The 113,577-nt window shown below is 59.1% G+C and carries 110 protein-coding genes and 1 pseudogene (1 of these 111 only partly in view); 65 read left to right on the top strand and 46 right to left on the bottom strand.

Features of this window, described 5'->3' with window-relative positions:
- The 3 genes in view from otnK to ltnD are tightly spaced (at most 21 nt apart) and all read right to left on the bottom strand, a layout consistent with a single transcriptional unit that may run on beyond the window.
- Positions 1-804 carry the 5' portion of a 3-oxo-tetronate kinase gene (gene otnK / locus NAC44_RS17310; protein WP_250942806.1) on the bottom strand. The gene continues 459 nt to the left of window position 1, outside the view, so 804 of the gene's 1,263 nt are visible here — the first part of the coding sequence; the start codon lies at positions 802-804; the stop codon falls past the left edge of the window.
- A gap of 21 nt (positions 805-825) precedes the next feature.
- Positions 826-1,602, bottom strand: coding sequence for a 2-oxo-tetronate isomerase (otnI, locus tag NAC44_RS17305; protein ID WP_250942805.1), 777 nt, complete (start codon positions 1,600-1,602; stop codon positions 826-828).
- 2 nt (positions 1,603-1,604) lie between these two features.
- Entirely contained in the window at positions 1,605-2,531 is a 927-nt protein-coding gene (ltnD, locus tag NAC44_RS17300) for an L-threonate dehydrogenase (protein WP_250942804.1), read from the bottom strand.
- 292 nt (positions 2,532-2,823) lie between these two features.
- Between ltnD and NAC44_RS17295 the strand changes: the two genes are divergently transcribed.
- From NAC44_RS17295 to NAC44_RS17270, 6 genes are all read left to right on the top strand, one after another.
- Entirely contained in the window at positions 2,824-3,834 is a 1,011-nt protein-coding gene (locus NAC44_RS17295) for a LacI family DNA-binding transcriptional regulator (protein WP_250942803.1), read from the top strand.
- A 432-nt stretch (positions 3,835-4,266) separates the two neighbouring features.
- Positions 4,267-5,556: an ABC transporter substrate-binding protein gene (locus NAC44_RS17290; protein WP_250942802.1), complete on the top strand. Its 1,290-nt coding sequence runs from the start codon at positions 4,267-4,269 to the stop codon at positions 5,554-5,556.
- Between the two features lie 137 nt (positions 5,557-5,693).
- A complete protein-coding gene (locus NAC44_RS17285) occupies positions 5,694-6,524 on the top strand; it encodes a carbohydrate ABC transporter permease (protein ID WP_250942883.1) in 831 nt (276 codons plus the stop codon).
- Positions 6,521-7,339, top strand: coding sequence for a carbohydrate ABC transporter permease (locus NAC44_RS17280; RefSeq protein ID WP_250942801.1), 819 nt, complete (start codon positions 6,521-6,523; stop codon positions 7,337-7,339). Before NAC44_RS17285 ends, NAC44_RS17280 begins: the two co-directional genes overlap by 4 nt.
- Before the next feature lie 9 nt (positions 7,340-7,348).
- Complete coding sequence (locus NAC44_RS17275; protein WP_250942800.1) at positions 7,349-9,598, top strand: glycoside hydrolase family 2 protein; 2,250 nt, start codon at positions 7,349-7,351, stop codon at positions 9,596-9,598.
- Positions 9,595-10,668, top strand: a complete 1,074-nt coding sequence (locus NAC44_RS17270) for an ABC transporter ATP-binding protein (protein WP_250942799.1) — start codon at positions 9,595-9,597, stop codon at positions 10,666-10,668. Before NAC44_RS17275 ends, NAC44_RS17270 begins: the two co-directional genes overlap by 4 nt.
- 13 nt (positions 10,669-10,681) lie before the next feature.
- On the opposite strand, the gene NAC44_RS17265 is transcribed toward NAC44_RS17270, so the two are convergent.
- Positions 10,682-11,026 (bottom strand): hypothetical protein, encoded by a 345-nt coding sequence (locus NAC44_RS17265; protein WP_250942798.1) that lies wholly within the window; start codon positions 11,024-11,026, stop codon positions 10,682-10,684.
- A 336-nt stretch (positions 11,027-11,362) separates the two neighbouring features.
- Between NAC44_RS17265 and NAC44_RS17260 the strand changes: the two genes are divergently transcribed.
- Together NAC44_RS17260 and NAC44_RS17255 are read left to right on the top strand one after the other, a co-directional pair.
- Positions 11,363-12,601, top strand: coding sequence for a cation:proton antiporter (locus NAC44_RS17260; protein ID WP_250942797.1), 1,239 nt, complete (start codon positions 11,363-11,365; stop codon positions 12,599-12,601).
- Between the two features lie 478 nt (positions 12,602-13,079).
- Positions 13,080-13,880: a DUF4396 domain-containing protein gene (locus NAC44_RS17255; protein ID WP_250942882.1), complete on the top strand. Its 801-nt coding sequence runs from the start codon at positions 13,080-13,082 to the stop codon at positions 13,878-13,880.
- Between the two features lie 217 nt (positions 13,881-14,097).
- Here NAC44_RS17255 and NAC44_RS17250 read toward each other — a convergent pair whose 3' ends face one another.
- On the bottom strand, positions 14,098-14,421 hold the full coding sequence (locus tag NAC44_RS17250; protein WP_250942796.1) for a hypothetical protein: 324 nt from the start codon (positions 14,419-14,421) through the stop codon (positions 14,098-14,100).
- An 87-nt stretch (positions 14,422-14,508) separates the two neighbouring features.
- Between NAC44_RS17250 and NAC44_RS17245 the strand changes: the two genes are divergently transcribed.
- Positions 14,509-15,072 carry a sigma-70 family RNA polymerase sigma factor gene (locus NAC44_RS17245; protein ID WP_250942795.1) on the top strand — a complete coding sequence of 188 codons (564 nt, stop codon included), beginning with the start codon at positions 14,509-14,511 and terminating at the stop codon, positions 15,070-15,072.
- A 142-nt stretch (positions 15,073-15,214) separates the two neighbouring features.
- Entirely contained in the window at positions 15,215-16,129 is a 915-nt protein-coding gene (locus NAC44_RS17240; RefSeq protein ID WP_250942794.1) for a putative bifunctional lysylphosphatidylglycerol flippase/synthetase, read from the top strand.
- Positions 16,130-16,246: 117 nt separating this feature from the next.
- On the opposite strand, the gene NAC44_RS17235 is transcribed toward NAC44_RS17240, so the two are convergent.
- Positions 16,247-16,564 carry a BON domain-containing protein gene (locus NAC44_RS17235; protein WP_250942793.1) on the bottom strand — a complete coding sequence of 106 codons (318 nt, stop codon included), beginning with the start codon at positions 16,562-16,564 and terminating at the stop codon, positions 16,247-16,249.
- A gap of 51 nt (positions 16,565-16,615) precedes the next feature.
- Positions 16,616-16,819 (bottom strand): DUF3008 family protein, encoded by a 204-nt coding sequence (locus NAC44_RS17230; RefSeq protein ID WP_250942792.1) that lies wholly within the window; start codon positions 16,817-16,819, stop codon positions 16,616-16,618.
- 261 nt (positions 16,820-17,080) lie between these two features.
- On the opposite strand from NAC44_RS17230, the gene NAC44_RS17225 reads away from it, so the two are divergent.
- The 3 genes from NAC44_RS17225 (at position 17,081) to NAC44_RS17220 (ending at position 18,342) form a co-directional block, all read left to right on the top strand.
- A complete protein-coding gene (locus NAC44_RS17225) occupies positions 17,081-17,350 on the top strand; it encodes a hypothetical protein (protein ID WP_250942791.1) in 270 nt (89 codons plus the stop codon).
- Between the two features lie 552 nt (positions 17,351-17,902).
- A complete protein-coding gene (locus tag NAC44_RS21265) occupies positions 17,903-18,025 on the top strand; it encodes a hypothetical protein (protein WP_274706939.1) in 123 nt (40 codons plus the stop codon).
- Positions 18,026-18,126: 101 nt separating this feature from the next.
- Positions 18,127-18,342, top strand: a complete 216-nt coding sequence (locus tag NAC44_RS17220; protein WP_250942790.1) for a hypothetical protein — start codon at positions 18,127-18,129, stop codon at positions 18,340-18,342.
- A 135-nt stretch (positions 18,343-18,477) separates the two neighbouring features.
- Here the strand turns inward: NAC44_RS17220 and NAC44_RS17215 are convergent, their stop codons facing one another.
- A complete protein-coding gene (locus tag NAC44_RS17215) occupies positions 18,478-18,729 on the bottom strand; it encodes a hypothetical protein (RefSeq protein ID WP_250942789.1) in 252 nt (83 codons plus the stop codon).
- Between the two features lie 38 nt (positions 18,730-18,767).
- On the opposite strand from NAC44_RS17215, the gene NAC44_RS17210 reads away from it, so the two are divergent.
- From NAC44_RS17210 to NAC44_RS17195, 4 genes are all read left to right on the top strand, one after another.
- Positions 18,768-19,064 carry a hypothetical protein gene (locus tag NAC44_RS17210; RefSeq protein ID WP_250942788.1) on the top strand — a complete coding sequence of 99 codons (297 nt, stop codon included), beginning with the start codon at positions 18,768-18,770 and terminating at the stop codon, positions 19,062-19,064.
- On the top strand, positions 19,061-19,750 hold the full coding sequence (locus NAC44_RS17205; RefSeq protein WP_250942787.1) for a Crp/Fnr family transcriptional regulator: 690 nt from the start codon (positions 19,061-19,063) through the stop codon (positions 19,748-19,750). Before NAC44_RS17210 ends, NAC44_RS17205 begins: the two co-directional genes overlap by 4 nt.
- 133 nt (positions 19,751-19,883) lie before the next feature.
- Entirely contained in the window at positions 19,884-21,350 is a 1,467-nt protein-coding gene (locus NAC44_RS21380) for a phospholipase D-like domain-containing protein (RefSeq protein WP_250942786.1), read from the top strand.
- A 10-nt stretch (positions 21,351-21,360) separates the two neighbouring features.
- Entirely contained in the window at positions 21,361-22,095 is a 735-nt protein-coding gene (locus NAC44_RS17195; protein WP_250942785.1) for an endonuclease/exonuclease/phosphatase family protein, read from the top strand.
- Between the two features lie 101 nt (positions 22,096-22,196).
- On the opposite strand, the gene NAC44_RS17190 is transcribed toward NAC44_RS17195, so the two are convergent.
- Complete coding sequence (locus tag NAC44_RS17190) at positions 22,197-22,931, bottom strand: glycoside hydrolase family 16 protein (RefSeq protein WP_250942784.1); 735 nt, start codon at positions 22,929-22,931, stop codon at positions 22,197-22,199.
- Between the two features lie 221 nt (positions 22,932-23,152).
- On the opposite strand from NAC44_RS17190, the gene NAC44_RS17185 reads away from it, so the two are divergent.
- From NAC44_RS17185 to NAC44_RS17145, 9 genes are all read left to right on the top strand, one after another.
- Positions 23,153-24,268: an acyltransferase family protein gene (locus NAC44_RS17185; protein WP_338022098.1), complete on the top strand. Its 1,116-nt coding sequence runs from the start codon at positions 23,153-23,155 to the stop codon at positions 24,266-24,268.
- Positions 24,269-24,367: 99 nt separating this feature from the next.
- Complete coding sequence (locus tag NAC44_RS17180) at positions 24,368-24,955, top strand: ANTAR domain-containing response regulator (protein ID WP_250942782.1); 588 nt, start codon at positions 24,368-24,370, stop codon at positions 24,953-24,955.
- A gap of 34 nt (positions 24,956-24,989) precedes the next feature.
- Complete coding sequence (locus tag NAC44_RS17175; RefSeq protein WP_250942781.1) at positions 24,990-26,261, top strand: CmpA/NrtA family ABC transporter substrate-binding protein; 1,272 nt, start codon at positions 24,990-24,992, stop codon at positions 26,259-26,261.
- 271 nt (positions 26,262-26,532) lie between these two features.
- Entirely contained in the window at positions 26,533-27,831 is a 1,299-nt protein-coding gene (locus tag NAC44_RS17170; protein WP_250942780.1) for a CmpA/NrtA family ABC transporter substrate-binding protein, read from the top strand.
- Positions 27,832-27,841: 10 nt separating this feature from the next.
- On the top strand, positions 27,842-28,744 hold the full coding sequence (gene ntrB, locus NAC44_RS17165) for a nitrate ABC transporter permease (RefSeq protein ID WP_250942778.1): 903 nt from the start codon (positions 27,842-27,844) through the stop codon (positions 28,742-28,744).
- A gap of 5 nt (positions 28,745-28,749) precedes the next feature.
- Positions 28,750-29,547, top strand: coding sequence for an ABC transporter ATP-binding protein (locus NAC44_RS17160; RefSeq protein ID WP_250942776.1), 798 nt, complete (start codon positions 28,750-28,752; stop codon positions 29,545-29,547).
- Positions 29,548-29,551: 4 nt separating this feature from the next.
- Positions 29,552-32,011: a nitrite reductase large subunit NirB gene (gene nirB, locus NAC44_RS17155; protein WP_250942774.1), complete on the top strand. Its 2,460-nt coding sequence runs from the start codon at positions 29,552-29,554 to the stop codon at positions 32,009-32,011.
- 4 nt (positions 32,012-32,015) lie between these two features.
- Positions 32,016-32,354: a nitrite reductase small subunit NirD gene (nirD, locus tag NAC44_RS17150; RefSeq protein ID WP_250942773.1), complete on the top strand. Its 339-nt coding sequence runs from the start codon at positions 32,016-32,018 to the stop codon at positions 32,352-32,354.
- Between the two features lie 161 nt (positions 32,355-32,515).
- Positions 32,516-35,170 (top strand): nitrate reductase, encoded by a 2,655-nt coding sequence (locus NAC44_RS17145; RefSeq protein WP_250942772.1) that lies wholly within the window; start codon positions 32,516-32,518, stop codon positions 35,168-35,170.
- A gap of 108 nt (positions 35,171-35,278) precedes the next feature.
- On the opposite strand, the gene NAC44_RS17140 is transcribed toward NAC44_RS17145, so the two are convergent.
- Positions 35,279-35,584 (bottom strand): alkylphosphonate utilization protein, encoded by a 306-nt coding sequence (locus NAC44_RS17140; protein ID WP_250942771.1) that lies wholly within the window; start codon positions 35,582-35,584, stop codon positions 35,279-35,281.
- Between the two features lie 76 nt (positions 35,585-35,660).
- Positions 35,661-36,374: a GntR family transcriptional regulator gene (locus tag NAC44_RS17135; protein ID WP_250942770.1), complete on the bottom strand. Its 714-nt coding sequence runs from the start codon at positions 36,372-36,374 to the stop codon at positions 35,661-35,663.
- Between the two features lie 256 nt (positions 36,375-36,630).
- Between NAC44_RS17135 and NAC44_RS17130 the strand changes: the two genes are divergently transcribed.
- From NAC44_RS17130 to NAC44_RS17110, 5 genes are all read left to right on the top strand, one after another.
- Positions 36,631-37,713: an ABC transporter ATP-binding protein gene (locus NAC44_RS17130; RefSeq protein ID WP_250942769.1), complete on the top strand. Its 1,083-nt coding sequence runs from the start codon at positions 36,631-36,633 to the stop codon at positions 37,711-37,713.
- Between the two features lie 64 nt (positions 37,714-37,777).
- Complete coding sequence (locus NAC44_RS17125; protein ID WP_250942768.1) at positions 37,778-39,061, top strand: ABC transporter substrate-binding protein; 1,284 nt, start codon at positions 37,778-37,780, stop codon at positions 39,059-39,061.
- Between the two features lie 90 nt (positions 39,062-39,151).
- A complete protein-coding gene (locus tag NAC44_RS17120) occupies positions 39,152-40,060 on the top strand; it encodes an ABC transporter permease (RefSeq protein WP_250942767.1) in 909 nt (302 codons plus the stop codon).
- A gap of 18 nt (positions 40,061-40,078) precedes the next feature.
- Positions 40,079-40,897 carry an ABC transporter permease gene (locus NAC44_RS17115; protein ID WP_250942766.1) on the top strand — a complete coding sequence of 273 codons (819 nt, stop codon included), beginning with the start codon at positions 40,079-40,081 and terminating at the stop codon, positions 40,895-40,897.
- A 5-nt stretch (positions 40,898-40,902) separates the two neighbouring features.
- A complete protein-coding gene (locus NAC44_RS17110; RefSeq protein WP_250942765.1) occupies positions 40,903-41,631 on the top strand; it encodes an aspartate/glutamate racemase family protein in 729 nt (242 codons plus the stop codon).
- A gap of 264 nt (positions 41,632-41,895) precedes the next feature.
- Here the strand turns inward: NAC44_RS17110 and NAC44_RS17105 are convergent, their stop codons facing one another.
- From NAC44_RS17105 to NAC44_RS17070, 8 genes are all read right to left on the bottom strand, one after another.
- Positions 41,896-43,026, bottom strand: a complete 1,131-nt coding sequence (locus tag NAC44_RS17105) for a Gfo/Idh/MocA family protein (RefSeq protein ID WP_250942764.1) — start codon at positions 43,024-43,026, stop codon at positions 41,896-41,898.
- Positions 43,023-44,084: a sugar phosphate isomerase/epimerase family protein gene (locus NAC44_RS17100; RefSeq protein WP_250942762.1), complete on the bottom strand. Its 1,062-nt coding sequence runs from the start codon at positions 44,082-44,084 to the stop codon at positions 43,023-43,025. The genes NAC44_RS17105 and NAC44_RS17100 overlap by 4 nt, the downstream gene beginning before the upstream one ends.
- Positions 44,085-44,122: 38 nt before the next feature.
- A complete protein-coding gene (locus NAC44_RS17095; RefSeq protein ID WP_250942761.1) occupies positions 44,123-45,244 on the bottom strand; it encodes a Gfo/Idh/MocA family protein in 1,122 nt (373 codons plus the stop codon).
- A gap of 13 nt (positions 45,245-45,257) precedes the next feature.
- The gene (locus NAC44_RS17090) at positions 45,258-46,001 is read right to left on the bottom strand and encodes a sugar phosphate isomerase/epimerase family protein (RefSeq protein WP_250942759.1); all 744 of its coding nucleotides are present in this window, start codon (positions 45,999-46,001) and stop codon (positions 45,258-45,260) included.
- Between the two features lie 25 nt (positions 46,002-46,026).
- Positions 46,027-47,109: an ABC transporter ATP-binding protein gene (locus NAC44_RS17085; RefSeq protein ID WP_250942757.1), complete on the bottom strand. Its 1,083-nt coding sequence runs from the start codon at positions 47,107-47,109 to the stop codon at positions 46,027-46,029.
- Positions 47,110-47,112: 3 nt separating this feature from the next.
- Positions 47,113-48,078 carry a carbohydrate ABC transporter permease gene (locus NAC44_RS17080; protein WP_250942754.1) on the bottom strand — a complete coding sequence of 322 codons (966 nt, stop codon included), beginning with the start codon at positions 48,076-48,078 and terminating at the stop codon, positions 47,113-47,115.
- On the bottom strand, positions 48,071-48,973 hold the full coding sequence (locus NAC44_RS17075; protein WP_250942752.1) for a carbohydrate ABC transporter permease: 903 nt from the start codon (positions 48,971-48,973) through the stop codon (positions 48,071-48,073). Before NAC44_RS17075 ends, NAC44_RS17080 begins: the two co-directional genes overlap by 8 nt.
- Positions 48,974-49,049: 76 nt before the next feature.
- Complete coding sequence (locus NAC44_RS17070) at positions 49,050-50,285, bottom strand: ABC transporter substrate-binding protein (RefSeq protein ID WP_250942750.1); 1,236 nt, start codon at positions 50,283-50,285, stop codon at positions 49,050-49,052.
- Positions 50,286-50,469: 184 nt separating this feature from the next.
- Here NAC44_RS17070 and NAC44_RS17065 point away from each other — a divergent pair, with 184 nt between their 5' ends.
- Complete coding sequence (locus NAC44_RS17065; protein ID WP_250942748.1) at positions 50,470-51,507, top strand: LacI family DNA-binding transcriptional regulator; 1,038 nt, start codon at positions 50,470-50,472, stop codon at positions 51,505-51,507.
- Positions 51,508-51,554: 47 nt separating this feature from the next.
- Here NAC44_RS17065 and mgrA read toward each other — a convergent pair whose 3' ends face one another.
- Both mgrA and NAC44_RS17055 read right to left on the bottom strand, forming a co-directional pair.
- On the bottom strand, positions 51,555-52,598 hold the full coding sequence (gene mgrA, locus NAC44_RS17060; protein WP_250942746.1) for an L-glyceraldehyde 3-phosphate reductase: 1,044 nt from the start codon (positions 52,596-52,598) through the stop codon (positions 51,555-51,557).
- A gap of 134 nt (positions 52,599-52,732) precedes the next feature.
- Positions 52,733-53,992: a DUF2254 domain-containing protein gene (locus tag NAC44_RS17055; RefSeq protein WP_250942745.1), complete on the bottom strand. Its 1,260-nt coding sequence runs from the start codon at positions 53,990-53,992 to the stop codon at positions 52,733-52,735.
- Positions 53,993-54,175: 183 nt separating this feature from the next.
- On the opposite strand from NAC44_RS17055, the gene NAC44_RS17050 reads away from it, so the two are divergent.
- The 7 genes from NAC44_RS17050 to NAC44_RS17020 all read left to right on the top strand — a co-directional run bounded on the left by NAC44_RS17050 (position 54,176) and on the right by NAC44_RS17020 (position 62,303).
- The gene (locus tag NAC44_RS17050) at positions 54,176-55,114 is read left to right on the top strand and encodes a MurR/RpiR family transcriptional regulator (RefSeq protein ID WP_250942744.1); all 939 of its coding nucleotides are present in this window, start codon (positions 54,176-54,178) and stop codon (positions 55,112-55,114) included.
- Positions 55,115-55,132: 18 nt separating this feature from the next.
- The gene (locus NAC44_RS17045) at positions 55,133-57,019 is read left to right on the top strand and encodes a dipeptide ABC transporter ATP-binding protein (protein ID WP_250942743.1); all 1,887 of its coding nucleotides are present in this window, start codon (positions 55,133-55,135) and stop codon (positions 57,017-57,019) included.
- A 29-nt stretch (positions 57,020-57,048) separates the two neighbouring features.
- Positions 57,049-58,596 (top strand): glutathione ABC transporter substrate-binding protein GsiB, encoded by a 1,548-nt coding sequence (gene gsiB, locus NAC44_RS17040; protein ID WP_250942742.1) that lies wholly within the window; start codon positions 57,049-57,051, stop codon positions 58,594-58,596.
- Positions 58,597-58,665: 69 nt separating this feature from the next.
- On the top strand, positions 58,666-59,586 hold the full coding sequence (gene gsiC, locus NAC44_RS17035; RefSeq protein ID WP_250942741.1) for a glutathione ABC transporter permease GsiC: 921 nt from the start codon (positions 58,666-58,668) through the stop codon (positions 59,584-59,586).
- Between the two features lie 7 nt (positions 59,587-59,593).
- On the top strand, positions 59,594-60,490 hold the full coding sequence (gene gsiD, locus NAC44_RS17030) for a glutathione ABC transporter permease GsiD (protein ID WP_250942740.1): 897 nt from the start codon (positions 59,594-59,596) through the stop codon (positions 60,488-60,490).
- Positions 60,491-60,514: 24 nt separating this feature from the next.
- Positions 60,515-61,333 carry a M55 family metallopeptidase gene (locus tag NAC44_RS17025; RefSeq protein ID WP_250942739.1) on the top strand — a complete coding sequence of 273 codons (819 nt, stop codon included), beginning with the start codon at positions 60,515-60,517 and terminating at the stop codon, positions 61,331-61,333.
- A 13-nt stretch (positions 61,334-61,346) separates the two neighbouring features.
- Positions 61,347-62,303, top strand: a complete 957-nt coding sequence (locus NAC44_RS17020) for an isoaspartyl peptidase/L-asparaginase family protein (RefSeq protein WP_250942738.1) — start codon at positions 61,347-61,349, stop codon at positions 62,301-62,303.
- A 15-nt stretch (positions 62,304-62,318) separates the two neighbouring features.
- Here NAC44_RS17020 and NAC44_RS17015 read toward each other — a convergent pair whose 3' ends face one another.
- The gene (locus tag NAC44_RS17015; protein ID WP_250942737.1) at positions 62,319-63,275 is read right to left on the bottom strand and encodes a LysR family transcriptional regulator; all 957 of its coding nucleotides are present in this window, start codon (positions 63,273-63,275) and stop codon (positions 62,319-62,321) included.
- A gap of 366 nt (positions 63,276-63,641) precedes the next feature.
- Between NAC44_RS17015 and NAC44_RS17010 the strand changes: the two genes are divergently transcribed.
- The 7 genes from NAC44_RS17010 (at position 63,642) to NAC44_RS16980 (ending at position 70,243) form a co-directional block, all read left to right on the top strand.
- Entirely contained in the window at positions 63,642-64,829 is a 1,188-nt protein-coding gene (locus NAC44_RS17010) for an MFS transporter (protein ID WP_250942735.1), read from the top strand.
- Positions 64,830-64,866: 37 nt separating this feature from the next.
- Entirely contained in the window at positions 64,867-66,354 is a 1,488-nt protein-coding gene (locus NAC44_RS17005; protein WP_250942734.1) for a carotenoid oxygenase family protein, read from the top strand.
- Positions 66,355-66,422: 68 nt separating this feature from the next.
- On the top strand, positions 66,423-67,085 hold the full coding sequence (locus NAC44_RS17000) for a glutathione S-transferase family protein (protein WP_250942731.1): 663 nt from the start codon (positions 66,423-66,425) through the stop codon (positions 67,083-67,085).
- Between the two features lie 27 nt (positions 67,086-67,112).
- Positions 67,113-67,535, top strand: coding sequence for a GlcG/HbpS family heme-binding protein (locus NAC44_RS16995; RefSeq protein ID WP_420839973.1), 423 nt, complete (start codon positions 67,113-67,115; stop codon positions 67,533-67,535).
- 157 nt (positions 67,536-67,692) lie between these two features.
- Complete coding sequence (locus NAC44_RS16990) at positions 67,693-68,160, top strand: Lrp/AsnC family transcriptional regulator (protein WP_250942729.1); 468 nt, start codon at positions 67,693-67,695, stop codon at positions 68,158-68,160.
- 156 nt (positions 68,161-68,316) lie between these two features.
- Positions 68,317-69,237, top strand: a complete 921-nt coding sequence (locus NAC44_RS16985; protein WP_250942727.1) for an NAD-dependent epimerase/dehydratase family protein — start codon at positions 68,317-68,319, stop codon at positions 69,235-69,237.
- 34 nt (positions 69,238-69,271) lie between these two features.
- Positions 69,272-70,243 (top strand): fumarylacetoacetate hydrolase family protein, encoded by a 972-nt coding sequence (locus NAC44_RS16980; protein WP_250942725.1) that lies wholly within the window; start codon positions 69,272-69,274, stop codon positions 70,241-70,243.
- 123 nt (positions 70,244-70,366) lie between these two features.
- On the opposite strand, the gene NAC44_RS16975 is transcribed toward NAC44_RS16980, so the two are convergent.
- Together NAC44_RS16975 and NAC44_RS16970 are read right to left on the bottom strand one after the other, a co-directional pair.
- Positions 70,367-71,050 (bottom strand): TetR/AcrR family transcriptional regulator, encoded by a 684-nt coding sequence (locus NAC44_RS16975; RefSeq protein WP_250942723.1) that lies wholly within the window; start codon positions 71,048-71,050, stop codon positions 70,367-70,369.
- 599 nt (positions 71,051-71,649) lie between these two features.
- Positions 71,650-71,889 (bottom strand): hypothetical protein, encoded by a 240-nt coding sequence (locus NAC44_RS16970; protein WP_250942721.1) that lies wholly within the window; start codon positions 71,887-71,889, stop codon positions 71,650-71,652.
- Between the two features lie 158 nt (positions 71,890-72,047).
- Here NAC44_RS16970 and NAC44_RS16965 point away from each other — a divergent pair, with 158 nt between their 5' ends.
- Both NAC44_RS16965 and NAC44_RS16960 read left to right on the top strand, forming a co-directional pair.
- Positions 72,048-72,236: a hypothetical protein gene (locus tag NAC44_RS16965; RefSeq protein WP_250942719.1), complete on the top strand. Its 189-nt coding sequence runs from the start codon at positions 72,048-72,050 to the stop codon at positions 72,234-72,236.
- A 68-nt stretch (positions 72,237-72,304) separates the two neighbouring features.
- Entirely contained in the window at positions 72,305-73,231 is a 927-nt protein-coding gene (locus NAC44_RS16960; protein ID WP_250942717.1) for a DUF535 family protein, read from the top strand.
- 223 nt (positions 73,232-73,454) lie between these two features.
- On the opposite strand, the gene NAC44_RS16955 is transcribed toward NAC44_RS16960, so the two are convergent.
- The gene (locus NAC44_RS16955) at positions 73,455-73,883 is read right to left on the bottom strand and encodes an Lrp/AsnC family transcriptional regulator (RefSeq protein ID WP_250942715.1); all 429 of its coding nucleotides are present in this window, start codon (positions 73,881-73,883) and stop codon (positions 73,455-73,457) included.
- Between the two features lie 132 nt (positions 73,884-74,015).
- Between NAC44_RS16955 and NAC44_RS16950 the strand changes: the two genes are divergently transcribed.
- Positions 74,016-75,119, top strand: coding sequence for a saccharopine dehydrogenase family protein (locus tag NAC44_RS16950; RefSeq protein ID WP_250942713.1), 1,104 nt, complete (start codon positions 74,016-74,018; stop codon positions 75,117-75,119).
- 292 nt (positions 75,120-75,411) lie between these two features.
- Here NAC44_RS16950 and ydiJ read toward each other — a convergent pair whose 3' ends face one another.
- From ydiJ to hglS, 4 genes are read right to left on the bottom strand one after another with little or no spacing between them, the layout of a single operon-like run.
- Positions 75,412-78,444 carry a D-2-hydroxyglutarate dehydrogenase YdiJ gene (gene ydiJ, locus NAC44_RS16945; RefSeq protein ID WP_250942711.1) on the bottom strand — a complete coding sequence of 1,011 codons (3,033 nt, stop codon included), beginning with the start codon at positions 78,442-78,444 and terminating at the stop codon, positions 75,412-75,414.
- A gap of 10 nt (positions 78,445-78,454) precedes the next feature.
- Positions 78,455-79,690, bottom strand: a complete 1,236-nt coding sequence (locus tag NAC44_RS16940; RefSeq protein ID WP_250942709.1) for a pyridoxal phosphate-dependent aminotransferase — start codon at positions 79,688-79,690, stop codon at positions 78,455-78,457.
- 11 nt (positions 79,691-79,701) lie between these two features.
- Positions 79,702-81,234, bottom strand: a complete 1,533-nt coding sequence (gene amaB / locus NAC44_RS16935) for an L-piperidine-6-carboxylate dehydrogenase (RefSeq protein ID WP_250942708.1) — start codon at positions 81,232-81,234, stop codon at positions 79,702-79,704.
- A gap of 26 nt (positions 81,235-81,260) precedes the next feature.
- Entirely contained in the window at positions 81,261-82,661 is a 1,401-nt protein-coding gene (gene hglS, locus NAC44_RS16930; protein ID WP_420839972.1) for a 2-oxoadipate dioxygenase/decarboxylase HglS, read from the bottom strand.
- 202 nt (positions 82,662-82,863) lie between these two features.
- Here hglS and NAC44_RS16925 point away from each other — a divergent pair, with 202 nt between their 5' ends.
- Positions 82,864-83,766 (top strand): LysR family transcriptional regulator, encoded by a 903-nt coding sequence (locus NAC44_RS16925; RefSeq protein ID WP_250942704.1) that lies wholly within the window; start codon positions 82,864-82,866, stop codon positions 83,764-83,766.
- A 38-nt stretch (positions 83,767-83,804) separates the two neighbouring features.
- Here NAC44_RS16925 and NAC44_RS16920 read toward each other — a convergent pair whose 3' ends face one another.
- Entirely contained in the window at positions 83,805-84,152 is a 348-nt protein-coding gene (locus NAC44_RS16920; RefSeq protein WP_250942702.1) for a hypothetical protein, read from the bottom strand.
- A gap of 353 nt (positions 84,153-84,505) precedes the next feature.
- Here NAC44_RS16920 and NAC44_RS16915 point away from each other — a divergent pair, with 353 nt between their 5' ends.
- The 3 genes from NAC44_RS16915 to NAC44_RS16905 all read left to right on the top strand — a co-directional run bounded on the left by NAC44_RS16915 (position 84,506) and on the right by NAC44_RS16905 (position 87,004).
- Entirely contained in the window at positions 84,506-85,516 is a 1,011-nt protein-coding gene (locus tag NAC44_RS16915; protein ID WP_250942701.1) for an SMP-30/gluconolactonase/LRE family protein, read from the top strand.
- Positions 85,517-85,693: 177 nt separating this feature from the next.
- Positions 85,694-86,713 (top strand): LacI family DNA-binding transcriptional regulator, encoded by a 1,020-nt coding sequence (locus NAC44_RS16910; protein ID WP_250942699.1) that lies wholly within the window; start codon positions 85,694-85,696, stop codon positions 86,711-86,713.
- A gap of 132 nt (positions 86,714-86,845) precedes the next feature.
- Positions 86,846-87,004 (top strand): hypothetical protein, encoded by a 159-nt coding sequence (locus NAC44_RS16905; protein WP_250942698.1) that lies wholly within the window; start codon positions 86,846-86,848, stop codon positions 87,002-87,004.
- Between the two features lie 123 nt (positions 87,005-87,127).
- On the opposite strand, the gene NAC44_RS16900 is transcribed toward NAC44_RS16905, so the two are convergent.
- The 3 genes from NAC44_RS16900 to NAC44_RS16890 form a co-directional block, all read right to left on the bottom strand.
- Positions 87,128-87,355: a hypothetical protein gene (locus NAC44_RS16900; RefSeq protein ID WP_250942696.1), complete on the bottom strand. Its 228-nt coding sequence runs from the start codon at positions 87,353-87,355 to the stop codon at positions 87,128-87,130.
- A gap of 176 nt (positions 87,356-87,531) precedes the next feature.
- Positions 87,532-88,032, bottom strand: coding sequence for a YciE/YciF ferroxidase family protein (locus tag NAC44_RS16895; RefSeq protein ID WP_250942695.1), 501 nt, complete (start codon positions 88,030-88,032; stop codon positions 87,532-87,534).
- Between the two features lie 75 nt (positions 88,033-88,107).
- A complete protein-coding gene (locus NAC44_RS16890; protein ID WP_250942694.1) occupies positions 88,108-88,257 on the bottom strand; it encodes a hypothetical protein in 150 nt (49 codons plus the stop codon).
- Between the two features lie 204 nt (positions 88,258-88,461).
- Between NAC44_RS16890 and NAC44_RS16885 the strand changes: the two genes are divergently transcribed.
- Both NAC44_RS16885 and NAC44_RS16880 read left to right on the top strand, forming a co-directional pair.
- A complete protein-coding gene (locus NAC44_RS16885) occupies positions 88,462-89,451 on the top strand; it encodes an MDR/zinc-dependent alcohol dehydrogenase-like family protein (protein WP_250942693.1) in 990 nt (329 codons plus the stop codon).
- Positions 89,448-90,542, top strand: a complete 1,095-nt coding sequence (locus tag NAC44_RS16880) for a Gfo/Idh/MocA family protein (RefSeq protein WP_250942692.1) — start codon at positions 89,448-89,450, stop codon at positions 90,540-90,542. Before NAC44_RS16885 ends, NAC44_RS16880 begins: the two co-directional genes overlap by 4 nt.
- Here the strand turns inward: NAC44_RS16880 and NAC44_RS16875 are convergent.
- Together NAC44_RS16875 and NAC44_RS16870 are read right to left on the bottom strand one after the other, a co-directional pair.
- Positions 90,464-90,745: a hypothetical protein gene (locus NAC44_RS16875; protein WP_250942691.1), complete on the bottom strand. Its 282-nt coding sequence runs from the start codon at positions 90,743-90,745 to the stop codon at positions 90,464-90,466. The genes NAC44_RS16880 and NAC44_RS16875 overlap by 79 nt on opposite strands.
- 41 nt (positions 90,746-90,786) lie before the next feature.
- On the bottom strand, positions 90,787-90,999 hold the full coding sequence (locus NAC44_RS16870; protein WP_250942690.1) for a hypothetical protein: 213 nt from the start codon (positions 90,997-90,999) through the stop codon (positions 90,787-90,789).
- Positions 91,000-91,161: 162 nt separating this feature from the next.
- Between NAC44_RS16870 and NAC44_RS16865 the strand changes: the two genes are divergently transcribed.
- From NAC44_RS16865 to NAC44_RS16825, 9 genes and pseudogenes are all read left to right on the top strand, one after another.
- The gene (locus tag NAC44_RS16865; protein ID WP_250942689.1) at positions 91,162-92,268 is read left to right on the top strand and encodes an NAD-dependent epimerase/dehydratase family protein; all 1,107 of its coding nucleotides are present in this window, start codon (positions 91,162-91,164) and stop codon (positions 92,266-92,268) included.
- Positions 92,265-94,298 (top strand): SDR family NAD(P)-dependent oxidoreductase, encoded by a 2,034-nt coding sequence (locus NAC44_RS16860; protein WP_250942688.1) that lies wholly within the window; start codon positions 92,265-92,267, stop codon positions 94,296-94,298. The genes NAC44_RS16865 and NAC44_RS16860 overlap by 4 nt, the downstream gene beginning before the upstream one ends.
- Positions 94,295-95,458, top strand: a complete 1,164-nt coding sequence (locus NAC44_RS16855; protein WP_250942686.1) for a glycosyltransferase family 4 protein — start codon at positions 94,295-94,297, stop codon at positions 95,456-95,458. The genes NAC44_RS16860 and NAC44_RS16855 overlap by 4 nt, the downstream gene beginning before the upstream one ends.
- 63 nt (positions 95,459-95,521) lie before the next feature.
- Entirely contained in the window at positions 95,522-96,739 is a 1,218-nt protein-coding gene (locus NAC44_RS16850; RefSeq protein ID WP_250942684.1) for a CgeB family protein, read from the top strand.
- On the top strand, positions 96,736-97,827 hold the full coding sequence (locus NAC44_RS16845; protein ID WP_250942682.1) for a CgeB family protein: 1,092 nt from the start codon (positions 96,736-96,738) through the stop codon (positions 97,825-97,827). The genes NAC44_RS16850 and NAC44_RS16845 overlap by 4 nt, the downstream gene beginning before the upstream one ends.
- Complete coding sequence (locus NAC44_RS16840; RefSeq protein WP_250942680.1) at positions 97,824-98,930, top strand: CgeB family protein; 1,107 nt, start codon at positions 97,824-97,826, stop codon at positions 98,928-98,930. The genes NAC44_RS16845 and NAC44_RS16840 overlap by 4 nt, the downstream gene beginning before the upstream one ends.
- A gap of 14 nt (positions 98,931-98,944) precedes the next feature.
- Positions 98,945-99,976 carry a UDP-glucuronic acid decarboxylase family protein gene (locus NAC44_RS16835; RefSeq protein ID WP_250942678.1) on the top strand — a complete coding sequence of 344 codons (1,032 nt, stop codon included), beginning with the start codon at positions 98,945-98,947 and terminating at the stop codon, positions 99,974-99,976.
- Between the two features lie 3 nt (positions 99,977-99,979).
- Positions 99,980-100,634 (top strand): annotated as a pseudogene (locus NAC44_RS16830) (DUF1698 domain-containing protein).
- A gap of 517 nt (positions 100,635-101,151) precedes the next feature.
- Entirely contained in the window at positions 101,152-101,523 is a 372-nt protein-coding gene (locus NAC44_RS16825; protein ID WP_250942676.1) for a hypothetical protein, read from the top strand.
- Between the two features lie 197 nt (positions 101,524-101,720).
- On the opposite strand, the gene NAC44_RS16820 is transcribed toward NAC44_RS16825, so the two are convergent.
- On the bottom strand, positions 101,721-102,608 hold the full coding sequence (locus NAC44_RS16820; protein WP_250942675.1) for an SDR family oxidoreductase: 888 nt from the start codon (positions 102,606-102,608) through the stop codon (positions 101,721-101,723).
- A gap of 167 nt (positions 102,609-102,775) precedes the next feature.
- Here NAC44_RS16820 and NAC44_RS16815 point away from each other — a divergent pair, with 167 nt between their 5' ends.
- Positions 102,776-103,600: a manganese catalase family protein gene (locus tag NAC44_RS16815; protein ID WP_250942674.1), complete on the top strand. Its 825-nt coding sequence runs from the start codon at positions 102,776-102,778 to the stop codon at positions 103,598-103,600.
- An 84-nt stretch (positions 103,601-103,684) separates the two neighbouring features.
- Here NAC44_RS16815 and NAC44_RS16810 read toward each other — a convergent pair whose 3' ends face one another.
- From NAC44_RS16810 to NAC44_RS16765, 10 genes are all read right to left on the bottom strand, one after another.
- Positions 103,685-104,773: an ABC transporter ATP-binding protein gene (locus NAC44_RS16810; protein ID WP_250942673.1), complete on the bottom strand. Its 1,089-nt coding sequence runs from the start codon at positions 104,771-104,773 to the stop codon at positions 103,685-103,687.
- Positions 104,770-105,570 (bottom strand): ABC transporter permease, encoded by an 801-nt coding sequence (locus tag NAC44_RS16805; RefSeq protein WP_250942672.1) that lies wholly within the window; start codon positions 105,568-105,570, stop codon positions 104,770-104,772. The genes NAC44_RS16810 and NAC44_RS16805 overlap by 4 nt, the downstream gene beginning before the upstream one ends.
- Before the next feature lies 1 nt (position 105,571).
- Positions 105,572-106,447: an ABC transporter permease gene (locus tag NAC44_RS16800; protein ID WP_250942880.1), complete on the bottom strand. Its 876-nt coding sequence runs from the start codon at positions 106,445-106,447 to the stop codon at positions 105,572-105,574.
- 137 nt (positions 106,448-106,584) lie between these two features.
- Positions 106,585-107,595, bottom strand: coding sequence for an ABC transporter substrate-binding protein (locus NAC44_RS16795; RefSeq protein WP_250942671.1), 1,011 nt, complete (start codon positions 107,593-107,595; stop codon positions 106,585-106,587).
- Positions 107,596-107,670: 75 nt separating this feature from the next.
- Positions 107,671-109,134 (bottom strand): aldehyde dehydrogenase, encoded by a 1,464-nt coding sequence (locus tag NAC44_RS16790; protein WP_250942670.1) that lies wholly within the window; start codon positions 109,132-109,134, stop codon positions 107,671-107,673.
- A 10-nt stretch (positions 109,135-109,144) separates the two neighbouring features.
- Complete coding sequence (locus NAC44_RS16785; protein ID WP_250942879.1) at positions 109,145-110,176, bottom strand: LLM class flavin-dependent oxidoreductase; 1,032 nt, start codon at positions 110,174-110,176, stop codon at positions 109,145-109,147.
- 3 nt (positions 110,177-110,179) lie between these two features.
- Positions 110,180-111,112: a flavin reductase family protein gene (locus tag NAC44_RS16780; RefSeq protein ID WP_250942669.1), complete on the bottom strand. Its 933-nt coding sequence runs from the start codon at positions 111,110-111,112 to the stop codon at positions 110,180-110,182.
- Positions 111,109-111,909: an alpha/beta fold hydrolase gene (locus tag NAC44_RS16775; protein WP_250942878.1), complete on the bottom strand. Its 801-nt coding sequence runs from the start codon at positions 111,907-111,909 to the stop codon at positions 111,109-111,111. Before NAC44_RS16775 ends, NAC44_RS16780 begins: the two co-directional genes overlap by 4 nt.
- A gap of 37 nt (positions 111,910-111,946) precedes the next feature.
- On the bottom strand, positions 111,947-112,546 hold the full coding sequence (locus NAC44_RS16770) for an amino acid synthesis family protein (protein ID WP_250942668.1): 600 nt from the start codon (positions 112,544-112,546) through the stop codon (positions 111,947-111,949).
- Between the two features lie 236 nt (positions 112,547-112,782).
- A complete protein-coding gene (locus NAC44_RS16765) occupies positions 112,783-113,466 on the bottom strand; it encodes a GntR family transcriptional regulator (RefSeq protein WP_250942667.1) in 684 nt (227 codons plus the stop codon).
- Positions 113,467-113,577: the final 111 nt, after the last annotated feature.

Raw genomic sequence — 113,577 nt, 5'->3', positions numbered from 1 at the left:
CTGCCGCGTTGCCGCCGAGCAACTGCCGGAGAGAATGGCGGTTTTCAACGGCGCGCCCGCTGTTGCGCCCGCTGTCGTTTCCATCCTGCGGGTGATGCCGAAATTGGCCGGCAAGCCCATGGCGAGCGCCGAACCACCGGTTAACAGCCTATGATTGCGCGACGCCTTTCCCAGCGCCCGCAAATGCGCATCCGCCATGGCATCGACAACGACGAAGCGTTTGCCATCCGCCACGGCGGTCGTGAAGGCTTCGGCAATGGCGGTCTCGCCTGCCGCCACCACCTCATGCGGCACGAGCCCGACGGCATGGGCCGACTGCTCGGCCATCAGCGCCACCAGATCGGAACGGCGCATCGGGGTAAGCGGATGATCTTTCATCGGCGAGTCCTGCACCAATTGCCGTCCGACGAAGAGATGGCCGTTGAAAACCGTCCGACCGTTTTGCGGGAAAGCCGGGCAGACCACGGCGATTTCCGCGCCAAGCGCCTCGGCCAGTGCATCGGCCACGGGGCCGATATTGCCTTTCGCGGTGGAATCGAAGGTCGAGCAATATTTGAAGAAAATCTGCTTCGCGCCATGTGCGTTCAGCCAGTCGAGGGCATCGAGTGATTGCGACACGGCCTGATTGGCGGCAATGGTGCGCGATTTCAGCGCCACGACCACGGCCTCGGCGTCCCCCATCGCAAAGCCCGGCCCTGGTATGCCGATCGACATGACAACCGTCATGCCTTCGCGCGCCAGAATACTGGCAATATCGGTGGCTCCGGTAAAATCATCGGCAATCACGCCGAGAAGAAGAGGCATGGGTTTACTCCGTCCTGAGCATCAGCGCCGCTTGAAAGGTTCAAACCATCCAAGCCCCGCGAGCGTGTTGCCACGCGGATTGTATTCGCAGCCGACAAGGCCCGGATAGCCGAGCCGGTCCAGCTCGGAAAACAGGAAAGGATAGTTCAGCTCCTCGCCATCCGGTTCGTGGCGCGAGGGAATGCTGGCGATCTGCACATGGCCGGTAAGAGGCAGGGCCTGTCTCAGCCGCATGGTCACATCGCCATGCAGGATCTGGCAGTGATAGATGTCGAATTGCAGCTTGACGTTGGCGTGGCCCGATTGGCGGATGAAGGCTTCGGCCCTGTCGAAACTGTTGAGGAAATAGCCCGGCATATTACGGGTGTTGATCGGTTCCAGCAGCAGATCGAGGCCTTTGTCGGCAAGCTTTGGGGCCGCGTCATCCAGCGCCCGGCGATAGCTTTTTACGGCATTGGCATCCTCCCAATCGGCTTGCCCTGCCATCATATGCAGCCGCCTGACGCCGGTGGCCTCGGCATAGTCCAGAGCCAGCGCAACGCCGTCCTGAAATTCCTTGAAGCGATCGGGCAGGGCGGCAAGGCCGCGCTCGCCTGCGGCCCAGTCGCCGGGCGGCATGTTGAACAACGCCTGGGTCAGGTTGTTGCGCGAAAGCCGGGCCTGAATGGCCTCTGGCGCGGCTTCATAGGGAAAGAGATATTCGACGGCGGAAAATCCTGCCTCCGCCGCGGCATCAAAGCGGTCGAGAAAGGCCCATTCGGTGAACATCATGGTCAGATTGGCGGCAAAGACGGGCATGATCAATTCGCCTTTTCAGGAAGTCGGGCACCGGAAAGCTGGGCATAAAGCCTGGCCAGCGAGGAATCGTCATCGCGCCCCATGCCAGAACCGGAGGCGGCAAGATAGACTTGCAGGGCCGCCGCACTCAAGGGAACCGGATAGCGCTCGGCGCGGGCCATGTCCTGAATGATGCCGAGATCCTTGACGAAGATATCGACGGCACTGAGCGGCGTATAATCTCCGGCCAGCACATGCGGAATGCGGTTTTCAAACATCCAGGAATTGCCGGCAGACGCGGTGATCACCTCATAGACCTTGGTCAGATCAAGACCCTGCTTGGCGGCAAAGGCGATTGCCTCGCAGGCGGCGGCGATATGCACGCCCGCCAGAAGCTGGTTGATCATCTTGAATGCGGTGCCGAAGCCTGCTTCTGCGCCCAGTTCATAAACCTTTGTGGCCATGGCGTCGAGTGCCGGGCGGGCGGCGGCAAAGGCGGCGTCCGTGCCGGAGGCCATGATCGTCAACTCGCCTTTTGCGGCGCGCGCCGCACCGCCGGAAATCGGCGCGTCGAGATAATGCACGCCTTTTGCCTCCAGCCGGGCGGAGAGCGCGCGGGCAATGGCCGGATCCATGGTGGCAGACGAGATGAAGACCGTGCCCGGACGCATGGCATCGGCAATGCCGTTTTCGCCGAAGAGCACGGTTTCGGTCTGGGCGGCATTGACGACGACCGAGACGACGACATCGGCCGCGCCGATCTCGGCTTTGAGGGTGTCGATGCCGCGTCCGCCTTCTGCGACGAAGCGCGCCACGGCCTCAGCCGAAACATCGGCGCCGAGCACGGTAAAACCTGCTCTTTTGAGCGAAAGCGCCATGCCGAACCCCATGGAGCCGAGGCCGATCACGGCGGCAGTGTTCTTTGTGGCGGCGGCTTGAGAAACGGACATGTAACGTCTCCTTGTAAATCAGAAAATCCATCCCGCCAGATGGGCCGGATGGAGACGGCGAGGCTTCAGCGGTTGACCGTTCTGGCCGGCACGCACAGCGTTGCGACACAGCCGATCACCAGAGAGACTGCGCGTTTGCCAAGCGAGTTCATTTGTTGGCAGCGCTGCCATTTTCTGTAACGGATTTTGGCAGCGCTGCCAATAACTATTCTGGCAGCGCTGCCATTGAATTGCGCCGTCAACGGCGCGATAGACTGGAACCATGATTCCTCCGCTTGAACGGCTCTGACCCATGGACCAGAAAACCGCTGCCATCACCCTCACGGATGTCGCCGAAGCGGCAGGCGTGGGCGAAAGTACGGTGTCGCGGGTGCTGCGCAATCATGGTTCGTTTTCGCAAAAGACCCGCGCCCGGGTCATGGAGGCGGTGGAGCGGCTGGGCTATGTGCCGAACCGGATTGCAGGCGCGCTCGCCTCCACTGGCAATCCGCTGGTGGCCATTGTCGTGCCCTCGCTGTCCAACATCGTCTTTGCCGATCTTTTGAGCGGCATTACCAGAACGCTGGAGACGCGACAGCGTCAGGCCGTCTTCGCCGTCACCGATTATGATCCGGAGAAGGAGGAGGCGCTGGTGGCGGCGGTTCTGGCCTGGCGACCGGCGGCGGTGATGCTGGTTGGCCTTGAACATACTGAAGGCACGCGCCGTATGCTGCGCGCCTCCGGCTGCCGCATCGTCGAACTCATGGACATTGATGGCGAACCGCTGGACATTGCCGTCGGCTTTTCTCATGTGGCTGCGGGCCGGGAGACGGCGGAGCGGCTGATTGCTGCCGGACGGCGCAGAATAGCCTATGTCGGCCATGATCTGGAACGCGACCGCCGCAGTGCCAAACGGTTCAACGGCTTTGTCGAAGGGCTTGGCGCTCAGGGTCTTTCGCTTGCAGCCGTGGAAATCTGCCATGCGCCTTCATCAGTCGGTGCGGGCAAGGCGGGGCTTGCAGCACTTCTCAGGCGACATGGCGATATAGATGCGGTGTATTTTTCCAATGACGATATGGCGCTGGGTGGTTATTTCCACTGTCTCGGCACCGGCCTTTCCGTGCCGGAGAGGCTTGCCATTATTGGTTTCAATGCTCTCGACATCTGTCGCCACACGCCGCAGCCGATTGCCAGCGTGTTGACGCCGCGCATCGAGATCGGAATGCGTGCCGCCGAATTGTTTTTAAGCGACGCGCCTGCACAAAGTCTCGATCTCGGCTTTACCCTGATTACGGGCGGCACGCTGTCTGCAACGACAGGATAATGCGCACGGTGCGAAAGCATGTCGCATGAGGCTGATAAGCCGCAATGTGCTCTCATTCAGCATGTCCGGACGGAAAACTGTTTCACCCGTTTCTCGGGACATAGGTCAGACAACAAAGACAAAGTTCCAAGGGATGCACGCATCCGCAAGCCTATGGTTTTTGACAGGCTTTACCTGGCCAAGCATTTATGCGCTCAGGCTTGCGTAAACGCATGACGAATTTACAAATTTTTTCAGTGTCTTATCTGCTTTTGACGCAAGCGCGATGCTGTAAGGTAGCGCACATTTCAGGTTGGGCGTGGGGTCGGTTTGTCAAGGTAAATCCGGGCTAGAGAAATTTTCAGTAAAAATACCAGTGAATATTGCCGGTGAATTTCTCCTCTGCTATGCTCCCTCATCTCGTTGGATACAGGCTTCGGAAAGGGTGAGGATATGAAGCAGGGACAAGGCCATGGTCGACGCGCAGCGCGCATCTCCGTATTGACAGGGGTTCTGGCGGCGGCGATGACCTTTGCCGCAGGGGCTGCCAGCGCTGCTACTCTGACGGTCTGGTGCTGGGACCCGGATTTCAATGTGCCTGCCATGCAGGAAGCGGCGGCCCGTTATGCAAAAATCAATCCTGATGTGAAAATCACTGTCGATAATATCGCCCAGGAGGACATCAAGCAGAAGCTGCAGACCCAGCTGATGGCCGGTGTCACCGACGGGCTGCCGGATATCGTTCTCATTCAGGACGACAACGCCCAGCGCTTTCTGCAATCCTTTCCCTCGGCTTTTGAGCCGTTGTCAGACGCCATCGACATGAAGAAATTCGCTGCCTACAAGGTGGCCGCGGCAACGCTGAAGGGCAAATCCTATTCGGTACCGTTCGATTCCGGTGTGACCGGCCTGTTTTACCGCACCGATTACATGGAAAAGGCGGGATATAAGCCTTCGGACCTGAATGATGTCACCTGGGACGGGCTGATCAAGATCGCCAAGGATGTCAAAGCCAAAACCGGGCATGACTTCATTGATCTCGATTTCAATGAGGCCGGGCTGGTGCGCGCCATGATGCAATCGGCGGGCAGGTGGTTCTTCAAGCCGGACGGTTCTCTCGATATTCTCGATAATGCGCCGCTGAAGGCTGCGCTCCAGACCTATGCGGATCTGTGGAAAGCGGGCATCGTCAAGCCGGTGTCCGGCTGGTCGGCTTATACCGCAGCCTTTACCGCCGGCGATGTTGTGGCTGTGCCTTCCGGTGCCTGGATGGCCGGAACCATCAAGGGCAGTCCCGATCAGTCCGGTAAATGGGGCATTGCGCCGCTACCGAAGCTTGATGGCGTCAAGGGTGCCACCCATTATTCCAACTGGGGCGGATCGAGCTGGTATGTCTTGACCTCGTCCAAGGACAAGAAAGACGCCATCGATTTTCTCAATAAAATCTGGGCGGGCGATATCGGCTTCTATCAGGATATTCTGGTCAAGCAGGGCGCGGTCGGCTCACTGCTCGCGGCCCGCAAGGGCGATGCCTATAAGGCGAAAGACCCCTTCTTCGGCAATCAGCCGGTCTGGGAGAATTTTTCCGAGTGGCTGGAAAAGGTGCCGTCCGTCGATTACGGCACTTTCACCCAGGAAGCAAACGCCGCCATTCAGGCTCAACTTCCGGCCCTTGCCAAGGGTGGTAGCGTCGATGATGCGCTGAAGGCGATCAACGACCGGGTGGAACAGCAGATCCAGTAATGCGGGATGCAGGGTGCGGGGGCTGATATGTCCTCGCGCTCTGCCTTGGCATGCATTATTATCCGTAATTCTGGCGGAGAAGACCATTGAACCACTCCACCACTGCCCGCAGGTCCGGTCTCGGCGGCTGGCCCTTCATGATGCCGGCCCTGACGTTGCTCGGCATTTTCATGATCTATCCGATCCTCTGGTCGCTCTGGGTCAGTCTGCAGGTCGGCAAGGGCAATAATTTGCGCTTTGGCGGTTTCGCCAATATCGAAAGACTGTTTCACGATCAGGTCTTTCTGCATGCACTGACCAATACCTGTCTGTTTTTCGTGGTGCAGGTGCCGATCATGCTGACGCTGGCGCTGGTCTTTGCCGTGCTGCTCAATGACAGCAGGCTGATCGGGCGCGGTTTTTTCCGCACGGCGATTTTCCTGCCCTGCGTCACCTCGCTGGTGGCCTATGCCGCCGTGTTTCGCTCGATGTTCGAGAGCGACGGCATCGTCAACCATTTTCTCATGGCGATCCATGCGGTTTCAGGCCCCGTTCCTTGGCTGACCGATCCGTTCTGGGCCAAGATCATGATCATCCTCTCCATCACCTGGCGCTGGATGGGCTATAACATGATCTTTTATCTCGCCGCTCTCCAGAATATCGACCCGTCGATCTATGAAGCGGCGCGCATCGACGGCATTCCGGCGCGGGCAAGGTTCTTCCGCATCACCATTCCGCTGTTGAAGCCGGTGATCCTGTTTACCAGCATCGTCTCGACCATCGGCACCTTGCAGCTTTTCGACGAGGTCAACACCATCACCCGCGGCGGGCCGGGCGATGCCACGCTGACGCTGTCGCTCTATATCTACAATCTCACCTTCCAGTTCATGCCCAGTTTCGGGTATTCGGCCACGGTCTCCTATGTCATCGTCGTGATGGTCGCGGTGCTGAGCCTCGTGCAGTTCCTGATCGCGAGGGACAGAAAATGAGCCATCTTTCCCGCACGCTGCGCTATGGCGCAAGCTATGCCGTCCTGTCGGCGGCGGCCTTCGCCTCGATCTTTCCCTTTTACTGGATGCTGGTTGGGGCCACCAACCGCTCCGCCGACATCATCAAGGGCAAGGCCAGTTTCGGCACGGCCTTGTGGTCCAATGTCGGCACCTTCTTTCAACAGGTCGATGTGCCGCGCGTTTTTGCCAATTCGGCGGAACTGGCGCTTGTCGGCACGGTGCTGACGCTGCTGATCTCGTCCATGGCCGGTTATGGCTTCGAGATGTTTCGCACCCGTCTGAGCGAGCGGCTGTTTCGGCTGTTGTTGCTGCTTTTGTCCATTCCCTTTGCTGCGCTGATGGTGCCGCTTTTCGTCATGGTGGCAAGAAGCGGGCTTGCCAACACCTTTGCCGCCGTGCTGTTGCCGACGGTCGCCTCGATCTTCATCATTTTCTATTTCCGCCAGGCCACCAAGGCCTTCCCGCTGGAACTGCGCGATGCAGCCCGCATTGACGGACTGAAGGAATGGCAGATTTTCCTCTTCGTCTACATGCCATCGATGCGCTCTACCTATGCGGCGGCGACGATCATCGTCTTCATGGCCAACTGGAACAACTATCTCTGGCCGCTGATCGTGCTGCAAACGCCGGATATGAAAACCATCACCCTTGTGCTCTCGGCGCTCACCTCGGCCTATACGCCGGATTTCGGCGTCATTCTGGTGGCAACCGTTCTTGCCACCCTGCCCACACTCATCCTGTTCTTCGTGCTGCAACGGCAATTTGTTGCCGGCATGCTCGGTTCTGTCAAATAAGGTTCTCCCATGCGCTCCATCACCGCTTTCAATCACGACTGGATTTTTTATCCCGGTTTCGACGCCGACAAGGCAGGCACGCGTCAGGAGGGGCAGGCCGTCACCCTGCCGCATTCGGCAGTGGAACTGCCCTTTGCCTATTTCGACGAAAAATCCTACTGGCAGGCCTTCACCTATCAGAAGACTCTGACCGCCGATCCCGCTTTCGATGGCAAGGAGGTGTCACTGGTTTTTGACGGGGCAATGGCCGACAGCGTCGTCTATCTCAATGGCCAGGAGATCGGCCGTCATCCGGATGGTTATACGCCCTTCGAGGTGCGGCTGACCGGGCTTTTGACGCCGGGTGACAATCTTTTGACCGTCAAGGTTGACGGTTCGGAAAATCCCGCCATTCCGCCCTTTGGCGCGCGCATCGACTATCTCACCTATGCCGGTATCTACCGCGATGTCTGGCTGAAGGTGACCGATCCGGTTTCGATTGAAAACGCCAAGATCGAAACGCCGGAGGCGCTTTCTGAAAACAAGCGGGTGACGGTTTCGGTGACGCTGGCCAATCCGCAAAAGATAGCGATTGCAGGATCGCTGACGGCCTCGTTGATCGACCGGGACGGGGTGGAGCTTGGCAAAAGCACAGTCGAGGTGACCGGCGAGACGGCGCATATCGAGCTGACGGATCTCACAAATATCACGCTTTGGGATCTGCATCAGCCAGCGCTTTACGAGCTGGTGCTGACGCTTGAGGTTTCCGGCAGCCATGATGCGCAGCGCATCCGTTTTGGCTTCCGCGACATTGCGTTCACCACCGAAGGGTTTCGGCTGAATGGCCGTCTGATCAAGCTGCGCGGTCTCAACCGTCACCAGTCCTTCCCCTATATCGGCTACGCGCTGGGCCGTGCCGCGCAGGAAGGGGACGCCGATATTTTAAAGCATGAGCTGAAGCTCAACATGGTGCGCACCTCGCATTATCCGCAGTCAAAATGCTTTCTCGATCGCTGCGACGAGATTGGCCTTCTGGTTTTCGAGGAAATTCCCGGCTGGCAGCATATCGGCGACAAAGCCTGGCAGGCGGCTTCGGTCGAGAATGTCCGCCAGATGATCCGGCGCGACTGGAACCATCCCTCCATTGTGCTCTGGGGCGTGCGCATCAACGAATCCAAGGACAATCACGATTTTTATGTCGAGACCAACCGGGTTGCCCGCAGCCTCGACACGACAAGGCCGACCACGGGCGTGCGCTGCATTACCGACAGCGAGCTTCTTGAGGATGTCTATTCGATGAATGATTTCATCCTCGGCATGGAGGAAATCAACCCCGATCAGCCGCGCACGCCGTTGAGGCCGCAGCAGAAAGTCACCGGCCTCGATCACGCCGTGCCCTATATGATCACCGAATTCAACGGTCATATGTATCCGACCAAGGCCTATGATCAGGAACAGCGGCAGGCCGAACATGTCATCCGCCATCTCGACGTCTTGAATGCCGCCTATGGCGATCCGCAGATTGCCGGCGCCCTTGGCTGGTGCGCTTTCGATTACAACACCCACAAGGATTTCGGCGCGGGTGACCGCATCTGCCATCATGGCGTGATGGACATGTTCCGCGAGCCGAAATTTGCCGCCTTCGCCTATGCCAGCCAGTGTGAGCCGGAAGAGGGGGTGATCCTGAAGCCAGTGACCTTCTGGACGCGGGGTGAGCGCAATTTCGGCGGCGTGCTGCCGCTGATCATCCTGACCAATTGTGATGAAGTGGAACTGGTCAGCGGCGGCATGCCGCCCCGGCGTTTCACGCCCGACCGTGAGCGCTTTGCCCATCTGCCGCATCCGCCGGTAATCATCAAACGCGAAGATTATCCCAATCAGGAGTTCGGCCATTGGGGCATGGGCTGGCAGAATGTCACCTGCATCGGCTATATCGGCGGCAAGAAGGTGGCCGAGGTGCAGTATGTCGCCGACCCCGTGGCAACCACGCTGCAAGTAAAGCCGGATACCGTCAATATCGGCGCAGAAGACAGCGTACGGGTCATGGTGCGGGTGCTCGATCAGGTCGGCAACAAGCTGCCCTTCCTGTTCGAACCGGTCTCGATTGCCATTGATGGCCCGGCAGACCTGATCGGCCCGAGCCTTGTATCGCTCAATGGCGGCTCGACCGGTTTCTGGCTTCAGGCGCGGGGCAGGGGTGCAATTGCAGCCAGCGTCACCCATGCCCGGCTCGGCACGGTGCGGGTCAGCCTTTCGGCCAGCGCGGGAGGTGGTGCATGAGCACGCTGACGCTTTCCGGCCTGAGAAAGAACTATGGCATTCTCGATGTGATCAAGGGGGTCGATCTGGAGATTGCCGAGCGGGAATTCATCGTTTTTGTCGGCCCCTCCGGCTGCGGAAAATCCACGCTTCTCAGAATGATTGCCGGGCTGGAAACCATTTCCGGCGGCGATCTCTTCATTGGTGGCCGGCGGATGAACGATGTCGAGCCATCCGAGCGCGGCATTGCCATGGTTTTTCAGTCCTATGCGCTTTATCCGCATCTGACGGTGCGGGAGAATATGGGCTTTGCCCTGCGTTTTGCCGGTGTGGCGAAGGCCGATATCGAAAAGCAGGTAATGGAGGCCGCCCGCACGCTCGGTCTGGAAAAGCTGATGGACCGTCGCCCGAAAGACCTGTCCGGCGGTCAGCGCCAGCGGGTCGCCATCGGTCGGGCCATCGTGCGTCATCCGCAGGTTTTCCTGTTCGACGAGCCGCTTTCCAATCTTGATGCCGATTTGCGCGTGCATATGCGCATCGAAATTGCCCGGCTGCATCGGGAGCTGAACACCACGATCATCTATGTCACCCACGATCAGGTGGAGGCGATGACCCTGGCCGACCGCATCGTCGTGCTGCGCGACGGGGCGATCGAACAGGTCGGCACGCCGCTCGAACTTTACGACCGGCCGGACAATCTCTTCGTCGCAGGCTTTATCGGGTCGCCGCGGATGAATTTCCTGCCGGTCAAAACCGAAGAAGCGGGCCTGCGTCTGACGGCGCATGGCGATCATCTGATCCCCGTCACCCTGCCTTTCAGCCTCGGCACCAGCCTCACCATCGGCATCCGCCCGGAGGCTTTCGATCCTGAAGCCGCTCTGTCCATGCCGGTTACGGTGGAGTTTGTCGAGCATCTCGGCAACAACACGCTGATCCATGCGCGTGCGGGAAGCGGCGATCTTCTGACCATCAGCGACACCCGCGCCAGAGGCCTGAAAGCAGGCGACAGATATGTTGCCCGTTTCGATCCCGCCAGGATGCTGATCTTCGACGGCAACGGCAAACGGCTCGATCTGGCCATGGATCCGTAAGAGACCGCCGAAATCAGTCTCTCCTGTTCTTCTCCTGCTGTTTCGGCGAAGCTTTGGGTGGGATCACCGGCATGGTTCCGACATCGGGAGCAGGTTCGACCAGCTCGTGATCGCCGGTCGGCGGCGGTGTGAGCACGTCGGCGCAATTGCCCGGCCTTTGCACGCTGTGCGGTGTCTGACTGTCTTTTCCCTGCCGCTTTTCAGAAGGTGTGCTGCAGTGGGTGCTCCCGCTTTGATCGCGCATGGCGCCGGTGGCTGAGACCGGGATGATCAGCGCCGTACCCATGAGAAGGGCTGCGGCGGTCATGACCACTTTACGTCCGGTTCCCGCTTTTGCTGGAAGTGATCTAAATGGCATGAAAGCCTCCTTGTGCTTGTCTCTCCGTTTTAAGGTGAAGGGTCTGTGCGTCCAACGCAGAGCCGAGACGATTGTTCGCACGCAATGGCCTTTTCGGGCCGGAAAGCGCCCGGCTCTTTACGGAACCATCGTGGGTGTTGCGGGTTGCTGTTCTGTGGATGGTCGGCAGTCGCCGCTTACAGCGCCCCAAACGGAGGCTTCAGACGCGTTTGGATACATCGCATCAAAAACAAAAGACAGGCGCATGCGCGCATAGACGAAGTGAATGCGTCACTGCACGCATTGACTGGATATGCTCTCAACAGGCGCAGCCTTTTCCATAGATGGGAGCGATCGGTGCTTTTCGATGAAATTGCAGCCCTTGTCTGCACCACAGCCCTGTTCAGTTGGCTGAACCGGCGGTTTTTCAATCTGCCCAATAATGTGGCGCTTCTGACCATGGGCATTGCGGTGGCACTGGCTCTGCTGATGCTGGACTTTGTTTTGCCTGGCCAACCTCTGGCCCATACCGTCGGTCGGTCCCTGAACCGGATCGATTTCTACAAGGCGGTGATGCAGTGGATGCTGGCCTTCCTGCTGTTTGCCGGGGCGGTAACCAGCGATTGGAACCGTCTGCGCAATCGCGGCGCCGTCATCCTGCTGCTGGCAAGCTTTGGCGTTGTGGTGTCAGCTCTTGGTGTGGGCTTCCTGTTCTGGCTGGCGATGCGGCTTTTCGATGTGCCGGTGAATTTCGCCTGGTGTTTTGTGTTTGGCGCGCTGATTGCCCCAACCGATCCGGTGGCGGCTCTGGCAACGCTCAGCGCGGTGAAACTGCCCCGGCAGATCGAAACGGAAATCGAAGGGGAAGCCCTTTTCAATGACGGGATTGCTGTTGTCGTCTTCACCGTGGCGCTGCAATTTGCCAGCAACTCCGTCAGTGATCCGGCATTGGCCGATATCGGCCTGTTGTTGCTGAAGGAGGCGGCCGGTGGCGCGATTCTCGGCATTGTGACGGGGTATCTTGCCTTTCACGCCTTTAACACCGTGAATGATTATGCCGATGAGGTGTTGTTTTCGCTTGCTCTTGTCATGGGCACCTATGCGGCAGCGCAGATTTTGGGCGCAAGCGGGCCGATCTCCGTCGTCGTCGCCGGAATTCTGATCGGTAATCGCGGCGCACCACAGGCGATGAGCGAGGAAACACGCACCTATTTTTTCGGCTTCTGGCGGCTGGTGGATCATATGTTCAACGGCATTCTCTTCACCTTGCTCGGGCTTGAGGTGCTGGTGCTCAATCTGAAGAGTAGTCTTCTTCTGAGCGGCCTGATCGCCATTCCTATCGTGCTTGTCATCCGCCTTTTTGCCATCGGCGGCACAGTTGTAACGCTGAAACCATGGTTCGGTTTCGACAAGGGCACCGTTGCGATCTTAACCTGGAGTGCGGTAAGGGGGGCGATTTCGGCGGCGCTGGCTCTGTCTCTGCCGGAGATGGCCGCACGGCCAGCCATTTTATCCGCGACCTATGCCGTCATCCTCTTTTCCGTGATTGTCCAGAGCCTGAGCCTGCCCAGGCTGGTGCGCCATATCATCGATTGAAAACGTATGCTCTGATATGCGCCCTTGAAAATCCCGGTGAGCCGCATGGGCAAGCCGGGAGCTTTTCAGTGTTTTCGGAAGCGCTGAAAAGATCTGAAGCATTGTTTACGCATTTCCGAACGGAAAACCGTTTCAAACTTTTCTCGGGACAATGCTCTAAAGGTTCTTCCGTCTTGTCATTCCCGTTTTCTTGCGTCTGAGCAGGCATCGTTGGCTCCGTCCTTGCCGGGGCAGGGGTGAAAGGTACGGATGGCTGTTGAGGCAGTTGTCGCGCCCTGTCCACCCCTTTTTTACTCAAACCGGCGCGTCTGCGGCTTTGTTCCATACCCTGTCCAACCATTCGTCAGCAGCAGATGGGAACCATCGGCCATAGCATCCGTTTGATCAAAAAGGTCGCCGCCTGAAGCGATGCGGCGGATCATGGATCACACTGAGCCGCGGAGGCTCATAGTTCACACCGAGCCAAGGAGGAAGGATGATGATCCCGTCATGGTATCACTGGCTTTCAATCCTCTGTCTATTGCTGGGCGGAGTGTCGGCCATCGGCCTTGCCATTGATGTGATGCGCCATCCTCTGCCGATGAAGATCATGAACATTGTCTGGCCGGTGACAGCGCTTTTTGGCTCGCTGGCGGTTATCTGGCTTTATCTTGCTGACGCGCGCAAAGCATCCGGAGGGGCGGGAGAGGCTGGAATGCACCATCAGCATGGCAGTGATACAGGCCATCATGCCATGCAGCACGATCACATTGAGAGCGGGCACATGCACCATGGCCATATGCATGGCGGAAAAAAACCGCCCATGCCGGTCATGGTCGCCAAGGGAGCTCTACATTGCGGCAGCGGCTGCATGATCGGCGATATTGTGGCTGAATGGCTGGCCTTTCTTCTGCCGTCGCTGGCGCTGGTTTTCGGCTGGCATAGCCTCTTTGGCGAAAAGATTTTCGCCGTCTGGGTGTTTGATTTCGTGCTGGCCTTTCTGCTGGGCATTGCCTTTCAGTATTTCGCCATCGTACCGATGCGCAAGCTGTCGCCCGGGCAGGGCCTCGTTGCTGCGTTCAAGGCCGATACGCTCTCCCTGATCTCCTGGCAGATCGGCATGTATGCGGTGATGGCACTGTTTCAGTTTCTGATCTATCCGGCCGCCTTCGGCCACCGGGTGGAGGTGAATACCCCGGAATTCTGGTTTGCCATGCAGCTTGCCATGATTGCCGGCTTTGCCACCAGCTATCCGATGAACTGGTGGCTGATTTCCCAAGGCATCAAGGAAAAGATGTGAGATCGCCCTTTGGCTTTCTGTGTTTTAGAAAATACGGAAAGCGAAATCATGCATCTGACGGAATATCCTTGGCTTTTCAAGGTTAGACCCTTTCGCAGGGACTGCCCATGGCCATTCAGTGCCAGCGACGGGACAGCAAGAGGAGCCGCGATATGGAGAGCTTTCCGGGGCGTGGGCCGGGCATGATTATCATGCCCTTTTTTTCATGTCGGCATGCTCACTTGTTTTCCTTGAGGGCAGGATTGCTGGTTTCATCGGGAACGGCAGACGGCGGCAACGTCTTTGTGCGCTTGTAAGGATCTTCAACCCGCGTTTTGTCGGTGGCAGGCAGCTCTTTCACGTAAGCGTAGAAGAAGACGCAGACAGCTATGAACAAAAGCGCGATGATGATGGCCAGGACGTCTTTCTTGCGCTGCATCCGCTCTCTCCATCCACACTGGCGCGCCCGCCTTTCAGCATTGACGGCGATCTTTCTTCGATGCCGCATAACTGTTTTCCACCCCTCAGGTTCCAAGGCCTGTTTCACCTGTTCACGGCGCATGTCCTTGTGCCAGCCGATGGAACAAAGTCCTTAAATAAGAATTTTCATATGTGACAAAAATAACCGTCAAACTGGAGAGGCAATGTCATGGGCCGACAGCAAGTCGTGGAACTCATACCGGCTTTGAGGGCTTTTGCCCGCACCTTCTGCCGCAATCCTGAGGATGCGGATGATCTGGTTCAGGAAACCCTGCTGCGCGCCATTGCGCATTACGACCAGTATAGCGAGGGAACCCGGCTGAAATCCTGGCTGTTCACCATCATGCGCTACACGTTCAGCACCACCTATCGCAAGCGCGAACGCGAGGTTGTCGGCCTTGCCCAGTCGATGCTGGACAGTCTCGTCAGCCAGCCGGAGCAGGAATGGTCGGTACGCAGCCGGGATGTTTATGAAGCCCTGCAAAGGCTGCCGGTGCAATATCGCGAGGTGCTGGTTCTGGTGGTGGTGATGGGAGAAAGCTATGAAGACACCGCCATCATGTGCGGTTGCGCCATCGGCACGGTCAAAAGCCGGATGAACCGGGCGCGACAACGCCTCAAGCAGGAACTGGGTGAGGTCGATATCGATATCGACGATGATGCCGACATGCCTTCGGACGACAGGCCGTCAATGCGCAATGGCAGCGATGCTGTCCATCTTCTGGGCCGATGATGCCGTTGGGTGGTTGATGCATGGGTGACGGCACATTTCAACCGGCGTCGCTTTTGGCACGCCGTGTATGCCTGCGCGTTGAGTGTGGTCCGGCAACGGGGCCAACGACATTTTGCCGGATGCCGTCTCGCGGGGTCTGGCCATGAACAGGCACCTCGTCTTCCGGTTGGTGATGATTGCCATAGCGCTGGCGGCGATCGTGTTTGCCTGGCGCGCTTTCAGCCGCTTCAGTCTCGCCCAGATCGGTCAATCCCTGCAGGCTATTGCGACGCAGCGGTTTGTTCTGGCCATTCTCTTCGCGGCCCTGTCCTATTTTCTCTTGACCGTGATTGAAATGCTGGCGCTGAAGCATCTGGGCAAGCCGCTTGCCTATCGCCGCATCGCGCTCACCTCCTTCACCAGCCTGTCGATCGGCCATAATGTCGGTATCGCCGCTTTCAGCAGCGGTGCCATTCGTTACCGCTTTTATGCGCAATGGGGCCTCAGGGCAGAGGACGTGGCCAAGATCGTTCTGTTCAGTGCCACGGTCATCGGTCTGGGGCAGGTGACGCTGGCCGGCCTGGTGTTGTTGATCGCCCCCGGCGGCCTTGCTCCCGGTTTGCAATTAAGCCTTGCGTCTGCCCGCATTCTGGGGAGCCTGTGCCTGCTCACGGTGCTGGCCTACCTGTTGTTATGCTGGAAGAAAGAGCGGCCCTTTTGCCTCTGGCGGTTCACCATAGAGGTTCCCTCTGTTCCCATGGCGCTGGCGCAGATCGTCTGCGGCACGGCCAATTATCTTTGCGTCAGCGCCTGCCTCTATCAATTGCTGCAGGTAGGGCCCACACTTGGTTTTCTGCGCATCTCCGGTGCGTTCGTGCTGGCCAATCTTCTGGCCTTTCTGGTGCATGTGCCGGGTGGTCTTGGCGTGCTGGAAGCAGCCCTTGCCTATCTGCTGCATACGCGGGATATCGGTGCGCTCATCGCCTTCCGGATTGTTTATTTTCTACTGCCCCTGCCTTTCGGGCTGGTGATCCTGTTTGCCTCCAGCCTGTTCTTTCGCAAGGGTAAAGAGGCATAGACAGGCTGCTTCATTCTCGAGGAACGCTTTATCTGTGCGCCGTCATGTCTTCGCGCCGCACGCAGTCAGACGATCCGGATTCTTTTCAGACGAAATGGCCATGGCGTTCTCCTGTGCCTATGAAGATACGGGTGGTTTTGGGGCGGCAGCACCCGTGGCCTCGTTGCCAGGCGTGAGGGAAAGGCGGTTGTCGACAGCCTCAACGCCTTGCACGGCACGGGCCGTTTCCTCGCAGCGCTGGATTTCTTCCGGCGCAAAAACCGTTCCTTTCAGCACGATTGTCTGTCCAAGGGCGATGACGCTCACACCGGTTACGTCAATGCTGGCATTGTTGGCCAGCGCATCCGCCACCGCATCCTCCAGAGCGGCCTGAGGCGGATGCAGTCTCTCGATTTCCGGCTGAGTGGTTTCGTAACGGCGGGTTTTGTGAACCATAGCGTTTTCCTTTCTGTTTCGTCTGCGGGCGCGTGCCTGCCTGTCGCCAGATCAGTCCTTGTCCTCATGGTCGTTGTCCACATGCTCAGGCTTGCCCTTGCGTTTGGTGGAGGCCATATCGTGCAATTCCTTTTCCGACATGGATTTTTCCATCTGCCGCGATGCGCCCTGCAGATCGCTTTTCTTCATGTCTCCGCGTTTGGCGGCAAGCGCTGCGCCTGCGGCCTGCTGTTGTGCCTTTGATTTGGCTGGCATGGCTGATCTCCGTTTTGTCTTCATGGCTGTTGTGTTGACGGTTGACGCTATCGCAACCGGCAAGCGCAATGGAAAGTTCCTGCCATCCGGCAAAATCCTCCCGGAGACTTTGGCTGAACAAAAAGCGGCGGCAGGGGTTTAACGACTGTGCCAGCAAAAAGCCGAAGCGTTTTTTGCAAAAGGCGCTGAAAGCAAGAGAAACGGCCCCTGTCGCCCCTGACGGGGGCATGTTCAAACCAGCAGATCCGGAGGATGAAACCGATGTCCGATGACAGCAAACAGAGCCCGCTCAAAAGTCCGCTCGGGGCCCGGGCGGATGTGCAAACCACGGCAGATGATTTCAATCCGGGTGCAATCACCGCCCTTGTCATGGCCGACGAGCCTTATGAGGGGCGGGAAGAGGCGCTGTGCAAGGTGATTGAAGAGCTTGAGGCGCGCGTCAAGGCCGGTCGGCGTGGCGAGGATCTGCAGCCTCTGCTTCAGGAAGCGCGCACCGCTTTGGAGACGGTGCGGCGGCATAATCGATCCTGACGGCTCAATTGCCATCGCTCTTGTTGCTGCCGGATCGGTGAGATCACGGGCTTGCGGTTCGCGACCGGCCTGTTTGCCGTCAGACTTCCGGTTCTGGCTGTCATGATGGTTCCCTTGCGGATTTTCGCGGGGAAAAGCGTACCGGAGTTTTATGGAGGAACGAGACAAAAACGGCTGTTGCAGATGAGACATCCGCAACAGCCGGTGGAGGTGGATCGCCCTGACATCAACCCGAATGGGTAAGGTTGCCTGTCGGGATGGGCGCTGCGTTGGGAGGGGAATGGAAACCGCAGGCCTGTCAAACGGCCAGATCCGGTTTATGTTCCACAGCTCAGGCGAAAAAATCCCAGATATCTCCTATCGGAGGCCTCCCATGACGTCGATTGGAACCGCAATGGGCTTGCCGGGTGAGAGTTTTCTCCCGAAGACGGAAAACGCTTTCTGCCCTCTCCGGTGCAAACCGATGCAAACACGACAGAGTGGCTGTGCATATCATGCCTGCCGAAACGATGCGTCAAACCCCTTGTTCAAAACCCCTTGTTGGAGACGTCCATGGCAGGCAAACCTTCGGGCCACGGCCCCTTTTATCGCGATCTGTTTCGCAGATATCGCATGATCATCATCGTGGTTGCGGTGTTGATTGCTTTGTTTTTCCTGATGATCATTCTCTATTGATCCGTGTCTTAAGCAGAAGGGGGAACTTTGTTCGCCAAATGTGGTTCGGCGTGAGATGGGCTGGAAAAGCAGCCATTCCGAAAAGCAGAAATGGGGGAAACATGGCCCGGCAAATACCGCCCGGAAAGGCCCGTCAGGGAAATGCGTCGAAGCGTATTCTGATGATCCTGATCTTCTCTCTGGCTGGTGCTTTTGTGGTCTGGGGAATTGCCGAACTTTATTATGTCGTTGAGCTGGCGCCGCAGCGTCCCGCCGAGACCCAACCGCAACGGGCCGCCCCTGCCGATCCCCAGCCTGACAGGCCGAAGCCCCCATGACATTGTTGTACACAAGGGTGCAGCGCGTTTTCATGAAGAACGGAAGGGCCTCGTGCGTCAGGTTCAAGAGAACTGCGGCGCGCATGCGCACCGGTTTTAGAGCCTTTCGACGTTTCCGTGAAACACGGAAAGGCTCTAAAGGATCAGCGGCGGCGAGAACTGCAAGTCCTGACGGGAAAGTGCGATACGATGGCACACTTCCGCAAGCTTGCGCGGATCGACCAGGCCGAGATTGTAGAAATGGACGATATACCGCGCCAGTTTATCCGTGTCCTGATCCAGAAGACCGGTTCTGGTTTTTCGCAGCAGGCGGAAAGCATGGCGCATGACGCAGATATCGTCATGGGTGAAAACGCCTGGACCCAAATGCTGCTCTATCGATCCCAAAGCGGATCTCCTTTGCTGAAGTCAATAGCAAGCTGTGGATGTTTCAGATGATCGGTTACAATGCTGTGACCATAACAGAAACCACAACCCAGATGTGGTTATGTACGCTGGCGGACAGTGCAAAGACGGCGCCCCATACAGCCACAAGGGGACGAGTGGCGCGTGAATCACCTTTGACGGGCAGAGGAAAATACAATTATATAGCTATATTTGAAGATATGGACCTGACCTGTCCGAAGCTGTTTCCTGCGGCACAGGGGCAGGGTTTTGCTCATGCGCTTCCTCTGTGTCCTGCCATTTATGGCCTGACCACAAAACAAGGTGTTCACCGATGAACCAGCTCCTGTCCCAACTGCCTGAAGAGGAACGGCAGAGCCTTCTTGCGCATGCAGAAAGGGTCGATCTGCCGAAGGGCTTCGTGCTGGCGCGACCGGAGCGGCCTATCGAGCATGTCTATCTTATCTGCGCTGGCTTCTGTGCCCTGATGATCCCGTCGCGCAGCCGCCCACGCATGGCCGCCGGGTTGATCGGTGCTGAAGGTTTCATTCCCATCGGGGCGGTCTTTGGCGATACTCTGACCTTTCACGATATCACCCAGATCGTGGCTGGTTGGGGATTCAGAGTGGAAAGTCAACGCTTTGCCGATTATGTGGAAGAAAACCGTGCCTTTGCCGTACGCCTTGGCCGGTTTGTCCAGACTTTTGTGGCGCAGGTTTCGGAGATGACACATTGCAGCATTGCCTGCGATGTGGAGCAAAGGGTCGCCCGCTGGATTTTGATGTGCCATGACCGGGTTGATGGCGATGATATTCCGCTGACCCATACCGTGATCGCCACCATGCTCGGCATGCGCCGCTCCAGCGTCACCACCTCGCTTCACCGGCTGGAAGAGCGCAAACTGATCCGCTCGCGGCGCGGTTGTGTGATCATGCGCGACCGGCCGGGCCTGATGGAACTGGTCAGCGATGCTTATGGCAGACCGGAGCAGGAATATCGGCGGCTGCTTGGAAACTTTCCCTGATCCTTTTCGTTATCCGCAGGGCAGGCCGGTGTGGCGGACAGCGTGAGCGCTCTTCGCTGCCGCATGCGCCTGTCAGAGCGGATTTCAGGTTGAATATGGCCCCGTCGGCGGCAATGAATGACAGGAGTTCCATGTGACGACCCGCATTCTCAGACCCGGTCGTAATGCCTGGCAGGTGATGCAGAGCGAAAGGCTCGCCTTTCTGGTGGACGCCAGCAATTATTTCAGCTGTCTCGAAAAGGTTTTCGCGCTGGCGCAGCGTTCGATCTGGATTGTCGGCTGGGATTTCAATCCTGCCATCCGGCTCACCCCGGAGCTGGAACCTCCCGGGCCCCGTCTCGGAGACCTGTTGCGTCAATTGGCCGACAGCCGACCGGAGCTGATCATCCGCATTCTGATCTGGAGCGAGGGACCGTTCTATTCCAGCCACAGCCTTGATCTCTATCGTTCCATGGGCTGGGAAGACCATCCGCGCATTCATCTGCATTTCGACTTGGCCCATCCGATCCGCGGCTCGCATCACCAGAAACTTGTGGTCGTGGATGAGCAGTTCGCCTTTGCCGGCGGCATCGACCTGACCGTCGAGCGCTGGGACGACCGGGATCATCGCGCCTTTCATCCTTGCCGGAAAACGCCTTCGGGCACGCCTTATCCGCCGGTGCATGATGTGCAGGCCATGGTGATGGGAGAGGCGGCGTCTGCCTTTGCCGATCTTTGCCGTGGCCGTTGGAAGGCTGCCACTGGCAGGACAGCGCCGGCCCATGCGGCCATTGCGCATGACTGGCCTGATGCGCCTTGCGCATCCGAAATCCGTGGCTGTGAGGTTGCCATTGCCTTGACCGATCCCGGCAGCGGCGGACGGCCCCGCCGCAGGGATGTATTTCGGCTGACGTTTGACGCCATCGCGTCGGCCCGGGAGAGCCTGTATATCGAGGCGCAATATCTGGCCTCTTCCGTCATCGCCCGTCAGCTTGCCCGCCATCTGCGCAATCGCCAGGGGCCAGAAGTGGTGATCGTCGCCACGCGCAACACCCGTGGCCGCTTTGAAAACATGACCATGGGCTATGGAATGCAGCGCTTTGTCCAGCGTCTGCGCAAGGCCGACCGCTATGGTCGGCTGCGTCTTAGCCATGCCGTCGTCCCGGATGGGGAAGGGGCCGAGACATCCGTTCTCATCCATTCAAAACTGCTCATCGTCGATGACCGGTTCGTGCGGGTCGGTTCTTCCAATCTCAACAACCGTTCCATGGGGTTCGATACGGAATGCGATCTTGCCGTCGAGGCAGGGGATGACGTTTCCTGCCGTGCCGCCATTGCCGCGCTTCGCGACGATCTTCTGGCAGAACATCTCAATACGTCAAGCGCTGCCTTTGCCGAAGAGAGGCAGCGCGGCGGCCTTCTCCATGCGCTTGATAGTTTCAACACCGATGCCCGGGGTTTGCGGCCGCTCACGGTGGAGAGGGACAGGCCAAATCTGCTGTTTGCCCTGATCAAAGCCATGCTCGACCCGAAACGACCCTATTGGCCACTGCCGCTGCTTGCCATTCCCTTGCGCAGGCTCTGCCGCTCGGGCCTGCGACTGATGCGCCAGAACGTGTGAGGACGCGACCATGACAAGCCGTATCCTCACCGTCATGACCTATAATGTCCATAGCTGCATCGGTTCGGATCGCCGTCTCGATCCGGGCCGTATCGCCGATGTCGTTGCCGCCTGCAAACCGGATATTCTCGCCCTTCAGGAGCTGGATGTGGGGCGCAGACGCAGTGCCGGCATCGATCAGGCGGAGGTTCTGGCTGCCCGCCTTGGCATGCGGGCTGATTTTCACCCCGCCCTCACCATGGCAGGTGAAGACTATGGCGATGCCATTCTGACGGCCTTGCCGATGAAGCGCCGCAAGGCGGCAGCCTTGCCTGCCTTTGGAGAACCGCGCGGCGCGCTCTGGGTGGAAATTCTGGTGAAGGACCGGCCTTTGCAGGTGTTCAACACCCATTTCGGGCTGAATGCCAGGGAACGACGGATTCAGGCGGATACGCTGATGGGAGAGGGCTGGATTGGTCATCCATCCTGCCGGGACAAGCCAGTGCTGCTGATGGGCGATTTCAACGCCATACCGGGTTCCGCCGCCTATCGCCGCATTGCAGGCGGGCTCAGTGATCTGCGCAAGATCGAGCGAAAACGGACCCGTCCCACTTTCCCTTCCCGGCTGCCGCTGTTGCGCCTCGACCATATTTTTTACGGTCAGGGCGTAAAGCCGCTTTCGCTGGCCACGCTGCGCTGCCCACTGGCGCGGCTGGCATCCGACCATCTGCCGTTGCTGGGCCGGATCGGGCTTGATGACGCCTGATGATCAGGCGGTAACGATGAACCATTCGATCATGCCGCTTTTCTCTGCGCATCGGCCGTGTCGTAAACCGGTTATCCCGTTGTCACACGATGCTGCAGGCCTCACTGTTTGGGCAGGCCCGGCGCGCAACCCTCGGGCGGGCCTGCACCGCGCTCATAGACGTGAACATAATCCACCAACAGCACGGAAGGGTTTGGGGTTTTATCGATGGGCCAGCCGCTGCCGAGCGCCAGATTGACCAAAGGATACATCCGACTGTCCAGTTCGGCAGGCGTGGGATAAGACCATGTCTGGACTCCATCCATGAAGAAGACGATGTTCTGCGGCGAGATGTCGATGCCGAAGGTATGAAAACCCGCCACGAGCGATCCATCCGGCACGGTGATGACCTTGCTGTCGCCCCGGGTCTTGCTCTGATCCTTGTACCAGACATGGATGGCAGACTGATAGGCGGCGGTGAATTTGCCGTAATATTCGATGGCGTCAATTTCGACATTTCCGTCAGAACTGTCGACAGGCTTTAGTGCCGCCAGCCAGAAGGCCGGCCACGTGCCGGGACCGGGCGGCATCTTCATCCGCACTTCAAAATAGCCATATTGGGTTCCCGCTCCCGCACCGGAGGCATCCGCTGCCGCAATCAGGCCGGAAGTCCATTTGCCGTCCGCATGTTTGACCGCCGTGATGCTCAATATCCCGTCCTTGACTGAAAAGGGTCCTTGAGGGCCGGGATCGATGAATTGTGCATCGCCAAAATCGCCGCTCCATGGCGTGTGCGCCGTCCAGCGGGCAGGCCCGATATGGTGGGCATCGATGCTCAGATCGTTAAAATCCTCCATGAAAATGGGCTTGAGCTGGCAGCCGGGCACTGCAGCAGGCTGCGTTGCCCATGTATTTTCAGCGGTTAATGATAATAAAATCAAACTCAAGGCGGATTTTGAAAGCTTCATAAACCTGTCGCCCTTTTTGAAGTAGAAATATTATCTGTTTATACCGTCTTCGAGGCATAGGCAATATTGAATACCATGCCTAATATTGTGGAAGATAGCGATGGAGTTGAATGATGTATGTTCAACCTGGTACTGCTAATTCCTCTTTCGTTTTAAAAAGCGTAGGACATCAGAATTTCCCCGCTCTGGATTTTTTACGCGGCATCGCAGCAATCTGCGTTGTTCTTTATCATTTTTCCAGCAGAGTTGAATTTTACGGCTTGTTCTACCATGCCTATCTGGCTGTGGATTTTTTCTTTTGTCTCAGCGGATTTGTTCTATTCAATGCCTATTATCGCAGCATAAACAGCCGCAGGCTGGAATTTGGCGATTTTCTCAGCATGCGTCTCATCCGCTTCATGCCGCTGGTTGTCTTTGGCAATCTCTTGGCTGCCGGCATCGATCTGTTCCGTCCCGGCGCTTTCGGCTTTTCACAGCACCTGCAGGATATTGTAGTGACCTTTGTGCTGGGCTGCCTGCTCATGCCCACCCTGTTCAGAACGACGCTGGAGGATACGACCTATCCGCTCAATGGTCCGGTCTGGTCACTGTTCTTCGAACTCTTCGCCAATATCCTTTTCTTCTTCATGGCACGTTCACGCCACTGCGTCGTGCTCTTATCTGTCGCAACGGTCCTGTCGTGCCTGTTTTTGGCCTATTATGTTTTCAAGACTGGCGATCTTCATTTCGGACCGCATGTAGATTACTTCGCCGTGGGTTTTCTGCGTGTAACGGCTTCTTTCTGTTTTGGCGCTCTCTTGAACTATCTCCGCTATGATTTTATCCGCATCAACAAATGGCTTGCGGTGCTGATCTTTCTCCTCACCGTCATCATGCCGAAGATTCATGCGCTTCCCATCAGTTCGGCCTATGATTTTGCGATCGTCATGGTCGTTTATCCCGGGATTATTCTGGCATCGTCCAATGGGGCTGATCGTCGGACAGACCGCATCCAGACACTGTTCGGCAATATATCCTTTCCCGTCTATACCATCCATTATGCTCTCGTTCGGGTTATCGGCACCCTTGTGAGAGGCTTGCATTTCGGGCCGGAGATCAATCTGCTGATCGCGTTCGTCTGTACCGCTTGCATCGCGTTGGCCGGTTATGGCCTGTTTTACTATTACGACGTTCCGGCACGCGCTGCGTTGAAAAAGGCTCTTCTGCCAAAGCCTCATGTGGCGTGACAGGGCAGGTAGAGAGGGCCGGAGACGAGGCCGTCTGGCTGTTGCGTTGCAACAGAAACAGCCTTGTCAATTGCGGCATGATCCGGCATGCATGAGTGCATGAAGCATCTCGACCTCACCATTCTCGTCATTGATGAAAATGCCGTGCGCGCGGCGATCATCGAGGACGGCTTGCGTGAAGCCGGTCACCGTCACGTCACGGTGGCCCATGAGATGCAGGGCATGGCGCGCACCATCGAGACGCTGCAGCCCGATGTGATCATCATCGATCTTGAAAATCCCAACCGCGACATGCTGGAACACCTCTTTCAATTGACGCGGGCGCTCAGTCGGCCGATTGCCATGTTCGTCGACCGTTCCGATGCTTCGGCCATTGAGGCGGCCGTCGATGCGGGCGTTTCCGCCTATGTCGTCGATGGCTTGCGCAAGGAACGGGTCAAGCCGATCCTCGATATGGCGGTCAGCCGCTTCAACGCCTTCAGCCGGTTGCAGCGGGAGTTGCATGATGCGCGCACCGCGCTGGAAGAGCGCAAGGTGATCGAGCGGGCCAAGGGGATTTTGATGAAAATGCGCGGGCTTTCCGAAGAAGACGCCTTTGCGCTGATGCGCCAGACGGCGATGAATGAGAAAAAGAAACTGGCGGACATTGCCCAGTCCGTTGTCACCGCCGCCGGTCTTTTGATGTGAGGCAGACTGGCAGAACAAGACCGGAGACCACGCGATGACAGAGCGCGAAGACAAGACGGAGCGGATCGGCTCACCGGCTCTTGGCCGGGGGGTGGATCGGCGCCATCTCAGAGCGGGCTTTATTCCACTGGTGGATGCTTCGGTGCTGATTGCCGCTGCCGAAATGGGCTTTGCCGGGGCTGAGGGCCTGACGCTTGATCTGGTGCGCGACGTCTCCTGGGCGAATGTGCGTGACCGGCTGGCTTTTCGCCAGTTCGATATTGCCCATATGCTCTCGCCTATGCCGGTGGCAGCCATGCTTGGGCTCGGCTCCAATCCCTCACCGACGATTGCGCCGTTTTCGCTTGGTCGTGGCGGCAATGCCATTACCCTGTCGCTCAGGCTTTACGAGCGGATGCAGGCGCTGACCGGGCTTGAAGATGGCGCAGGCGCGCTTGATTGCGCCCGCGCGCTGAACGCCCTGCTGATCGAAATGCGCAAGCGGGACGAAACGCCGCCGACGCTCGGCATGACCTATCCCTTTTCCTCGCATAATTACGAGTTTCGTTACTGGCTGGCGGCAGGTGGCATCGATCCGGACCGGGATGTCCGGCTGGTGGTGGTGCCGCCGCCCTTGACGCCGGATGCATTGGCCAGTGGCGCTATCGATGGCTTTTGCGTCGGCGCGCCGTGGAACATGATTGCCTCTGAACGTGGCATTGGCCGCATCGTTGCGACCAAGCAGGATATCTGGCCGGATGCACCGGAAAAAGTGGTGGGCATGCGCCCGCAATGGGCCGAGAGCAACCGCGAGACGGTGCAGGCTCTGCTTCTGGCCCTTGATGCCGCCGCCCGCTGGTGCGACCAGCCGGAAAACCGCAAGACCCTTGCCGCACTTCTGGCGACTGATCGTTACATTGATGCGCCGGAAGATATCATCCTTCGGGTTCTGTCTGGCGAATTTGCCGTTGATGCCAAGGGCAATACCCGCGTCATTGAGAATTATTTCACCTTTCACGCCAGGGGCGCCAATCGCCCGGTTCCACGTCAGGCCTTGTGGATCTATAGCCAGATGATCCGCTGGGGACAGACAACCTACAGCGCCGCCGCTGCCGAAGCGGCGGCTCACGCCTTCCGTCCGGATCTTTACGAGGCCGCACTCGGGCCCGCAGGTGCGGACGAGAGCGAGGGTGAGGCCACCTTCATGGATGGCAGGACCTTCGATTCCGCTGACATTGCCGCCTATGTCGAGGCTTTCAATGTGCGGGCCATTTTGCCGAAAGCTGCGGCGTCTGCATTGCAAAGCAGCAAGGATTTTGAGCAATAAAACCAATGGCTCAAAAATAAGGCAGCTAATGATTATTTTAAAACGCAATAAAAATCAGTTTGTTAGATAGAAAAATCAAAACTGGCACGGCTTTTGCTTTTTAATTTCTGCCCCGGTCAACGGCGACCGCAAGGCAGATGAGCGCCTCACACGCGCCAGAACCATCAGACACCGACGTCGCAGGCTTCTTTGCCAGACGGGCTTTGCCCGGCTGGGAGATTGGCACGCGGCGTTTTTTTGTTTTCCACCATGCGATCAGGGACAATTCGCCATGACGAAGACTGCAGGAATGAATGCAAGCCGCCGCAGCCTCCTGAAGAAAACAGCAACGGCCGCTTTGCTCGGCGCTGTCAAAAGTGCCTTTCCCGCCGGCGCCTTTGCCGCAGATGCCGGCCCGGAGGTCAAGGGTGTCAAGCTTGGCTATATTGCCCTGACGGATGCGGCGCCGCTGATCATCGCCAAGGAAAAGGGCTTGTTCGACAAATATGGTCTGAGCGAGGTGCAGATCATCAAGCAGGCCTCCTGGGGTTCGACACGCGACAATCTGGTGCTGGGTGGTGCGGCCAATGGCATTGATGGCGCCCATCTTCTCACCCCGATGGCCTATCTGATCGCCGAGGGCAAGGTGACGCAGAACAATCAGAAAGTGCCGATGTCGGTGCTGTTGCGGCTCAATCTCGACGGGCAGGGCATTTCGGTGGCTGAGGAGTATGCGTCCACCGGCGTCGGGCTGGATGCCTCGAAACTGAAAGCCGCCTTTGCCGCCAAGAAGGCCAAGGGCAATGAGGTCAAGGTGGCGATGACCTTTCCCGGCGGCACCCATGATCTCTGGCTGCGCTACTGGCTGGCCGCCGGCGGCATCGACCCGGACAAGGATGTGTCGACCATCGTCGTGCCGCCGCCGCAGATGGTGGCCAATATGAAGATTGGCAACATGGATGCGCTGTGCGTGGGTGAGCCATGGAACGAGCAGATCGTCAACCAGCGTGTCGGCTTCAGCGCCCTGACCACCGGCCAATTGTGGAAGGGCCACCCGGAAAAGGCGCTGTCGCTGCGCACCGACTGGGTGGAGAAAAACCCGAAAGCCACACAGGCCATGCTCATGGCGGTGATGGAAGCACAGATCTGGTGCGACAAGATGGAAAACAAGGAGGAAATGGCGAAAATCGTCAGCAGTCGGCAATGGTTCAACGTGCCGGTGAAAGACATTCTCGGCCGCCTCAAGGGCGATATCAATTACGGCAATGGCCGGGTGGTGAAAAATTCCGGCCTTCAGATGAAATTCTGGCAGGATCACGCCTCCTATCCGTTCAAGAGCCATGATGCCTGGTTCATCACCGAAAACATCCGCTGGGGCCATTTTGCCGCCGATACCGACATCAAGGCGATGGTGGACCAAGTGAACCGTGAGGAACTGTGGCGCGCTGCGGCCAAAACGCTCGGCATTGCCGCAGCCGACATCCCCACCTCCACCTCCAGGGGCAAGGAGACCTTTTTCGACGGCAAGGTTTTCGATCCGGAAAACCCCAAGGCCTATCTCGACAGTCTGGCCATCAAGACCATCGTGTGAGGAGACCGCCATGACCGCAACCGCCCGCAAACTGGACCCATCCGCCATGGCCGCGTCTGCCGCTTCGGCGCAGGCTGCAACCGTGGTGCCGCTCAACCGGCCGCACCGGCAACGCCTTGTGGCAAAACGCATCGGCCTTGTCCTGTTGCGCAATGTGCTGCCGCCGCTGGTCATTCTGGTGGCGATGATGGCGTTCTGGCAGATCAGCTGTTCGGGGCTGGGCGCCAGCCTGCCGCCGCCCTCACAGGTCTGGCAGGATTCGCACGATCTGATTACCCAGCCTTTCTATGACAACGGCTCGCAGGATATCGGCCTTGCCTGGCGGGTGCTGGTGTCGCTGCAAAGGGTGGGGATCGGCTTCGGTCTGGCGGCGCTGGTCGGTGTCGTGATCGGCGCTGTCATCGGCCAGTCGGTCTGGGCCATGCGCGGTCTCGATCCGATCTTTCAGGTGCTGCGCACCGTGCCGCCGCTGGCCTGGCTGCCGCTGTCGCTGGCGGCTTTCCAGAGCGCCAATCCCTCGGCGGTTTTCGTCATCTTCATCACCTCCATCTGGCCGGTGATCATCAACACCGCCGTCGGCGTGCGCAATATCCCCGAGGATTACCGCAATATTGCCCGCGTGCTGCGGCTGAACCCGCTGGAATTTTTCCTTCGCATCATGGTGCCGGCTGCTGCCCCTTACATCTTCACCGGGCTTCGCATCGGTATCGGCCTGTCCTGGCTGGCCATCGTTGCCGCCGAAATGCTGACCGGCGGCGTCGGCATCGGCTTCTTCATCTGGGATGCGTGGAATTCGTCACGCCTCTCCGACATCATCGTGGCGCTCGCCTATATCGGCGTCACCGGCTTCATTCTCGACAAGCTGGTGGCGTTTGTGGGCAGCGTCATCACCCGCGGCACCTCTAAAGGATGATGGTGATGAGTGTTTATCTGAAAATCGACCATATCGATAAAAGCTTCGAGCGCGGCGGTGTCAAAACCGAGGTGCTGAAGGATGTGACGCTCACCATTGAAAAGGGCGAGTTCGTCTCGATCATCGGCCATTCCGGCTGTGGCAAGTCCACGCTTTTGAACCTGATTGCCGGGTTGACGCGGGTGACGAGCGGTGCGGTGCTGCTGGAAAATCAGGAGGTCAACGCGCCGGGGCCGGAACGGGCGGTGGTGTTTCAGAACCACTCGCTGCTGCCGTGGCTGACGGTCTATGAAAACGTCAATCTTGCCGTTTCCAAGGTGTTTGCCGGTAAGAAAAGCAAGGCGGAAAAGCATGACTGGGTGATGCGCAATCTCGACCTTGTGCAGATGGGCCATGCCAAAGACAAGCGTCCGTCCGAAATCTCCGGCGGCATGAAACAGCGGGTCGGCATTGCCCGCGCCCTTTCCATGGAGCCGAAAATCCTGCTGCTCGACGAGCCGTTCGGGGCGCTCGATGCGCTGACCCGCGCCCATTTGCAGGATGCGGTGATGGAAATCCATACAAGGCTCGGCAATACCATGATCATGATCACCCATGATGTGGATGAGGCCGTGCTGTTGTCCGACCGCATCGTGATGATGACCAACGGCCCTGCCGCAAAAATCGGCGAGGTGCTTGACGTGCCGATCCCGCGTCCGCGCGACCGCATCGCGCTGGCGGGTGACCGAACCTATCTGAAATCCCGCGAGGCCGTGCTGAAGTTCCTCTATGAACGTCACCGCTTCGTCGAAGCCGCGGAGTAGGACCATGCTGGATAAACGGACAGAAAAACTGGTCATCATCGGCAATGGCATGGCGCCGGGGCGGATGCTGGAGCACCTCTTTGAACAGGCCCCCGGCCTCTATGAGGTGACGATCTTCAATGCCGAACCGCGCGTCAATTACGACCGCATCATGCTGTCACCCGTCCTGTCGGGCGAGAAATCCTATGAGGATATCATCATCCATACGGATGAATGGTATGCGGCCCATGGTGTGAGGCTGCACAAGGGCGCGAAGGTGACGGAAATCGACCGTCACGCCAGGACCGTCACCGCCGCCAATGGCGTCACGGCCTCTTACGACCGGCTGGTGATTGCCACCGGCTCGCTGCCCTTCATCATTCCGGTTCCCGGCCATCAGCTTCCCGGCGTTCTCGCCTATCGCGATCTCGACGATGTCGAAAACATGCTGGTCAAGGCCAAGAGCGGTGGCCGCGCCATCGTCATCGGGGCGGGACTTCTGGGCCTTGAGGCCGCTTACGGGCTGAAGCGGCAGGGCATGGAGGTGACCGTCATTCACCTCATGCCGACGATCATGGAGCGGCAGCTCGACCCCGCCGCCGCCTATCTGTTGGAAAAGGCGCTGACCGAACGCGGCATCGAGATCATCACCAAGGCCAATACGAAGGCGATCCTCGGTACCGACAGGGTGGAAGGCATCGAGCTTGAGGATGGCCGGATCATTGACGGCGACATGGTCGTCATGGCGGTCGGCATTCGTCCCGCGGCGCAACTGGCGAAGGACGCCGGGCTTGCCGTCAATCGCGGCATTGTCGTCGATGACGGCATGCAGACCTCCGATGCCGCGATCTACGCGCTCGGCGAATGCGCCGAGCATCGCGGCCAGTGCTACGGACTGGTTGCACCGCTTTATGAAAGCGCCCGCGTGCTGGCCGACCGGCTGAGCGGCGGTCACGCCGACTATCACGGCTCTGTCACCAATACCAAGCTGAAGGTCACCGGTATCAACCTCTTTTCTGCCGGCGATTTCGCCGAAGCCCCCGACCGCGAGGAGATTGTGCTGCGCGATGCCAGTGCCGGCATTTACAAGCGGCTGGTGCTGAAAGACAATCGCATCATCGGCGCGGTGCTCTACGGCGAGACCGCCGATGGCTCGTGGTTCTTCGACCTGATGAAGAAGGCCACCGATATTTCCGCCATGCGCGACACGCTGATTTTCGGCCAGTCCTATCAGGGAGGCACTCCGCTGGACCCTATGGCGGCCGTTGCAGCCTTGCCGGATGATGCGGAAATCTGCGGCTGCAACGGCGTCTGCAAGGGCAGGATCGTCACCACCATCACGGAAAAGGGCCTGACCGCGCTGGATGAGGTGCGTGCCCATACGAAAGCCTCCGCCTCCTGCGGCAATTGCACCGGTCTCGTCGAACAGGTGATGGCGCTGACCCTGGGCGATGCCTATAACCCGAAGGCAGTCACGCCCATGTGCCCCTGCACCGAGCTTGGCCATGACGATGTGCGCCGCCTGATCAAGGCCAAGGGGCTGAAGACCATCCCCGCCGTGATGCAGGAACTGGAATGGAAGACCTCCTGCGGCTGCGCCAAATGCCGCCCGGCGCTGAACTATTACCTCGTCTGCGACTGGCCGGATGAGTATGCCGATGACTACCAGTCCCGTTTCATCAACGAGCGGGTGCATGCCAATATCCAGAAGGACGGCACCTATTCCGTCGTGCCGCGCATGTGGGGCGGTGTCACCTCGGCGGCCGAGCTTCGCGCCATTGCCGATGTGGTGGACAAGTTCGAAATCCCGATGGTCAAGGTCACCGGCGGTCAGCGCATCGATCTTCTCGGCATCGAAAAGGAAGACCTGCCCGCCGTCTGGGCCGATCTCGGCAAGGCCGGTTTCATCTCCGGTCAGGCCTATGCCAAGGGGTTGCGCACGGTAAAAACCTGCGTGGGAGAGCAATGGTGCCGCTTTGGCACGCAGGATTCCACCGGGCTTGGCATAAAGCTTGAGAAATTCATGTGGGGCTCCTGGACGCCGGCCAAGGTGAAGCTTGCCGTTTCCGGTTGTCCGCGCAATTGCGCCGAGGCGACCTGCAAGGATATCGGCGTCATCTGTGTTGATTCAGGCTTCGAGATCCATTTTGCCGGGGCTGCCGGTCTCGACATCAAGGGGACGGAGGTGCTGGGTCTCGTCAAAACGGAGGAGGAGGCGCTGGAGCATATCGTGGCGCTGACCCAGATGTATCGCGAGCAGGCCCGTTATCTGGAACGCATCTACAAATGGGCCAAGCGTATCGGCTATGACGAGGTGCGTCGCCAGATCATGGAGGACGCAGACAAGCGGCGCGCCTATTTCGACCGTTTCGTTTTTTCGCAAAAATTCGCCCAGGTCGATCCCTGGTCGGAGCGCGTCTCCGGCAAGGACAAGCATGAGTTCAAGCCGATGGCTTCCATCGGTCAATGTGAAGCCGCGGAGTGAGATCATGGAAGACAACTGGATCGTCATTGGCCGGATCGAGGACATTCCGCTGCGCGGTTCGCGCTGCGTCAAGACCCCTTTGGGCAAGATCGCCGTGTTCCGCACCGCTGACAACGAGGTCTTCGCCATCGAAAACCGCTGCCCGCACAAGGGCGGGCCGCTTTCGGAAGGCATCGTGCATGGCACATCCGTCACCTGTCCGCTGCACAACTGGGTGATCTCGCTGGAAAGCGGCAAGGCGCTTGGCGCGGATGAGGGGGCGGTGGCAACCATTGCCATTCGCAATGATAGCGGTGCGCTGTCCATCCGTCTGAAGAGCCGGATGATGGTGGCGGCAGAGTGAGGCGCCACCTCGCGCAGATTCGTCATCCTCGGGCCTGTCCCGAGGATCTGCTGCCGTATCCCATGCCTTAAACACCTTAGATGGTTGGGTCAGGCGAGACCATGACGGCGGCGGAGAACGTGGCAAGTGTCGATCAGCAAACATCCCGGTGAGGAGCAAGAATGCCCACTGAAACCAGAACCACCTGCCCCTATTGCGGCGTTGGCTGCGGGGTGATTGCCAAAGTGGATGACGATGGCGCCGTCAGCGTCCGCGGCGATCCCGATCATCCGGCCAATTTCGGCAGGCTCTGCTCGAAAGGCTCGGCACTGGCCGAAACACTCGGACTGGAAGGCCGGGCGCTTCAACCGATGGTCCATGGCAAAGCCTCCGGCTGGGATGCGGCGCTCGATCTGGTGGCGCAGCGCTTTTCGCATGTGATGGCAGAGCATGGGCCGGATGCGGTGGCTTTCTACGTTTCCGGCCAATTGTTGACGGAGGATTATTACGTCGCCAACAAGCTGATGAAGGGCTTTATCGGCTCAGCCAATATCGACACCAATTCCAGACTGTGCATGGCCTCGTCCGTCGCCGGGCATCGCCGCGCTTTCGGCGCCGATACCGTGCCGGGAACCTATGAGGATCTGGAACTGGCCGATATGGTCGTGCTGGTCGGCTCCAACATGGGCTGGTGCCATCCCGTGCTCTATCAGCGGCTTTGCGCCGCCAAGGCGAAACGCCCGCAGATGAAGGTGGTGGTGATCGATCCGCGCCGCACCGCGACTGCGGATATTGCCGATCTGTCTCTTGCCATTGCCCCGGATGGTGATGTGGCGCTGTTCAACGAACTCTTTGTCTGGCTTGCGGAGCATGCGCTGCTGGATGAGGGCTATATCGAGCGCCATACGCAGGGTTTTAACGAGGCCGTTGCGGCGGCAAGGCGGATGGGCACAGCCCAGGCCACGGCGACGGGATTATCCCTTGAAGACAGAGAGGCATTTTTCCGCCTGTTTGGCGCAAGCGAAAAGGTGGTGACCTGCTACAGTCAGGGGGTCAATCAATCCGCCATCGGCACCGACAAGGTCAATGCCATCATCAACTGCCATCTGGCAACGGGGCGCATCGGCAGGCCGGGCATGGGGCCGTTTTCCCTGACCGGCCAGCCAAACGCCATGGGCGGGCGCGAAGTGGGCGGGCTTGCCAATATGCTGGCCGTTCATATGGTGCTTGAAAACCCGGTCCATCGCGAGCGGGTACAGCGCTTCTGGAAGGCGCCGCGCATCGCCGAAAAACCGGGCCTCAAGGCCGTGGAGATGTTCGAAGCGGTTGCCGATGGGCGGATCAAGGCGCTGTGGATCATGTCCACCAACCCGGTCGTTTCCATGCCAGATGCCGATCGGGTGAGGGCGGCGATTGCTGCCTGCCCCTTCGTCGTGGTCTCCGACATACAGGCCGATACGGATACGGCAAGGCTTGCCCATGTGCTGTTGCCCGCCAGCGGCTGGGGTGAAAAGAGCGGCACAGTGACCAATTCCGAACGGCGGATGTCCCGTCAGCGGCCTTTTCTGTCTGTCCCCGGTGCGGCAAGGGCGGATTGGTGGCAGATGGCCGAGGTGGCAAAGCGCATGGGCTTTTCCGGCTTCGACTATGCGTCTCCGGCAGAGATTTTTGCCGAACACGCGGCCTTGTCCGGCTTCGAGAATGACGGCGAACGGGATTTCGACATCAGCGCTTATGCCGACCTCGCAACGGCAGATTATGAGACGCTCCCCCCCTTTCAATGGCCGCAGCCACGCGGCAGGGAGCCGATTACCCGGTTTTTTGCCGAGGGCGGTTTTTATCATGCGGATGGCAAGGCGCGGTTTGTGACGCTGGACGCGGTGATGCCGACACCGCAGACGGCTGATTTTCCCTTCATCCTCAATACGGGGCGCATTCGCGACCAGTGGCACACCATGACCCGAACGGGCAAAAGCGCCCGCCTCTCGGCCCATATGGCCGAACCTTTCGTGGAAATCCATCCCGCAGATGCAAAGCCGCTTGGCATCGAGGATGCCGCATTGGTGGAGATCTCCAGTCAAACCGGAGGTCTTGTGCGGCTTCGCGCCCTTTTAACCGAACGGCAGCGGCGCGGCGCGGTGTTTGCCCCGATCCACTGGTCGGATGAAAATGCAGGCCTTGCCCGCATTGACACGCTTGCGCCGTCGCGGACCGATCCGGTCTCCGGCCAACCGGCGCTGAAATCCGCCGCCGTGCGGCTTTGCGCCCTTCGTCCTGCCCTATACGGCTTTGCCGTGGCGGCAGAAAAACCGTCCGGACTGGCCGATTTTTCTTACTGGGCGCTGGCGCGCACTGAGGGTGGCTGGCGGCTGGAACTGGCAGGCGATCCGCTCTCTGAGGGCTGGGAGGCATGGGCGCGGCAGGCCTTTTCGATCTCGCAGACGGCAGAACTGGTCACCTATGCCGATATCAGGGCAGGCGAGACGCGGCTTGCTTTTTTTGACGGTGAACGACTGGTGGCCGCTCTGTTTCTGGCAAAAACACCTGTGCCGGTCTCCCGGCAATGGGCGGTGGAACAGCTTGGTCCGTCCTTTTGCGATCTTATGGCGCGTTCGCGCATCGTCGCCAGCCGCGCAGGTGCAGGCCAAGCCGACAGGGGCGCCATCGTCTGTGCCTGTTTCAACGTCGGTATCCACCAGATCACGGCGGCGATGATGGCGGGATGCACCACGGTGGAGGCGGTCGGCGAGGCGGTCAATGCCGGAACCGGTTGCGGCTCCTGCCGGGGCGATCTTCGCAGGATCATCGATGCGGCCCGCCCGATTGCCGCGGAATGAGGGATTGGCAAATCGAAACATTTTCAAGGCGAGGATGCGTGACCATCCTCGAACCTTGGTGTAAAGCGTCAGCGATGTCGCCGCCCGGACTTGCGCCGGGTGTGTCGGTCAGCGCTTGCGGACGAATTCCGTGCGCAGCACCAGACCCTTGATGGCGTCGTGGCGGCAGTCGATCTCTTCCGGGTTGTCGGTGAGGCGGATGGAGCGGATGACAGTGCCCTGCTTCAGCGTCTGTCCGGCACCCTTCACCTTCAGATCCTTGATGAGAACGACACTATCGCCATCGGCCAGAAGATTGCCGGAGGCGTCGCGCACCTCAGACGCCTTGGCGGCTTCAGCTGCCAGTTCCGAGGCAGGCCGCCAGTCACCGGTGGCCTCGTCATACACATAGTCGTCGCCGCTCTGATCGCTCATCTCTTGTCCTTTCGACATGTTGAAATTGCGCTTTATCCCATGAGAGGCAAAAGCGGAATTGCCTGAACGAAGAAAGTCAGAGATTGAGCGCCTGGCGCAGCGACAGGGATTCAACCGGGCGCAGGTCGAGATCAGCCTCGATATGATCGATGTGATGGATCATCAGGTCGGTTGCCCGGTCGGTCTCGCCCTTTTCCAGCGCCTTGAGAATGGCGCTGTGATCGCTGCAGCCGCAGCTTGATATGCCGGTGCGTCCATAAAGGGCGATGACCAGCGAGGAGCGGGCCACCAGTTCATCCATGAATTTTTCAAGAATGGCGTTTCCGGCCATTTTCGCCAGCGTCAGATGAAAATCGCCGGAGGATTTGATCTCCGCCCGCCGCGCCTCGGTTCCGCGCAGGTTTTGCAGGCGGGCCTCCTCATCGAGATGGGCGTGCAGCGTCTCAATCTGCATCTGCGTCAGCCGCCCGGCCACGGCGGCGACAATGCCCTTTTCGATCAGGCGACGTGAGGCGAAAATCTGTCGCGCCTCATCCGGGGTTGGATTGGATACAAAAGCGCCCTTGTTGCGCTCCATCGTGACGAGACCCTCAAAAGCCAGCATTTGCAGCCCATGGCGTACGACGGTGCGGCTGACATCGAAAAGAGCGCCGACTTCAGCCTCGGAAAGCTTTGTTCCCGGTGCCAGCCGCCGGTCGATGATGGCGTCACGCAGACAATCGCGGATGGCTTGGGCGCGATCTTCCTGATGAGGGTCAGACGCGCTGGAGACAGGCAGATGGAGGCTCATGTTTTTTTCCATTTTTCATTCTTCTTAACCCGGACTGCCATGAAAGGAAATTCAAAACCGCGACAATTGAAAAATAAGATGTCGGCAATATGCTGAATTATTGCATACAATGATCCAAATTTGTGCATACGGCATTTCCATTCTTCATGCCTCTCTTTTGTCGTAAGAAATAATGCAACATCATCAGTAACTTAAAATTCACGGCCCGGTCTGGCACGCTTCCTGCATTCTCATAGGCATTGCGATGGGGCCAAAGATGAGCAAAGCCGCTGAGATAGAACTTGCCGCCGTTTCCAAGCTTTATGGAAACACCGCTGCCGTGAACGCCATCAGCCTGAAAATTCCGGCGGGCAGCTATTGCTGCCTGCTCGGGCCGTCCGGCTGCGGCAAAACTTCGACCCTTCGGATGATTGCCGGCCACGAAAGCGTGTCCTCCGGCGATATCCTGCTGGCGGGCAGCATCGTCAACGATCTGCCGCCGGCGCGGCGCGGCACGGCGATGATGTTCCAGTCCTATGCGCTGTTTCCCCATCTCGACCTTGTCGATAATGTTGCCTTCAGCCTGAAGATGAAGGGTGTGGCCAAGGACGAGCGACGGCGTTCGGCACTTGCCATGCTGGCGCTGATGCAGCTTGAAGCCTATGCGGAGCGGCGTCCGGCGCAGCTTTCCGGCGGTCAGCAGCAGCGCGTGGCGCTGGCGCGGGCGCTGATCACCGAGCCGCAGGCGCTGCTGCTTGATGAACCGTTATCGGCGCTCGATCCTTTCCTGAAAATCCGCATGCGGGCGGAGCTGAAAAAACTGCAGGCCACGCTCGGCATGACCTTCGTGCATGTCACGCACAGCCAGGATGAGGCCATGGCCCTGGCCGATCTGGTGGTGATCATGAACAATGGCCGCATCGAGCAGGCGGCAAGCCCGCGCACGGTGTTCGAGCATCCTGCCACCGCCTTTGTTGCCCGCTTCATGGGCAATCACAATGTGCTGTCGGGCAAGATCGTCAACCGTCTCGACGGAGCGCTGACCATTGCCTTGCCGGGCGGCGGTGAATTTACCGCAAAAGGATCGGCGCCCGCTATGGCCGAAAGCGCCGATATGGCGCTGCGTGCCGATCATGTGCGCCTTGGCGAGGCCTTCGCGCCGGGTTTCGGCTTTACCGGCATTGTCGCCAATGTCGAGGACCTTGGCACCATCGTCAAGCTTACCGTCACCGGGGCGGGCATCGAGGATTTCACCGTGGTGCTGAGCGATGCCGCCTATTTTGTGCGGCCGGTGAAGACAGGGGAGGCAGTGTCACTGTCCTGGGACCCGGACGAAGCCATCGTTCTGGGGCGGCTCTGATCGAGACTTTGAACATGCATATTCAAACCGGCAAAACCATAAAGGATAAAAGAGGAGAACGACCATGACGGATACGAAAAACAAGGGCCTGACCCGGCGTACACTGTTGAAAACCACGGCGGCGGCGGCAGGCGCTGCGGCAGGAACCGGGGTGATCACCGGCTTTCCGACGGTCTGGGCGAAAAACCCGATCACGCTGCGCCAGATCGGTACGGGCGTATCGAACATCAACGCCATAGCCGAAAAGTGCAAGCAGGATCTCGGCATCACGCTGGAGATGACGGCGCTCGATTCCGATGCTGCGGCACAGCGCACCGTCACCCAGCCCAATTCCTATGACATCGCCGATGTCGAATACTGGATCTGCAAGAAGGTTTTCCCGTCTGGCGTGCTGCAGCCGATGGATGTGAAAAAGCTGAAATATTACGACAAGATCGTGCCGCTCTTCATCACCGGCAAGCTGACGCCGGACAGCAAGATCGCGCAAGGGACGGCGCCGCATACGGTCGGCTTTGTCGAAAAGCCGGGCGCGAAAACCTTCGCCAAAGAGCCGACCGAGTGGATGACCATGGTGCCGACGATCTACAATGCCGACACACTCGGCATTCGTCCCGATCTGGTCGGGCGTGACATCACCTCCTGGGCCGATATTCTCGATCCGAAATTCAAGGGCCGCACGGCGATCCTCAACATTCCCTCGATCGGCATCATGGATGCGGCGATGATCATGGAGGCCGCAGGCCAGATCAAATATGCCGACAAGGGCAATATGACCAAGGACGAGATCGACAAGACCATCGCCTTCATGATCAAGACCAAGCAGTCGGGCCAGTTCCGCGCCTTCTGGAAATCCTTCGATGAGTCGGTCAACCTGATGGCCTCGGGTGAGGTCGTCATCCAGTCCATGTGGTCGCCGGCAGTGGCGGCGGTGCGCTCCAAGGGCATTGCCTGCCGATTCCAGCCGCTGAAGGAAGGCTATCGCGCCTGGGGCGGTGGTCTGGGTCTTGCCTCGCATCTGAAGGGGGCAGAACTCGACGCGGCTTACGAATATATCAACTGGTATCTCTCCGGCTGGGTCGGGGCCTATCTCAACCGTCAGGGCTATTATTCCGCCTGCATGGACACGGCGAAAAAATTCATGACCGCCGACGAATGGGGTTACTGGATCGAAGGCAAGCCAGCCCAGCACGATATCCTGTCCCCGGAAGGCAAGGTGATGGAAAAGGCAGGCGCGGTGCGTGACGGCGGCTCCTTTACCGAACGCATGGGCCATGTCGCCTGCTGGAACTCGGTCATGGACGAGGACCGCTACATGGTGCGCCGCTGGAACGAATTCATCGCGGCCTGATCCGGGGGCGTTCTGCCTTTGGCATTCAAGACAGAGGGAGAGGGGCGGGGCGCGCCCCTCTCCACAATCGGCGAAACGAGGTAAACCGCCATGGTCACAGTCCGCTTCATCGGCGCCGGAGATCCGCAAAAACGGTGGATGCGGCGACCCTTGCCGTCATGGCTGCCGCCTTATCTTCAGGCAGCGCCACTCTGGCTGATTCTTGGCTTCTTTCTTGCCCTGCCGCTCGCGATGATCGTCACGGTGAGTTTCTGGGACTATGATTTTGCCCAGATGTATCCCGGCTTCCTCACCATGAATTACACCGAAACCCTCGGTTCCTGGGTGACGTGGAAAACCTATCTCAACACGCTGAAATATGCGGCAATCGTCTGGGCGATCACGCTCGTCATCGGTTTCTGGGTTGCCTATTTTCTCGCCTTTCACATTCGCAGCGCCGCCATGCAGATGGTGTTGTTTCTCGTCTGCACCGTGCCGTTCATGACCTCCAACATCATAAGAATGATTTCATGGATTCCGGTTCTTGGCCGCAACGGTCTGGTCAACGGCGCGTTGATCGCCGCCCATATCGTGCCGCAGCCGATTGAATGGCTGCTCTATTCCGATTTCGCCGTGGTTCTGGCCATGGTGCATCTTTATACGCTGTTCATGGTGACGCCGATCTTCAACACGTTGATGCGCATCGACCGCGCCCTGATCGAGGCAGCGCGCGATGCGGGTGCAAGCGCGTGGCAAATCCTTGTCAATGTCATCCTGCCTTTGGCCCGTCCGGGCATGGCGATCGGCACGATTTTCGTGGTGACGCTGGTGATGGCGGATTTTTCCACCGTGCAGGTCATGTCCGGCGGTCAGAGCGCCTCTGTGGCGTTGATGATGAAGAATGAAATGTCGCTGCTGCAATATCCTGCCGCCGCCGCCAATGCGGTAATCCTGCTGATCGTTGTGCTCAGCCTGGTTGCGGCAATCCTGCGCGGCGTCGATATCCGCAAGGAGCTTTGAGATGAAAGGGGCTTTGAGATGAATAGCGAAAAACGCTCCCGCGAATTCTATATCCTTGCCGGGTTCTTCACGCTCTTCGTGCTGTTTCTCTACGGACCGCTTTCGGCCATTCTCATTCTTTCCTTTCAGGGCATCAATGGCGGGCTGACCTTTCCGATGAACGGGGTCTCGCTGCACTGGTTCGCCAATCTCTTCGAGCAGCAGGCGGTCGGTGATTTCGGCGGGGCGTTCCGCCGCTCGCTGGCTCTCGGACTGATGGTCATGGTGGTCACGGTCACGGTCTCGCTGATGGCGGGGCTTGCCTTTCGCCGAAAATTTCATGGCGCAACGGTCCTCTTCTACCTGACGGTGGCAAGCCTGGTGGTGCCTTCCATCGTTGTCAGCCTCGGCATTGGCGTGATGTTTCAGCAATTGGGCCTCGATCCTATGTGGTATGGCTCGGCTTTCGGCGCCCATCTCACCTGGACGCTGCCGTTCGGCGTCTTGATCATGCTGGCAATCTTCAATCGATTTTCGCCCGCCTATGAAGAGGCCGCCCGCGATCTCGGCGCCAGTTCCTGGCAGAGCTTTCGCTATGTGGTGCTGCCGATGATCCTACCAAGCCTGATCGGCGTCGGCCTGTTCGGCTTCACGCTGTCCTATGACGAATTTGCCCGCACGCTGATGACGGCAGGCACATTCAATACGCTGCCACTCGAAATCTACGGCATGACCACCAATGTCACGACACCGGTTCTTTATGCGCTGGGCACGCTGACCACGTTGTTTTCTTTCCTGATCATTCTGGTGGCGCTGGCGCTGATTGCCCGCACCAACCGGCGACGCGCCCAAGGCTAAGACGCATGAAGCTTCTGATCGTCAACCCCAACACCACAGCCAGCATGACGGACAAGATGGGGGACGCGGCCAGACGGGTGTGCAACCCGTCCACCGTGATCGACGCCGTTACCTCGATTATGGGTCCGGCTTCCATCGAAGGCTATTATGACGAGGCGCTGGCGGTTCCGGGCCTGCTGAAGGAAATTGCCAAAGGGCAGGGCCGGGGGGCAGAGGCCGCCATTATCGGCTGTTTCGATGATACCGGGCTCGATGCCGCGCGCGCACTGGCGGATATTCCGGTGATCGGCATCTGCGAGGCCGCCCTTGCGGCTGCCTCTTTCATCGCCCAGCGGATCAGTATCGTCACCACAATGGAGCGTTCGCGCCTGCCACTTGAGGCGCTGGTTTGCCGTTATGGCTTTTCCGGCCGGGTGCGGGTGCGCGCCGCCGATATTCCGGTTCTGTCCCTGGAGGAACCGGGTTCCAACGCAAGGACACGGCTTCGCGCAGAAATCGCCCGTGCCATGACCGAAGACCGGGCAGAAGCCATCATTCTCGGCTGTGCGGGCATGGCCGATCTGACGCTGGAACTTCGGCGCGATTTTGCCTTGCCGATCATTGATGGCGTTGCAGCCGCGGTGAAGCAGGCGGAAGCGCTGGTAGCACTGGGGCTCAAAACCGCCAAGGGCGGTGCCTATGCATCGCCGGTCGCCAAAGCCTATAGCGGCCTGCTGGCCGAGTTTGCCCCTTAGAGCATTGTCCTCCAGTTTGTTATGATTTCTAGTTCCATAATGTGTCTTATGCAAATTCTATATATAATGCTATGTCTTCGTACAGGGCGGTATCGATTATAACGCAGGGTCCGCCTCAAGAGAAAAATTCGTGTCGCGACATTCCAATGGACGCGACACTTGTTTTCCTGGTCTTTGCGACGTCGCAGAAAAGAGAGTTTACGGTGTCTGCAACGTCGGCAATTGCAGCAATGCCGTCATGAAAACTGGATTGCCGGTCAGCCGTTAAAACGCAATCCACGCCGCATCCTTTGCCGATGAGGCAAGGCAGGCGGCGATGAATTTCATGCCGTTCAATCCGTCCTCGAGACCCGGCGTTTCCACACCGTCCGGCAAGGGCACCCCATGATCCGCATGGCGGATCAGGCTTGCCGCCTCCCGGTAGAGCGTGGCGAAGGCTTCGAGATAGCCTTCCGGGTGGCCGGCGGGAATGCGGGTGACCCGGCTTGCGGCTGCGGTTGCGCCCGCACCGCCGCGGGTCAGGCGCTGCACCGGATGGCCAAAGACGGCATAGTGCATCTGGTTCGGCTCGGCCTGCGCCCATTCGAGGCTGGCCTTTTCGCCATAAATCCTCAGCCGCAAGCCGTTTTCATGGCCGGGTGCGACCTGACTGGCCCAGAGCATGCCCCTCGCGCCGCCGGAAAAGCGCAGCAGGACATGGATATTGTCATCCACCTGTCGCCCGGTCACAAAGGTTGACACATCGGCAGACAGGCTTTCCGTTTGAAGACCGGTGACATAGCTTGCCAGATGAAAGGCATGGGTGCCGATATCGCCGACACAGCCGCCAGCCCCGGAACGTTGGGGATCGGTGCGCCAGTCCGCCTGCTTGTTGCTGACCGCTTCTGTCAGCCAGTCCTGCGGATATTCCACCTGCACCACCCGGATTTTGCCGAGATCACCACGGGCCACCATCTCACGTGCCTGGCGCATCAGAGGATAACCGCTGTAATTATGGGTGAGAATGAACAGTTTGCCGCTGTCACGCACGGCTTTTGCCATCGCCTCCGCCTCTTCCATGGTCGAGGCGAGCGGTTTGTCGCAGATGACATGGATACCGGCGTTCAGAAAGGCAATCGCCGGGCCTGCATGCATATGGTTCGGCGTGACGATGGCAACGGCGTCGATGCCGTCCGGGCGGGCGGCTTCGGCCTTGGCCATCTCTTCATAAGAGGTATAGATGCGCTCGCCCGCAAGGCCAAGCTCCTCGCCGGAGGCTTTGGCCCGTTCGGGATTGGAGCTCAAGGCGCCAGCGACGAAATCCCATTGCCCGTCGAGTGCTGCGGCCATGCGATGCACGCCTCCGATAAAAGCCCCCTGACCGCCGCCGACCATGCCGAGTTTCAAACGTTTCATGATCCGATCCCCAGCATGGTGCGAATGGCGGCGCGGTCGCTTGCGCCACCGGCGAAGTCGTCGAAGGCCTTGTCCGTCACTTCGATGATGTGGCTGGCGATAAAGGGCGCGCCTTCGGCTGCGCCCTGCTCCGGCGATTTCAGGCAGCATTCCCATTCCAGCACCGCCCAGCTGTCATAGCCATATTGGGCGAGTTTTGAGAAAATGCCGCTGAAATCCACCTGCCCGTCACCGAGCGAGCGGAAGCGCCCTGCCCGGTTGACCCAGCCTTGATAACCGGAATAAACGCCCTGTCGCCCATCCGGGTTGAATTCGGCGTCCTTGACATGGAAGGCCGAAATCCGCTCGTGGTAAATATCGATAAAGGCGAGATAATCGAGCTGTTGCAGCACGAAATGGCTCGGATCGTAATTGATCCTTGCGCGGCCATGCTGGCCGACCTGATCGAGAAACATCTCGAAGGTCGCACCGTCGAACAGGTCCTCGCCCGGATGCAGCTCATAGGCGATATCGACGCCATGCTCTTCATAGACATCAAGGATCGGTTTCCAGCGGCGGCCCAGCTCGGCAAAACCTTCCTCGATCAGCCCGGCAGGACGCTGCGGCCAGGGATAGAGATAGGGAAAGAGCAGCGAGCCGGAAAAGCTGACCGACACATCAAGACCCAGATTGCGGCTGGCTTTCGCCGTTTTGATCATCTGGTCGACCGCCCATTCCTGCCGCGCCTTCGGGTTGTTGCGCAGAGCCTCCGGCGCAAAAGCGTCGAAGGCAAGATCATAGGCCGGATGCACGGCCACAAGCTGGCCCTGAAGATGGGTGGAAAGCTCTGTCACCTCCACGCCTGCATCGGCCAGCGTTCCCTTGATCTCGTCGCAATAGGTCTTGCTGTCGGCAGCCTTGTCGAGATCGAACAGGCGGCTGTCGATGGTCGGGATCTGCACGCCCTTATAGCCGAGATCCGCCGCCCATTTGGCGATGGTTTTCAGCGAATTATAAGGCGCCGCATCGCCTGCGAACTGCGCCAGAAAAAGCGCCGGGCCCTTCATTGTCTTTGCCATATTGTGTTCCTCCGGCTTTGATTGAGGCAGGAGCCTGCTCAAACGAGCAGGGCTGCCGCCGCCTGCGGGTCGAGCGCTGCCGGACGCGCGCAGGTCGTGCTCATATCGATAAAACGGCCGGTCTCGACCGAGGTGAGAATGGAGGTCATCACATCGACCACATGCAGGGCAAAATCGAGCGAGCAGCGTTGTTCCCGCCCTTCCCCGATCGCCACCGCCATGTCGGCAAGGCCTGCGGTGCGGTAATTGGCCTGCTCGCCGTCATTGACGCGGGCAAAGGGATGATCCCAGGCGGGCGTGCCGTTATAAAAGGCTTTCTTGCGGGTCATGCGCACTTCGCCGCCGAAGAAATTCGGGTCCGGCACATGAAGGCTGCCTTCGCGACCGTAAAGCTCCATATTGGAATGACCATGCTGCCAGACATCCCAGCTTGTCACATAGGCAATGGTTGCGCCGGAATGAAATTCGAGCAGGGAGTGAATGGTCGTCGGCGTCTCGACGGTGATCGTTTCGCCAAACCGGGGCTGAGAGGTGATGGTGCGTGTCTGCGACACGATCCGGCCCATCGAGCCTACCCGCTTCACCGGCCCCAGCAATTGCACCAGATTGGAGATGTAATAGGGGCCGAGATCGAGCACCGGCCCGCCGCCCGGCTTGAAGAAGAAGTCCGGGTTGGGATGCCACATTTCCATGCCCGGGCTCTGGACGAAGCAGGTGCCGGAGGTGATCTCACCCACCGCGCCAGTGTCGATGAGATGCCGAGCGAGTTGATGTGCACCGCCAAGGAAGGTATCGGGGGCGGAGCCGACCCGCAGGCCTTTTTGATCGGCCAGCGCTTTCAGCCTGCGGCCCTCTTCGAGCGACAGCACGAAGGGCTTTTCCGAATAGACATGCTTGCCCGCCTCAAGCGCCTGTTGCGAGATGGCAAAATGGGCGGCGGGAATGGTCAGGTTGACGACGATGTCGATCTCGTCGGAGGCCAGAAGTTCCTCGACGCTCATCGCCTTCAACCCGAATTCTTCCGCCCGTGCGGTTGCCGCCTCCGGCAGCATGTCGGCGCAGCCGCGCACCTCGATGCCCTTGAACAGCGGCGAAAGCCGCATATAGGCCTTTGAAATATTGCCGCAGCCGATAATGCCGACGCCCAATGTCTTGCTCATGATCGTCATTCCCTCAAAAGCTCTTGAATGCAGCGATGGAGCGGCTGGCGAAACGTTCCGCATCCTTCGGTTTGTCATGTTCCATGATGAAGAGATCGCAGCCGGCGGATTTGAGCGCGGCCGTGATGGTTTTCCAGTCGATGACGCCATGGCCGACATCCGCCCAGCCATCCTCGTCGGCGCATTCTCCGGCGGGTGCTATGTCCTTGACATGGGCGGCGGTGATGCGGGGACCATAACGCTTCACCCAGTCGAGCGGATCAGCGCCGCCGCGCACCACCCAGGCAATATCGGCCTCCCAGCCGATCTCCGGCGCTGCGTCAAGCAGGATGGCCAGCGGAACCGAGCCATCGGCCAGCGGACGCAGCTCGAAATCATGATTGTGCCAACCAAACGCATAGCCTTCGGCTTTGAGCTTTTCGTTGACGCGGGCAAGGCGTGCAGCAAAATCTCTCCAGCCGCCAAGATCGGTCGGGCGGTTTTCCGGCATCAGATAGGGGCAATAGATTTTCGTCATGGAAAAGGCGCGGGCGATCTCCAGCGCCTTGGCGAAATCATTTTCCAGCATGTCGATGGAAAAATGTCCGGACGGCATGGAAAGCCCGCGCGCGGCAAGATCGGCGGCAAATTGCGCCGGATCGGCATAGACGCCGCCAAAGCCTTCCACATGGGCGTAGCCAAGGCTGGATAGTGTATCCAGCACCTTGGTCCATGGGGTAAAATCGCGGGCGGAATAAAGCTGAAAGGAAATGCTCATAACGGGATCCTGTGGTTTTTAGAGGTTAAAGTCTGACTTCGCTGCTCTGGTCGAAAAGCGATGCGCGGGCCGGGTCAAAGCCGATCACCACACGGTCTCCAGAGCCGATGGCCGCCTGGCCATCCATGCGAAAACGGAAGGGCTGGTTGAACAGCGTGGTCCAGACCAGCGTGTCGGCCCCCATCGGCTCGACGATTTCGACGGCGACCTCCTGATGAAATGGCAGGGCTGTTGCCGCTTCGCCGGAGACGACATGTTCGGGACGAATGCCGAACCACGCCTTGCCGTCTCGCGGGGTTTGAGAAAATTCATAGCCGGTAAGGGCAATCTCTTCGCCCGGCACATGAAAGCTGTGCGATGAGGCCGAAACCACCCCATCAACAAAATTCATCGAGGGCGAACCGATGAAATCGGCGACATATTTGTTGGCCGGCTGATTGTAGATCTCTGCCGGGCTCGACAATTGCTGGATCACGCCGCCCTTCATCACCGCGATGCGGTCGGCCAGCGTCATCGCCTCCACCTGATCATGGGTGACATAGATCATCGTGTTTTTCAGCGATTGATGCAGCCGCTTGATCTCGACACGCAGATCGGCGCGCAACTTGGCGTCGAGATTGGAGAGCGGTTCGTCGAACAGGAAGACATCGACATCGCGCACCAGCGCCCGGCCAATGGCGACACGCTGACGCTGACCGCCGGAGAGTGCGGCAGGCTTGCGGTTCAGCAGCGCCTCGATCTGCAGGATTTCGGCAGCGCGCGACACCCGTTTGCGGATTTCGTCCTGTCCCAGCCCGGCCACTTTCAGCCCGAAGGAGAGATTGCCCTCCACCGACATCTGCGGATACAGCGCATAGGATTGAAACACCATGCCGATGCCGCGATCTTTCGGCTCCGCCCAGGTGACATTGCGCTGATTGATGAAAATCTGACCCTCGGTGATGTCGAGAAGACCGGCGATGCAGTTCAAAAGCGTCGATTTTCCGCAGCCTGACGAGCCGAGAAGCACGAGAAATTCGCCGTTTTCAATTTCGAGATTGAGGTTTTTCAGCACATGGACCGCGCCGAAACTCAAGGACAGATTGTTGATCGAAACACTGTAAGACATGACTTACCCCTTGACGGCGCCCGCCGCGATGCCGCGCACGAACAGCCTGCCGGAAATGAAATAGATGATGAGGGGAACGGCGCCCGTCAGAATGGTGGCCGCCATGTTGACGTTGTATTCCTTCACTCCCTGAACCGAATTGACGATATTGTTGAGCTGCACCGTCATCGGGTAATATTCGGGGCGGGTGAAGACGACGCCGAAGAGGAAGTCGTTCCAGATGCCGGTGATCTGGATGATCATCGCCACCACGAAGATCGGCATCGACATCGGCGCCATGATCCTGAAATAGATCTGCCAGAAGCCTGCGCCGTCGATGCGCGCCGCCTTGAACAGTTCTTCCGGCAGGGCGCTGAAATAATTGCGAAACAGCAGCGTCAGGATCGGCATGCCGAAAATGGTGTGCACGATAACCAGCCCCGTCAGCGTGCCGTAAATGCCCATTTCGCGCAGAATGATCACCATCGGATACAGCATGACCTGATAGGGAATGAAGGCACCGATGATCAGGATGGTGAAGAAGATTTCCGCCCCCTTGTAGCGCCAGTTGGCCAGCGCATAGCCATTGACCGAGGCAATGGCGATGGAGAGCACCACCGAGGGAATGGTGATGCGCACCGAATTCCAGAAGCCGCGCGACAGTCCATCGCAATTCAGCCCGGTGCAGGCTTGAGCCCAGGCCTTCACCCAGGGGTGAAAGGTCACATGCTGCGGCAGCGAGAAGATATTGCCGAGACGGATTTCCGCCATGTCCTTCAGCGAGGTCACCACCATCACGTAAAGCGGAATGAGGTAATAGATGGCCATGACGGTGAGCGTGCCGTAAACCACGATATTGCGGGTGGAAAACAGGTGTTTCGGCTTGCGCCCGCGCGGACCGGCGGCAAAATCCTGCACGCTTTTCTTGTCTGTCGCGGGTTTCGGTCGCTCTGCTGTTGTTGCGGGGTGTGAGGCGTAAATATCAGCCATGTTTGCGGCCTCCGAATTCCAGAAAAGCCCAGGGAATGATGACGATGGCGATGGTCAGCAGCATCATGGTCGAGGCGGCAAAGCCCTGCCCCAGATTTTGCGCCTGAAACATATAGTCATAGACATATTTTGCCGGGACTTCCGAGGCGATGCCCGGGCCACCGCTGGTCTGCGCGACGACGAGGTCGTAGACCTTGACGATGCCGCTGGCGATGATGACCAGCGTGGTGACGAAGACCGGCCGCATCATCGGAATGACGACGTAGAGGTAGGTCTTCCACATCGGAATCCCGTCCACCCGCGCCGCTTTCCAGATATCCTCGTCAATGCCGCGCAGGCCCGCCAGCATCAGGCACATGACCAGCCCCGTGCCCTGCCAGAGTGCTGCAATCAGAATGCCGTAAATCACCAGCGACTGGTTATAGAGCGGGTTGAAGGTGAAACTGGTCCAGCCCAGCGACCGCACCACCGATTGCACGCCGAAATCGGGATTGAGCAGCCATTGCCAGACAAGACCGGTGACGATGAAGGAGAGCGCGAAGGGATAGAGAAAGATCGTGCGGAACGTGTTTTCAAAGCGGATCTTCTGGTCCATGAAGGCGGCCAGAACAAAGCCGATGGCCAGGCTGAAAATCAGCGAGAGAATGCCGTAGATCGCCAGATTTTCAATGGACACGATCCAGCGCGGCGTCGACCACAGCCTTTCATACTGATCCAGCCCCACCCATTTCAGCCGGGGCAGCAGCTTGGAATTGGTGAAAGAGTAAACGATCGTCCAGATCGTGCCGCCGAAAAACACCACCAGGGCCGTCAGGACCATCGGGATTGAGGCGACTTTGGCGTTGAGATTGCGCAGCAGGCGGCTTGGCCGGCGCGCATAAGCATCATCGGTCATGGGAAATCTCTCTTGTCTGGCCATGGGAGACCGGCATTCACATGCCGTGCCGGTCTCTTTTGCCGTCACGATGCCATCAGTCCGCTGTGGAGATGATCTCGGCGAAACGTTTCTGGGCGGCCTCGGGCGTCATCGACATATTGGCGAAGAATTGCGAGAAGAGGTCTTCCTTCTGCTTTTGCGTATCGGCGGAGATAAGCTGCTCGACGCTGGGCAGAACATGGCCCTTGTCGAGAATGGCAAGGCCCTTCTTCATACATTCATTGGCGGCGTTGAGATCGACATCGCCACGTACCGGCAACGAGCCTTTTTTCAGATTGAAGGCCACTTGCGTCTTCGGATCGAGAATGGTTTCGGCCAGAACTTCCTGTGCCTTCGATTTGGCCTTGTCGCTCAGCTTGGGGAAATAGAAGGCATCGCCATTGGTGGTAATATAGTCGTTCATGCCAAGACCCGGCAGGCACACGTAATCCTTGCCGGCCACCTGACCCGCCAGTTGGAACTCACCCTGGGCCCAGTCGCCCATCATCTGTCCCCCGGCCTTTCCGGTGATCACCATATTGGTCGCCTGGTTCCAGTCCTGCACGTCGCTGCCCTTGGCCAGCTTGCGCGCTTCATCGGCGGCGGCGAAAATCTTGGCCATGTCCGGGCCTGCGGCAACCTTGGCGTCCTTGTCCTTATAGACCTTCATGTAAAGATCCTTGCCGCCAACCCCCAGCACCAGATCGTCGAAAAGCAGCACTGTCTGCCAGGGCTGGCCGCCGAGAGCCAAAGGTTGAAGGCCTGCCTTTCTCAGCGCCGGACCGGCAGCGACAAAATCATCCCAGGTTTTCGGCATGGCCACGCCTGCCTTGTCAAAGGCAGCCTTCGACAGCCAGAGCCACTGGTTGGAATGGATATTCACCGGCACGCAGTAGATCTTGCCCTTGTAGGTGCAGCTGTCCAGCAGGCTCTTTGGCCGGATGATCTGGCGCCAGTGATCCTTTTCGGCCACGCTTTCCAGATCGCGCATCAGCCCGGCATCGATCAGCTCTTCGGCCTGACGGCCATGGTTGAACTGGGTGGCGCCCATCGGGTCGCCGCCGGTGATGCGGCTGATCATGATCGGCCGGGCCGTGCCGCCGGAGCCGGCAATGGCGCCATCCACCCAGTGATTGCCGGTGGCATCGAACGCCTTGGCCAGCACCTTCACGGCTGCGGCTTCGCCGCCGGATGTCCACCAATGCGTCACTTCAAGATCGGTCGCCGATGCCGTTGCCGCGCCCATCGTGAGCGCAACGGATGCGGCCATCATCGTCATGAATGCCTTCATTTTTTCCTCCCATGGAGCCGTTTTATCGGCGCAGTTTCATAGCCTCCCCGCCATGAAATCGATTACATTTTGCTGCGCAAAACAAATGCTGGATTTGAAATCGATTACATGCAACATTTCAGAGGCACACGCGAGAGTCAAGACGATTAACCAGCAAAACGTAAAAAGTGAAATACCGGGGCGAATGGAGCAGAAAACCGTGAAAATCCGCGATGTCGCCCAACGGGCAGGCGTGTCGACGGCAACCGTCAGCCGGGCGCTGACCAATCCCGAACTTCTGGCGGAGGCGACCCGCATCGCCGTTTTCGATGCCATTCGCGACACCGGCTACCGGGTCAATCAGGCGGCGCGCAATCTGCGAAAACAGCGGGCGGGCGCGGTGCTGATCCTGGTGCCCAATCTGGGAAACCCGTTCTTCTCACAGATTCTCGCCGGGATTGGTGCGGCCTTTGCCCATACGGATTTTTCCGTGCTGATCGCCGATACCATGGACAGTGCCGCCAGCGGACGGACTTTGACCGATTATTTTCTCGATGCGCGCATCGACGGCATGATCGTTCTCGATGGGCAGCTCACTGCCGGAGACGTCACGCGGCTGGTGGACAGCAAAAGCAGCCATCATGTCGTCTTTGCCTGCGAATGGATTGATGGCATGCCCTTTCCCTCGGTGCGCAGCGACAATCTGCGCGGCGCCGAACTCGCCATCCGCCATCTTTACGATCTCGGGCACCGCAAGATTGCCCATATCACCGGGCCCGCCGGCAATGTGCTCACACTTGCCCGGCGTCAGGGCATGGTGGCGGAACGGGCAAGGCTCAATCTCGAGACCCGCGAGGAGTGGATCATCCGCGGCGATTTTTCTCTCAGTTCCGGCTATGCGTCGGCGGCGAAAATCGTGGCGATGAAGGACAGGCCAACGGCGGTGTTCTGCGCCTCCGACCAGATAGCCTATGGGCTGATTTCCGGTCTCAATGCCGCTGGCCTACGCGTGCCGGACGATATCTCCGTGGTCGGCTTCGACGATATCGAACTGTCGGAATTCTATATTCCTTCGCTCACCACCATCCGGCAAAACCGCCCGGAACTGGGACGACGCGCCGCCAGAACCCTGCTCACCCTCATCGAAGACGAGCCGGTATCCCTATCCCTGCCCCAGACCCCGGTTGAGCTGATCGATGTTGAGCTGATTGTCCGGCAGAGCACAGGCCCGGTTCCCGCATGATCAGGCCTGCCGGGTTCAGGCATGTTCCCCTGAACCCGACAATGTGATCAGACCAGTTCCTCGTGCGAGGGTTTTTCCCAGAGATTGACGCCGCCTTCCACGGCGTAACGGTCGATCTCCGCCAGTTCCTCAGGACTGAAACTGAGATTTTTCAGGGCGGCGACATTTTCCTCCACCTGCCTGGCCGAGCTTGCACCGATCAGGGCAGAGGTGACGCGCGGGTCACGCAGAACCCAGGCAATGGCCATCTGCGCCAGCGACTGGCCGCGCCGCTCGGCAATCTTTGCCAGCTGCCGCGCCCTTTCGATATTCTCTTCCTTCAGATGTTCCGGCCTGAGCGCCTGCCCGCCCGGACGGTTGACGCGGGCATCCTCCGGCACGCCGTTCAGATATTTGTTGGTGAGCAGGCCCTGCGCCAGAGGGGTGAAGGCGATGACCCCGGAGCCGACCTCGTCGCAGGCGGCCAGAAGGTCTTTTTCCACCCAGCGGTTGAAGAGATTATAGGACGGCTGGTTGATGAAGAGCGGCACCTTGCGCTCGTTCAAAAGGGCCGCCATCTCCCGCGTCTTGTTGCCCGAATAGGAGGAAATGCCGACATAAAGCGCCTTGCCCTGCCGCACGGCAGAAGCCAGCGCATCGGCGGTTTCCTCCAGCGGTGTTTCGGCATCGAAACGGTGTGAATAGAAGATATCGACATAGTCGAGCCCAAGGCGCGACAGGCTCTGGTCGAGACTGGACAGCAGCGCTTTACGCGAACCGCCACCGCGCCCGTAGGGCCCGGGCCACATATCCCAGCCTGCCTTGGTGGACAGGATCAGCTCATCGCGATAGGCGGCAAATTCCTGTTTCAGCACCCGACCGAAATTGATCTCGGCGGAGCCGGGCGGCGGGCCGTAATTGTTGGCGATATCGAAATGGGTAATGCCCAGATCGAAGGCCTTGAACAGCATGGATTTCTGCGTTTCAAGCGGCATCGTATCGCCGAAATTGTGCCACAGGCCAAGCGAGAGCGCCGGCAGCTTCAGACCGCTCTTGCCGGTGCGGCGAAAGATGGCCGCATCGTAACGGGCGGGATCGGGTTGATAGGTCATACGGTATATCCTCCATCGTCAAGAGCCGCGGTTTGACCCAAGGCCCCTTCTTGCCAGACTATAAGCATTTGATCCTCAGCCGCCACAACCGTCGCGGGCTTTTCCATACATCCCTGCGCCGCTCCAAAGTCTTGTCAGCGTCCGACATCAGCGGCAGCCTTGCGCAACCGCTGCTTATCGGCATCGATCGTCAGGTCCATCTCTGCCCTGGCCAGCGCTTCCGCAGCATGACGACAGGCATTGTCGTAAAAGCCCGGCCCATCGAAACGGGCAAGAGCGCAAAAGGCTTTTTGCAATCTCAGTGCCACCTCCACCAGTCCGGCGCCATCGCGGGCAATCGGGGTGAAAAGATCGTCGAACAGATCGTCAAGCGCTATGGACATGACATGAAGACGCGGATGCAGAACCTCGTCCGCCTCTTTCTCCATGGGTGCGTTCCAGGCGGCCAGAATACGCATGGCGCGTGAAATCACATCGATGGCGGTGCCCGGATCGTTGACCGCCGGAGACAGCGCCCGCGAGGCGATCTCGGTCAGCACCGACGCACCAAAGCGCGGGTCCTGATCGAAAGAGCGCGTATCGCCAATGGTGAAGGCGGAGGTAATCGCGTTCTGACAATCCTCGTCCACCGGGCCGCTGGTATAGGCGAGCGGCTCATCCGGCGAGACAAGCGTTCCGGCAAGGGCAAACACGGCGATCTCGATCTCGTGCCTGTCGGCAATCCGCGACAGGGCCGCCGCATCGACATGCTGGACATAACCGATCGTATCGGAGAAGACAGGCGCGTTCGGCGCGACGGTCCAGCGATCCGGTGCTGTCAGAGGATGGCCGCCGAGACAGGGCGAGGCCTTGACGGTGTTGACCGCCGCAATCGCCGCCCGTTCCACCCGCTCGGTGGTTTCCGTCACCCGGCCAAGCCGCGACAGATGATCGATCCAGCGCAGCAGCGTCACCACGATCAGGATGACGACGCCAATGGTGACGACAAACAGCACCAGCCGCCCCTGCTCGCCATAGGCGCCTGTCGTCAGCATGATAATGCCGACCAGGCTGAAGAGAAAGGAGCCGAGAAATGTCGCAAGCACGTTTTGCGTCGTGCTGTCTTCCATCACCAGCCGGGTCGCGCGCGGCGTGACATTGCTGGAGGCTGCCGTATAGGCCGAGACCATGGTGTTGAGCGAAAAGGTGGTGACCGTCAGCATGCTGGTGGCGATGATGCCGAGGATCTTGTCGACGGCATCCGCACCGATCTGTCCGGGCAGTCTTGCCGGAATCCATGGTGAAATGAAGATTGCCAGCAGAGCAGTCAAAACAGCCAGTATCGAAAACAACGTTGCCCGAAACCAGATCCGCCGAACGATCTGCGACAGCCACCATGCCCATTTCGACGTCATGCATCCCCCCTTCACCATTCTGACTGACATAGATTGTCGCGCAGCAAGGGCAAGGGGCATAGACACGTCAGACTGGTAAAAGCGTGCGGAACGAGAAAAAGCCTCTTGATTGATCGTAAAATATTTGCTCTCGTGTGTGCATGATAAAAAAATTTCACGCACCGTAATAACAAGGGAACAGGCGTGGACAAGATCAAAGACAGGGCACAAGATCAGGATCCTTTGACGCTGGCGCAGCGCATTGCCCATTCCAGCCTCTCGCCTGCCCATCGGCAGGTGGCCGATTACGTGCTGGATCACCCGCTCAAGGTGGCGGCGATGCGGGTGGAGGAACTTGCCGAAATCCTCGGTGTTTCCGTGCCGACGATCAACCGCTTTGCCCGGGCGCTGGGTTTTGACGGCTATGCGCAGTTTCGCGCCGATCTGGTCCTGGGCTATGAGGCGACGCTTGCGCCGGTGGAAAAGCTGAAATCGCGGCCGCTTGAAACCCTGCGCGCCGATGAGGTCTTTGCCGAAACCCTGCTTTCGGTTGCGGCAAATGCGGAAAAAACCCGCGCCAGCCATAATCCTGCGGAAATCGAGGCGGCGGTCAGCCGGATTCTCACCGCCCCGCGCATTCATATTCTCGGCTATGGCGCCAGCGCCTGGCATGGCGGGCTTCTGGAGCGGCGACTCAATCTGTTCTGCGAGGATGTGCGGCTTTTATCCAGTATCGAAGGTGCCTCCTATGCGGCCCGCTCCATGCACGCCGTCAGGCCGGGCGATCTGGTGATCGCCATCACCTTTCCCCGCTATATGGCTGAAAGCATCAGGCTTGCCCGGCGGATGCGGCTCGCCGGGGCAAGCGTGCTGGCGCTGACCGACAATGCCAGCTCGCCGTTGATGGCCGAAGCCGACATGGCGCTCTTTGCCCATGTGGAAAGCGCTTATTTCGCCACCTGTGAAGCAAGCATCGTCACGCTGATCGAGGCGTTGACGGTGGCCGTTGCCCAGGCTTCCGGCCGCTCGATGCAGGCCGCATCCGAACTGGCCGAAACGGTGTTGCCCTATCTGCATGGCGGGCATGCTGCCTCCCCCCGTAGGGACGCGACACAGACCGCCCCCTCTTCCGATCCCTCCTGACCGTCGAGCCTTTCTCCGATGACATCTGCTTCCGCTTCGCTTCTGGCCGCCTCCCCGCTCAAGGACGCCGACACGCTCCGCGTGGATGGCCTGACCGTGTCCTTTGCCGGTGAGGCTGGCCGCATGGTCGCGGTGCGTGATCTGTCCTTCAGCCTCGGCCATGGCGAAACGCTGGCCATTGTCGGTGAATCCGGCTCCGGCAAATCGGTGACGTCCTTGGCGCTGATGCGGCTGATCGAGCATGGCGGCGGGCGCATCGACAACGGCTCCATGCTGTTTGCCCGCCGGAATGGCACGGTGATCGATCTGGCTCGGGCCGACGGCCAGACCATGCGCGCCATTCGCGGCGCGGAAATCGCCATGATCTTTCAGGAGCCGATGACCTCGCTCAACCCGGTCTTCACCGCAGGCGACCAGATTGCCGAAACGCTCAGCCTCCATCAGGGCATGACGGGCGCTGCGGCAAGAGCGGAAGCGCTGCGCATGCTCGATCTGGTGCGCATTCCCGAAGCCCGCCAGATCATGACCCGCTTCCCGCATCAGCTTTCCGGCGGCATGCGCCAGCGCGTGATGATCGCCATGGCGCTCGCCTGCCGTCCGGCCCTGCTGATTGCCGACGAGCCGACCACGGCACTCGATGTGACCGTGCAGGCGCAGATCCTCACCCTCATCCGGCAATTGCAGGAGGAGATGAAGATGGGCGTCCTCTTCATCACCCATGACATGGGTGTGGTGGCGGAAGTGGCTGACCGGGTTCTGGTCATGCGCCGCGGCGATCCGGTCGAGCAGGCACCGTCCCGGCAGATTTTTACCGCGCCTGCCCATGCCTATACGAAGGCGCTTCTGTCTGCGGTTCCCCGTCTCGGCGCGATGGCTGGCAGCGATGCCCCGCGCGCCTTCGACCTTTTGACGCCGGAAGACGGTGTTGCCACAACCGTTCAGGATCAGCCCGGCCCGAAGCCGGAAGAGGCCCCGCTTTTGACGGTCAAGGATCTCGTGACCCGCTTTCCCGTGCGTGGCGGCCTGTTCAACCGGGTCGAGCGCATGGTGCATGCGGTGGAAAAGGTCAGCTTCGAGCTGCGCGCGGGGGAAACGCTGGCGCTGGTCGGCGAATCCGGCTGCGGCAAATCCACCACCGGGCGCTCGCTGCTGAGGCTGGTGGAAAGCCAGAGCGGCGTGGTCGATTTCGGCGGCCGCAACATTCTCACCCTGCCGAAAAGCGAGGTGCAAAGCCTGCGCCGCGACATCCAGATGGTGTTTCAGGACCCCTTCGCCTCGCTCGATCCGCGGCTGACGGTCGGCTTTTCGATCATGGAGCCTCTGATGATTCATGGTCTTGCCAAGGGGGCGGAAGCCCGCGAGCGGGTTGACTGGCTGTTGCAGCGGGTCGGGCTGACACCCGCCCATGCCGGGCGCTATCCGCATGAATTTTCCGGCGGCCAGCGCCAGCGCATCGCCATAGCGCGGGCTTTGGCGCTCAACCCGAAAGTGGTGATTGCCGATGAATCGGTCTCGGCGCTCGATGTCTCGATCCAGGCGCAGATCGTCAATCTGTTGATGGAATTGCAGCGCGAGCTTGGCATTGCCTATCTGTTCATCTCGCATGACATGGCGGTGGTGGAGCGCATCAGCCATCGAGTCGCGGTGATGTATCTCGGCCAGATCGTCGAGATCGGCCCGCGCCGGGACATTTTTGAAAATCCGCAGCATCCCTATACGAAAAAGCTGATGGCCGCCGTGCCGGTGGCCGATCCCGAGCGCCGCCATTTGAAGCGCAGCTTTGCGCCGGAAGATCTGCCAAGCCCCATACGCCGTCTGGGCGATGAGCCGCTGGTCGCTCCCCTGCAGGCGGTCAGCCCCGGTCATTTCGTCGCCCGCCATCCGGTCGGCGTCTTCACATCCTGATCTCTCACTGAAACCAAAGGGGAACCCGAATGACAATGAGATTGACCCGCCAACTGGCCTTTGCCGCAGGCGTTGCCGCCCTGTCGCTGCTGGCCGGTGAGGCTTTTGCCGAAACCAGCGTCGTGCTGGCGCTCAGCAGCCAGCCGGAAACGCTCGATCCTTATAACACCAACACGACGCTGACCACCGCCGTGACCAAATCCTTCTATGAAGGCCTGTTCGGTTTCGACAAGGATCTGAAGGTGCAGCCGGTGCTGGCAACGGGCTACACCGTCTCCGATGACGGCCTTGTCTATACGATCAAGCTGCGCGAGGGCGTGAAATTCCAGGACGGCACGGATTTCAACGCCGAAGCGGTCAAGGTCAATCTCGACCGCGTGCGCGATCCGGCCAACAAGCTCGCCCGCTTCAACCAGTTCAACCAGATCGACAAGGTCGAGGCCGTTTCACCTTATGAAGTGCGCATCACGCTGAAAGCGCCCTTCGGCCCCTTCATCAATTCGCTGGCGCATGCTTCCGCCGCGATGATCTCGCCTGCAGCTCTTGCCAAATGGGGCAAGGATATCGGTTTCCATCCGGTCGGAACCGGCCCCTTCGTCTTTGAAGACTGGAAGCCGACCGATTACGTCAAGGCGAAGAAATTCGACGGTTACTGGAAGAAGGGCTATCCAAAGGTCGATGAAATCATCTGGAAGCCCGTGCCGGACAACAATACCCGCGCGGCCATGCTGCAAACCGGCGAAGCCGATTTCGCCTATCCGCTGCCTTATGAGCAGGTCAATGCGCTGAAGCAGAACACCAAGCTCACCGTGACCATTTCGCCTTCGATCATCGAGCGCTATGTCAGCTTCAACATGCTGCAAAAGCCGTTCAACGATCTGCGCGTGCGCGAAGCGATCAACTACGCCATCAACAAGGACGCACTGGCGAAAGTGGCCTTCAGCGGTTTTGCCAAACCTGCCGAGGGCATTGTGCCGGAAGGCGTGCTCTATGCCCACAAGATGCCGGTCTGGCCGTATAATCCAGCCAAGGCGAAGGAACTATTGAAGGAAGCCGGTTATCCGAACGGCTTTGAGTCCACCCTGTGGAGCGCCTACACCACCACCACGGCGCAGAAGACCATCCAGTTCCTGCAACAGCAGCTGGCACAGGTTGGCATCAAGGTGACGCTGCAGGCGCTGGAACCCGGCCAGCGCACCGAATGGGTCCAGTCCGCCCCCGATCCGAAGACGGCAAGGGTGCGCATGTATTATGCGGGCTGGTCGTCTTCGACCGGCGAAGCCGACTGGGCGCTGCGCCCGCTTCTGGCCACCGAAGCCTGGCCGCCGAAGCTCAACAACACCGCCTATTACAGCAATCCCAAGGTGGACGAGTTGATCACCAAGGCAATGAGAACCACCAAGGATGACGAGAAGAAGACGCTTTACGCCGAAGCGCAGGAACAGATCATGAAGGATCTGCCCTGGGCACCGCTCGTCACGGAAGAAAACATCTCCGCCTCGGCCAAGCGCCTGTCGGGGGTCTATGTCATGCCGGACGGCAATATCGACGCAAGCACGATTGCCGTTTCGAAGTAACACCACGCTCCATGGCTCCGGCGATAGCCGCCGGAGCCTCTCTCAACCCTTATGGACTGCCTGGGTTTCATGTTTCATTATTTCCTGAAGCGCCTTTTCGGGCTGATACCGACGCTTTTGATCGTCGCTGTTCTGGTGTTCCTGTTCGTGCATATGCTGCCCGGCGATCCGGCGCGCATGGCTGCGGGTCAGGATGCCGATGAGCAGACGGTGGCGCTGGTGCGCAGCGCTCTGGGGCTGGACAAGCCCCTGCCGGAACAGTTCATCCATTATTTCGGCCGGATGCTGCATGGCGATCTGGGCACGTCCATCGTCAGCCACAGGCCGGTGGCGGAAGAAATCGGCGAACGCTTCATGCCGACCTTTCTCCTGACCGTGACCAGCATGGTCTGGTCGGTGATTTTCGGCATGGGCATCGGCATCGTCTCCGCCGTCTGGCGCAACCGTTGGCCGGACAGGCTTGGTATGACGCTTGCCGTCTCCGGCATTTCCTTCCCGGCTTTCGCACTGGGGATGATGCTGATGCAGGTGTTTTCCGTCGAGCTTGGCTGGCTGCCAACCGTGGGCGCCGATAGCTGGCGCCATTACATTCTCCCCTCGATCACGCTGGGCGCGGCTGTTGCCTCGATCATGGCGCGCTTCACCCGTGCCGCCTTTGTCGATGTCATTCAGGAGGATTATGTCCGCACCGCCCGCGCCAAGGGGCTGAACGAGCGCATCGTCATTGCCAAGCACTGCCTGCGCAATGCCGCCATCCCGATCGTCACCATGATGGGCCTGCAATTCGGCTTTCTGCTCGGCGGCTCCATTGTCGTCGAGGCGGTGTTCAACTGGCCGGGTGTCGGGCGTCTTCTGGTCGATGCGGTCACCTCGCGCGATTATCCGGTGATTCAGGCGCTGGTGCTGATGTTCTCGCTGGAATTCATCCTGATCAATCTGCTGGTCGATCTGCTTTACGGCATCATCAACCCGACCATCCGTTATTCGTGAGGCGGTCATGAGCACTCTTCCCGTTTCCCCTGCTGCATCTGTCGTCTCACCCGCCGTTCGCACCCCCTTTGGCGAATTCTGGCGCAAGTTCAAGCGCCAGCCGGTGGCCATGGCGGCGCTGGCCTTCATTCTCCTCCTCGTGGTGCTGGCCGTGCTCGCCCCGTGGATCGTGCCGTATGATGCGGAAAACTATTTCGATTACGACCAGATCAATGCCGGGCCCTCCATGGCGCACTGGTTCGGCGTCGATCCGCTCGGCCGTGATATTTTCAGCCGCATCCTGATGGGCGCGCAAATCTCGCTGGCCACCGGCATCCTGTCGGTGACGGTGGGCGGGCTTGTCGGCACCTTTCTCGGCCTGCTGGCCGGGTATTACGAAGGCTGGTGGGACCGCATCGTCATGCGCATCTGCGATGTGCTCTTTGCCTTTCCCGGCATTTTGCTTGCCCTTGGCATCGTCGCCATTCTCGGCAGTTCGCTCGTCAATGTCGTGGCCGCCGTTGCCGTGTTTTCCGTGCCCGCCTTTGCCCGGCTGGTGCGCGGCAGCACGCTGATGCTGAAACGCATGACCTATATCGAGGCGGTGAAAAGCGTCGGCGCGTCCGATTTTGTCATCATCACCCGCCACATCCTGCCGGGAACCTTTTCCTCGATCATCGTCTATTTCACCATGCGGCTCGGCACCTCGATCATCACGGCAGCGAGCCTGTCCTTTCTCGGTCTTGGCGCACAGCCGCCGACGCCGGAATGGGGGGCAATGCTCAACGATGCCCGCGCCGACATGATGAACGCGCCGCATGTGGCGCTCTTCCCCAGCCTTGCCATTTTCGTCACCGTGCTCGCCTTCAACCTTTTGGGTGACGGCCTGCGCGACGCCATCGATCCGAAGATCGACCGGCGCTGAGTTTTATGTTTGCGGAGCACATGCATGAAAATCCTGATCTCGGTGGATATTGAGGGGGTAGCGGGCGTCTATCACCCCGAACAGACCCGTCCCGGCAATGGCGAATATGAACGCGCCCGCCTGCTGATGACCGAAGAGGCCAATGCGGCGATTGCCGGAGCCTTCGATGGCGGCGCGGAGGAGGTTTACGTCAACGATTCCCACGGTTCCTTCCGCAACATGCCGCCGGACCGGCTTGATCCGCGCGCCCGCGTCATTCAGGGCAAGCCGCGCTATCTCGGCATGATGTCGGGTGTTGAGCATGGCGTCGATGGCGTCTTCCTGATCGGCTATCACTCGCGCGGCCAAGGCTATGGCATTCTGGCCCACACCATCAACAGCTTTGCCTTTTCGCGGATTTTTATGAACGATCTGGAGCTTGGCGAGGCCGGTATCTACGGGGCGCTGGCCGGAGAATACGGTGTGCCGGTGCTGATGGCGAGCGGCGATGATATTTTCGCCGGTGAAAACCATGCCTTCTTTCCCGATACCGTCTTTGTCGAGACCAAGACGGCAGGCGGGGCGATCTGCGGCAACAGCCTGTCGCCGGAAGAGGCATGCAAAGCCATCCGCAGGGCTGCGGAAAAGGCATTGAAACATCGCCATGCCTGTCGGCCTTTCATACTTCAGGGGCCAATCTCCGTTTCCATCGAGGCGCAATCCACCCGGCTCGCCGACCTCTTCTGCCAATGGCCGACAATGACACGCACCGGCGGCAACACGCTGAGCTTCGATACGCCAACGGTGGAAGCCGCCGTCAGGATGATCAATTGCCTGTCGGCCATGTCGACCATGCTGCGATAACCGGGAGAGACCGATGAGCGGAACGATAGCACTGGCCATTCATGGCGGTTGCGGCGTGATGAACAAGGAGGATCTGAGCGAGGCCGAATGGCAGGCAGCCCGCGAGGATCTGAAACGCGCGCTCCAGGCCGGATGGTCTTTGCTGCGGCAGGGTGCGTCAGCGCTCGATGCGGTCGAAGCCGCCGTGCGGGTGATGGAGGATTCGCCCCATTTCAACGCCGGCCATGGCGCCGCACTGAATACAGATGGCGAGCATGAACTCGATGCCTCGATCATGGATGGGTCCACCGGCGAAGCCGGTGCTGTGGCACTTGTTCGCCATATCCGCAATCCGGTGAGTGCGGCCCGTGCCCTGATGGAAAGCGGTGAGACCGTGATGCTCGGCGGCGCTGCCGCCGATGATTTTGCCAGGCGCAAGGGCCTTGCCATGGTCGAACAGGACTATTTCACTACAGAGCGGCGCAAGGCTGCCCTCATCGCCATGAAAGACCATGAACGAGCTGGAACCTCGGCAAAGGCGAGCGAGGCCGAAAAACACGGCACAGTCGGGGCCGTGGCGCTGGACATCCACGGCCATCTCGCCGCCGCCACCTCGACCGGAGGCTTCAACAACAAGCCCAAAGGGCGCATCGGTGACACCGCCGTCATCGGCGCCGGTACCTATGCCCGTGATGGGGTCGTTGCCGTTTCAGGCACCGGCAAGGGTGAATTTTTCATCCGCCATGCCGTTGGTCATGAGATTGCTGCCCGCATGGCCTATCTCGGTGAAAATCTCAAACAGGCATCCGATCACGTGGTGTTCACCGATCTTGCTCCGCACCGGATCGGCGCCGGACTGGTGGCCGTTGCCGCTGACGGCACGATTGCCGCTCCCTACAATACGGCAGGCATGTTCCGCGGTTGGGTGCTTGCCGATGGCAGGCTTTTCGTCGCCAGCCACGATGAGGTTCATGTCTTTACCGCAGACTGAGACAGCCAGTCCGGCTCAGGTTGAACCGGCCGGGCTGTCTTCTGCATGGGTTGCGGTTTCGCCCTGATACTCCGTTGCCACGGACTGGATGATGTCGCGCAGCCAGCGATGGGCCGGGTCTTCGTCGAGATAGCGCGGCCAGACCATGTATTCCTTGAGCGGTTCGATGGCGAAAGGCGCTGGAAACAGCCGGACAGGAAAGCGTTTGGCCATTTCTTCGGCCATGCGCCGATGCATGGTGACGATCCGCTCCGTTCCCATCACCAGAAGCGGGGCGGCGCTGAACTGGTCGATCGTGCCTTCGACCCGACGCTGGCGTCCATAGCGCGGCAGAAACCACTCCTCGTAGGAGAGGCTTGTCTCATCGCCGAGCCGGATGGAAATATGGCCCCTGTCGAGATAGTGATCCATCGTCAATTCGCTCATGCTGCGCGCCGCATCTGCACACATCATGCAGACATGCTCGTCCTGCCAGATATTGATCTTGGGATGCTGAAGCCGGTCGGCATATTGTTGCGGCATGATCAGAACATCAGTCGTGCCGCGTTCAAACCGTTCCAGCACGTCGATCGGGGTCTTGCGCAGATCCAGCCGGATGCCGGGGGCCGCGCGCGCCACGCGCCGCACCACTTCCGCCAGAAGAACATCCACCAGATAATCGGAAACGCAGACGGAAAAACTGCGGCTGACGGAGGCGGGTTCGAAGATCGGCCGAATCGAGATCGCCGTGCGGGCGCGCATCAGCGCATCGCGCACCGGCCCGGTCAGGCTCTGGGCAAGCGGTGTCAGTTCCATACGGCGGCCAACCTGCACCAGAAGACTGTCGCCGAAATAATCCCTCAGCCGTGACAGCGCCGCGCTGGTGGCGGACTGACCGATATGCAGCCGCTCGCTCGCCCGCGTCACATTGCGCTCTTCCAGCAAGGCATCCAGCACCACAAGAAGATTGAGATCGAAACGATCAAGACGCATGAGATCTCCTCCTTTTTCCATACTATTAATTTCATCAATGAAACACATAAATACAATCTGTTTTATCGTTCGGTTGATGAACGGTAAATTGCTTTTTGTCACGCAGACCCTCAGGAGGAGCCAAGGGGTCCGGCGTGACCTGCCGCTCATGACCGTCAGGGCAGAGGCTGCAGCTGGAGGATTTTGAAGATAAGGCTGCGGGTTTTGCACGGATACCGGTTTTGACCGGTCGCCTGGCCTTTGCATCCTTCAATCAGCGTCCGGCGATATCGTCTGCCGGTCACGGTGCCATTTGCGTCCGTGACATGCCGGTGGTTCTCCAGAATTTTTGACAATGGCCAGCAGTTTTCACAACGGGAGGTGAAAATGACGAGATTGAACAGTTTTAAAGGTCATGTCGGCCTTAGTCTTTGCCATATGACCGGCATGATCGATATGGCGGCACTACCGCTCTGGATTGGTGCATTGATGCAATATTACGGTCTGGCCGCGCCTGAGGCCGGGCTGATCGTCACAACCTTTCTTGTCGGCGTCATTGTTGCAAGCGCCCTTCTGGCCCCCCGCTTCAACAGGCTTCAGCGCCGCATCGTCGCCTGTGGCGGCTTCATTCTGTCCGCGCTTGCCTTTTTCATGGCATCGAGACTTGCCGTTTCTCCTGAGAGTTTCGCCGGCCTGCTGATCCTGCATGGCATTGCCGGCTTCGGCACAGGTTCGGCGCTGTCTGTCACCCACGGGTCGATCGGCCGCACGGAAAATCCGCATCGTCTTTTCGGTATCGTCAATATCGCGCTCGGCGTGCTGGCCATCGTCATGTTCGCCGTGCTTCCCGGCATGATCACCGCCCATGGCGGCCAGACCATGTTTGAAGCCTTTTCCCTTGTCATGAGCGTCGGCGCGCTGTCCGCCCTCCTCCTCTTTCCGCAGATTGCTGAAAAAAAGGCAGAAAAAACAAGCGCTCTGCCCGCCACACCCTTTCCGCGTGCAGCATGGCTGACGATTGGCATCGTCATCTGCCTGACCCTCAATCAATCCATGATTTTCTCCTTTGTCGAACGTATTGGCGACATCCGCGGTTTCGGCGCAGACAGGGTGCAGACGGTGCTGATCGTTCTCGGCTTCATCAATCTTCTGCCGGGCTTACTCGCCGCCATTTTGCAAAAGCACCTCTCGCCGATTGCCGTCGGCATTGCCGGTCCGCTGCTGCAAGCCGCTTTTGCCATGAGCCTGACCAATACGACCAGCTTTGCCTTTTATGCCGTTCCCACCGCCTTTTATGTCTCGCTGGTGATTTTCACTCACACTTTCCTGTTCGGACTGATGGCGAAAATCGATCCCAGTGGCCGCGCGGTTGCCGCGACACCGGCCATGATGATGACCGGATCGGCAACGGGACCGGCGCTTGGGGGCATCATTGTCGCCACGGTCGGCTATGGCGGACTGGGCTTTGCCGTCATGTGCGTTTCCGCCATCGCTGTCTGTCTGATGCTGCTGGTGCGCAAGAAACTTTCCAGTGCCCCTCTCCAGCCGGTGCTGGCCATTCCCACAACGTCGTAACCCAAATCTTTTTAACATTGCGAAAGGGGTGATCCCGATGAATCAGCACGTCAACCTGCCGCCGGGCCTGCAATTTCCCGAGGACATCGTCTTCACCGGCTATGCCGCGCCGGTACGCATCGAAGGTGAAGTCCATGATCTGGAAGTAATCGGTCGTATTCCGCCGGAACTCGAAGGCATCTATATCCGCAACAGCGCCGACCACGCCTATCCGCCGCTGCATGGCAAGGATATTTTCCTCAATGGTGACGGCATGGTGCATTCGGTGCGCATGCAGAACGGTCATGCCGATCTGACCATGCGCTATGTCCGCACCCGCAAATTCGAGCTGGAGCGCAAGGCTCGGCGGGCCCTCTTCGGCGCGTATCGCAACCCCTTCACCGATTCGCCGGAGGTTGAGGGCGAGGATAACAACACCGCCAACACATCGGTGCTCTGGCACCATGGCAAGCTCTATGCGCTGAAGGAATCAGGACGTCCCTATGAAATCGACCCGAACGATCTGACCACCCGTGGCCAGAGCGATTTCGGCGGGCAGTTGACCAGCCGCACCTTCACCGCCCATCCGAAGATCGACCCGGAAAACGGCGACTGTGTCGCCTTCGCCTATAATTGCGAAGGTGTGGCCAGCGACGAGATCGAGGTCTATGTCATCGACAAAGAAGGCCAGTTCAAAAGCACGGAACGCTTCAAGGCTCCCTATTGCTCGATGGTGCATGACTTCATGGTCTCGCGCAATTTCATCGCCTTCGTCATCTGCCCCATGGTCTGCGACTGGGAGCGGGTGAAACGCGGTGAAGCCTATTGGCACTGGGACAGCCACAAGCTGACGCATATTGCCGTCATTCCGCGCGATCAGGGTGTGAAGGCGATCCGCTGGTATACGGCGCCCCGTGCGGTGATGCAGACACATACGTTCAACGCCTGGGACGATGGCAGCCGTCTGGTTCTCGACCATTTCGTCACTGCCTCCGGCTGGCTCAGTCAGTTCCCGGATATTCATGACCCCCATGCCCATGAAATGCCGCCCTTCGGCGAGCGCTGGGTGGTCGATCTGGCCAGTGCCGGCAGCGAGGTGAAGATCGAGCGCTTCATCAACCATATCGGTGAAATGCCAGTGGTCGACAATCGCTTCTCCATGCGCCGCACCCGCCACTTCTGGTTCGGCACCAACCATCCGGAAAGCTGGCCGATGCTGCCCCCCGGCCCGAAAGGCCCGCCCTTCACCTGCCTCGGTCATTTCGACGAACAGACCGGCAAGATCGAGCTTTTCTATGCCGGGCCGGACTCCTCGCCGGAAGAGCCCTGTTTCGTGCCACGCAGCCCGGATGCGGAAGAAGGCGACGGCTTCCTGATGACCATGGTTGGACGGCGCGCCGAAAACCGCACCGATCTCGTCATTCTCGATGCCCGCAATCTGGCCAAGGGGCCGCTTGCAGTCATCAAGTTCCCCTGCCGGGTGCATGAAGGCTTCCACGGCATCTGGGTGCCGGGCAATGCGCTGGGCTCGGATCGCGGCTTCTGATCAGGAATAAGCCCGCCGGAAACATGCTTTTTGCCTTTCCGGCGGGTTCATCGAAAGGAAATACAGCCATGATCACCTTATACGGCGATGTCACCAAGACACGCGCCAACCGTTGCAGCTGGATGCTCAAGGAACTGGGCGTGGATTATGACAACAAACCGCTTGCCTTTCACCCCGGCAGCGCCAAACCCGACGATTTTCTGGCCCTGAACCCGAATGGCAAATGCCCGACGCTCACCGATGGCGACATCGTTCTCTATGAATCGCTGGCGATCAATCTCTATCTCGCCCGCACCTATGGCGCGGCACTCGGGCCCCAGAGCCCGAAGGAAGACGCGTTGATGCAGCAATGGTCGTTCTGGGTGGCGACGGAGATTGAAAAACCGCTGCTGTTGACGGCGGCGGTGCGCTGCCTGTTTGAGCCGCACGGCAACGATGAGGAAGATCAGGCGATCGCACTGAAAAAACTCTCGCGCCCCTGGGGCGTGCTTGACCGGCATCTGCAAAACCGGTCCTATATTCTGGGAGACCGTTTTACCGTTGCCGATCTGAATGTCGCAGCCGTGATGCATTTCATCCCGATTGCCGGGATCGACATCGGCGCATGGCCGTCCATGCAGGCCTGGCTTGAAACCTGCCTGCGACGTGCGGCGGCCATCGATCTCCGTAGCGTCGATTTCAAAGTGCCCCATCCTGCGACGTCGCGGGATATTTTCGCGATGTTCCTGTAATCACACGTTTTCTGGAGTTTCCTGCCGATGTTGTCTTTGACCACCGCCGTCGAGATGATCGATCATGCACTAGCCGAGGCGCGCAATCGCCAATTTGCACCGCTTGCCGTTGCCGTTCTCGATGCTGGCGGGCACCTTGTGGCGATGAAACGGGAAGATGGCGCCGGCATTCTCCGTTTCGACATTGCCTATGCCAAGGCCTGGGGCTCGCTCGGCATGGGCTTCGGCTCGCGTGAACTTGCCGCACGCGCCGAAAAACATCCCACCTTCATCTCCATGCTCTCCGGTGTCAGCCAGGGCCGTCTTGCCCCCTCCCCCGGCGGTGTGCTGATCCTTGACGCCGAAGCAAAGGTGATCGGTGCCATCGGCATTTCCGGCGATCTCGGTGGCAATGATGAGATCTGTGCCCTTGCCGGGATTGAAAAGGTGGGTCTGACCGCCCGGACATAAGAATTTCAGAACGTCACGATGATCGAACAATGCTCTCGTCCTGTTCCGTTTTCATGACGGCATGGGAAACGCTCAAACAGTCTACTTTTTTAGTAGACTTTTTTCGACTTTGCAGTAGCCTTCCTCGAAACGGCAGTCATGCGGATCAGGAGGGCTGATGCTGGACCTTATCGATCGGAAAATCATCGCCGAGCTGCAACAGGATGCCACGCTTTCTGTCGCCCAGCTTGGCGAACGGGTAGGACTGTCCGCCACGCCCTGCTGGAAAAGAGTGCAAAGGCTGGAGCAGAACGGTGTGATTCTGGGCCGGGTGGCGCTGGTGGCGCCCGAACCCATCGGTCTTGGCCTGACGGTTTTCGTCGCCATTGAGGCGACAGATCATTCGCCCGCATGGCGCAAGACTTTTGCTGACAATATTTCCGCAATGCCGGAAGTCATGGAAGTGCATCGGATGGCTGGCGAAGTCGATTACATGCTGCGCGTCGCCGTGGCCGATATGACGGCCTATGACCTGTTTTACCAGCGGTTGACGGAAAGCGTGCCGTTGAAAAACGTGACATCCCATTTTGCCATGGAACGAATTGCCGCCAAAACCGCCTATCCGGTCGATATCACCAACCGGTAGTGCCTCCTGCATCATTTCTTTAAAAATGACGTCAATCATAGCGCAGACATCTCCGTGCAACTCTTACGGATGACCTCATGTCAACTTGCGGCCAGGTATGAATTCATTTATTGGTCGTTCAACCAATGAATACGTCATCAACAGCGGGAGGAGCCATTGAAGACCGTCATTATCGGAGCCCAGGGCTTTGTCGGCCAGCGGCTTGCGGCACAATTGCTCACCCATGAAACGACCGGCAGGCTGGTGCTGATCGACCGGGCGGATCCCGGCGATATGCCGGGCGATCCGCGCGTTGAATGCCTGACAGGAGATTTCGCCGACCCTGACCTTTTCAACAGCCATATCGCCGGAGCCTCGACCGTTTATCTTCTCGCCGCCATTCTGGGCGGGGCTGCGGAGGCTGATTATGCGCTGGCGCGGCGGGTCAATATCGATGCAACGCTGACGCTGATCGAGCGGCTGCGCGATAGCAATCCCATGACACGTTTCGTTTTCGCCTCCACCATCGCCGTTTTCGCCAAACCCATGCCGGAACTGGTCACGGATGCAACGCCGACCGGGCCGACCATGGTCTACGGGGCGCAGAAGCTGATGATGGAGGCGGCGATTGCCAATTTTGCCGCTCGCGGCTGGCTTGATGGCGTGTCATTGCGCCTTGCCGGCGTTATGGCCCGCGATGGCGCCGATGCCCGGATGAAATCCGCCTTCATCAGCCGGGTCTTCTATGCGGTGATGCGCAGTGAGGATATCGTTCTGCCTGTTCACCCCCATTCGCGCACATGGCTGACCTCGGTGGAAACGGCTGCCGCCAATTTTGTCCATGCCGGTCAGCTTCCCGCTGCACAGTTTGGCGCGGCGCGGGCCTTTACCTTACCGGCGCTCTGCCTGACTTTCGAAGACCTGGTTGCGGCGCTGTTTCGTCGGTTCCCCGACAGCCGCGCCAAAGTCAGCTATCAGCCGGAGGAGGATCTGGTGGCCCTGTTCGGCTCTTATCCGCCCATTGCCACCGAAACGGCGGATCGGCTGGGCTTTTTGCGGGACTCTGATGCCGATGCTCTTGTCGCGCGCTCCCTGTGACATTTGAACACTTTTTAATGGGAAGGAGAATTGCATGAAACTGGCAACCCTGAAGAACGGTACGCCCGACGGTCGGCTGCATATCGTCAGCCGCGATCTGACGAAAGCCCTTGCCGCCCCCGGCGTTCAGACCCTGCAGCAGTTGATGGAAGACTGGGAAGGCCTGTCGCCCGCACTGATTAGCCTTTATGACCAGCTCAACAGCGGCGCTCTGAGCGACGCCATCCTTTTCGATCCGGCTCAGGCCATGGCGCCGCTGCCACGCGCCTGGCAATGGCTCGACGGTTCGGCTTTCGACAGCCACGGTGATCTCATGGACATGGTGCTTGGCGTCAAGAAGGAAAAAAGTGGCCGACCGCTGATGTATCAGGGCGTGTCCAACCGTTTTCTGGCGCCGCAGGAAACCGCGCATTTCCCCTCAGAGGCCGATGACATCGATTTTGAAGGCGAATTCGGCGTGATCACCGATCAGGTGCCGCTTGGCATATCGGCAGAGGCGGCCATTGGCCATATCCGGCTTCTGGTGCAGATCAATGACTGGTCGCTGCGTCGTCTTGCGCCCATTGAGATGCGTACCGGTTTCGGCTGGGTTCAGGCCAAGCCGCTTTGCTCCATGGCGCCGGTGGCGGTGACACCGGATGAGCTTGGCAGCAGATGGCGCGATGGCCGCGTCGATCTCAATCTGGTCGTGCACTGGAACGACAAGCAGTTTGGCGCTGCCAACGGCTATGCCATGAGCTGCGGCTTTCACGATCTGGTGGCGCATGCCGCCTATTCGCGTGAGCTTGCCGCCGGGACGGTGATCGGATCGGGCACGGTATCCAACAGCAACTATCGTGAGGTGGGTTCAAGCTGCATCGCCGAGCGGCGCGGCATTGAGATCATCGATGAAGGCAAGCCGAAAACGACCTTCATGCGCTATGGCGACACAGTGCGGATGGAAGCTCGCCTGCCAGATGGTGCGGTTCTGTTTGGCGCCATCGAACAGACGGTGGCAAAAGCCTGATATCCATGGCAAGGGCTTTAGCACCGTGCGTTGGATATAAAGCACGGTGCTAGAGCATTTCATCGTTTCCGGGAAACAGTGAAATGCTCTAAGGCTCCGTTCGGCCCGTCCCGTCAGCACACGTCAGGCATCCTTGAGGGCGTTCAGTCCGGCCAGACTGAATCTCAGCAGAAGCCTGTAAGACATGGACAAATCAGAGCCGGAAAAGCGGCCATCGGACAGGGAATCGAGACGCCGGTTTTTCGAGACGGTCTGCAACATCAAAACCAGCACCATGGAAAAACCGCGCAATAGCGTTTCTTCCTCCATCTCGGGTAAAAGCGTGCGCAGACGGGCGATGAACAGGTTGGCAGTCTCGTCGAAATTCTCATGAATATAGCTGAGCCAGCGATCATGGGTGGCAAGCTTCGCCAACAGCAGCAGATAGGCCTGCCAGCCTTCGTCATCGCTCTGCATCTGCTCGAACAGCGGCCGCATGAATGCATCCAGCAGGCTCTCCACCGTCACAGTGCCTGAGGCCTCCAAATCGGCAAGCCGGGCGCGGCGGATCTGGTTCAGCGTTTGTGCACGACGCGCCACAATGGCGGAAAACAGATTTTCCTTGGTATGAAAGTGATAGCTGACCAGCGCCAGTGTCACCCCTGCAGCATTGGTAATATCCCTGAGGGAGACGGTATCGAAGGAGTGATGACCAAACAGCACTTCGGCGGCAGCAATGATCTTTTCCCGTGTCTGGTCGCCATTGGCACGGGTTTGCAGCACCGTGACGGCTTTGCCTATCTCTGCCTTGCCTCTTCGTACCATCATGTCGATCCTCTCTATTGCCCCATAACATCCGTTAAAGCACGTTGCGCTTTATTATGCTCAATAAAACGATAGCTGACATATGAAAAAACAAAGGCTTAAAGCACGGTGACTGAGGCTGGTAAGCCATAAGCTGCCTTGATGACCTTAACGAAATTGGTTGAGTGTATAAACACGAAAATACAGTCCGCCACCAGTGATCCATAAAGGAGCCCTGTGTGGATAAGAGTATGTTGCGCGGGGGGAATCACAATGCGGACACGAGAACATTTCACTGTTTCAAAGAAACGCTGAAACGCTGTCACTCATTGTTTTACGCTTTTCCAGACGGAAAACCGTTTCATACTTGTCCTGGAACTGCTTTATAACGGCAGAAAATCAAATCGATGGAGGCAGCTGCCTACGGTGGCACACCTTCAGATATGCTTTAACGAGCTTGATGTATCGACATCTGATGCAGATTGAAAATGTTAACGCCTCTCACAAGGGCTCGATAACGCGCATAATTCTGCCAAACCGCACCAGCTAAATCGGGCCTGTGCAAATGGGAAGCCTGCCAATCCCGCATGCCCTGCCACCACATTTGTGATCAGACAGCGGAATTATGCCGGTTCGACACAGCAGATCTGCCGGGCGACATTGTCGATAACATGTGCGGCCGGAAGTTGGGCGCCAGACATCTGCATCGCCTTGCTGTAAGACCTGTGCACACGCTCACGGGCCACATCGTCAAGCAAAACGGCAAAACTACTGAGAGATACGCCATCAGCCCGCAGCATCTGCCGGATCAAGGGGTCCCTCAATACTTCGGAAATTGTCAAATCGCTCAATTCGTAGGTCATCACCGCAATCTCCACATATGCGCCCGGTTGCAGCCGAACGAATCACCCGTCAGTTTGAAACGCCACATCGATACTCGCTTAAATCACGAATATCTTAAAGAGCCACATCTGAAATATAGCTCGAAACTGTTACGATCTCATGTCGTGGTGATGGCGACATGGTGGCAAAAGCAGTTTCTTTCCAAAACGATATGTTACACAACGACACAAAACGCGTGAATTTTCCGGTGACTGACCTGGACATCTTTCGTCGCGCCCTCAAGCAACATGCTGCTACGCTTGAAGCCAGAGAGACGCACGCGCCGACAACCGGACCCATTCATCACGATTTTTTGTTTAAAGATTGAAGAATAGGCTTAGAAGAGAATGTAAAGTTATGATAAGCACCCGCAATCTTCATGCGCAGACAAAAATTATGACCAATAACATCCATGCAGCACCTTCTTTCATTCCTCCCGGGAAGAAAAAAACGGGCATAGGCGTCCTGATGGCGCCGGTTCGTATGTTTCTAAGAAAAGCGCTGTATAAAAAATCCATCGAAGAAACCTCGGACCTGTTCTCAAAAAAGCCATATTCAATCATAAAGAGCCATTTTCCTAATATTGAGACCAAGCCGCTTCGTCGGTCTTTTTACAGAAAAGCCAATACAAAATCCCGGTATACTGTCCTCAATCAGCATTACCGTCTGTTTTCCAGCTATTTTCCTGATTCGATACTCATCGCCGCCCACACCTCTGAGATTCTGATTGCCGAAAAAAACTATAAGGACAATAATTTCGCCATCTATCTTTGCCGTCAGGATGGCTTTGGCCGCGAAGCGGAACTGCGTGTCAAGCTGGTGTTCAACCAGCAGATCATCGTGCAAATGGGCATGACGTTCATTGACAGGAAAAACCTTGGCTTTTCTGAATCCGGCCATGCCCTTTGGCTCGGCATCATCAAGTCCAGTGTTCCCGGTGAAGCGGGCAAAGAGCTGTTTCGCAATTTCACCAAGGCATTTGAGGGGCTGCGCCCCAAATATATTCACGTCATCCTGGCACAATCGCTGGCTTCAGCCCTGAACATTCAGGAAATCTATGCGCCGTCCTATCTGGGGCAGGCCGTGTCTTCGAGCCGCCGCTTCAAGCAGAGGGTCCATGCGGACTATGACGGCTTCTGGGAAGAATGCGGCGGCGAAAAACTCAACGACTTTCTCTATCGTCTTCCGCGCGAACGTCAAGTCCGCGATCTGTCTGACTATAAAAGCAAGAAGCGTGCGCAAGCCAAAAAGCGCCAGGAAATAGAAAATGACTTGCGAAATGAAATCATCGAAAAATTTCAGGACATAAAGCGCAGATCATAGAGTATGACCAATTGCGCGGGCGCGAATGATGGTGCGCTCGACCATCTGCTCCTTCCAATCGTCCGTGATCTCCAGTTCGACCCATGTTTCAAGCAGCGCGTCGAACATGCCCTGCTCAAACGACGGCATAATGCCTTAAATCGGGTGCGATTTAAGGAGAAAATAATGCAGCAAATTTAAAGAGTGAGAGCGTTTGCGTGTTTCCGTGAAACAGTGAAATGCTCTAGCGAGAAATCCGCGTCGAGAGAATGATGGACGACAGGGTCCGTTCCACGCCGTCGAGATTACCAATTTCATCAATCGTCTGGTCAAGTTCGAGCATCGATGGTGCTGCGAGAATGGCGATCAGGTCGAAAGTACCGCTGACCGAGTGCAGCGCCGTCACGGGCTTCAGCCGTTCCAGCGCGCTGACAACCTGCGCCAGCGCCTTGGGGGCAATCGTGATCAGAATATGCGCACGGATGAGCGACGCAGCATATTGCTCGGAGAGCCTGATGCCATAGCCCGCGATGACACCATCCCGCTCCAGCCGCTCTATTCTCGCCTGAACCGTCGTGCGCGACAGGCCCAGCTTTTTCGCCAGCGTGGCAACCGGCATGCGGCTGTTTTCGCTGAGCAATGCCAGAAGGTCGCGATCTTTGTCGGTCAACATGGTTTCATCACTTTGTCTAGATGAGACGGCGTTTTGTATAAAATGATGCTTGATAATGTCCATAATGACGCTGTGAATCAACCACACAACAGCGCAAAATTCCCCATAATCCAGATTGAAAAGGGGAATTCCATGAAAGACATCATCATTATCGGGGCAGGTAAAATTGGTGGTGCGATTGCGCTCATGCTGGCGGCAACGGGCGACTACAGCGTGACCGTTGCCGACCGCAGCGACGAGCAGCTTGCCAAGCTGGACAAGCATCCGGCCATTGCAACAGCCAGACTGGACATTGCCGATCGGGATGCGCTGGTGAAAGTGCTTTCCGGCAAATTCGCCGTTCTCTCCGCTGCGCCTTTCAGCCTCACTGGTCTGATTGCCGAAGCGGCCAAGGCTGCTGGCGTGCATTATCTCGATCTCACTGAAGATGTTGCAACAACGAAAAAGGTGGAGCAACTGGCTGAAGGTGCCGATGTCGCCTTCATTCCCCAATGCGGCTTGGCACCGGGTTTCATCTCCATCGTCGCCAACGATCTAGCAAAACATTTTGACAGTCTGGACAGTGTGCGCATGCGCGTCGGCGCGCTGCCGCAATATCCCTCCAATGCGCTCAATTACAATCTTACCTGGAGCACAGACGGGCTGATCAACGAATACATCGAACCCTGCGAGGCCATTGTTGAAGGCAGGTTTGTCACCGTTCCGGCCATGGAAGAGCGTGAGGAGTTTTCGCTGGATGGTGTGACCTATGAGGCGTTCAACACCTCCGGCGGGCTGGGCACGCTGGCCAAAACGCTGGAAGGCAAGGTGCGGACGATGAATTATCGCACCATCCGCTATCCCGGCCATCAGGCGATCATCAAGGCGCTGCTCAACGATCTCAACCTGAAGAACCGTCGCGATGTGCTGAAAGATCTGTTCGAAAACGCCCTTCCCGCCACCATGCAGGATGTTGTGGTGATTTTCGTGACGGTGTGTGGTTGGAAAGACGGACGTTATCTGCAAGAAACCTATGCCAACAAGGTCTATGCTGGCATTGTTGCGGGCAAGAAGATGAGCGCCATCCAGATCACCACCGCCGCTGGCATCACCACGGTTCTTGATCTTCTCGCCGCTGGCAAACTGCCGCAAAAGGGGTTTGTTCGGCAGGAAGAAATCGGCCTTGCCGATTTTCTCGCAAACCGCTTTGGCCATGCCTATGATCCCGAAGCGCTGCGGCTGAAAGAAGCTGTCTGATTGAAATAGGTTTCAGAAACATTGAGGGCAGCGTCAGGCGCTGCCTTCTGACTGTTGATGACCCCTGAATTGATCCTCAACGTTATGCAGTAGATTAAAAGTGTTACAGCGTCCTTTGTGCGCCATATATGGCGCACAAAGGACGCTGTAACACTGTGCCGGGCATCTACCAATTTTATTGAGCCATAAAAGACAATCGCTTCGTTCGGGGCGGCAGATCCTCGGGACAGGCCCGAGGATGACGACATGTCGAGCCAGAGCTTTGTCATCAATTTGAGGGCAGCGTCAGGCACTACCCTTTTGAATGGGCAGGCGTCAAAAGCTGATCCAGAACCTGAAGCGGATGCGGCAATCTGCGATCATCCATGGCCTTCACCTGCGAACGACAGGAATAGCCTGTGACCATGAGAATATCCTCAGATGTCTGACGCTTGACAATGTCCGCCCAGCTCATGGCGTAAAGCTGTTCGGCCATGGGCCGATTGCGTGTCTCGTGACCAAAGGTACCAGCCATGCCACAGCAGCCAGTGTCGGCAATGGTGAGCTTTAACCCGAAGGCCGTAAACACGGCCTTCCACTGGCCAAGCGAAGCCGCCGCATTGGAGCGTTCTGTGCAATGGACCAGCAGGGTCAGGTTTTTGCAATCGTCCGCGGTCACCCTGTCTGGCAAGGACATCTTCGCCAGCCATTCCTGCGGAAGCTCCACCATCGCCTTGAGCGGATTATCCGACAAAGCCTTATATTCGCTTCGAAATGTGAGTGTCATGGAGGGATCAAGTCCAACCAGAGGCACGCCAAGATCGGCTAGGCTCTGCAAATAAGCAGCCGTTTTGTGCGCTGCTTTTTCGAACCGGGCCGCATAACCATGCACATGCAGCGCCTTGCCATTGATATGAGGCGCCAGCATCGGCTGAAGGCCGAGCTTGCGGGCAACATTGATGGCCGCCACCGCCACCGCCGGATCGAAATGCGCGGTAAAGGCATCGACCACAAAAACCACAATGGTCTTTCGCTCTGCCTCTGTCAGGGCTGCAAGCTTTTTGGGATCGGCGATTGGTACGTTCAGCCTTTGCGCCTCGCGCGCCAAGGAGCGATCAGCAAGGGGCGGCAGGGCCGTGAGGCCTGCAAGCCGCATCAACCCCCTACCCGCTTTCGTGCCCACAACCCCGTTATAGACCGGGCGAAGCCGGGCCATGATCGGCAGCAGCGTTTCGATGGATGCCACCAGCGGATCTTTCAACGGGCGCAGATAGCGCCCATGATAGACATCAAGAAATTTTGCCCGGAAGGCCGGAACGCTGACCTTGACCGGACATTGCCCCGCACAAGCCTTGCAGGACAGGCAGCTATCCATTGCAGCCTTGACCTCGTGGGAAAAATCCTGCCGGTTTTTCGGGTTCAGGCTGTTCAGCGCGCGTTGCAGCAGATTTGCCTTGCTGGCTTTGCGCGCTTCCCGGCGGGGGTCCACGCCCTTTTCCGCCAAAAGACGCAGCCATTCGCGCATCAGCGAGGCACGGCCCTTGGGCGAAAGGCGGCGGTCGCGGCTGGCCTTATAGGAGGGGCACATGGGGCTTGTTTCATCGAAATCGAAACAGGCACCGTTACCATTGCAATAGGCGGCATTGTCGAAAGCGGCTCGGATGTCATTGCCGATGACGCGGTCCATCGCCCCCCGCAGCGGCACAGCATCGATTTTCAGCAGAGGCTTGTCATTGGGGCTGGCGATCTTGCCGGGGTTGAGGCGGTTGTCGGGATCAAAAGCCCGTTTGATCTCCTGCAAACAGGGATAGAGATCGCCAAAAAACTCCGGCACATATTCCGAGCGCACGCCCTTGCCGTGCTCGCCCCAGAGCACGCCGCCATATTTGCGGGTCAGTGCCACCACGGCATCGCTGATCTCGCGCACCAGTGGCACATGGTCGGGCCGCACAAGATCCAGCGCCGGGCGCACATGCAAAACCCCGGCATCGACATGGCCGAACATGCCATAGGCCACCCCTGCCCCATCCAGAAGGGCACGAAACTCGCGGATATAGGCCGCCAGATGCTCCGGTGGCACCGCCGTATCTTCCACGAAAGGAACAGGCCGCACCGGGCCTTCGACATTACCAAGCAGGCCGACCGCGCGTTTGCGCATGGTCCAGATGGCTTCCGCATCCTTATGGCCACGCGCAATGATGTGGCCGAGGCGGTTGGGGTTGGCAGCACCTTCAAGCGCCGCAATCACAGCCTGAAGCTTGCGCTCCAGTTCAGCGGCGTCATCGGCCAGCACTTCGACGATATTGATACCATTGGCGGTTTGGCCCGCATCGTCGGGGAAGAAACGGCTGATCGCCGTCCAGACAATATCGCCCTTGGCAAGGCCCAGCACGCGCTCATCGACCGTCTCGACGGAGGCAACCTTGAGCGCCGTGAGGTTGCGGGCATCCTCAAGGGCGGCGTTAAAATCGTTATAGCGGATGTTGACGAGCGCCACTTCGGCAGGCAGCGGCAGCAGGTTCAGTTCGGCCTCGGCAATCATCGCCAGCGTGCCTTCAGAGCCGCAGAGAATGGCGTTGAGATCGAAATCCCCGCTCTCTCGCCGCACATGCGCCAGGTCATAGCCGGTCATATAGCGGTTGAGATTGGGGAAGATCTCGGTAATGCGCTCGCGCTTTTCCCGCGTGATGCGCTCCACCACCCGGTAAATCTCACCGATCCGGTCCTGACGCTGAAGCGCGGCATCAAGACCCGCCTCGTTGAGTGGGCGCGACCAGATATCCGTGCCATCCATCAGCACCACACGCAGCGCCAGCACGTGATTGGACGTCTTGCCATACAAACAAGACCCTTGACCACAGGCATCGGTGGAAATCATGCCGCCAATGGTGGCGCGATTGGAGGTGGAAAGTTCCGGCGCAAAAAACAGGCCATGGGCTTTCAGCGCTCGGTTGAGCTGGTCCTTGACCACGCCCGCCTCGACACGCGCCACCCGCCGCACCGGATCGATCTCCAGAATGCGGTTCATGTGCCGCGAACAATCGACCACCACGCCATGGGTCAGCGACTGGCCGTTGGTGCCGGTGCCACCGCCACGTGGGGCGATGGTGATGGTTTGAAACTGCGGCTCCGCCAGTATGCGGGCGATGATCTGAAGGTCTGAGGCATCGCGCGGGAAGAGAATGCCCTGCGGTTCCATCTGATAGATGGAGTTGTCCGTGGCTGAGACGATGCGCGACGCGGCCTGCGTCTCGATATCGCCCTGAAACCCCGCCTCGATAAGCCGCTCGAAAAAGCTGGCGGAAGCATCAGCAGCAGAGGCCGGGCGATCGAGACGTGGGATCATGATGGAGCAGCTATTCTTTCAGGGCAGCGCAGGCCTGTTCAATCCGGTTCAGCGCTTCTACCAGTTCTGCTTCCGAAGTCGCATAGGAAATGCGAAAGAATGGCGAAAGGCCGAAAGCCGAGCCGGGCACAACGGCGACATGTGCCTCTTCCAGCAGATAATCGGTAAAATCCGCATCGCTCAGCAAGGTCTTGCCCTTCGGCGTCACCGTGTTCAACACACCGGCGCAAGAGGCGAAGGTGTAGAACGCGCCTTCCGGCACACGGCACTCAAGCCCCGGAATGGCGTTCAACCGGCCAACTACCAGATCGCGGCGGCGTTTGAAACTCGCCTGACGCTTTTTCAGAAAATCCTGAGGGCCGTTCAAGGCGGCAATGGCTGCGGCCTGACTGACGGAACAGGGGCAGGAGGTGGCCTGGCTCTGGATCACCGCCATCGCCTTGATCAGCGCCTTCGGCCCACCGGCATAGCCAATGCGCCAGCCGGTCATGGCATAGGCCTTGGACACGCCGTTGATAGTCAGCGCCCGGCCCTTCAGGCGCGGCTCCAGCGCCACCGGGGTGACGAAATCAAAACCGTCATAGATGATATGCTCATACATATCATCCACCATTAGCCAGACATGCGGATGGCTGAGCAGCACCTCGATCAGCGGCTGATAGTCCTCAGCGCTATAGGCAGCACCCGAGGGGTTGGACGGCGAATTGAGCAGCACCCACCGGGTTTTTGGCGTGATGGCCTTTTCCAACTGTTCCGCCTGAAGACGGAAGCCCGCTTCGGCTGTGCAAGGCACGAGCACAGAGGTGCCGCCGCAGACCTCGACGATGTCGGAATAGGAGGTCCAGTAGGGCGTGGGGATGATCACCTCATCGCCCGCATCGATGGTGGCCATGAAAGCGTTGAACAGGATTTGCTTGGCACCCGTGCCGACGGTGATTTCATCCACCGTATAATCCACGTGGTTTTCCCGTTTGAACTTGGCGGCAATCGCCTGTTTCAGCGCCGGTGAACCATCGAGCGCGGTGTATTTGGTTTCCCCGGCATCGATTGCGGCTTTGGCGGCCTGCTTGATGTGGTCGGGCGTGTCGAAATCCGGCTCGCCTGCGCCAAGGATGATCACTGGCAGGCCCTCGCGCTTCATCGCCGCTGCTTTAGCGCCGATTTGCAGAATCTTTGAAACGCCGACAGCAGCAATCCGCGAGGCGGGCCGAAAGCCCGCCTCCTCTACGTTCACCGAGATGGTCATGATCTGTTGCCTTATTCGATATCGAAGGACACGCCCTGCGCCAGCGGCAGGGATGTGGAATAGTTCACCGTGTTGGTGGCGCGGCGCATATAGGCCTTCCACGCATCCGAGCCGGATTCGCGACCGCCGCCGGTTTCCTTCTCGCCACCGAAGGCCCCGCCGATTTCCGCACCAGACGTGCCGATATTGACATTGGCAATGCCGCAATCCGACCCCTCAACGGAGAGGAAGCGCTCGGCTTCCCGCATGTTGAGCGTGAAGATCGAGGAGGAGAGGCCTGCACCGACAGCATTGTGATCGGCCAGAACCGCATCGAAATCGCTGTATTTCAGCACGTAAAGAATGGGCGCGAAGGTTTCTTCCAGCACGGGGCCGGTGTGGGCAGGCATTTCCACCAGCGCTGGCTTAACATAATAAGCATCCGCGCTGCCGGTCTCGACCCGCTCGCCGCCATGCACCGTGCCGCCATGCGCCTTGGCTTCGCCAAGCGCCTTTTGCATATTGTCAAAGGCCAGCTTGTCGATCAACGGGCCGACGAGTGCTGTACCATCCAGCGGATTGCCGACGGAAACACTGGCATAGGCCTTTTTCAGGCGCGGAACGAGCTGGTCATACACGCTGTCATGCACGAAAAGACGGCGCAGCGTCGTGCAGCGCTGGCCAGCCGTGCCCATGGCCCCGAAAGCAATGGCGCGGAGCGCCATATCGAGATCGGCAGAGGGGCAAACGATGCCGCCATTGTTGCCGCCGAGTTCGAGAATGGCGCGGGCAAAGCGCTTGGCAAGGCGCGGACCAACCTCGCGGCCCATGCGGGTGGAGCCGGTGGCCGATACCAGCGGCACTTTGGCATGGTCCACCAGCACTTCGCCGACGGTGCGGTCGCCGATCAGAACCTGAGCAAGACCTTCCGGCGCATCACCAAAGCGTTTGATGGCGCGCTCCAGAATGGCCTGCGAGGCCAGTGCCGTCAGCGGTGTCTTTTCCGATGGCTTCCACACCACGCTATTGCCGCAGACCAGCGCAAGGGCTGCATTCCACGCCCAGACGGCCACGGGGAAGTTAAAGGCGGAAATGATGCCGATGACGCCGAGCGGATGCCAGGTTTCCATCATGCGGTGGCCAGGGCGCTCGGTGGCAATGGTCAGGCCGTAAAGCTGGCGGGAGAGACCAACGGCGAAATCGCAGATATCGATCATTTCCTGCACTTCGCCGAGACCTTCGGACGGGATCTTGCCCGCTTCGATGGAGACGAGACGGCCAAGATCGGCCTTGGCGGCACGCAGTTCCTCGCCGAAAAGCCGCACCAACTCGCCGCGCTTGGGCGCAGGCATCAGACGCCATTGACGGAACGCCGCATCGGCGCGGTCGATGATGGCGGTCGCCTCACCGGCCGAAACGGTCTTCAGGCTACCGGTCTGCTCGCCGGTGATCGGCGAGAAGGATTTGAGATCGCCACCGGTATAGGCGGCCTTGTCCACACCGAGGCGGTCGAGAATGGCGCCGGCTTCAGCGGCGATAGCAGCGGGCTTTGCAGCGGTGGTCATGGTGAAATCTCCAGAATGTATCGGCGTTACTCGGCGGCAATCTGCCGGGCGAAAGCGGCAAGGCAGGCCTCCAGCGAGGCCTTTTCAATGCTGCCATAATGATCGAATTCGTTCAGCACTTCGGCACCCAGATCGGCTTCGAAGCGCTTCTGATTGGGGCTTGCGACAAAATCCTGCTGTGCGCCATCCCCCAGATTCGACTGGAAGATACCAGCCGCACTGACCGGCAGGAAGTCTTCGTAAACAATCGGATCGAAACCGATATAGCCATCGGCGATAAGCTGTTCCACATCCAGCGTCGATGGCAGGTCCGCCCTCGCCTTTTCCGTCAGATAATAGCTGACATAGCCAAGGCCTTCGGCGCGGATCGTCGCCCAGTCATCCGGGAACGCCTTGAAGACATCGGCAAGCGCTGCCTCATACGCTGCCGCGTTGGAACCATCGGCGGCAGGACGCACGATTTTGCGGGTCTCGTCCAGCAACGCATCATAAAGGGCGCGGCCCTTGGGCGTCAGGGCAATGCCGCGCTGTTCGATCTCGCCGAAACGGGCGGTGTGGGTGCCGGATTGCCAGCCACCCTTGCCGTCGTCGAAAGAGACGGGTTCTTCCAGCGCCTTGAACGAGGTCTGGCGCAACAGGATCGGGCATTTGCGGGTCGGCGGGCCTTCCACCACGGCCTTGGGGGCAATGCCATATTCCGGCATCAACGCCTGCACCCTGTCGATATCCAAGGTGCGCGGCGTCAGATGGTTGATATGCGGCCCCTTGAAGGAGACCACATCGGCAATCAGCCGATGCGCATCATGCAGGCGGTGATACATGGAGAGCGCCACATTGGCTTTGTCGTGCCAACGGAAGGTTTCCAGCACTTCCGCAACGAAACGGGATGCGTCCTCGGCCTCCAGCCCGCCCTGCTTTTCGGCCTTTTCGGTCAGCGCAATGGCACCGGGGGTAAAAATCTGGCGCTTTGCGAGAATGGCGGCGGCTTCATCGCGCAAAGTCGTATCGGCAATCAGATCCAGCCTGAGCAGCGAGGTGAAGACACGGAAGGGATTGCGCTTCAAAGCCGCTTCGCCCACGGGGCGGAAAGCGGTGGAATGCACCGGCACACCGGCGGTGGAAAGATCGTAATAACCCACGGGATACATGCCCATCACCGCAAAAATGCGGGCCATCATCGAAAGCTCCTGCGCCGTGCCAAGACGAATGGCACCGTGACGCTCTTCAGAGATGCGGTCCAGCGTATCGCTGGCCTCAAGGCGTGCCCGAAGCTCGGGGTTTTCAGCCAGCGTCTCGTCATTGACGCGAGCCACCAGCTCCATCAGCGTTCCATAGGCTGGCACCTCATCGCGGTACATCGCCGACATGGCGCCGGAAAACCGGGCGCGGATATCATCTGGAGAAACTTTCGCAATCATGATGGTCATGTCCTTTGAACTCTGCTACAGCGCCGTGCGCCAAATATGGCGCACAAAGGTCGCTGTAACACTTTTAATCTGCTGCATAATTTTCACCTTAAATCGATTCCGATTTAAGGAATTATGCAGTAGATCATACTAAACATGCACCATAATGCGGTTTTTCGCAGTCATGTTGTGATGATTGCGGATAAGTTCATGCGAAAATGGAATGACCACACGCCGAAGCCTCACGCCTGACTTCATCACCCTGCAAGCCTTTGAATGCGCGGCACGGCATCAGAATTTTTCCCGCGCAGCCGAAGAGCTGAACCTGACCCAGAGTGCGGTGAGCCGCCAGATCGCCGATCTCGAACATCAGACCGGGGTGAAGCTGTTCGAGCGTGTCAGAAAGCGCGTCATTCTGTCTGAGGCGGGTGAAAGGCTTCTGCCCGAGGTCAAGCAGTTGCTGGCCCAGGCAGAACGGCTGATGATTGGCGCCGTGGCCACCGGCCAGATGACAAAATCCCTGCGTATCGCCACCCTGCCCACATTCGCAACGAAATGGCTGGTCCCACGGCTTGGCCACTTTCTCGACCAGCATGCCGATGTGGCGATTTCACTGGAATCCCGCTCAAGCCCCTTCAGCTTTGCCGAAGAGAATTTCGATCTTGCCATCCATTTCGGCCAGCCGACCTGGGCCAATGCCACCTCAACCTTTCTGTGCCACGAGACAGTTCTGCCGGTTGCAAGTCCCTTGCTGGTTGGTCGCATGCGAGAGGGTGAAACCGGCCTATATGACAGGCTTCCCCTGCTGCATCTCACCACGCGCCCCAAGCTGTGGTCGGATTGGGCGCGCCATCACGGTGTTGACCTGCCACAAGCCTTTCAGGGCGCGCGCTTCGACCAGTTCTCCATGGTGATCTCGGCTGCCGCCGCAGGTCTCGGCTTTGCCCTCTTGCCGACCTATCTCATCGAAAGCGAGCTCAAATCCGGCACATTGGCCCCCATGGCCAATCTTCCCATGCAGACTGAAAATGCCTATTTCATCGTGCGACCGGAGAACAAGACGGCACAAATCGCAGCACGCGATTTCGAAGCCTGGCTGCTGACGCAGGTTACCCCGTCTGCATAAAACATCGTGTTGGTTTTGACCTGACAATCCCCACAGTCTCAGATGGGAAATGGTGTCACCGCCGCCAATGTGGAACCACCCTCATAGATGAATGTTTCCACGGACTGATCACTGCCCAAAACGCCAAGTGCCAGAATACCCTCGACAATTCTTTGATAGTCCTGATCATCGTCAAGACGGTCAATGTCGGCCTGGCTTTGCCAAAAGGTTGTTGTGATCCACTGATCATCCTTTGCAGCGAAGAAAACCCCCTTCACACCGGAACGCGTCGACAGAACAGGAAGAGAGACATCATTGGCATAGGCAACAAGCCTGTCCTTGCCCTTCGGATCAAAGCGAGTACGCCAGATTCGAACGATCATCTGCGGCGTGATCTGGGTTTTCACACATGGCTCCCTTAAAGCATTCTCGCGGGAAAAGTGAACCGTCCCCGGAAATGAAAAAACAGAAACTTAGAACACGATCATAGACGGCATAACCAATCTTATCAAATCCATGTCCACTTTTCGACCCGGCTTCAAGACCTGTGTACCGGCTTTCGCCATAGAGCGTGTCAGTGCGTCACGGAAACCCTGAACAGAAAGTTCATGTTTTCTCGCCCGCAGCCATTGCCGGTATCGTTTTAAACGCTTCGACGTTTCAGGCAGAACGCATTGACAAGTTCAGGCAGAACGCATTGACAAGTCGTCTGAAAAATTATTTGGTTGGTCGAACAACTAATTAAAGTGGAGGATGTGAGATGACCAATCCGTTGAAAGGTTTTCAGGTCCGGCGTGAAGACATCCGCTTTGTCGGCGAGGGTCTTGAGCGGCCGGAATGCATATTGGCCGAAAAGAACGGAACACTCTGGGCAGCGGATGCGCGCGGCGGCATCATGCGGATCGACCCCGATGGTACTCAAGAGCTGATCCTGCAAAAGGGGCTGGACAATTCGGCGGCCACCTCCTTCGAGGACCGCTATGTCAACACCATGGGCAGCCTGCCCAACGGACTGGCCTTCACCAAGGAGGGCGACTTTCTCATTGCCAATTTCGGCACGGATCGGCTGGAGCTGATGAAGCGCAATGGCGACAGCACCATTCTTCTCGACAATATCGACGGCCAGCCGATCGGAAAGGCCAATTTCGTCACCCGCGACAGCAAGGGACGCCTGTGGCTCACCGTCACCACAAGAACGATCCCCTGGACCGATCATGTGAAAACCAATAGCCGCGACGGCTATATCGCCGTGATCGACGACAAGGGTGCACGCATCGTTGCCGACAATCTCTGCGGCACCAATGAGCTGCGGTTCGATACGAACGAGGAATGGCTCTATGTCGCCGAAACCACCGCGCGCAATATTACCCGTCTTCGCGTCCAGCCGGATGGTTCGCTGAGGGACCGGGAAATCTATGGGCCATCGAATGTCGGCGGCTTTTGCGACGGCATCGCCTTCGATGCCTATGGCAATCTCTGGACCACACTGATCATGGCCGACCGGCTGGTGGCGATCACACCCGAAGGTGAGCTTGTGACTATTCTCGACGACGGCAATCCGGAAAAGACCGCCGAACTTGACAAAGCCTGGGAGGAGGGCCGCGTGACGCCCGAGATCATGAGCGCGGCCACCGGTACACTCTGCCCCTGGATGGCCTCGCTGACCTTCGGCGGCCCGGATCTGAAAACCGTCTATCTCGGCTCGCTGCGTGGCAACCGCATTCCCTATTTCACCAGCCCCGTCGCCGGTCAGCCATTGATCGATTGGTGAGCGGCTATCCGGGGCGAAGGAGGATCTGCCGGATCTCGCGGAAAATAGCGCCGTTTGTGGCGCGGGAACCTGGCGCATTGGCGAGCGCCAATAGCCCATCTGGGCCTTGCCACCTTGACGTTCAGAAAAATCAGTGTCAAACCGCGCTTTTTTCACCCGTCATCGCGTGAGCGCATCATGGCCACACTCAAGACCATCGCCAAGGCGGCCGGGGTTTCCTCGACCACGGTCTGGCGCGTGTTGAATTCCGATGCGACATTGTCGATAACGGAAGAGAAGCGGCGGATCATCATCGAGACTGCAGCGGCGATGAACTACGCCCCGCCGCGCACGCGCAACCGTGCCGCGGGCCTGAGTGCATTGCGCCGGGTGGCCATCGTGCATTTTCTGAGGCCGGAGCATGAACTGGCCGATCCTTATTATGTCTCGCTTCGCCTTGGTATCGAACGGCGCTCGCATGAGCTGAAAATGGAAACCGTCAGGATCTATGGCACCGATGCCAGACCGGAGCCGGCCTTTCTGGAAAATGCCTCCGGCGTTATCGCCATCGGCAGCTTTCAGGAGGAGCAGATGGAATGGCTGGCGCGCTACAGCCGCCATCTCGTTTTTGCCGATTCCATTCCACCCGATGAAGCCTTCGATGCGGCGGCAAGCGATCTGTCGGTAGCAATGCGCAAATTGCTGGGCGCGCTACAGGACAAGGGCTATCGCCGCATCGCCTATCTCGGCTGGATCGGCAAGTTCGACAGTGATCCCTTCGGCGAAATCCGCTGCCGAACCTATGTCAACTGGATGCGGGATCAGGGAAGCTTCGATCCAGCACTCTGCCTCACGGAAGCCTGCCCGGATCACCATGGCGAAAATCTCGGTGACCGGCTTGCCCACCGCCTGCTTCAGGCGCCTGCTCTGCCAGAGGCCATTGTTACCTGCAACGACAATGTGGCCATGGGCGTCTATCGTGTCCTGCAGGAGCGGGGGCTTAACGTGCCGAAAGACATCGCCATCGCCAGCTTCAACGACATTCCCATGGCGCGGCTTCTCAATCCGCCGCTGACCACCGTGCGCCTGCCTGCCGAGCAGATCGGCGAAACCGCCGTCGATCTGCTGGCCGAACGTCTGGCGGGACGACGCCTCGTCAAACAAATTACCCTTGCCAGTACGCTGCAATGGCGCGGCAGTATTCGCGAACATCTCTAGCAGGCGACCGAAACAGACCAGTTCCAGCCGGCTCGCCTTTTTCAGCGGCCTGCGAGAACTCGTATGGGATCGGGAACATTCATGCTTTTTCCCGGTTCGGCAGGATATGTGCGGCCATCAGGGAGAGCGGCCATGTCAACCCTTTTATGGGGCTTTGTCTTTACTGTCGGGCCGATCCTGCTTGCCATCGCCTTCATCTATGCGCTGCTGCGCCAACGGGAGCTGAACGCTCGGGAGCGGCAACATCAACGGGAGGCGATGGAAGAGCTTTACCGCGAAGAAGAGCCGTAAGCCCTGCGGTCATTTCTCCTGCTGCAAAACGCAAGAAGCCGCTCTTCCAGGATGCGCAGACCCACACGCATCGGTTGCTGCCGGGTGAGAATGAACCGGGCCATGGCCTGCGGGCATTTCGCCTCATGGTTTTTTCGAGCCGAGCGGCTTGCGGTCATGCTGCATGACCTTTTCCTCCGCATGCTTTTCCGGCGGGCGCTTATCGACCGTCGCATCCTCCGAACCGGTGATGACGACCGGCTTGGCGCTCATCACACCATCGCTTTCTCCGCCTGACTGTTTGGGAGCGAACTGACCGCGCGCGTCTTTTTCCGCCTGCGTCTGTCTTTCAGCCTTCGTCTTGCCGTTCATCGGTTTTGCTCTCGATTGCGGTTCATGAAAAAAGCGCCCGTGTCTTAAGCTCACCGCACGACCGGTAAGACACGGGCGCCCACGCATAATTTGACCGGGGGTTTCACGAGGCTCGATAAAATCATGCGCAAAAACAAAATCCTGAAGTGCCGATCATCTCGGCCTATCTCTGCGGCTCAGGCGGCGCGCTGCTGGGCCGCATCATTGACCGTCTTTTCGGCCAGTTGCGTCAGGGCTTCATCGGTTTTCGATTCTTCCGAAAGCGTCTGCTCAAGGAGCGCAACGGCATCCTTCATGCCAAGCTCCTTCGCCCAGCTGCGCAGCGTGCCATAACGGCTGATTTCGTAGTGTTCCACCGCCTGTGCGGCGGCCAGAAGCCCTGCATCGAGGGCCGGTGTTCCCTTGAACTCCTCAAGGATTTCCTCGCCTTCCTCAATGATGCCTTCAATCGCCTGGCATGTCTTGCCGCGCGGCGATTTGCCGATCATCTCGAAAATCTGCTGCAGGCGCTCGACATGGCCTTCGGTTTCGTTGCGATGTTTTTCAAAGGCCGCCTTCAGCTTGTCGCTGTTGGCGCCGCGCGCCATCTTCGGCAGAGCTTTCAGTATCTTGCGTTCGGCATAATAGATGTCGCGCAGGGTCTCATGAAAAAGGTCGTTCAGCGTTTTGGTGGGCATGGCTTTCTCCCTTTGGTGAATACCGCTTTCTAACAGGCGGATCCTTGTCATTGTTCCGGTGCGCTGGCGTACACGTCAGACCGCTCCGAGAAGCGTAACGATCCCGCCGCCCAACAGGAAAAACACCATGAGTGCCGCCAGAAGCCGGACCGCACCCGTATTGGTGTCCGTGCCCAGCAGGCGGTCCCAGACAGGGTTGATATTGGGATCGTCTACCCGTGGCATGTCCTTTTCCCGGTCCATTGTGTTTGCCTCTTGTCTTTTCATTTTCGTCCGAACCAGGCCGGGGACGGAAAGGTTCCCGATCTCCCGCAGAGGAGGAACAAGAGGAGGCATCCCCGGTTAGGGCTGAGATCGCCAAGGAGAAACCGCAGTCTTTTTCTCACGTCGGTCGCCCCATGATCCTGCAAAAACACGAAGGAGACCGGTATGGATGCAGCAGGCCGAACCCCATCCGCAACCATGAAGGCGGCAAGGCTCACCGGCCCCGGTCGTATCGAAGTGATCGATGTCGCCATTCCTGCGCCCGCAGACCGCGAGGTCAGGGTCCGGCTGCAAGGCTGCGGCGTCTGCGCCTCCAATCTCGGCCCCTGGCAGGGACCGGAGTGGATGAAGTTTCCAACCGCACCGGGCGGGCTCGGCCATGAAGGCTGGGGCATGATCGATGCCGTTGGCGACGCCGTCACCGCCTTTGCTCCCGGCGACCGTGTGGCGGTTCTGTCTCAAAACGCCTATGCCGAATATGATGTCGCTCCAGAAGAGTGCGTTGTGACGCTTCCTCCCGGGCTGGAAGGGCGGGCCTTTCCCGGCGAACCGCTGGGCTGTGCGATGAATATTTTCAGACGCAGCAACGTCAAGGCCGGGGATTGTGTCGCCATTATCGGCGCAGGCTTTCTCGGCCTTTTGCTGATCCAGCTGTGCAAAATGGCAGGAGCCAGGGTCATTGCCCTGTCGCGTCGCCCCTTCGCGCTCGCTCTGGCACGGCAGGCAGGAGCCGACGAGGTGATCGCCCTTGCCGATCATTTCGCCATCATCGAACAGGTCCACCAGCTCACCGGAGGCCGCTTCTGCAATGTCACCATTGAGGCGGTGGGCAAGCAATGGCCGCTCGATCTGGCTGCCGACCTGACGGGCGAGCGCGGACGGCTGGTGATTGCCGGCTATCATCAGGACGGGCTGAGACAGGTGAACATGCAATTGTGGAACTGGCGCGGGCTTGATGTGATCAATGCCCATGAGCGGGACGCTGCCATATATATCGGCGGCATGCGGGAGGCGGTTGCAGCCTGCGAGGCCGGTCGACTTCAGCCCTTTGACTATCTGACCCACCGCTATCCGCTGGAGCGCCTTGACGAGGCACTGGATGCGACGCGAGACAGGCCGGAAGGCTTTCTCAAAGCCGTGGTGATGTTCTCATGACGGACATTCAATCCTCCTTTGCGCCATCCAACGGGCAAAACCCGTTGAAACTGGCTTTCATCGGCACGGGCTGGATCGGTCTTGACCGGATGCAGGCCATGCTGGCAACCGGCCTTGGTGAAGCCAGCGTGATCTGCGATCCTAATCCACAGATGCTGGATGAGGCCGCCCGCTATGCGCCACAGGCGCATCTGGTGCCGTCTCTCGATGCCGCGCTGCAAGAGGAAGACCTGGACGGCGTGGTGATTGCCACCCCCAGCGCCCTTCATGCCGATCAGGCGATTGCAGCATTTCAACGCGGGCTTGCCGTCTTTTGCCAGAAACCGCTCGGTCGCACGGCTGAGGAAGCGCAAACCGTGGTGCAGGTGGCGAAAGCGGCAGACCGTCTGCTCGGCGTCGATCTCTGCTATCGCCGCTGCCGTGCCGTGCAGGCGCTTGAAGGCCTCGTGCGCTCTGGTGAACTGGGCGAGATCTTCGCCCTCGATCTGGTGTTTCACAATGCCTATGGGCCGGACAAACCGTGGTTTTACGATCCGGCACTTTCCGGCGGCGGCGCGGTCATCGATCTCGGTGTCCATCTGGTCGATCTGGCGCTCTGGCTGATGGGCTTTCCAGAGGTCCGCCATGTCGAAAGCCGGCTTTATCGCCAGGGAAAACCATTTCACCCCGGCGACGACGGCGTCGAGGACTATGCCGTCGCCAGCCTGACACTTGCCAGCGGTAGCGTCATCCGCCTTGCCTGTTCCTGGGGGCTTCATGCCGGGCAGGATGCGGTCATCAGCTGCGATCTGCATGGCACGGCGGGCGGCGCACGTTTTGCCAATATCGATGGCTCATTTTATGATTTCCGCGCCCTGCATTATAACCGCAATCACCGCAGGCTCCTGCAGGAGGGAGATGATGGCTGGGGCGGACGCACCGCCGTTTCCTGGCTTGAACGTCTGCATAATAACCGCGGCTTCGATGCCGCAGCAGGGGAGCTTGTGACGGTCGCCGCCGTTCTCGACAGGATTTATGGCCGCGATCCATCCCTCTCCCCACCCCTCTCCCAGGCCGGATCGAAGGTCACTCCTTCTTTCAGCTCAACATAAATCGGGGTGGAAAGATCGCGATTATGGTTCCGGGCGATGATAAAGGCATCCTCCGGTTCCAGTTCTTCGCCGGGCAGGATGGAATCGTCCGTGCCCTCCTCCCCCTTCAGCCGCACATAGCCGCGCACCTGATCACCCGAGTGATAAAGCCGCACGATGACGCCGCCGGGGGGCACGGCCCCGGCATTCTCGATGATGTTCATAGGCGTGTCTCCAGATTGAAACAGGGGTTGGTCAGTGTTGCTCAGGGCATGTTGATGTCCGGCAGGAAAAACTCGACATCCCGGCGTTCTTCTTTGCCAAGAGGCGCAATCCGCTCCTGCCAGTACCGCTCGGCCTCGGGCGGATCCTCGTCCCAGTCGCGCGCGCGAGTGATATTGTCATCGACCTTGACGCGGCGTTTGCCGCCCAGCCGCAGATATTCCTCGGCCAGCGCCCGGCTTTTGGTCTTGGTCATTCTCTCACCTCATCCGTGAAATCCTGTCTTGCCGCCAAACCAAGGCGCGGCATGAAAGTTCCGGCATCTTCAACGGATGAAATCGACAGGAACAATTCATCGGAAGCTTTGTTGGAGGCCCATCAGCTTCAACATCCTTCTTCAACATCCTTCAGGTGAACAATGGATCGGAATGTCCTCATAACCGGCGGCTGCGGCTTTATTGGCCGCTACGTCTGCGAAGAAATGATGCGCTATGGCTATCGCGTCCGCATTATCGATTCCCTCATCGAACAGGTGCATCAGGAGGCCCCGGTCATCCCGGAGGGTGTGGACTTCATCAAGGGCGATCTGCTTGATGCCGATCTCGTCAGCCGGGCGCTGGAGGGCATGGATTGCGTCGTGCATCTTGCCGCCGAAGTGGGCGTCGGCCAGTCGATGTATGAAATCGGGCGTTATGTCGGCACAAATGATCTTGGCACCGCCATTCTGCTGGAAAAGATGATCGGTCGCCCGATCGGCCGTATCGTCGTCGCCTCGTCGATGAGCGTCTATGGCGAAGGTCTTTATGCCGACAGTCAGGGGCGCCGTTTCGGTGCTGTGCGCCGCCGGGTCAAGGATATATCCGAAGGTCTGTGGAACCCGGTTACGCCGGATGGCGCGGTGCTGACACCCTGTGCGACCGATGAGGAAAAAACCGTCGATCTCGCCTCGATCTATGCGCTGACCAAATATTGCCAGGAAAAACAGGTGCTGATTTTCGGCGAAGCCTATGGTGTCGATGCCGTGGCGTTGCGCCTCTTCAACGTCTTCGGCGCCGGGCAGGCGCTTGCCAATCCCTATACAGGGGTTCTGGCCAATTTCGCCGCCCGTCTTGCCAATGGCAAGGCTCCGATGATTTTCGAGGATGGTCTGCAACGGCGCGATTTCGTTCATGTCCGCGATGTGGCGCGCGCCTTCCGTCTGGCGCTGGAAAGCCCGCGCGCCTCCGGCCATGTGATCAATATCGGCAGCGGCCAGTCCTATACCATCAAGGATGTGGCCAATCTTCTCGCCGTGGCCATGGGTGTGCCGGATATCAGGCCGGAGATTCTACATCGCTCCCGTTCCGGCGATATTCGCAACTGCTATGCCGATATTTCCAAGGCGCGGGAATTGCTGGGCTTTGAGCCGGAACACCGGCTGGAGACGGCACTTGGCGATTTTGCCGCCTGGGTGGAAGGCAGCACTGTCATCGATCAGGGCCAGCATATGAAGGCGGAACTCGAAGCGCGGGGGCTGGTGCGATGAGCCGCGGCGGGCAGAAACGAACCGGCGCCGGAGCTTTGGGCTTTGTCGAATGGTTTCGCAAGGGCGATCATGCCCGTGCCGAGGAAACGCTGGCCGAATTGAAGCGTTCCGGCGCGAGCGCCCTGCGCACCCATCTTTCCTGGGCAGATTATCTGACGCCCGATGGCGAGGCCTGGTTCGACTGGCTGATGCCGAAACTGGGGGCAGACTTCGACGTTCTGCCCTGTGTGCATTATACGCCGCCCTCTCTTTCCCGCACCGGGCGCGCTTCCGGTGCGCCGCTGGTGCTCAAGGATTATGCCGATTTCATCGACCATATCCTCACCCGTTACGGCCACCATTTTTCCCATATCGAATTGTGGAACGAGCCGAACAATCTGCTCGACTGGGACTGGCGCGCCGATAAGGATTTTTCCCTGTTTTGCGAAATGGTCGGCGGTGCCGCCTATTGGGCAAAAAGGCGCGGCTTTTCCCCGGTTCTCGGCGGTCCCTGCCCCTTCGATCCCTTCTGGCTGAACCTGATGGGCGAGCGCGGCGTGCTCGACGTCGTCGATGTTGTCGGCTTTCACGGCTTTCCCGGCACCTGGGACAGCGAAGAGGCAAGCTGGAACGGCTTCGACATGCATCTCGGCGAGATGCGCATGGTGCTTGACCGTTTCAATCCGAAAGCGGAGATATGGATCACCGAAACCGGCTATTCCACCTGGCGCAATGACGAGATGGAGCAGGTGCGCCGCTTCGTGCAGGCCATGGACCAGTCGGTTGAGCGGCTTTACTGGTATTCCTGGCGCGATGTGCCGCCCGATGTGCCGGTGCAGGAAGGGCTGTGGTTCGATCCGCGCCATTATCATCTTGGTGCCGCCCGCCATGACGGCCAGCCGAAACTGCTCGGACGCCTGCTGGCAGAAGGCGGCGTAAAAAGGGTCAGGGCTTTGTGCGGCCTTGCCGCGCCGCATCTGCAGCGCGCCAGTGCGCCGATCGCCATTACCGGCGGCAGCGGCTTCATCGGCGCCAATCTGGCCGAAAGCTTTCTGGCCGAAGGCAAGGATGTGCGCATTATCGACAATCTCGCCCGGCCGGGGGTGGACGCCAATCTCGCCTGGCTGAAGGCGCGCCACGGCAAGCGGGTGGAAGCCGTGCTCACCGATATCCGCGACCGGCGGATGATGGAGGATGTGCTGGCCGATGCCGGTGCTGTGTTTCATCTGGCCGCCCAGACGGCGGTAACCACCAGTCTTGCCGATCCGCGCGAGGATTTCGACATCAATCTGACCGGTACCTTCAATGTATTGCAGGCAGTGCACAAGGCAGGCAGGCGCACGCCGGTAATCTTTGCCAGCACCAACAAGGTGTATGGCGCGCTCGAAGACATTGCCCTTGTTGAAGCAAAGACCCGCTATGTGCCGGAGGACGAAGAGATCCGCAAACATGGCGTGGGCGAGGACCGTCCGCTTGATTTCTGCACCCCCTATGGCTGCTCGAAAGGGGCCGCGGACCAGTATGTGCTCGATCATGCCAGCACCTTTGGCATTCCGACCGCCGTCTTGAGAATGAGCTGCATCTACGGCCCGCATCAGCTCGGCACGGAGGATCAGGGCTGGGTGGCGCATTTCCTCATCCGGGCGCTTTCGGGCGAAGGCCTCACCGTCTACGGCAACGGCAAACAGGTGCGTGACATTCTGCATGTGCGCGATGCCGTCAGCGCGTACCGGCAGGTTCTCGGCTCGATCGACCGCGTTGCCGGGACGGTTTTCAATCTCGGTGGCGGACCCGCCAATTCCGTGAGCATTCTCGACGTCATCGGCGAGATCGAAACCATCACCGGCGAGGCGGTTCCCATCCGTTTCAACGACTGGCGGGCGGGCGATCAGCTCTATTTCGTCGCCAGAACCGACAGGTTGAAAAGCACGCTCGGATGGCATCCCACCGTCGCCTGGCAGGCAGGTCTGCGCCATCTGGCCGACTGGCTGGTGATGCATCGTTTCAAGGCAAATCAGTCCTTGCCCTTGCCGCAAAGGGTTTCGGCATGACGGTTGCAGAGGCAAAAGCAGCTGGCCGTTTGCGCCTGCTGATGACGCTGGATGCTGTCGGCGGCGTCTGGCGCTATGCCATGGATCTTGCCGCGGCCCTGAAGCCGCGCGGTTTCGATACGGTCTTTGCCGGCTTCGGGCCGCCGCCCTCTTCTGCCCAGCGGGCCGAGGCGCATGGTCTGGGCATGATGACATGGCAGGATCAACCTCTCGACTGGATGGTCCGGGACGAAAAAGCCCTTGCCGATATCCCGCCGCAGCTTGCCCGGCTTGCCGGGCGGGAAGGCATCGATCTGATCCATCTGAACCTGCCCTCGCAGGCTGCCGGGCTTGCCGAAACCGGCATTCCTGTCGTCACCGTCTGCCATTCCTGTGTGCCGGGCTGGTTTGCGGCCGTCAAGGCAAGCGCACCGCCGGACGATTGGCGCTGGCATCTCGATCTCAACCGGCGCGGCATGGAACGGGCCGATGCCGTGGTCACACCCAGCCAGAGCCATGCGGATCATCTTCGGGCGGTCTATGGCGATCTTCCGGAGATTCTGGTGGTGCATAACGGTCGCCATCCCGGCCTTGGCGTTCACCGCAAACAGCGCCGGGTCATGGCTGTCGGGCGCTGGTGGGATGAGGGCAAGAACGGTGCTGTCATCGATGCGGCGGCGGCCCTGCTTCTCTGGCCGATGGCGATGATCGGCCCGCTCGAAGGCCCGGATGCATCAGCCTTTGTGCCCCGCCATGCCATGGCTAAAGGCGAAAAAACCGCCGTACAGGTGGCTGACGATGTCCGCGCAGCGGCGATTTTCGTCTCCGCTTCGCGCTATGAGCCGTTCGGACTTTCGGTCCTCGAAGCCGCGGGCAGCGGCGCGGCGCTGGTGCTGTCCGACATTGCCACCCATCGCGAGCTTTGGCAGGGGGCCGCCCTCTATTTTGATAGGCGCGATGCGCAGGCACTCGCCACCACAGTCAACCGGCTGATTGCCGAGCCGCTGTTGCGCGCCGAACTGGGGGTAAAGGCGCGTGCCCGCGCCAGCCGGTTCACGGCCGGACGGCAGGCAGAGGCGATGGAACGGCTCTATCGCCGCCTGATGGAGGCCAAAGGACAGAAGGCCGGTGAGGCGTCTGGGGACGCCGTCCTCTCCCCTCACATGGCCGGCGTAGGATGAATCTTCGCCGTCCGGACAGACAGTTTCACCGCTCAAGGCCCTCAGCCATTCCATGGAGTGCTCATGAAATTCGTTTTCTATACCCATTCACTGGTTTCCGACTGGAACCATGGCAATGCGCATTTCCTGCGCGGCGTCATGCGTGATCTTATCCGCCGTGGTCATGCGGCAATTGCCTATGAACCCGCCGATGGCTGGAGCCGGGAAAACCTGCTGCGCGATCAGGGTCCGGCGGCGCTGGATGCCTTTTCCCGGCAGTTTCCCGATCTGCGCTCGCGGCCCTATGAGCCGGGCTTCAACCATGAGGTCGCCCTTGCCGGGGCCGATGTGGTGGTGGTGCATGAATGGACAGACCCGGTGCTGGTGGCGCGTCTGGGCTGGCTGCGCAAGAGCGGGGCGGGTTTCACGCTTCTGTTTCATGACACCCATCACCGCGCCATTTCCGCCAGACAGGACATCGCCCGCCTCGATCTCGACGGCTATGACGGCGTGCTGGCCTTTGGCGAACCCCTGCGCCAGCGTTATCTCGATGCCGGTTGGGGCCATCAGGTCTTCACCTGGCATGAAGGGGCAGACGATGCGCTGTTTCAGCCCATGCCGGACATTGAGCCCCGGCGCGATCTCGTATGGGTCGGCAATTGGGGCGATAACGAACGCTCGCAGGAAATCCGCGATTTTCTCGTCGAGCCGGTGCGTGCGCTCAGGCTTTCGGCCAGCGTGCATGGGGTGCGCTATCCGGCGGAGGCGCTGTCGGCGCTGGAGGAGGCCGGGATCGATTATCGCGGCTGGCTTGCCAATGCCGGTGTGCCCCGCACCTTCGCCGAGCACCGGATGACAGTGCATATTCCAAGGCGGCCCTATGTCGAAAGCCTGCCGGGCATTCCCACGATCCGGGTGTTCGAGGCGCTGTCCTGCGGCATTCCGCTGATCTCGGCCCCATGGGACGATGCCGAAGGCCTGTTCCGGCAAGGCACGGATTATCTGATGGCCCGCAACGGGGCCGAAATGACCGCGCGGATGCGCGATCTGCTTCACGATCCGGCGCTGGCGGCAAGTCTTGCGCAAAACGGACTCGAAACGATCCGCGCCCGCCACACCTGCCGCCATCGGGTCGATGAACTGCTGGCGATCCTCGACGATCTCGGCGGGAACCTCAAGGCTAGAGCCATTCCAGAAAAAGTGCATAGCGGTTTTCCGTCCGGAAATGCGGAAAAACAAAGAGTGAGAGCCTTTCACCGTTTCCATGAAACAGGGAAAGGCTCTCAGGAGGCAGCGGAATGAAAATCGCCTTTTACGGATCGAGCCTGCTCTCCTCCTACTGGAATGGCGCCGCCACCTATTATCGCGGCATGCTGCGGGCACTGGCGCTGAAGGGCCATGACATCACCTTTTATGAGCCGGATGTTTACGATCGCCAGAGCCACCGCGACATCGATCCGCCCGGCTGGTGCAAGGTCATCGTCTATCCCGGCACGCTGGCAGGGCTGCGCACCGTCGCCACTGAAGCCGGTGCGGCAGACGTCATTATCAAGGCAAGCGGCGTCGGCTTCGAGGACGACCGCCTGCTGGAAGAACTGCTGCTGCACGCCCGCAGCGATGCGTTGACGCTGTTCTGGGATGTGGATGCACCAGCAACGCTTGCCACGCTGCGCGAAGCGCCGGATCATCCGCTGCGTCAGGCTTTGGCAAAGCTCGATCTGGTGCTGACCTATGGCGGCGGCGATCCGGTGGTCTCCGCTTACCTCGCCCTTGGCGCGCGCGATTGCATTCCCGTCTATAATGCGCTCGATCCCGACGCCCATCATCCGGTTGCGCCGGAACCCCGCTTTGCCGCCGATCTGGCTTTTCTCGGCAACCGGCTGCCCGACCGGGAAAGGCGGGTCGAGGAATTTTTCTTCACCCCCGCGGCTCAAATGCCCGATCAGCGCTTTCTTCTCGGTGGGGCGGGCTGGGATGGCAGGCCCGATCTCGCCAATCTTTCCATCATCGGGCATGTCGGCACGGCCGATCACAATGCCTTTTACGCCAGCCCCAAGGCGATCATCAACATTTCCCGCGACAGCATGGCCGAAACCGGTTTTTCACCGGCAACGCGGGTTTTCGAGGCGGCAGGGGCTGGCGCATGCCTGATCACCGATCACTGGGACGGCATCGAGCTGTTTCTCAAGCCCGACGCAGAAGTGCTCGTTGCCCGTGACGGACGCGACGTGCGTGAGCTTCTGGCCGGGCTGAGCCGCGATCAGGCCGAGGCGATCGGTCTTCGGGCCATGACCCGCATTCTGACGGAACACACCTATGCCCACCGGGCTGATCAGGTGGATCGTCTGTTGCGGCGGACCGCTCTGGCGCGGAAGGAGGCTGTGGCATGAGCCGGTCGCTCGATCTCGTCTTCATCGGCCTGTCGCTTTCCTCCTCCTGGGGCAATGGCCATGCCACCACCTATCGGGCCCTGCTCAGGGGGTTGAAACAGGAGGGCCATTCCGTTCTCTTTCTGGAACGCGACACGCCCTGGTATGCCGACAACCGCGACCTGCCGGAACCGGATTTCTGCACATTTGCCACCTATCGCAGCATCGATGCCATGCTGGAAACCCATGGAGAGCGGCTTCGCACCGCCGATGCCGTCATCATCGGCTCCTATGTGCCTGAAGGCATTGCCGTGATCGACAGGGTGATGGCGCTTCGCCCACGCCGGATCTGTTGTTACGATATCGACACGCCGGTGACGATGGCGCTTCTCGATGGGCAAGAGGCCGATTATCTGGCAATGCGGCAAGTGCCGCTGTTCGACGTCTATTTCAGTTTCTCCGGCGGTCCGGTTCTGACGCTGTTGAAAAGCCATTATGGCGCCCGCCATCCCGCAGCCCTTTACTGCTCGGTCGATCCCGCACTGTACAGAAACAGCGGCGAGCCGCCGCGCTGGGATCTCGGTTATCTCGGCACTTACAGTGTCGACCGACAGAAGACGCTGGAAACGCTGCTGATCGAACCGGCAAGACTGCTGCCGGAGCGCCGCTTTGTCGTTGCCGGTTCGCAATATCCCGACACGATTGTCTGGCCGGACAATGTCGAGCGCATCGAACATCTGCCGCCGTCGCAGCACGCCGCCTTCTACAGCCGCCAGCGCTTCACCCTCAATGTCACCCGCGCCAACATGATCGCGGCGGGCTGGTCGCCCAGTGTGCGGCTGTTCGAGGCGGCGGCCTGCGGCGTGCCGATCATCAGCGACTGGTGGCCCGGCCTCGACGAACTTCTGCCGAAAGACGAGGCAATCCTGGTGGCAAGAGGCGTGGAGGATGTGGTTGCGGCACTGACGGAGATGCCGGATGCACGGCGCACCGCACTGGCCGATGCCGCCCGTGACCGGGTTATGAGCGGGCATACGGGGCGGATGCGGGCACGCGAGCTTGTGCAGACGCTTTCCGCCATTTTGCCACGGCCCTTCTCAGAAAAATTGTCAGCAACACGATGAAAGGAGCTTTCGAGATGGCGAGAAAACATGGCCGCACCAGAGGCGGAACGGTTCTTGTGGCCGGCGGAGCCGGTTTTATCGGTTCTCATCTCATGGATGCGCTGCTGACGCAGGGATGCCGGGTCATCTGCGTCGACAATTTCCTGACGGGACGGATGGAAACCGTGAGGCCGCTTCTCAACCATCCGGATTTCCGTCTGATCCGCGCCGATATCTGCGATCTGACCGATCTCGATGAGCGGCCGGACCGGATCTACAATCTCGCCTGCGCGGCCTCGCCGCCGCATTATCAGGCCGATCCGATCCATACGATGATGACCTGCGTGCGAGGCAGCGGCAATCTTCTGGCGCTGGCGGCCAGAACGGGCGCGCGTTTTCTGCAGGCCTCGACCAGCGAGGTCTATGGCGATCCGGAACAACATCCACAGCGTGAGGATTATCTCGGCCATGTCAACTGCACGGGTCCGCGCGCCTGTTACGATGAGGGCAAGCGGGCCGCCGAAGCCTTGTGTTTCGACATGCTGCGGGCAAAAGCAGCGGATGTGCGCGTCGCCCGGATTTTCAACACCTATGGTCCGCGCATGCGTGCCGATGACGGGCGCATCGTCTCCAACCTGATCGTGCAGGCCTTGTCCGGCCAGCCGCTGACAATTTACGGCCATGGCGGCCAGACCCGCTCCTTCTGCTATGTCAGCGATCTGGTGCGCGGGCTGATGGCGCTGATGGCGGTCGAGACAAATCCGCAAGGCCCGGTCAATCTCGGCAATCCGGAAGAGCTGACGGTCAACGGTCTGGCGGACATGGTGCGGGATATGGTGCCCGAGGCCGGTCCGCTCGTCACCCGGCCCCTGCCGGTGGACGATCCGCGCCGCCGCCGCCCCGATATTTCCCGGGCAAAAACGCTGCTCGGCTGGCAGCCGCAGGTACCGCTGGCAAAGGGGCTCAGCGAAACCGTGAACTGGTTTGCCATAGAGATGGGAACAACGCCTGCCCGTTCCGCCTCTCAGTCGTCCCTAAGCGGCGAACAGCTGGCGCAGGGGGTGTAATTCATGGACAGACGCCTCAAACCCGAAAGAAGGGACGATCTTCGCCAGCGCATCGAAGCGCTTGGTCCCTGGTTTCAGAATTTGCGCATTTCAGGCATCGAGACGGCGCCATCCCATCCGCTGGGAGATTACCCCGCCTTCAAATGGCAGGGATTTCGCCATCTGCTGCCGGAGGATCTCGGCGGGCGCAGCGTGCTCGATATTGGCTGCAATGCCGGATTTTACACACTGGAAATGAAGCGCCGCAAGGCAGGGCGGGTCGTTGGCATCGATACCGATGCGCATTATCTGCGCCAAGCGCAGTTTGCCGCCGATCAGGCCGGGCTCGATGTCGAATTCCGACAGATGTCGGTCTATGATGTCGCAAGGCTTGGGGAGCGCTTCGATCTCGTGCTGTTCATGGGCGTGCTCTATCATCTGCGCCATCCGCTTCTGGCGCTCGACCTGCTTTATGAGCACGCCGTGGGCGATCCTGTTTTTCATCGAGGATCGCTATGCCGGCGATCCGACAAACTGGTTCATTCCCAATACCGCAGCCGCCGAAGCCATGCTGCGCAGTGCCGGTTTCACCCTGCTCGCCCATCCCGAACGGGAGGTCTATCTCTGCCGGCGCGGGCAGCGGCCCTATGCCACCGAGACGCCGCCGGCCATTGCCTGACCGTGAGAGCCTCTGCGTCTCACGTCGAAACATGCAGAGCCTCTCTCTTTGGTTTTGGGCATTTCCGGAGGGAAACCCGTTTCACACTTTTCTCAGGACAATGCTCTCCTGCATCATTAAAAGGTTACAGCGTCCTTTGTGCGTTTGATAAAACGCACGGCGCTGTCGGACATGTCTTGTGGGTTTGAGGAAAGGTAAAATCGGCGAAACCCGGAAAAGGCGCAGGAGTGGATGCTCCCATCGTAAAACGCGTCTCGACAAGTCAGGGCGAAGAAATATGCACCTGCGGGTGATCCGGTCGCTTACGTCTGACGTAATGTTATCACAGTGCTTTGCTGCCACATACCTTTGCCTTGACCGGCGACAGGCGAAAATTGAACAGCATATCCAAAGTGTTAGAGCATTCCCTCTACAGTAGCTTCAATACATGATGCTGCATTGATCTTTGGATGGAAACGGCGCTTGAATGGTATGGCGGGGCACACTCGCTCATAAATCGCGATGACGGGCAGTGCAGATGTGCTTTGATGATCATGTGACGGAATACAGGCTGGCGGTCATCGGACGCGATTATCTGGTAACCGAGGATATCCGAAAAAACTGGAAAAAACAGGGTGTCGATCTTCTTGGGCCGATTCCTTCTGCTGATGCTGCAAGCATCACGGCTGAACAGGTGCATGGAATTCTGATTGATGTGTGCGAAAGCGCCGAGACCATGGTGCAACTTGTCGAGCAATTTGAAATGCGCGCCCTGCCCTTTCTGTTCATTGCCCATGCCGATGATGTCATCGGGCGTTATTCCCCTTACACGCTGACCATCCATCCGGACGATATCGATGAAATCCTGAGGGCGCTGATGTGGCAGGGAGATGATGGTGCACGGCATTGAGCCGCTCACCATATCAAAGACGATCCATGTTGCCGGATACAGCCCGGGTCTGAAATACAAAAATGCTTCAGAGCCTGTCAGGTTCGGACTGAACCAGACAGGCTCTGAATTATGTCTTGTCCGCTGTCAGGGGAAAATCCTGCCCACGTCCCCTGATAATGTGCATCGATGTGGCCTCCATCGGCCTCATCTGAGGGTTAGAGCATGGGTCGCCCGCCGGTAATCTCCATGATCGCCCCGGTGGTGTAGCTTGACTGGGATGACGCCAGCAGCACATAGGTCGGGGCAAGTTCTGCCGGTTGACCTGCGCGTCCGAGTGGCGTGTTCTTGCCGAAATTCTCCACCTTGCCTTCCGGCATGGTGGAGGGGATCAGCGGCGTCCAGATCGGGCCGGGCGCCACCGCATTGACCCGTATGCCGTTGGCGGCGACCAGACCGGAAAGCCCGACGGTGAAATTGGCAATCGCCCCTTTGGTCGTGGCATAGGCGAGAAGGCTGGGCGAAGGATCAGTCGAATTGATCGAGGCGGTGTTGATGATCGCAGACCCCGGCTTCATATAGCGCAAGGCCTCCTTGCTCAGATAGAACATCGAATAGATGTTGGTGCGGAAGGTTTTGTCCCATTCCTCGGCGGAAATGTCGTCGATATCGGCAAAACTGGCCTGATGGGCGGCATTGTTGACGAGAATGTCGATCCTGCCGAACCTGTCGAGCACCTTTTTGATCACCTCGACGGCGTGCTGCTCCTCGCTCAGATCGCCCGGAATGGTCAGGACCTTGCGTCCGGCCTTTTCCACCCATTCGGCGGTTTCACGGGCATCGTCATCTTCGTTCAGATAGGCAATGGCGATGTCGGCACCTTCCCGGGCAAAGGCGATGGCCACAGCCCGGCCTATGCCGGAATCGCCGCCGGTGATCAGGGCAACCTTGTCTTTCAGCCGACCGCTGCCTTCATAGCTGTCTTCGCCATGGTCTGGCTTCGGGCTCATATCGGCGGTTTTGCCGGGCATCGGCTGGCGTTGCTTGGGAAAGGGTGGCTGCGGCCTGTGCTCCTGGTTCGTCTGTCTTTCGCTCGTTTGGCTCATGTCGGCTCCTTGGATAGGACATCTGGTTTCGCTGACGTCGGGTTTCCAAACAGCAGCCTTCAGCCTTTGTTCCAGCCGCGGCAATCTTGTCATTTCTGCCGATTTTTTCGGTCTGGAACCATTTCATCACCTCCCGGTTCGAGGGGTTCGCAACAGAGGAGCCGACGATGTTTTATACCGATAACAAGCTGCAATATCCCGTCCGCGTCGAAAAACCGGACCCGATTTTCGCCCGCGCTCTGCAACAGGCCATTGGTGGCATCGAGGGCGAAATTCGCGTCGCCATGCAATATTTCTTTCAGGCCTGCGGTGCGCGCGGCAATCCGAAAATCCGCGACATGCTGATGAACACGGCGACGGAAGAACTCGGCCACATCGAAATGCTGGCGACGGCCGCTGCACTCAATCTGGAAGGCGCGCCGCTGAAACTGCGTGAGGACGTGGCTTCCGACCCGGTGGCAAGCGCGGTCATGGGCGGTATCAACATGAAAAATCTTCTGTCATCCGGCCTTGCCGCCATGCCGGTCGATTCCGATGGTGTTCCGTTTAACATGTCGCATATCTATGCCAGCGGCAATATCGCTGCTGACATGAGCGCCAATATCACCGCGGAGGCCACGGGCCGGACTTTGGCCGTGCGGCTCTACAATATGACAAGCGATCCCGGCATGAAGGACATGCTCTCCTTCCTCATCGCCCGCGACACCATGCACCAGAACCAATGGGTGGCGGCCCTGGCAGAACTGGGCGGGACCGAAGACGTCTTCCCCATTCCCAACAGTTTCCCGCAGGAAGAGGAAAATCAGGACTTCAGCTATGTTTACCTGACCTTCCAGGAAAACGGCGAAACCCTGCCGGAAGGCCGCTGGAGCAACGGCCCCTCCATGGACGGCAAGGGCGAGTTTTCCATCCGACCGATGGAGCCACTCGGCGAAAGGCCAAATCTCGGTCGCGCAAGACCGCAGAGCGGTGCCCAGACCGACCAGCTATAAGGCCCTTGAAGCATTGGACAGACAATTGGATTGGGTATGCTGATCTCTGTTTTTGTGCATCGAAATTTTGAAAACCCTGAAAGCTCACTGAAACACATGGGCCGAACCCGGCTCGAAACTGAGCCACACGGCCTGGCCGCGCGGCAGCCCTTCGGCAGCGGGATGGCCGAAAGGCAGGCGCACCGACACAAGCGAACCATCGGCCATGCGTGTAGCAACATGGATGTGGTTGCCGAGGAAGGTGATGTCCTCCACCGTGGCATCAAGCGCCTGATCGATACGGCTGGTGGAGAGCGACAGCCGTTCGGGTCTCAGCATCAAAAGCGCCTCGCCTTTTGCCTTGCTATCGGCTGACTGTTGCGGCCCATGCAGCGGAATGCCGGCGATGGTCTGGCCGCTGGCAAGGGCAATGCGAGCCTCGCCGCCGCGCTCTTCAAGCAGGCGGCAGGGCAGAAAATCGCTGTCTCCGATGAAACCGGCAACGAAACGGGTGGCCGGATTGGCGTAAAGTGCCTCGCCCGTGCCAATCTGGTCAATGACACCGCGCGAAAAGACGGCAATGCGGTCGGACAGTCTCAGCGCTTCTTCCTGATCATGGGTGACATAGAGAATGGTGACTTCCGTCTGCTGATGAATGCGGCGGATCTCATACTGGATCTCTTCGCGCAGCTTCTTGTCCAGCGCCGAAAGCGGCTCGTCCATCAACAGAACCGGCGGATCATAGGCCAGCGCTCTTGCCAGCGCCACACGCTGCTGCTGGCCGCCGGACATTTCGGTGGGTTTGCGGTCCTCAAACCCTTCGAGCCGCACCAGTGCCAGCATCTGGCGCACGCGCTCGGTGATCGCCGCCTTGGACCAGCCGCGCACCTTCAGCGGAAAGGCAATATTTTCCCCGACAGACAGATGCGGAAACAGCGTGTAACGCTGGAACACCATGCCGATATTGCGCTTATGCGACGGCGTTTGCAGAAGGCTTTGTCCCTTGAGCAGAATATCGCCCTCGCTTGGCCGCTCAAAACCTGCCAGAATGTAAAGCGTGGTGCTTTTTCCCGAACCGGACGGACCGAGAAAGGTCATGAATTCGCCTTCGGAGACGGTGAGGTTGACATCCTTCACCGCCACCACCGGGCCGTAATGCTTGGCAAGGCCGCGAATTTGCAAAAACGGCGTCATGTCTTCAATCCTTTTTTGAACAGCGCGACGGCCAGCATCAGCAAAAGCGTCAGCAGCACCAGAAGTGTGGAAACCGCGGCAATCACCGGCGTCATGTCCTGACGCAGCGTCGCCCAGATTTTCACTGGCAGGGTTTGCAGCGTCGGGCTGGCCATGAAAATCGCCAGCACCACCTCATCCCAGGAGGCGAGGAAGGAAAAGATCGCCGCCGAAAACAGGCCATGACTGATGGCCGGCAGTGTCACCAGAATTTTGGCGCGCAATGGCGAGGCCCCGCACAGCACGGCGGCATCCTCGATGGATTTGTCAAACCCTTCCAGCGCGCCCGTCAGCGCCAGCACCGAAAAAGGCAGTGCAATCACCAGATGGGCAATGACGAAGCCGATGGTCGTGCCGTTTAGCCCGACACGCAAATATAGCGCATAAAGCGCCACCGCCAGCACCACCACCGGCAGGATCATCGGCGTCATGAACAGGGCGCGCAGCGCGGTGCGCCCGATGAAGCGGCCCCGCACCAGACCGAAAGCAGCAAACAGCCCGATCATCACCGACAGCACCGTGACCATCAGGGCAATCTTCAGGCTGGTCAAGGCGGCATCCAGCCAGCGCGGATCGGCAAAAAGCTCGCCATACCATTTCAGCGTCCAGCCGGGTGGCGGAAAGATCAGCCATTGCGACGAGCCGAAGGACAGGGCTGCAATGAACAGGATCGGCAAAAGCAGAAAGGCCGAGACAAGGGCAGTGATGGTGAGAAGCACCCATTTCCAGCTGCCAAGGCTGTGGAAATTCAACAGCATCCTATGTCCTTTCCCCGCCGCTCACGCCAAACAGCTTCAGTTGCAGTGCATAGAGACCAAGTGTCACGACCAAAAGCACGAAGGCGGCGGCTCCGCCCATGCCCCAGTCAACCAGCGACTGCACCAGTTGCGCGATCAGCTCGGCCAGCATCATGTTCGACGTGCCGCCGAGCAGTGACGGCGTGACGAAATAGCCAAGCGACATGACGAACACCATCAACGCCCCGGCAAAGGCACCGGGTGCGGCCAGCGGCAGCAGGATACGGATGAGCGCCTGCCACCGATTGGCGCCGCACAGGGCCGCCGCCTGCAGAATGGCCGGGTCGATCCTGCGGATGACGCCATAAAGCGGAATGATGATGAAGGGCAGCATGATATAGGTCATGCCGATGGTAACGCCGGTCAGATTGTTGACCATGTCGAGCGGTGTGTCGATCAGGCCAAGCGCCATCAACGCCTTGTTGATGGCGCCGGTGCGCTGCAACAGCACCATCCAGGCATAGGTGCGGGCGAGAAGATTGGTCCACATCGACAACAGCACGATAGCAAAGACGGCGTTGGCCAGCCGCTTCGGCATGATGGCCAGCGCCCAGGCCACGGGAAAGCCGATGGCAAGAGACAGCAGCGTGACCACAGTGGAGACGAAGAAGGTGTTGAAAAAGACCTTCGCATAGGTGGAGGTGGCAATCAGCGCCCGGTAATTTTCCAGCCCGAACACCGGCTCGGTGATGCTGCGGGCCAGAAGCCCGATCACCGGCAGCACGAAAAACACCAGAAGCAGCACCAGTGCCGGAAGCGTTGCGGCAAAATTGCCGACCAACCGGCGCGGCCTTGTTTGCCGCGCCTGGCCGTCTGTCACCTTGGCGGTGGACACCATCATCGACACCTCGCATTCTCCTTTGAGAGCCCGGTTCAGCAGCACGAAAGAAGGGGGACCGTTTCAGCCTTTGAGCGGGTTCACCCGCAGACCGAAACGGTCCTATCCCGTTTATTTGGCCCGATCATTTCGCCCGATTATTTAGATTGCCAGGCATACCAGCGATTGGCGATCTCATCACGGTGCTTGGCCCAATAGGCCATGTCGGCATTGATCTGCGAGGCCGTCTGTTTGTCCGGCAGGGTCTTGGCCACGGCCGGGTCCATCAGTGCCGGGGATTTGACGTTGGTTGGCGCATAACCGGTGCCTGCAGCCATCTCGGCCTGTCCTTCCAGCGAGGTGGCAAAGGCGATGAACTTCATTGCCGCCTCTTTGTTTTTCGCGCCTTTCGGCACAACCAGCACATCGGCAGCGGTGATGTTCTGGTCCCAGGAGGTCTCAACCGTCACACCGGTCTTGGCCAGGGCCGTCAAACGACCATTCCAGAAGGAACCATAGGGCGCTTCGGCAGAGGCCAGCAATTGCTGGGACTGCGCCCCGCTCGACCACCAGATGATGTCGGATTTGATCGTATCCAGCTTCTTGAAGGCACGGTCGAGATCGAGCGGATAGAGCTTGTCGGCGGGCACGCCATCGGCCAGAAGTGCGGCCTCGATCACGCCGGGGGCCGACCATTTGTAGAAGGTGCGCTTGCCGGGGAATTTTTTGGTGTCGAACAGGTCCGCCCAGCTTTTCGGGCAGGCCTTGACCGCATCCTTGTTGCAGCCGATGACAAAGGAATAATAGAAGCTGCCGACCGAATAGGGTGTGACGAAACGCGGATCGAGATTTGCCTTGTCGATCACGCTGAAATCGAGCTTGTCGAGAAGGCCGGCTTCACCGGCCTGAATGGCGTAATCGCCCTCCACATCCACCACATCCCAGCTGACATTCTTTGCCTCGACCATGGCTTTGATCTTGCCGTAATCGGTCGGACCATCCTCCAGCACCTTGATGCCGGTCTTGGCGGTGAATTTATCGGCCCAGGCGCTTTTCTGCACATCCTGCGTGGTGCCGCCCCAACTGGTGAAAACCATATCGGCGGCACTGGCCTGAGCCGTCACGCCCATCAGGACGGTCAGCGATGCAATCATGCTTTTGATCTTCATGTTCCCTTGTCCTTCTGTTGGTTCTTGATCGGCTGTCCGCTTCTTGTGGCGTCCTGACCGGCATTTTATGGGTCCTCACCGCATGACGAACGGATCGGGAAAAGGCGTGTCGGACGTGTTGAGCCAGACGGTTTTTGTCCTTGTGTAATCCAGCACCGCCGCCATGCCGCCCTCGCGGCCATGCCCGGAAAGGCCAAACCCGCCGAAAGGGGCAATCGGCGAGACCGCCCGATAGGTGTTGATCCAGACCACACCGGCGCGGATGCCCTTGACCATGCGATGGGCGCGGGCGAGATTTTGCGTGAAGACGCCGCCTGCCAGCCCATAGCGCGTGTCATTGGCAAGCTGCAGCGCCTCCACCTCGCCCTCGAAAGAGACGACAGAGAGCACGGGGCCGAAAAACTCTTCCGCCATCGACGGTGAGGACACGCCATCGCAATCAAGAATGGTCGGCGGATAAAAATGGCCCGCCCCCTCGGGACGCTTTCCACCTGTGATGAGATGGGCTCCCGCCGCCACCGAGGCCTGAACCAGCCGATCCACATGGTCCTGTTGCCGTTTGGTGGCCAGCGGGCCGATTTCGGTTGCCATATCGAGCGGCGAGCCGATGCGGATTGCTTCGGCCTTTTTCGTGAGCCGTGCCAGAAACTCCTCCTTGACGGAGCGCTCGACAATCAGCCGCGACCCGGCAACGCAGGACTGGCCGGTGGCGGCGAAAATGCCCGCAACCTGCGCATTGGCGGCGCTGTCGAGATCGGCATCGGCAAAGACGATGAAGGGTGATTTGCCGCCAAGTTCCAGCGAGGTGGAGGCGAGATTGGCGGCCGAATTGTGCACCACATGGCGCGCGGCCTCCGGTCCGCCGGTAAAGGCGATATGCGCTACTTTTTCATGGCGCGTCAGCGCCGCACCACAGGCAGCACCAAACCCGGTAACGATATTGACCACGCCGGGGGGAAAGCCTGCCTCATGCACCAGCCGGGCAAATTCAAGAAGTGGTGCCGGACCGTCTTCCGAGGCTTTCAAAACCAGCGTACAGCCCGCCGCCAGCGCCGGGCCGATCTTGACGGCAGAGAGAAACAGCTGGCTGTTCCACGGCACCACCATGGCCACGACGCCAACCGGCTCACGCTTCAGCCAGACCTCCATATCCTGCTTGTCGATTGGCAGGACCGAGCCTTCGATCTTGTCGGCGAGACCGGCATAATAGCGGTAATATTGCGCCACATAGGCAATCTGCGAGGAGGTCTCGCGAATGATCTTGCCGGTATCGCGGGTTTCAAGCTCGGCCAGGATCGCGGCATTCTCCGCCACCAGATCGGCCAGACGGTAAAGCAGCCTGCCGCGCTCGCTGGCGGTCATTTTCGCCCAGGGGCCGTCGACAAGCGCGCGGTCAGCCGCCTGCACGGCGCGGTCCACCTCGGCCTCGCGCGCTTCCGGCATTTTGGCCCAGACCGTGCCGGTTGCCGGATCGAGACTGTCAAACGCGCCTGCCCCGTCCACGAAAGCACCGTCGATATAAAGCTGGAAGCGACGCATGATCTGCTCCTCAAAAGGCCGGCATGACATCGCGGATGAAACGTTCGAGCGAGGCTTTCTTGCGCTCGAAGCTCATGCCGGTGTCGATCCAGAAGGAATATTCGTCATAGCCCAGCGCTTCATACTGCTTCAGCCGGGCAATCACCTCATCTGCCGTGCCCAGTGCCAGATTGGCCTGCATGATCTGCGGCGAAAGCATGGCATTGGCAGCCATCTCATCCTCGCTCAACCGCTCGATCAGCCCCTGGCGGATCGGCCGCTCATTCTTGAACCAGGCGAAGAAGTAATTGTAATAGACGCTGAGTTCCTGCGCCGCTTTTGCCACATCATCACCATCCGACCCGACATAGGTGTGCAGCAACAGCATGATCTTCGGTCGGCCCTGATCCGGTGCCTTGGCGCAGGCGTCGTTGAAACGGCCCATCAGGCTCTCAATCTCACCATGACCGTTCCACAGCGGCGTCACCTGCACATTGCAGCCATTGGCAACAGCGAAATCATGCGAATTGGGATCGCGCGCCGCCACCCAGATCGGAACCGGCTGTTGCAGCGGTTTCGGTGCCGACGTGGTGGCGGGAAAGCGCCAGAACTCGCCCTCATGGGCGTAATCGCCAGCCCAAACGCCCTTGACCGCCGGGATCAGCTCGCGCAGCCGCTGGCCCGCGCCCCAGGCGTCGAGCCCCGGCATCAACCGCTCATATTCAAAGGAATAGGCCCCACGGGCAATGCCGACATCCAGCCGCCCGCCGGTGATGATGTCGGTCATTGCCGCCTCGCCCGCCAGCTTCACCGGATGCCAGAAGGGCGCGATCACCGTGCCGGTGCCAAGCCGCACATTTTTGGTCCGGTTGGCCAGATCGGCAATGGTGACGAAGGGATTGGGAGCAATGGTGAAATCCATGCCGTGATGTTCGCCGGTCCAGATGGCATGCATACCGCCTCTGTCGGCAATCTCGCACAGCGCCAGAAATTCCTCATAAAGGCTCTGGTGGGTCTGGCTGGCATCAAGCCGTTCCATATGGACGAAGAGGGAAAATTTCATCACTCATGCCTTCCTGACCATGGCCTGACTCATGGCGTGGACGCGGCCCGCCGTATCATCGCCAAAATAGACACCGAAATTGCCAAACGCGCTTTCCCTGGCAAACCGCGCCATGATGTCGCCAGTGGCCATCGTGGCAAAGGAGAGCGATGGCAGGGTGCTGACGGGGACGAAGCGGCCCTGTCCTGGCACGCCCTCCCCGGCAAAAGCGCGATAAACGATATGCTGACGATCCGCCTGCTTCTCCTCATAGACGGAGTAGAGCGTGCCGATGGTGATCGTCAGACCGGTCAGAGCCTGAAGATGCGCCTGAAGTTCGGCCTGCGGATCGCCGCTTTCGCTGGCCAGTCCCGGCAGGCTCAAAGATGTTTCGCCCAAAAGCAGCACGTCGCCCTGGCGCTCAACCACGGCGCTGAGGAACAGATGCCCGTCAACTGCCGCCGAAACCGCCTTTGCCGTCAGCGCCGGGGTGAAATAGCCGCCACGCACATAGCCAAGACCGTTTTTGCCAGACGTGCCGAAAGCCTCGACCCGCCCCAGCAGAATGACATGGTCGCCCGCCTCGATCACCTGTGCCAGAGAACAATCGAACCAGGCAGCAACACCCGCCACAACCGGTGAACCGTGAGGGCCTGTCTGCCATGTCACCGTAGCGAAGCGGTCTTCCACAGGCCGGGCGAAGGTGCTGGACACCTCTTTCTGGTCGTCGGCCAGAATATTGACGGCAAAGCCGGACGCTGTCGTCATAGTGGCAAAATTGCGCGAGCTCTTCGCCAGGCAGATCGACAGAAGCGGCGGATCGAGTGAAACTGAGCTGAAGGAATTGGCGGTAAAGCCAAGCGGCCTGCCATCCGGCCCGATGGCGGTGACCACGGTGACGCCGGTGGCAAACGCGCCAAAAGCGTCGCGCAGGGCACGCGGATCGAAAATGCTCATGCCGTTTCCTCCTCAAGCCAGTCGGCCAAAGACGCATTGACGGCATCGGGTGCCGTCAGATTGACCATATGACGATGCCCCTCAATGATGCGGGCAACCCCGCGTGGCGCAAGTGCAGCCATCTGGCGGGCCATGTCCGGGGTGGAATTCGGATCGCCATCGCCGGTCAAAAACAATGCCGGAGCCTGCACATCGGGCCAGTGATCGGCATAGGCCGCATCGCCTTCAGCAAAGGCACGATAGGCAGTGGCATAGGCCTGCGGGTCCATCCGGCTCAAAAAGCCGCGTGTTGCCTCCCGTGCCGCCTGACTTGTCGCATCCTCACCGAACCAGCGGGCAAGCGGCCCCTCGATATCGACCGTACCATGGGTTTCAATCGCGCCCGCACGGGCCAGAACGGCGGCACGGGCGGCGTCATCGCGGCGATAAACGCCATTCAGCAGGGCAACCCGGCGGATGCGCTGCGGCGCTGTCGCCACCGCGCCACCGGCAATCAGCGCACCCATGGAATGACCGGCGAGATCGACCGTTTCCAGATCAAGCACATCGAGAAAGCGAAAAAACCACGCGACAAAGGCCTCAAGAGCGTTCCCTTTCTCAAGCGGCGCGCTCTCGCCGTGGCCGGGCATATCGACAGCAATCACCCGGCGTTTTGCCGAAAGCCCGGCAATCTGCGGCGACCAGGCCTCAAGCCTCAGACCGACCCCATGGATCAGCACCAGCGCATCGCCCTCACCCGCCTCATGCCAGGCAAAGCCCGAGGCTTTGCGACGCGGATGATCCGGGCATTGGAGCATAGGGGCGGGAATGGGCGTTGCGATCATGGCGGGACGCTCACACACCAGCCGGATTGTCCGGATCGTGGCCCAGATCCTTCAGATCCTGATACCGGTCGCCAATGCGGTGATGCGGGCGACCACCCACAGAAGCGCCAAGGCCGATCAGGATTTCATCAACGGCGGGCGCATCGGCAATCGCGGTCTGGATGGTCAGATAATGGGAGCGGCGACCCTCGTCATTCTTGTCCATCAGCGGGATCATCACCGGCGCATTGGCAGGTCCGCGGGTATTGCAGAAGGCCAGATAGGATTTTGCCCCGACCGCCGTGCGATAATGATTGCCAAAGCGCAGGGTGTGGATCAGCGCCGAGCCATGCTCGATCTCGCCATCAAGCCCGACCACTGCGGTCTTGCCATAAGCCTCCACCGCATCACCCGAACCGACAGCCTCGATGATCATGCCGGTCAGCAATTTGCCAAGCACAGGGGCTGCTGCATGAATCTCCGGCTTGAGATCCTCGACAAAACCGCGACCCGCCCACGGGTTCTTCACCACGGCAAAGGCACCATAAAGTTTCAGGGGACGTGCTGCCGTTTTTCCACCCTCGATCAGGGTCGTTTCCACCTGCAGCAAGGTCTTGCGGATCTCTATCATGGCAGCCTCTCAATAGGTCATTTTGTATGATGGTATGCCATAATAGGATCGAGTCAAGCCACCCCTTAAAATAATGTTATTTTCTTTTCAGGAATAATTTACACAAAGAGATGGACCTGCCGGATCATCTCCGCCAGCACAGTTCCATCTTTCACCGCAAGCGCTCGGCCTTGTTTACCCTGCACCTCTTCCGCTCATAGTCACGCCAGAGAGGGGAAGAGGCATCCTATAGCACGCTATCCAAGCAAGGCTGCGGCGATGGCGGCGGCACGCGCAACATGGGCGCGGGCGGCGCGTTCTGCCGCATCGCCGTTGCCGGCAGCGATCGCGTCGACCATGGCCTGCATTTCCGCCGGCCCTTCGCTGGCGCGCCCCTCGGTCTTGATCGTCATGGAACGCAGATGGTTGATGCGTCCGGTCATCTGCTTCACCACATCAAAGGCAATGTGCCGACCGATGCTGGTAAAGAGCATTTCATAAAAACGGGAGGTTTCGGTCAGCACTGCCTGCCTGTCGGCCCCGGCATAGGCATGACGGATGGCATCGAGAATGGCCTGCAACGTGGTGACAAGGTCGCTCTGATGCTGCTCGGCGCAAAGCCGCGCCGCCATGCCTTCGAGCGCTGCACGAATTTCATAGATCTGACGGGCTTCATCGGCATCCAGTCTGGCCACCATCGGGCCTTTGGTTGGCGGGTTATCGACCAGCCCTTCCGACTCCAGATGCCGCAGCACTTCGCGTACAATGGTGCGACTGACACCGAGTCGGGTGCAAAGATCACGCTCCACCAACCTGTCGCCCGGCTGAAAATGCCCCCCGACAATCGCCTCACGCATCTTTTCCAGCGCCAGTTCGCGCAAGGTTTTAGAAGGCCTTTCCACGCGAAAGGCCGTATCGCTGTCACTTGCCTGCACCGTCATCACCTGCTGCCTGTATGGGTGATGAACATAGCATGGATATTATGGCATACCAAAGAAAATTGTCGGCTCACCCCATGCGCTCTGATGCATAGCTTCCGGGGCTTGCGGGGA

Source organism: Allorhizobium sonneratiae (genome assembly GCF_023700755.1).
Classification (GTDB): domain Bacteria; phylum Pseudomonadota; class Alphaproteobacteria; order Rhizobiales; family Rhizobiaceae; genus Allorhizobium; species Allorhizobium sonneratiae.
The sequence above is the reverse complement of the archived record's forward strand: the minus strand, read 5'-3'. Positions and strand labels throughout refer to the sequence as shown.

Coding starts and splice junctions, on each gene's coding strand:
- NAC44_RS16880 (WP_250942692.1), top strand. CDS start 89,448: ATGACGGACATTCAATCCTCCTTTGCGCCATCCAACGGGCAAAACCCG.
- NAC44_RS17205 (WP_250942787.1), top strand. CDS start 19,061: ATGAACCAGCTCCTGTCCCAACTGCCTGAAGAGGAACGGCAGAGCCTT.
- NAC44_RS17185 (WP_338022098.1), top strand. CDS start 23,153: ATGATGTATGTTCAACCTGGTACTGCTAATTCCTCTTTCGTTTTAAAA.
- NAC44_RS17085 (WP_250942757.1), bottom strand. CDS start 47,109: ATGTCTTACAGTGTTTCGATCAACAATCTGTCCTTGAGTTTCGGCGCG.
- NAC44_RS17125 (WP_250942768.1), top strand. CDS start 37,778: ATGACGGATACGAAAAACAAGGGCCTGACCCGGCGTACACTGTTGAAA.
- NAC44_RS16980 (WP_250942725.1), top strand. CDS start 69,272: ATGAAACTGGCAACCCTGAAGAACGGTACGCCCGACGGTCGGCTGCAT.
- NAC44_RS17240 (WP_250942794.1), top strand. CDS start 15,215: ATGAACAGGCACCTCGTCTTCCGGTTGGTGATGATTGCCATAGCGCTG.
- NAC44_RS17270 (WP_250942799.1), top strand. CDS start 9,595: ATGAGCACGCTGACGCTTTCCGGCCTGAGAAAGAACTATGGCATTCTC.
- NAC44_RS16875 (WP_250942691.1), bottom strand. CDS start 90,745: ATGAACATCATCGAGAATGCCGGGGCCGTGCCCCCCGGCGGCGTCATC.
- NAC44_RS16995 (WP_420839973.1), top strand. CDS start 67,113: ATGTTGTCTTTGACCACCGCCGTCGAGATGATCGATCATGCACTAGCC.
- NAC44_RS17255 (WP_250942882.1), top strand. CDS start 13,080: ATGATCCCGTCATGGTATCACTGGCTTTCAATCCTCTGTCTATTGCTG.
- NAC44_RS16940 (WP_250942709.1), bottom strand. CDS start 79,690: ATGACCATCTCGGTGAACGTAGAGGAGGCGGGCTTTCGGCCCGCCTCG.
- NAC44_RS16845 (WP_250942682.1), top strand. CDS start 96,736: ATGAAAATCGCCTTTTACGGATCGAGCCTGCTCTCCTCCTACTGGAAT.
- NAC44_RS21265 (WP_274706939.1), top strand. CDS start 17,903: ATGGCAGGCAAACCTTCGGGCCACGGCCCCTTTTATCGCGATCTGTTT.
- NAC44_RS16955 (WP_250942715.1), bottom strand. CDS start 73,883: ATGTTGACCGACAAAGATCGCGACCTTCTGGCATTGCTCAGCGAAAAC.
- NAC44_RS16900 (WP_250942696.1), bottom strand. CDS start 87,355: ATGAACGGCAAGACGAAGGCTGAAAGACAGACGCAGGCGGAAAAAGAC.
- hglS (WP_420839972.1), bottom strand. CDS start 82,661: ATGACCATCATGATTGCGAAAGTTTCTCCAGATGATATCCGCGCCCGG.
- NAC44_RS16780 (WP_250942669.1), bottom strand. CDS start 111,112: ATGAGCATTTTCGATCCGCGTGCCCTGCGCGACGCTTTTGGCGCGTTT.
- NAC44_RS16800 (WP_250942880.1), bottom strand. CDS start 106,447: ATGGTGTCCACCGCCAAGGTGACAGACGGCCAGGCGCGGCAAACAAGG.
- NAC44_RS16825 (WP_250942676.1), top strand. CDS start 101,152: ATGTGCTTTGATGATCATGTGACGGAATACAGGCTGGCGGTCATCGGA.
- NAC44_RS17195 (WP_250942785.1), top strand. CDS start 21,361: ATGACAAGCCGTATCCTCACCGTCATGACCTATAATGTCCATAGCTGC.
- NAC44_RS17285 (WP_250942883.1), top strand. CDS start 5,694: ATGATGCCGGCCCTGACGTTGCTCGGCATTTTCATGATCTATCCGATC.
- NAC44_RS17160 (WP_250942776.1), top strand. CDS start 28,750: ATGAGTGTTTATCTGAAAATCGACCATATCGATAAAAGCTTCGAGCGC.
- NAC44_RS16905 (WP_250942698.1), top strand. CDS start 86,846: ATGTCAACCCTTTTATGGGGCTTTGTCTTTACTGTCGGGCCGATCCTG.
- NAC44_RS16790 (WP_250942670.1), bottom strand. CDS start 109,134: ATGCGTCGCTTCCAGCTTTATATCGACGGTGCTTTCGTGGACGGGGCA.
- NAC44_RS16840 (WP_250942680.1), top strand. CDS start 97,824: ATGAGCCGGTCGCTCGATCTCGTCTTCATCGGCCTGTCGCTTTCCTCC.
- NAC44_RS17120 (WP_250942767.1), top strand. CDS start 39,152: ATGGTCACAGTCCGCTTCATCGGCGCCGGAGATCCGCAAAAACGGTGG.
- NAC44_RS17105 (WP_250942764.1), bottom strand. CDS start 43,026: ATGAAACGTTTGAAACTCGGCATGGTCGGCGGCGGTCAGGGGGCTTTT.
- NAC44_RS17245 (WP_250942795.1), top strand. CDS start 14,509: ATGGGCCGACAGCAAGTCGTGGAACTCATACCGGCTTTGAGGGCTTTT.
- NAC44_RS16950 (WP_250942713.1), top strand. CDS start 74,016: ATGAAAGACATCATCATTATCGGGGCAGGTAAAATTGGTGGTGCGATT.
- NAC44_RS16885 (WP_250942693.1), top strand. CDS start 88,462: ATGGATGCAGCAGGCCGAACCCCATCCGCAACCATGAAGGCGGCAAGG.
- NAC44_RS16870 (WP_250942690.1), bottom strand. CDS start 90,999: ATGACCAAGACCAAAAGCCGGGCGCTGGCCGAGGAATATCTGCGGCTG.
- ltnD (WP_250942804.1), bottom strand. CDS start 2,531: ATGTCCGTTTCTCAAGCCGCCGCCACAAAGAACACTGCCGCCGTGATC.
- NAC44_RS17225 (WP_250942791.1), top strand. CDS start 17,081: ATGTCCGATGACAGCAAACAGAGCCCGCTCAAAAGTCCGCTCGGGGCC.
- ntrB (WP_250942778.1), top strand. CDS start 27,842: ATGACCGCAACCGCCCGCAAACTGGACCCATCCGCCATGGCCGCGTCT.
- NAC44_RS16865 (WP_250942689.1), top strand. CDS start 91,162: ATGGATCGGAATGTCCTCATAACCGGCGGCTGCGGCTTTATTGGCCGC.
- NAC44_RS16960 (WP_250942717.1), top strand. CDS start 72,305: ATGACCAATAACATCCATGCAGCACCTTCTTTCATTCCTCCCGGGAAG.
- NAC44_RS16860 (WP_250942688.1), top strand. CDS start 92,265: ATGAGCCGCGGCGGGCAGAAACGAACCGGCGCCGGAGCTTTGGGCTTT.
- NAC44_RS16910 (WP_250942699.1), top strand. CDS start 85,694: ATGGCCACACTCAAGACCATCGCCAAGGCGGCCGGGGTTTCCTCGACC.
- NAC44_RS16925 (WP_250942704.1), top strand. CDS start 82,864: ATGACCACACGCCGAAGCCTCACGCCTGACTTCATCACCCTGCAAGCC.
- NAC44_RS17190 (WP_250942784.1), bottom strand. CDS start 22,931: ATGGAGGATTTTAACGATCTGAGCATCGATGCCCACCATATCGGGCCT.
- NAC44_RS16775 (WP_250942878.1), bottom strand. CDS start 111,909: ATGCTCCAATGCCCGGATCATCCGCGTCGCAAAGCCTCGGGCTTTGCC.
- NAC44_RS16770 (WP_250942668.1), bottom strand. CDS start 112,546: ATGATAGAGATCCGCAAGACCTTGCTGCAGGTGGAAACGACCCTGATC.
- NAC44_RS16785 (WP_250942879.1), bottom strand. CDS start 110,176: ATGAAATTTTCCCTCTTCGTCCATATGGAACGGCTTGATGCCAGCCAG.
- NAC44_RS17265 (WP_250942798.1), bottom strand. CDS start 11,026: ATGCCATTTAGATCACTTCCAGCAAAAGCGGGAACCGGACGTAAAGTG.
- NAC44_RS17020 (WP_250942738.1), top strand. CDS start 61,347: ATGAGCGGAACGATAGCACTGGCCATTCATGGCGGTTGCGGCGTGATG.
- mgrA (WP_250942746.1), bottom strand. CDS start 52,598: ATGACCTATCAACCCGATCCCGCCCGTTACGATGCGGCCATCTTTCGC.
- NAC44_RS17290 (WP_250942802.1), top strand. CDS start 4,267: ATGAAGCAGGGACAAGGCCATGGTCGACGCGCAGCGCGCATCTCCGTA.
- NAC44_RS17180 (WP_250942782.1), top strand. CDS start 24,368: ATGAAGCATCTCGACCTCACCATTCTCGTCATTGATGAAAATGCCGTG.
- NAC44_RS17090 (WP_250942759.1), bottom strand. CDS start 46,001: ATGAGCATTTCCTTTCAGCTTTATTCCGCCCGCGATTTTACCCCATGG.
- NAC44_RS16975 (WP_250942723.1), bottom strand. CDS start 71,050: ATGATGGTACGAAGAGGCAAGGCAGAGATAGGCAAAGCCGTCACGGTG.
- NAC44_RS17070 (WP_250942750.1), bottom strand. CDS start 50,285: ATGAAGGCATTCATGACGATGATGGCCGCATCCGTTGCGCTCACGATG.
- NAC44_RS17135 (WP_250942770.1), bottom strand. CDS start 36,374: ATGAGCCTCCATCTGCCTGTCTCCAGCGCGTCTGACCCTCATCAGGAA.
- NAC44_RS16850 (WP_250942684.1), top strand. CDS start 95,522: ATGAAATTCGTTTTCTATACCCATTCACTGGTTTCCGACTGGAACCAT.
- ydiJ (WP_250942711.1), bottom strand. CDS start 78,444: ATGATCCCACGTCTCGATCGCCCGGCCTCTGCTGCTGATGCTTCCGCC.
- NAC44_RS16820 (WP_250942675.1), bottom strand. CDS start 102,608: ATGAGCCAAACGAGCGAAAGACAGACGAACCAGGAGCACAGGCCGCAG.
- nirB (WP_250942774.1), top strand. CDS start 29,552: ATGCTGGATAAACGGACAGAAAAACTGGTCATCATCGGCAATGGCATG.
- NAC44_RS16815 (WP_250942674.1), top strand. CDS start 102,776: ATGTTTTATACCGATAACAAGCTGCAATATCCCGTCCGCGTCGAAAAA.
- gsiD (WP_250942740.1), top strand. CDS start 59,594: ATGAGCACTCTTCCCGTTTCCCCTGCTGCATCTGTCGTCTCACCCGCC.
- NAC44_RS17230 (WP_250942792.1), bottom strand. CDS start 16,819: ATGCCAGCCAAATCAAAGGCACAACAGCAGGCCGCAGGCGCAGCGCTT.
- NAC44_RS17025 (WP_250942739.1), top strand. CDS start 60,515: ATGAAAATCCTGATCTCGGTGGATATTGAGGGGGTAGCGGGCGTCTAT.
- NAC44_RS16915 (WP_250942701.1), top strand. CDS start 84,506: ATGACCAATCCGTTGAAAGGTTTTCAGGTCCGGCGTGAAGACATCCGC.
- NAC44_RS17065 (WP_250942748.1), top strand. CDS start 50,470: ATGGAGCAGAAAACCGTGAAAATCCGCGATGTCGCCCAACGGGCAGGC.
- NAC44_RS17280 (WP_250942801.1), top strand. CDS start 6,521: ATGAGCCATCTTTCCCGCACGCTGCGCTATGGCGCAAGCTATGCCGTC.
- NAC44_RS17295 (WP_250942803.1), top strand. CDS start 2,824: ATGGACCAGAAAACCGCTGCCATCACCCTCACGGATGTCGCCGAAGCG.
- NAC44_RS16970 (WP_250942721.1), bottom strand. CDS start 71,889: ATGACCTACGAATTGAGCGATTTGACAATTTCCGAAGTATTGAGGGAC.
- otnI (WP_250942805.1), bottom strand. CDS start 1,602: ATGCCCGTCTTTGCCGCCAATCTGACCATGATGTTCACCGAATGGGCC.
- gsiC (WP_250942741.1), top strand. CDS start 58,666: ATGTTTCATTATTTCCTGAAGCGCCTTTTCGGGCTGATACCGACGCTT.
- NAC44_RS16805 (WP_250942672.1), bottom strand. CDS start 105,570: ATGCTGTTGAATTTCCACAGCCTTGGCAGCTGGAAATGGGTGCTTCTC.
- amaB (WP_250942708.1), bottom strand. CDS start 81,234: ATGACCACCGCTGCAAAGCCCGCTGCTATCGCCGCTGAAGCCGGCGCC.
- NAC44_RS17250 (WP_250942796.1), bottom strand. CDS start 14,421: ATGCGCCGTGAACAGGTGAAACAGGCCTTGGAACCTGAGGGGTGGAAA.
- NAC44_RS16895 (WP_250942695.1), bottom strand. CDS start 88,032: ATGCCCACCAAAACGCTGAACGACCTTTTTCATGAGACCCTGCGCGAC.
- NAC44_RS17080 (WP_250942754.1), bottom strand. CDS start 48,078: ATGGCTGATATTTACGCCTCACACCCCGCAACAACAGCAGAGCGACCG.
- NAC44_RS16855 (WP_250942686.1), top strand. CDS start 94,295: ATGACGGTTGCAGAGGCAAAAGCAGCTGGCCGTTTGCGCCTGCTGATG.
- NAC44_RS16965 (WP_250942719.1), top strand. CDS start 72,048: ATGGTGGCAAAAGCAGTTTCTTTCCAAAACGATATGTTACACAACGAC.
- NAC44_RS17175 (WP_250942781.1), top strand. CDS start 24,990: ATGACAGAGCGCGAAGACAAGACGGAGCGGATCGGCTCACCGGCTCTT.
- NAC44_RS17095 (WP_250942761.1), bottom strand. CDS start 45,244: ATGAGCAAGACATTGGGCGTCGGCATTATCGGCTGCGGCAATATTTCA.
- gsiB (WP_250942742.1), top strand. CDS start 57,049: ATGACAATGAGATTGACCCGCCAACTGGCCTTTGCCGCAGGCGTTGCC.
- NAC44_RS17140 (WP_250942771.1), bottom strand. CDS start 35,584: ATGAGCGATCAGAGCGGCGACGACTATGTGTATGACGAGGCCACCGGT.
- NAC44_RS17015 (WP_250942737.1), bottom strand. CDS start 63,275: ATGCGTCTTGATCGTTTCGATCTCAATCTTCTTGTGGTGCTGGATGCC.
- NAC44_RS17130 (WP_250942769.1), top strand. CDS start 36,631: ATGAGCAAAGCCGCTGAGATAGAACTTGCCGCCGTTTCCAAGCTTTAT.
- NAC44_RS16765 (WP_250942667.1), bottom strand. CDS start 113,466: ATGACGGTGCAGGCAAGTGACAGCGATACGGCCTTTCGCGTGGAAAGG.
- NAC44_RS17220 (WP_250942790.1), top strand. CDS start 18,127: ATGGCCCGGCAAATACCGCCCGGAAAGGCCCGTCAGGGAAATGCGTCG.
- NAC44_RS16890 (WP_250942694.1), bottom strand. CDS start 88,257: ATGCCACGGGTAGACGATCCCAATATCAACCCTGTCTGGGACCGCCTG.
- NAC44_RS16990 (WP_250942729.1), top strand. CDS start 67,693: ATGCTGGACCTTATCGATCGGAAAATCATCGCCGAGCTGCAACAGGAT.
- NAC44_RS17145 (WP_250942772.1), top strand. CDS start 32,516: ATGCCCACTGAAACCAGAACCACCTGCCCCTATTGCGGCGTTGGCTGC.
- NAC44_RS16810 (WP_250942673.1), bottom strand. CDS start 104,773: ATGACGCCGTTTTTGCAAATTCGCGGCCTTGCCAAGCATTACGGCCCG.
- NAC44_RS17110 (WP_250942765.1), top strand. CDS start 40,903: ATGAAGCTTCTGATCGTCAACCCCAACACCACAGCCAGCATGACGGAC.
- NAC44_RS17275 (WP_250942800.1), top strand. CDS start 7,349: ATGCGCTCCATCACCGCTTTCAATCACGACTGGATTTTTTATCCCGGT.
- NAC44_RS17010 (WP_250942735.1), top strand. CDS start 63,642: ATGACGAGATTGAACAGTTTTAAAGGTCATGTCGGCCTTAGTCTTTGC.
- NAC44_RS17100 (WP_250942762.1), bottom strand. CDS start 44,084: ATGGCAAAGACAATGAAGGGCCCGGCGCTTTTTCTGGCGCAGTTCGCA.
- NAC44_RS17000 (WP_250942731.1), top strand. CDS start 66,423: ATGATCACCTTATACGGCGATGTCACCAAGACACGCGCCAACCGTTGC.
- nirD (WP_250942773.1), top strand. CDS start 32,016: ATGGAAGACAACTGGATCGTCATTGGCCGGATCGAGGACATTCCGCTG.
- NAC44_RS16835 (WP_250942678.1), top strand. CDS start 98,945: ATGGCGAGAAAACATGGCCGCACCAGAGGCGGAACGGTTCTTGTGGCC.
- NAC44_RS17210 (WP_250942788.1), top strand. CDS start 18,768: ATGTTTCAGATGATCGGTTACAATGCTGTGACCATAACAGAAACCACA.
- NAC44_RS17170 (WP_250942780.1), top strand. CDS start 26,533: ATGACGAAGACTGCAGGAATGAATGCAAGCCGCCGCAGCCTCCTGAAG.
- NAC44_RS17075 (WP_250942752.1), bottom strand. CDS start 48,973: ATGACCGATGATGCTTATGCGCGCCGGCCAAGCCGCCTGCTGCGCAAT.
- NAC44_RS17045 (WP_250942743.1), top strand. CDS start 55,133: ATGACATCTGCTTCCGCTTCGCTTCTGGCCGCCTCCCCGCTCAAGGAC.
- NAC44_RS17005 (WP_250942734.1), top strand. CDS start 64,867: ATGAATCAGCACGTCAACCTGCCGCCGGGCCTGCAATTTCCCGAGGAC.
- NAC44_RS17055 (WP_250942745.1), bottom strand. CDS start 53,992: ATGACGTCGAAATGGGCATGGTGGCTGTCGCAGATCGTTCGGCGGATC.
- NAC44_RS16795 (WP_250942671.1), bottom strand. CDS start 107,595: ATGAAGATCAAAAGCATGATTGCATCGCTGACCGTCCTGATGGGCGTG.
- NAC44_RS17235 (WP_250942793.1), bottom strand. CDS start 16,564: ATGGTTCACAAAACCCGCCGTTACGAAACCACTCAGCCGGAAATCGAG.
- NAC44_RS17115 (WP_250942766.1), top strand. CDS start 40,079: ATGAATAGCGAAAAACGCTCCCGCGAATTCTATATCCTTGCCGGGTTC.